Source organism: Lactivibrio alcoholicus, from assembly GCF_055390895.1.
The window spans coordinates 1033338-1148680 of the sequence record NZ_AP042471.1 but is presented as its reverse complement, the minus strand read 5'-3'; the positions used below and the strand labels follow the sequence as shown (position 1 = coordinate 1148680).

The following is a 115343-nucleotide window of genomic DNA, read 5'->3' as shown; positions in this document are numbered from 1 at the left end:
GGATTTCATCCCCTTGCGTCGGTGAGAGGCCCCTCACCCGACCGAAGGACGAAGCAGCGTGCGCTGTTCGATTATTGCCCGGAGATTTCCCGGAACTTCTTCACCGCATCCCTGTAGGCCGCGACGATGGCCTTCTGGGACGACCCGTGATACCGATCCTGAACCTGCGAGACGATCAGCGCGTCGTCCCGGATCATGCGCCGTCCGACGAACAGATCCCGGATGAAACGGTTCGTCACCTCGACGGTGACCGAGGCCCCGCAGTCCGCGATCTCTCCCGTGGACGGATCCACGACGAGGGAAAGAAAGAACTGGCTGTACTGCAGGGTGATCGGATTGTCGCTCGTCGTCCGCGAGTTTCCTACGAGGAGCAGGGAATCATCAGAATAATATGTCATTAATTCTACCACCCCCGGGATGCTTTCGTCCAGAGTCTGCGATGCGAGATGCCGTTCCACATGATAACTCAAGTATCGCAGCATCCTGACGGTTGATAGACCCTCGGAGTTTCGACGGCATCATCGCTTACGACAATTTCCGCCGAGATCGCTCTTTCTATCTCAGGTGTCCGAACAGGGCCGTGCTCAGGTACCGCTCTCCGGCATCGGGAAGCAGCGCGACGATGAGCTTGCCCTCATTCTCCGTGAGCGCCGCCAGACGGCTTGCGGCGGCGACCGCCGCTCCCCCGGAAATTCCGCTCGTGACTCCCTCTTCGACATGGAGTCTCCGGGCGAATTCAAGCGCTTCCTCGTTGGATACCGTCGCGATCTCGTCGATCAGGTCGAGATCGAGAACATCCGGCCTGAATCCTGCGCCGATGCCCTGGATATCGTGCGGTCCCGGCTTCGGCGTCTCGCCGTTCCGGATCGCCGTGAGGACGGGCGAGCCTGCGGGTTCCACGGCAACGGAACGAATCGCCTTCCCGCGATCGTGTTTGATATAGCGGCTCACGCCCGTGATCGTGCCACCGGTTCCCACGCCGGAAACGAAAATGTCGATCATGCCGTCCGTATCGTTCCAGATCTCCGGGCCGGTTGTCCGGAAGTGAATCTCCGGGTTTACGGGATTGCTGAATTGTTGCGGGATGTAGAAGCGCGACGGATCCGATGCCGCGAATTCCTCGGCTTTCGCAACCGCGCCGGCCATGCCCTTCGCCCCGTCGGTCAGGAAGATGTTCGCCCCGAATGCCGCGAGCATCTTCCGCCGTTCGGTCGACATCGTCTCGGGCATGGTCAGCGTCAGCGGGTAGCCTCGCGACGCGCAGACGAACGCAAGCGCGATACCCGTATTGCCGCTGGTCGGTTCGATCACGGTGACATCTTTCGAACCGGGGGTGAGAATCCCCTTGCGTTCTGCCGCCCGGATCATCGCGGCGCCGACGCGGTCCTTCACGGAGCCGGCGGGATTCCGTCCCTCCGTCTTGACGAGCAGCGTGACGGACAACCCTTTCGTAATCCTGTTGATTTTTATGAGAGGCGTATTGCCTATCGCGAGACTATTGTCGTCGAATATATGCGCCATTGGATATCCCTCCGCAGTATGTACAGGATATGTCCTCGTCCATGTTCACTTCATCCGTGGGGCGTTCCGCAGCGCGTTCAGTTCCCGTTCGAGGCGGGCCACCTTCTCCGTGAGAACTTGAAGGGGCACAGCCTCATGCGACGGAAGCGCCCCGCTTCCCCGGAGCGACCGGATCCTCGCCTTCTGTCCCACTGCCGTCGCTTCGGGCGGAACGTTTTCCAGGACGATGGCCCCCGCGCCGACGCGCGCGTTCCGGCCGATCACGACGGGGCCGAGAATCCGGGCGCCGCTTCCGACGAATACGCCGGATTCCAGCGTCGGGTGACGTTTCCACGTCGTTTCCTTTCCCGTTGCCCCGAGCGTCACGCCCTGAAAGAGCAGGACGTTGTCCCCGATTTCCGCGCTCTCCCCGATGACCACACCCATGCCGTGATCGATGAAAACGCCGTTTCCGAGCCTCGCTCCGGGGTGAATCTCGATCCCGGTCCACCATCGGACGATCAGTGCCAGAAAGCGCGGCAGAACGGGGACGCGCAGTCGCACGTGCAGATAATGATTCAGACGATGCGCCGAAACCGCGAGAAACCCCGGCGTACACAACAGAATCTCCAGCGTCCCCCGAATCCCTCGAGGAATCGAGGGATCCCTCCTCCGAACCGCCCGATAATCCTCTCTCAGACCTTCCCACACCCCATGGCCATCACCCTTTCTTTTCCCTTCGTACGGGGAAAACAAAAAAGGGGATCCGCCGACAGGCGGACCCCCTTACGATCGTATCCCGTACACGATCATACACGATTCTCATCCGCCGCGACCCGTTCCGGCCCGCGGCGACGCACAACACCCGCTACGGACCGTCCTTTCGACGCATTCCGCAACAGGGACACGTATTCAGAAACGAAAACGGGAAAGCTCTCCTTTTTTTCATTGTACGGCATTCTACTACTCTCATAGCCGTCTGACAAGTGAAGCGGCGAAGATTGTGTGGCCGGACAGGAAAAATCATAAAGGCGGGGGGAGACTTTCCGGAAAGGATGACACATGAACCTGTTCGATACGCTCAAACAGCATTTCTTCGCGCTCCGCGCCGTTCTCGTTCTGCACGGCCGAGACACTCTGGAGCGACGACCACATCTCGAAGCGGTTGCTCCGGTTCCATCTGAGTCAGAACGCCGACCTCAATTATCTGTGGAGGGTGTGGAACTATCCGGCGAGTTCACGCAACTTTTCGCAGAAATACGCAAAACTCGGCGAACGGTTCTCGGAAATGTCCATGTGTGGCGTGATCGCGCACGCCCATTTCGATTTTTCGGCGCCGACAGCCTGCCAGCCTTTTTTCTTGAGAGCTTTCGCGCCTTCGGGATAGACCGCGTCGGCCAGCCGTTCCCACGTGCCGCAGATATCGTCGTTCCTGTAGGTCTTGAGAACGGCTGTTTTCGCCTTGGGGTAGGCCTTCAGTATGGCTTCGTTGTTGCCGAGAAACCACGCCTCCATTTCTTCGACCGCGATGCAGAAACGAGCCTCGGGACGCGGGGCGCATTGACGAAGCATCCGATCGAGTTCCTGCCGGAACTGCTTGAGACATCGCGCATCGAGGTCGCAGACGACAACGACGGTGAGTTGCGGGTCGTGCTTCTTCCCGTATCCCTGCAAAAGTCTGGACAGGTTGTCCAGAAGGATTCGCTTGGTAGGGTCTGGTTTTTTGTGGATCTCCCTCGGTATTTTTCCTCCGATGCCTTTGTAGGAGTAGACCTTGAATGTATGCTTTTCGTCAATGATCTTCGGAACGAGAATATCGAGCGCCGTCTTTCCGGATGCGTCCTCGACGAAAATCTCAAAGTGCATCTTCCTGCCTCGCGTCCAGATAGTCGCTGTACCAGAGGCTGCCGAGCGGGAGCCCTTCCGCGACCAGGTTCTCGACGACGGGGTCGTCGCTGGCCCTGCGTATGGAAGAAAACCCATCGTTTCCCTTTTCGAGAACCCAGACTTCGTTTGGCTCCAGCGCGTTCACAAAATACGGCTGGTGCGTCGTAACGAAAATCTGCGCACCGCCTTTTTTCGCGGCGTGTTCCCGGAATTCCTGCGCAAGCGTTTCCAGAAGCTTGTGATAGAGCCCGTTCTCCGGTTCCTCGATACACAGAAATGGAGGCGGTACGGGATCTTCCAGCAACAGAAGATAGGCGAACACCTTCAGCGTTCCGTCGGACATCTGCGGCGCATAGAATGGGTCTGTAAATCCCTTATCGTTAAACCGGAGGAGCAATCTTCCGTCCGGAGTCTGGCTCGTATCGATCTTGTCCACTCCCGGGATTTTTCTCGCGATGCGATCAAGGAGCGAGCGGAATCGCTTCGGTTGCTCCCGTTCCATGAACTGGACGACATTGCCGAGATTATCGCCATGCATGTTCAGATGTCGCTGGGCTCCGGAAAGAGGAAGTCCTCGGGCCGCGTCGGGCGTGAAATAGCTGAGGCGCCACCCTTCGACGAATTCCCTGAACGCCGAAATCCGCGGATGCTGCTTGAGCGATCCGAGCGTCGCGATGCCGAGTTTGCGGGGGTCGGCAAGCTCGACGATTTCGGTTTCCCGGCTTTCCTCCTCGTTGTCTGCGTTTTGTATGGACTTGATGAGATCGCCCAGATCCAGCTGTCGTATCTCGTCGATTTGGCGTCCCTCCTGTTGTCCCTTCCAGGCGATTCCATGACCGTTGTCCAGGATCAGAAAAGAAAAAGGCCAGCCGTGACTCTGCCCTTTGCGTCTCTGTCGGAGACGTTCCCTTCGAACGAAAGGGCGTCCGGACGAATCGCGGTCGATGGAAACGTCATAGGTGATCGGCCGCGCGTTGCCGTCTTCCTTGTAGTACACTTCGAATTCGATGGGACCGTCCTGGCCTTGGGAATGGATGCGCTCGAACCCCCCGCGTCCGCGCAGATCGCACGCCTCCTCGACGCCGGATTTCAGGCAGTCGGCCAGAAATCCGAATGCGTCGAACAGGGAACTCTTTCCCGCGCCGTTCTTTCCGATAACGGCCGTCATCGGCGTCAGAGGCTCCGCCTTCTGCCGGTTCCAGAGTTTGCCGAGCGTGATATCGCGCAAAACGCGATAGTTCTTTATCCTGATGCCCTCGATTCTGGCCATCTGTTCTCCTCCTGTCCCGGAACGGAAAACGTATCTTCATTTACGGGGTCCGTCTGATGCTACCACAGAACAATCGATCGTCGGGCGTTGTATTCGCGCCGCAACTGTATCCAAGTGGACTGTTTTGACGTGAGAAGCGTATGTCGTCGCCACAGTGTAACGGGATGGGACTCATTCAATCGTAAACGCGCGCCGCACCTCCGGAAGCGGATCATCCGTGCAGGACTTTCGCCACAATTCCAACGGACTGAGGTCGATGCCTTCTGTGTCGATGCGTTTGCACCACTTTTGCAGCTCGAAAGCGAATTCGGCGAGAGCGGTGCGAAGCGCGGGACGCTCGTCTTCACAGAAATCCCCGGGCGCTTCTTCTGGTGCAGGCAGGCAAGTTGCGTGACGCCACGGAATAAGACTTGCGATGAGCAGATCGATCCGCATTTCGTTCTTTAGCGCTGTCAATTCGTCCGGCGCTTCGATAAACAGAATGGTCATTTCTCCGAGAATGGGGAGTATTCCGGGTTTGCGTCGGACAATGATGCGAGCGGTCAGGAGCGTCATCAGGCGGGGTGGAAATGGCGGGACCAGTTTCAAGGCGGCAAGCCGGATCCAGTTGTAAACTGCGTCTGCGGCTGCTGCAACGGCGCTTTCATCGTCCGAACGCAGATCATCGGCGATCGTCTTTTCGACGGAATCCGCTTTCCCGGAACGGTGCAAAAGAACGTATGGCAGTGCGACGGTTGGGAAGACGCCGACCTCTTTGATGTTTTGGAACAAGTCCGAGAGTTCCTGCCAATCGTTTTCGGTCGCCCAGTCCATAGTAGGGAGGACTGCGTGAGCGAAAAAGACGCCAAACGTATGCAATGCTTTGAATTCTGCAGACGCATAATGAGGGTTGATATTTTTTTGCGTTAAAAAATAATGCTTTTTTGCGTCCCACCATTCAAAAATTTTTGAATATAATCGCTTCCCTTCTTCGGCGCTCCACTCGATTCCGATGTTTCCCCAATTTCTGGAGAGGAGCATCGGTTTTGTTGCATGAAGCACTTCATGGAAAAAAGATGCTTGCTTTTCAGACCGCTTGATGTTTTCCTCTAAAGATCCTTTGGGCGCGAAGAGTTCGAAATCGAATGGAAGAAGACTGTTTTTGACCGCCTGATATACGTCGATATCTTGGGAATGAACGGGAAGACGAAGAAAATCGCCTCTATAGAGCGGAAGATCGGGAAGTCCATCCTCCGCCCTCTCGCTCCATAGAAGCTCGCCGAAACGGCGTTGTTGGTCTGCTGTCATGCCCCCGATAGCGTAGACGCGAATGAGGCGAAGAATCGCCTCTTTTCGCGCTCCGCCGATTTCGACGCTGCTTTTTTTGATAAGTCTCTCCGTCGCACTGTGGGTTTTTTCGGCAAGAACGGGATGCTGTTTTGCGGCGCTTTCTATTTCCACGTATCTCTCGACCGGAAAAACTTCTATCGGTTCTTTGCAGGAATCTTCATCCGTGTATAGCGGCAAGCCGATGACTTCGGGGAGCCACTCAAGCAGCAGTTCTCCGTTCGCCGCCTGAAATAGTCTCTCGAACAAAGAAATGACAATGCCGTGCTGTCGAACGAGCCGAAGCTTGTACAACGAGATTGCGAGAGGGAACATTTCCTTCAACCTGTCAGTCCCGACTCTGAACGCAAGACGCGAGACGACTTCCGGCAACAGATCGAGCAGTCTTTCCTGCATGGAATCGATTGCGATGGACTCCGATGTGCGTGGTGTTTCGTTTCTGAGAGCGTTCAGGCACCAGTCGAAAACCGATGTCGCAAGGTCCTGGTCCATGACGGCAATCTGCGCTCTGCTCAGGAAGGTTTCCTTCAGCTTCTCGAGTTTTCCCGCACGGATGAGCAAGGCCGGGCTCCAGAAGCCAATAAAGGGAGCGATCCAGCCGCAGGCATTCACCAAAGCGTCACCCGCTGTGTCCTTGTATTGCACACGCATGGGCAATCCCGTCTTTTCGAAAAGCCGAATATAGGCGAACCCGGGAAGAAACTGGGATATTTGATCCCTTGCCGAACTCCGTGACGGGAAAATCTTGCCCGGGTCGAATCCCTGAACCGTGAGTTCGGCTTTCTGTAACTTGGGAGTCGACCGTGCCAGCGCGGAGGTGAATTCCTCTCTCAAGAACCACGGACTGCAATCCCAGGTTTTGAGTTCCTGCCAACGTTTCCGGAATTCCTCATGAACGTTTCGAACGTTTTTGTAGTCGAGCGCAGGTTCTACAAGGTACAGCATGTATGTACACCACCCCTCAAGAGACAAGAGTTCGATGCTCTGTCCCTGAAGGTGCAATGCTTTCCGGATATCCGTCAATGTCTTTCGGAGCAGTTCCCGGGCGTATCCGGTTTCATCCAGTTCCGCGAGCAATCCGGCTTTCCATAGGGAGGCCAAAGGCGAACGCGACGCGGGGCGCCATTCGGAAAGGGTGCTCTTGGCCTCGTCGCGCTTCACGTTCCACATAGCCCAGAGAGTGGACTCGTAAGTGCGCCGGTCGAGGTGTGCGGGATGCTTTTTTGACATTTCGCCGATTTTTTCATCTAGGGCGCCCCATCGACGCGCGTCATAGGACTCCCGTGCTTCGCGAAGCAACCCGAAAGCAAGCTCGAACCACGCATCAACGAGGTCCGAGTCGCTTGTTGGGAGGAATTCCGACCGGGGGAGAGTGAGTGTCCCGTCCGAAAGACGTTGAAAGAGGTCGTCGACCGCTTTCTCGAACGGCCCGATCGAATCCGGAAAGAGCGGAATCAGCGCGGTTTCCAGGCGCCAGTTGATTTCCCGAAACAACAGCGCGCGCTCTTCCGCAGTCCAGTCTTGGACCTGCCTCGCGAGATATGAAATCCATTCTTTGGTGTTCTCCCATAGGAGTGAACGTCTGGCTCCGTTCGCCACGATCCAGCCGGGATACCGGAGCCTCTCAAACCGCCATCGGGAGAATATTGCAAGTTCGTAGTTCTCAGGAATTTTAGGTCGTGAGGAAGGAATGGCCTCAGGTGTCGCCTTATCACTAAAAAAAAGTCGGGGTAGTTTTCCCGGAAGCCGTCCTGAGAACGAAACGCCAGTCATGGGCCAGTTTTCCGGACGAGCCGGACGTTGTGCATGGAGGCTACGCAAGAACCATTCGAGCGAATCCGTATGAATTTTTTCCGGGGACCAAGATGGGAAAACGGGCGACAGATCGATGGGCGTGACGCCTCGACTCTTGAGAAGGGAACGTTCCGCGCTTGTACTCCGCAACGGTCCGACCAGATAAATCGGCGCATGATGTTCTCCCAGCTCGTCGCGAATCCAGCCGGTCCATTCCAGAAAATTCGGGTCGTCTCCGGAGAAGCCGAGGAGTACGAACGTATTTTCAATCAGGGACTGTCGCACGGTATTGACGAACGGAGCGAAACGTCGCGGATAGGATCGATAGTCCTCTTCCGTGACGATGAAGGGCGTTTGCGAAGGAAGCGAGCCGTGAAGCTTGACGATCCGGGGCGCGACAGCCGTGGTCAATTCATGCGTCGTGGTTACAGGTTGATAGTTTCTCCCGTCAATGTCGGTTCGTTCGAGCAGCGTATCGTAATTTGTCGTGAACACATCGGACCACGGGAGTTGCAATAGCAGGCCATGAAGTTCTCCGGGGCGAAAGAGGGGATCGGGAGTTTCCCTTCGTATCAGTTCTTCGAGCTTGCGCCTGCCAAATGTCGCCTCATATTCGCTTGCGATCCGAAGCGCATTCATTCCGGCGAACCATATTTTGCGCTTTTCTGCAGATTCTTTGCTGTCCGCGGCTGAGGTGGGATGCAATTCGTCAAACATCGCTCGGGTCAGTTGTTTCCACAGAGGAAAGCATGTACTTGCGCCGGGGAGCGGTTCCGCATTCAAGCTGAATCCTGCTCCGACCATGACGGCAGCCCGGGATTTTGGCCAAGCCCAGAGGTCTTGTCCCAATTGCAGAAGATGCGCTCCATCCGGAAAATCCGGGTCCATGGCGATCGCTTCCTTCATGATTCACTGTCTTCGCGCAGCATAGTCATCGACTCGTGCACGGATGTCGCCTTGAAAGAGTGGATTCGGTTTTCATTATACGGTTGAGGAGGGTTTGAGTGTTTCGTAAATGCTTCGATTCTTAAGAATTTCTCCTCATTGCGATACATTATACCGTGCTCTTGTCGTACTTCGGCGGAAAATAAAGAATAGAATCCGTGCGTTGTGATGAACTATACTATTACCGTCGCTATCATGATTACCTATAAAGACTGTCGAAGCCGGATCGCCGGGTGACGCCGCGCTTCCGTGCGGGGAATATGCAAGGGACGACTTCCCGGAAAGGATGACGCATGAACCTGTTCAATGAACTTGAAAGCATCGCCTCGCGCCCCGAGCCCTTTTCGTTCTACACGGCCGAGACGCTCTGGAACGACGACCATATCTCGAAGCAGATGCTCCGGTTCCATCTGGACCAGAACACCGACCTCGCCTCCCGGAAGATCGCCTTCATCGACGAATCGGTCGCGTGGATGGCGGAGCGTTTCCATATCGGCCCGGGAACGCGGATCGCCGACTTCGGCTGCGGCCCGGGGCTGTACGCGACGCGTCTGGCGCGGCTCGGCGCCCGTGTGACGGGCGTGGACTTCTCGAACCGGTCGATCAACTACGCGCGACGAATGGCGACGGAGGAAGGGCTCGATATCGACTACGTCCGGTCGAACTATCTCGACTACGATACGGACGAGCGTTTCGACCTGATCGCGATGATCTACTGCGACTTCTGCCCCCTGAGTCCGGCGCAGCGTCGCACGCTCCTGGGACGAGTCCGGACGCTGCTTGCCGACGGGGGCGCGTTCTTTCTGGACGTCTGCTCGCTCGCGGCGTTCGAAAAACGGACCGAGAGCGCGGAGTGGGGCTATCGCCTGATGGACGGCTTCTGGTCGCCCGGCCCGTATTACGGCTTCCGGACAACGTTCCGGTACGACCCCGAAAAGGTCACGCTCGACAAGTACGCGATCGTCGCACCGGACAGGACGTTCACCGTCTGCAACTGGCTCCAGTATTACGATCTCGACGCCGTGCGGCGGGAATTCGGCGGGAACGGCTTCCGCGTGGAGGACGCGTATGCGGACGTCCGTGGCCGCCCGTTTTCGGACGACGCGCCCGAAATGGCGCTTGTCGCGCGGAAGGCGTGAGCTCGCCGGCGTTATTGGAGAACACTGTCGCGTTCCATGTTTGTCACCACCCTTTGAGAACGATCAGGATAAAAACGCTTCGCAGTCTATACGCACGATGGTTCGTTCTCGACATGAATGCTGTGACTCAATGCACGCGTGCATAGGGAGCGTGTATAGAAATTGTGCTATTTCAGCGATATTCTTTTGCATATTGAGAGTCGTGACTCTGTTCGTTTTGGAGTGATAACGTGGCGATTTCATTGAAAGAAACCAAGGTAGTCAGTGAGATGGCTGACCTTCTCTATCACTTCCTGCCCGGATCGGGTTCAAGTCAGTGGAAAGGGTACGTCACTTTTCCAAGCGTCGCGAATGAAGTGGGGCTTGGAGAATTCTGGCAATCCGGGAGCAAGAAACCGGCAATTACCGAATTGCTCGTACGAACGTTGGAGCACCGGCGGGATCTCTTTGAAAAGCTCATCCTGACAATCGTGAAGGAGGGGCTTAAGTACTGTCAAAAGAATAACGAGCCTATTACAGATGACGAAATCAGAACTCTGAACGGGCTGATAATGGAGGTAGGTTTCAAATTCCCTTCATTATGTGATCCTGCGTTCATTGATTCGCTGCAAAAGGATAGGCGCGCTCGATCCTCCGAAATTGTGGAGCCGGAACCCAACGATCATGAGACTCGAATGCGCGAGCGGTTGGAGTTCCTCAATTCCTCAAACGCCTGGAAATCATGAAAAGTACGCTCTATTCCTTGTGGAAGCAACCTAATCGTCAACAAGCCGGCTTTGAGTTGGAACGTTTGTTGAACGACTTGTTTGAACTCTATGGTTTGAATCCGAGATCGCCATTCAAGGTATTGGGGGAACAGATCGACGGATCGTTCGTGTTGGATAATGAAATCTATTTGTTTGAGGCGAAATGGGAATCTACGCAACTCCCAGAAGCCCCCCTCCTCATTTTCCGAGGGAAAATTGAGGGAAAAGCGTCCTTTACAAGAGGCCTTTTTCTTTCGCTGAACGGATATACAGGGCCGGCTTTAGCGGCCATAACCCAAGGCAAGCAACCGAGTTTCTTTTTGATGGACGGATTCGATCTCAACGTTGTTCTTGGCGGACAGATTGGACTCGATACGCTCTTGAGGACGAAACTCCGAATATTAGCCGAGGAAGGCCGGATGTTTGTGTCTGCGAAGGAGATTGTTGTTTAGCCAGAGGAGACGGAGCCAACGAAAGAGTTCTTGGCGGCGATTTGGGAAGGGGAAACTTTAGTTCTGAGATATCCAGTCCATCCGTGATGAAACGTTGATGGCGGTGTTTACTTCATTGATGTTGCCCACAAGATTCCCGAAGACGCACACCAAGAAAAACGGAAGTGACGGATGAGGCGTGACCGGGGATCCGCTATTTGTGTTTCCCGCCCATATGGTATCGTTCTATCGCGTAGTCCATTCCGGAAGTATGGCCGGCGGAGACCGACGGTTTCCGCTTCGAGTACGAAAGGAGTGACGGACATGACGGAAGTGAAATGTGCGGGAACGGTCTTTGTCGATCGTTTTACGGACGGGGTTCTGAACCCGGCCAAGCCGATGCTCGGTCCTGTGAAGGACGGCGGGTTCATCGTGGCGAACACGGCTCCGGGGTGCTGGGGGCCGATGATCACGCCGGAACTCAAGGGCGGGCACGAAGTGACCGTCCCGGTGGCCGTCGAAGGCGCGGAGGTCGGGGACGCCATAGCGATCCGGATCCGGAGCGTGACGGTGACGTCGTACGCGACGGCGTCGGGAAATGATATGTGCCCGGATGCCGCGCGATTCCGGGGCGACCCCTACGTAGCGAAGCAGTGTCCGAAGTGCGGCGCGTACCACCCGAAGACGGTGCTTGAAGGAACCGGCCAGGGCGCTGTCCGGTGTGCGTCGTGCGGGGCGGAAATTTCGCCGTTTGCGTTCACGAACGGCTACACGATTGTCTTCGACCACGAGCACGGCGTCGCCGTGACGCTCGACGAAAAGGGCGCACAAACGGTTGCGGACGACGCGCTCTTCTATTCGTCGCGTCCCGAGAACTCCATCCAGAATCCGATCCTCGCGATCGCGCCGCACGACATCGTCGGCATGGCGACGCGGATGCGGCCCTTCCTCGGGCAGCTCGGGACTACGCCGTCTCTGCCCTTTCCCGATTCGCACAATGCGGGAGATTTCGGCGCGTTTCTCGTCGGTGCGCCGCACGAGTACGCGAAGACGGCCGAACAGCTCGAACACAGGACGGACGGGCACATGGACGTCAACCAGGTCCGGGCCGGGGCCGTCCTGATCTGCCCGGTCAAGGTTCCGGGCGGCGGCGTCTACGTCGGCGACATGCACGCGTTTCAGGGGAACGGCGAGATCGCGGGACATACCGCGGACGTCGCTGGCGTCGTCACGCTCCAGGTCCACGTAATCAAAGGACTCGCTCTGTCCGGCCCGATCCTGCTCCCTGTGGAAGATGACCTGCCGCACCTCGCGAAGCCGCTGTCGTGCGAGGAGAAAATTCGGGCTCTGGAACTTGCGGAGAAGTGGTGTATGGACAGGATCGAGGACACCGCACCGGTCACGTTCATCGGTACCGGAGCGACGATGAACGCCGCGATCGACAATGGTCTGGCCCGCGCCGCCGACGTGCTCGGAATGTCCGTTCCCGAAGTGAAGAACCGGGCGACCGTATCCGGCGCCATCGAGATCGGCCGCGCGCCCGGCGTCGTCATGGTGACGTTCCGCTGTCCCGTAGCAAAACTGGAAAGAATTGGAATTCTGCCCTTTGTGAAGGAACAATACGACCTCTGAGAGGAACGCGAGGGGAGACCGCCCGGTCTCCCCTCTTCGTTTCCGGAGAAAATCGTGTATACTTTCCCAGTCTGCGTCCGTTCGGGGCGCAGACCCACAACTTCACTGAACTCGGGGCAAGAAAACACGGCTCCCGGCTGGTAGTCTGGGCCGTCTTTCCGGGGAATTCCGGGAAGACGCAGTAACCTTCCCGTAATCGCGGGTCGTCCGTTGCCCTCCGGTATTGTATTCGTCGATACGGAGGAGAAATTTTTCATGGCGACCTGTGCGATCTTTCACGATGGACAGTTCTGGACGGGGATTCTCGAATGGGAGGACGGCGGAGAGATCCGCGCCGTCCGGCGCGTCTTCGGGGCGGAACCTTCGGAAGACGACATCCTGCGTTTCGTCGCAGCCGTTCGTCCTGAGGACGGGGCTTCCGCGACGGAAGCGGTAGAGCCGACGCGCGCGTCGAGCTACCGGCGACGCGTCAGGGAAGCGCGGCTTGCGATGACCGCGGCTCCGGCGTCGACGAAGTCGCAGCTCGCGCTGGCCGCGGAGCGGGAGCGACGGGCGGGTGAACGCGCCCGGAGGCGAAGAGCGGATCGCTGTGAGGAGCGGGAGCGGAAGTTCCTGCTGTCGCAGGAGAAAGCGAAACGAAAGCGCCGCGGACATTGACGCGCGGCGTCTTTCCAAAACCCGCGGGACGTCCGGCGTTCTCCGGTATTACTGTGTCGTACGTTCCCGCGTTTCAGATCCGGGCTTACTCGTTCCCTTCCCGCTTGTGGCTGTCGCGGATCAGGACGTAGTTTGACTTGCGGTCGAGTTCGAGAATTCCGAGCGCCGCGGCGAGTTCGCCGAGTTTCTTGAAGCCGTAGTTGCGGGGGTCGAATTCGGGCGCCTGCTTGACGATGTTCGTTCCGACCGCGCCGAGGTGGGCCCAGCCGGAGTCGTCGGAGGCGGCCTCGATGGCCGCGCGGAAGAGGTTCACGAGGCGGGTGTCCGCACGCAGGTCCTTGGCGGACTTCTTGCGGACGCGGGCGCTCGTGTCGGTTTCCTCCAGAAGCAGCTCCGTGTAGATGAACTTGTCGCAGGCGGAGACGAACGCGCGCGGGGTCTTCTTCTCGCCGAAGCCGATCACGCGCTTGCCTTCCTCGCGGATGCGGGAGGCGAGGCGCGTGAAGTCCGAGTCCGACGAGACGAGGCAGAACCCGTCGAAGCGCCCCGTGTAGAGAAGGTCCATCGCGTCGATGATCATCGCGCTGTCCGTGGCGTTCTTTCCGACGGTGTAGCGGAACTGCTGCACGGGGTGGATGGAGTATTCGAGAAGAACGGTCTTCCAGCTTCCGAGCTGGGGCGTCGTCCAGTCGCCGTAGATCCGGCGGACGGACGCGACTCCGTACTTCGCCACCTCCGCGAGGAGCCCCTCGATGATCGCGGGCTGGGCGTTGTCGGCGTCGATCAGGACGGCGAGCGTGTTCTGCGCCTGGATGTCCTCGGGCATGAGAACGTGGGGGACGTGACCGTTGGCGATCGGGACGGCGGGCGTCGTTTCGCGCGGAGAGGTCTCCTGCTTTTTCTGGATTTCCTTTACTCTGGCCGGATTTCTCCGGGATTTGTACGTTCGCGTCATATTCGTCCCCTCCGGACGTCATTATAGACGACATCCTCGTCTGCGTCTGCCCCTCGGACCGGTCTTTCCGCGAGGTGCCCGCAATGTGCTTGACAAAACGGATATCGATGAGGATGATATCGGTTATCGATAATCGATAAAAGAGCTGCGTTTCGGAAGAATTCCTCGGTTCTTGTTCGATCGCGTCTGTCCTTCGAAGGGGTTCAGGTTTGGAAACGTGATCCGGAAGTGGAAAGAGGAGGTTTTTCAATGGCTCTGCTGACGCTTGTCACCTGCTTCGTCGTTCTTCTGATCATCGGATTTCCCATCGCGTTCAACATGATCCTGAGTTCAACGATGTACCTCCTGGTCGGCGGCTACCCGCAGCTTCTCGTCGTCCAGCGGATGTTCGAGGGAATGAACGGATTTTCGCTGCTCTCGGTTCCCTTCTTCGTCCTCACCGGCCAGTTCCTCCTGAAAGGCCATCTCCTCGAAGCCCTCATCGATTTCGTCAACGCCTTCATCGGACACGTCCGCGGCGCACTTGCCCTCGTCACGGTGGGAACGTGTCTCTTCATGGGGTCCATCGTCGGGCTCGCGCTCGCCGAGGTCGCGTCGCTCGGGTCGTTTCTGATCCCGATGATGAAGAAGGAAAAATACTCGCCCGCTTTCAGTTCGGCGGTCATGGCGAGCAGTTCCCTGCTCGGGCCGATCATGCCGCCGAGCGTTCTGATGATCATCTATTGCGTCGCGGTCGGAAGGACGTCCATCGCGGGGCTCTTCCTCGCGGCGGTCGTCCCGGCGTTTCTCATCGCCCTCGCGCAGATGGTCGCGATCCACAGGATCGCCGTCAAAAGAGGATACCCGAGCCATCCGCGCGCCCCGTGGCCGGAGAAGTGGAAGCAGCTCCGCCGCGCCCTTCCCGCGCTCATGCTTCCCGTCATCATCCTCGGAGGGATTTTCGGCAGCATCTTTACAGTGACTGAGTCGTCCGCGATAGCGGCCATATACGCCTTCATCATCACCTTCGTCGTGTACAAGGAGGGCAAGCTCTCGGACATTCCGGCGATCCTCAAGGACACGGCGCTGACGTCGGGACTCGTCATCCTGCTCGCGGGAAGCGCGACCGTGACCGCCTGGGCCATCGCGAACGAGCAGGTGGTCTACAAGGTGATCGGGCCGCTCGCGACGCTTCCGCAGTGGGCGTTCCTGCTCATGGTGAACGTCGCGTTGCTCGTCAACGGAATGTTCATGGACGACTATGCCTCCGTCGTCGTCCTCGGTCCGATTATCGCGCCCGTCGCGTGGAAGCTCGGAGTCGATCCGCTCCAGATCGGCGCGATCATCTGCATCAACCTCGTCATCGGGCTGGCGACGCCGCCGTTCGGGATCACCCTCTTCGTGACGAGCCCGATGGCCGGCGTCACGATCGAGCAGACCTTCAGGGAGGCGATTCCGATGCTTCTCGCGTCGATCGCGATTCTTCTGCTCGTGACGTTCTTTCCGCCTCTGACGCTCTGGCTCCCGAGACTCTGCGGGTACTGAGCGTATCCGGAAAGAAAGGAGGCTGTGGGTACCGGAACCTGCGTTGAAGCGAACGGGTAGTCGGCAATGTGGAGAAAGGGGGATTTTCCGTGAAGAAAAGCACCGTGTTCGTGTTGGTTTTCGCACTGGCTCTCGTTTTTTCCATATCGGATCTGGCGTTTGCGGCGAAGGTCATCAGGGTGTCCCTCTGCAACTCTGAAACGCACCCTCAATCCCTGGGGCTTCAGCTCTTCAAAAAGCTCGTCGAGGAGCAGACGAAGGGCGAGCTGACGGTGAACCTGTACTACAACTCCCAGCTTGGCGGCGAGCGGGAGTCCGTCGAACAGGTCAAGAACGGTCTTCTCGAGATGGCGACCGCTTCGGCGGGCCCCATGACGACGTTCAACACCCGCTTCATGGTTCTCGATATTCCGTACGCGTTCAATGACTACAACGAGGCGTGGCTCGTCATGGACGGCCCCGCCGGGATTTCGCTGTTCAGGTCGTGCGAGGAGGTCGGCCTCAAGGGGCTCGCGTGGATGGAGAACGGATTCCGCCATACGACGAACTCGAAGAAGCCCATCGTGACCATCGCCGACTTCGCGGGGCTCAAGATCCGGACGATGGAAGCTCCGATGCACATGGAGGCCTTCAAGCTGCTCGGAGCGAACCCGACCCCCGTACCGTGGACGGAGCTCTACATGGTCATGCAGCAGAAGGTCGTCGACGGGCAGGAGAATCCGCTCGCGAACATCTGGGAAGTGAAGATGTACGAAGTCCAGAAGTTCACGTCGCTCGACGGACACATCTACGACCCGATGCCGCTCGTCGCGAATCTCGAATGGTTCAACGGCCTCACGAAGGATCAGCAGAAGATCGTCGAGACGGCCGCGATTCTCGGCCAGAACTACAGCAGGGCCGTGAACGCCGCCCGCGAGAAGTACATCGTCGGGCTTCTCGAGTCCAAGGGAATGAAGGTCAACGATGTCGCCGAGGCCGAAAAGGCGAAGATGCGCCAGGCGACGCAGGGAAAGGTCATCGAGAGCATCAAGGGAAAGACGGATCCGAAGTTCGTCGACACGTGGCTCGCGAATATCGAACAGGCCAGGAAGGACATCAAGGCCGGTTTGTAGGCGTTCTCCCGCGGATCGGGCGGAGATCGCCCCGTCCGGTCCGCGAGGAGACACAACCTCCCAAAAGGACGGTTTTGTCATGACAAAGCAAGGGTATTACAATTTCTGCGATCGTTGCGTCGACTTTCTCTTTCCTATTTCGATGGCCCTCTGCGCGGCCATGCTCGTGGTCGCGATGGCGCACGTGATCATGCGCTACGTCTTCAACAGCGCGTTGTCGTGGTCTGAAGAGTTTCTCCGCTTCTCGATGGTCTGGTTCACGCTCGTCAGCGCGGCCATTCTGCATCAGAGGAAGGGACACGTTGGAATCGTCATCTTCCGCGATATGTTTCCGGACGGGCTCCGGGCGCTCTGTGTCCGGACGATTCCCTGGCTTGCGGTCGTCGCGACCGCGTCGGTCACGTGGAATGGCGTTCTTCTTCTGTTGCGGACGTACAAACAGATGACTCCCGCGCTGGGTATTTCGGTCGCTATCCCGTATTCCGCGATTCCCTTCGGCTTTTTCTTCATGACGATTTTCGGAATAGGGCACATTCTCGAGATCTCCCTCGGGGAGACGGTTCCGCCGAGAGAGACTCCTTCGTATTCGGAACAGGAGTGAACGGTCATATACACGGTTGAACGCCGCCCGGGCGGAAACGGGGAAACGATCACATACCGGGACGCGTTCGAGGGCGTCGAGGCGTCGCTTCCGCTCTCGCGCTTCGGGGAGCTGTATCGTCTTCCGGAGATCGGGGCCGCTCATCCCGGACGAATCCGTGACGCGTTCGATTCTCCCGTGGGCTCGCCTCCCCTGAGAACAGTCGCGCGCGGGAAACGAACCGCGGCGATCCTCGTTTCCGACGCGACCCGCGCCGTTCCGACCGGCGACGTCGTTCCGTACCTCATGGAGGAGCTGAACGCCGGGGGAATCGCTCCGGACGATGTGACGTTCGTCGTCGCGACGGGTGTCCACCGTCCCGCGACGGAGGAGGAGATGCGGCGCATTCTGGGGGAGGAGTGGCGCGGCAGGGTCCGGATCGAGAACCACGATCCGTATCGCGACGACGCGCTTGTCTTCCTCGGGACGACGACGTTCGGTACGCCGGTTTCCGTCAACCGGAAGGTCGCCGCGGCGGACCTCAGGATCGCCGTCGGAAAGGTCGAGCCTCACGAATTCGCGGGGTTCTCCGGCGGAAGAAAGTCCGTTCTGCCCGGAATTTCGTCGGAGACGACGATCCGCGCGAATCACCGACCGGAGATGATTCTTGACCCGAAGGCGACAATCGGTGTGTACGGGGACAACCCGGTGAGCCTGGATATGGTCGAGGCCGCCCGTCTTCTCGGAGTCCATTTCTGCGTGAACGTCCTCGTGACCGGCGACGGGAGAATCGCGGACGTCGTCTGCGGCGACATCGTCGAAAGCCACGGGCGGGCGGTCGCGGCGCTTGTGGAACGGATAGCCGTCCCGGTTCGCTCGTGTCTTCCAATCGTCGTCACGACTCCGGGACACCCGCTGAACATCAACCTCTACCAGAGTATCAAATGCATCATCGCCACGGCTCCGATCGTCGAAGATCGCGGGGTCATCGTGGCCTACTCGCGCTGCCCCGAGGGCGTCGGGTCGACGGACATGCTCCGCCCGTACGAAAGCGCGCGAACTCCGGAGGACGTCGTCGACTTTCTTCTCCGGAACTACGAGATCCAGATGGACCATACGCTGCTGCTCTCGAAGATACTCAAGCGGGGAATCCGCGTCGTCCTCGTCTCTCCCGGCGTGGAACGCACGACCGTGGAACTGATGGGGCTCATTTTCGCGGAGTCCCTCGGGGAAGGAATCGGCATCGCGTCCGGCCTGACGGGAGACGGACGTCCGATATCCTTCTTCCCGTGTCCGCAGCGCTGCCTGCCCGTCGCGCGGGGGAAAAAGACATGAGCACGGGACCGTTGGGCGCGGGGAGGGCGCCGCTCCAGCGGCGCGTCCTGAGCGACGACGTTATCGAGTATCTCATCGACACGATTCTCGACGGTTCCCTGAAGCCCGGTGAGAAGATCGTCGAGCTTCAGGTCGCCCGGATGCTCGACGTCAGTCAGGCGACGGTCCGCGAGGCGCTGCGCGAACTCGAATCCCGGGGGTTTCTCGAGTCGCGTCCCTACAGGGGGACCTACGTCCGGAAGTTCACGATTCACGGGATGCAGGACTACTTCCGGACGAGGACGGAACTCGAGATCCTGGCCGCGAAATGGGCAATGGAGACGGATTTCCGGACGATGGACTGCGCTCACCTGAAGGAATGTCTCAGCGACATGGGGGCGTACCTCGACGCCGGAGACCACGTGGCGTTCCGGAAAAAGGATATGGAGTTCCACCAGACGATCGTGAAGGGATCGGGGAGCGAGTCGCTGCTCTCCGCGTGGAACGCACTCTGCCACAGCTACTGGGCGTACTTCGGGCTCCATTTCGAACAGAAGAAGTACAACCTCGGCGATCAGATGGAAAAGCACAAAGCCATATATGACCTCTTGCTTCTCGGCCGGCTCGACGACCTGAGGAAGGCGATTCTGGACCATTACGTCAGCATCGACCTCATCGACGGATCGACCGACCGGAGCGATCGGAAGTAGGGCTTTTCGGACATAGAGTTTCAGATTCACGGACGACACACGAAGGAGATGACGGAAATGTATCTTGGGAAGAACAGATTCAAAATAACGAGGATCGTGGCCAGAGAAATTCTGGACTGCAGGTTCAATCCGACCGTACAGGTCGACGTCTGGGCGGGGGATGACGTCTGGGGACGCGCCGACGTTCCGGCGGGGAGGTCGCGCGGGGAAAGGGAAGCGTGGGAGCTCCGCGACGGCGACGCGAAGATCTACGGAGGTCTCGGGGTCGGTCAGGCGGTGAAGAACATTCACGAAATGATCGCGCCGGCGCTCATCGGGATGGATGTCCGCGACCAGAAGAACATCGACCTCGCGATGATCAGGCTCGACGGAACGCCGAACAAGCAGCGCATCGGCGGCAACGCGATCATCGGCGTCTCGATGGCCGTGGCCCGGGCGGCCGCGAACGGCTGCAACCTGCCGCTCTACCGCTACCTCAACGTGAACGCGCACGTGCTTCCGGTTCCCCTCCTGAACTACATCAACGGAGGCCGCCTCACGAGCAACGACCTCGACTTCCAGGAGATCTGCATCTTCCCGGTCGGTGCGAAGACGTTCCGCGAGTCGATGATCATCGGTTGGGACGTGTACAACGCGCTCCGCGACATCCTGTCCGCCAAATACGGGAAGATCGCGGTCAACGTCGGCGACGAAGGCGGATACGCGCCCCCCATCGTCAGCGTCAAGGAGGCGATGGATCACCTCGTGAAGGCGGTCGAAGTGACCGGGCACGCGAAGAAGGTTCTGTACGGATTCGACTGCGCCGCGACGCACTTCTACGACGCGGAGAAGAAGATGTACAAGCTCGAGGGCGAATACCGGACCCGGGAAGAACTCCTCGACTTCTACAAGGATCTCGTCCGGAACTACCCGATCGTCTCGATGGAGGATCCGTTCGACGAGGACGACGTCGAGGGTTTCAAGATGGCGAAGGAACAGCTCGGAATCCAGATCGTGGGAGACGACTTCCTCTGCACGAACCCGAAGCTCATCCGCGAACGGGCGGACTACTGTAACGCGCTTCTCCTGAAGTTCAACCAGGTCGGAACGCTTTCGGAGACCTTGAACGCCGCCGAAAGCGCCTATCGCCATCAGTTCGGAATCATGGTTTCCGAGCGGTCCGGCGAGACGGAAGACCCGATTCTCTCCGACGTCACCGTGGGCATCAACGCGGGCCAGATCAAGACCGGCGCCACGCGTTCCGAACGTACGGTGAAATACAACCGTCTGCTCGAGATCGAGACCGAGCTTGGCGACGCGGCCCTCTACGCGGGCGAGCTGTACCGGAACCCATTCTAGAAATGGCTGAAGACGGGAGTTCCGGAGAGGAACTCCCGGAACGGGACGCATCGCGGTGCGGGAGAGCGTCGTCGGACATGATCGCTCTCCCGCGCATTCTATCGTATGGCGTCGCGCCGGAGAGCGCGGTCGCGATAATGAGAGAGGTCTGGGGATGATCTCTATGAACTATTTCAGGAACTACGATCTGCTGCTTTCCCACGGGAACAGTCATCTTCGAAAAGAAGCGCTCGATATCCTGAACGCGGGGCTCCTCCGGGCCGACCCCGGAAAGGCGACGCGGGGTCTGGTGCGGCTTGACGGCGGACGCATCGTCATCGGAGGGCGTTCGTACGACCTCGACGAGTTCCGGAACGTCTACGTCATCGGTGCTGGGAAGGCGAGCTTCCCGATCGCGGCGGCCCTCGACGACATCCTCGGGAAGCGCATCGCCGGCGGGATCGTCATCTGCAAGAACGGGCAGGAAGGCCATCTCGAAAACGTCGACGTGCGCCTCGCCAGCCACCCGATTCCGAACGAGGACGGGATGCGCGCCGCGGAGGACGTTTTCGCACTAGCGAAGAGGACGGGCCCAGGAGACCTCGTGTTCGCGTGCGTCACGGGCGGCAGCTCGGCGCTGATGCCGCTCCCGATTCCCGAAATTTCGCTTTCGGACAAGAAGATCGCGAACAGGATCCTGCTCACGTGCGGCGCGAACATCATCGAGATCAACGCCGTCAGAAAGCACCTGAGCCTCATCAAGGGCGGGAGGCTCGCCCAGGCCGTCCACCCGGAGGCGCTCCTCGTCAACCTCACCGTCTCGGACGTCATCGGCGATCCGCTGGACTACATCACCGATCCGACCGTACCCGACACGTCGAGCTTCCGGGACGCCGCGAACACGATGAACAAGTACGTCCTGTGGGACCGAATGCCGGCGCCCGTGAGCGCCTACCTCCGGAACCCTCCGGCGGGACGCGAGACGCCGAAATCGCTCGACACCCACCGGATCGAGAATCACATCATCGTCGCCGGAGACGCCGCCTGCACGGGCGCCGAGGAGCGGGCGCGGGAGCTCGGCTTCCGGACGGTTCTCCTCTCGACGATGTTCGAGGGGGAGAGCCGCGAACTTGGGCGCACCTTCGGGTTTCTGGCCAAGGAGGTTCTCAGGAGCGCCCATCCGCTCGAAGCTCCCTGCGCCTTCATCGGCGGCGGGGAGACGGTCGTCACGATCCATCCTTCGGATCCCGAGCCCGGGCTCGGAGGACCGAACCAGGAGTTCGCGCTCGGCGCGGCGCTCGAAATCCGGGATCTCGAAAACGTTGTCGTCGCGGGGCTCGATACCGACGGGACCGACGGACCCACGCCCTATGCGGGCGGCATTGCGGACGGAAACTCGTTTGCCGGGTGTCTCGAGAAAGGGATCGACCTCTACGCCGCGCTCGGGCGGCACGACGCGTCCGAAGTCCTGAACGCGACCGGCGATATCCTGATTACCGGGAACACCGGAACGAACGTGAACGATCTCAAGATCATGCTCGTCCGGTAGCGGACATCCTCTTCGAAAGGGAGGCGGTACGGTGGGTACGGTTCTCTTTGCCGATTCCTTCCATCTGGCGGAGAACGCCGAGCGCAGGATCGGATCCATGGCGTCGATCGTGAGACTCGAGTTCGGAGAACGGGATGCGTTCCTCGCCGCGAGCCGCGACGCGGACATCATCATCGCGGAGTATGCCCGGGTGGACGAAGAGATCCTGTCCCGGGCCGGACACCTCAAAGGAATCGTCGTCTACGGCGTCGGGGTGAACCACATCGACCTCGATGGCGCGGCGAAGCGGGGCATCCCGGTCGCGAACTCACGGGGCGGAAACGCGCAGGCGGTCGCGGAACTGGCCGTCTCGCTCATGCTCGAGTGTTTCCGCCATGTTGGCCGTGCCGACAGATTCGTGAGGAGCGGACAGTGGGAGTCCGCGGACAGCGCGGCCCTGCCCGTATGGATGAACGGCCGGGAACTGAAGGGGAAGACGCTCGGCGTCATCGGTCCCGGCGCGATCGGCGGAATCGTCGCGTCGATCGGAGAGGCGTTCGGAATGATTCCGGTCGTGACGTCCGGCAGGAGCGGGAAACACCCGAAATATCCGTGGATCCCGCTCGAGGAGCTTCTGGCGCGGTCCGACGTCGTCTCCGTCAACGTTCCGCTGCTTCCCGAAACCCGCGGGCTGCTTTCCCGCGAGCGTCTCTCCCTGATGAAGCGCCGGGCGGTTCTCGTCGTCACGTCGCGCGGGGGAATCGTCGACGAGGCGGCCGTCGCGGAGATGCTCGCGTCGGGAGATCTCGCTGGAGCGGGATTCGACGTGTTCCGCGACGAGCCCCTGTCCGCGGAATCTCCGCTGATGCGGGCTCCGAACGTCGTCCTGACGCCGCACATGGGCGGCTCCACGGAGGAGGCCGTCGAGAACATCTCGGGCATCGTCGTGTCGTGCTGCGAGACGCTGCTTCGCGGAGGCGTTCCGGAGACGGTCGTCAACGGAGAGCTCCTGCGCTCTCATGGGTACGCGGGACGAAATCGCGCGTGAATGCGTGAATAACGGAGAGAGGCCCGGTTCGAAAGAACCGGGCCTCTCTTTATTTTACAACCTGTATTTTTCGCGAACTTCCTGCGGGGTTTTTCGGGGACTCTCTTGCCGGTGCGAGTCATCCCGACGCTCTTTCGTCCTTGATGTGGATACAGGTTCCGGAAACGTCGGAAAATCGTTTTTCCGAGTTCCGCGGGCGTGATATCCTGATACAAGGGGTGCGGGCCGATTCCATTCAGGGCGTTCGCATAGTCGGATGATGTCTGCGTCCGTGCCCGAGCAATGCCGAAAGGGGGGCCTTTTCCGATGAAGACGCTTGAGACCGATATCCTCGTCGTCGGTTCCGGCGGAGCGGCGCTCCGCGCCGCGATCGCCGCACGCGAAGCGCTTCCGGACGAAAACACGGGCGAAGGATACTCGATGGCGTAATCGGCGGGTGCGGAGATGGTGAATATGGAGTTCATCCGGCTCGGCGTCGCGTCGCTCGCGACGAATTTCAACTGTTCGGGAAGCCTCTTCCGCGCCGTGCCGAGGCTCGTGAACGACCGGGACGAAGAATTCCTGCGCCGCTCCCTGCCGGTGAAATCGAGCGACGGCCATGTCTTCGACATGATCTTCCGCAAGGGGGCGAGCTGGCCCGTATCGCTCGAACACGATACCCACGCGATCGACGTCGCCGTCTACCGCGAATTCGCGGCCGGCCGCAGGGTCTTCCTCGACTATTCGCGGAATCCCGAAGGGTTCCGCTTCGATCTCCTCAACGAGGAGAACCGTTCCCGATACATGCGGGAGGTGGAGCGGCCGGTGGCGGACGAAAGCGTTCGCGGCGCCTCTCCGTTCGCGCGCCTGTCGGAGATCAATCCCAAGACGATCGACTGGTTCCACGATCGGGGGATCGAGATCGGCATCTGCGCGCAACACTTCCAGGGGGGCATCCGGATCGATACGCACGCGCGGACCACGGTCCCGGCGCTCTTCGCCGCCGGCGAGTGCGCCGGGGGGCAGCACGGCGCGAATCGTCCCGGCGGACATTCGCTTCTCGACTGCCAGGTCTTCGGACGCATCGCGGGAGAAGAGGCCGCACGTTACGTCCTCGCGCGGTCGGACGCGTCGAAGCCGTCGTCCGCCGACCTCGAGGCGAAGGAACGGCGACTCGACGGACTCTCGTCGGGTGACGGGACGGAGGCGTCGCAGGCGCGGGAGCGACTTCAGGGGATCATGTCGCGTCACGCGTCCGTCGTGCGTGCGGCCGACGGACTGGCGGAAGGGCTGGCCGAACTCGAGGTGCTGCGAGCGGCGGGAATCCGTGCGGACGATCGCGGGATCGTGTTCGCTTCCGAAACCTCGTGGATGTTCCCGCTCGCGGAAATGGTCCTGCGAACCTGTGCGCTTCGGACCGAGAGTCGCGGTCCCCACCTGTTCTTCGCCGCGCCTTCCGATCCCGAACCCTGTCCCAGAGACGAAGAACGCTGGCGGCGATACATCGTCATCCGCAGGGCCGGAGACGGTTCGATGGAATTCGAAACATGCGAACCCGTAACGACAGGGAACTCCCTCTGGGTCGCCGAAAACGCTCCGAAGCAGGTCGACGCATAGGGCGCGGGGACGGGAAATCGCGCCCCGTCCCCGTTCCAACCTTCCGGAAATACTTCGTGCCTTCCGTTTTCCGTATCGCTTGACCTTCCATGAAAGTCGCTCTACAATCCCAATTATGTGAAAGTGATAACTAATATGGAGGGAGCGACGGATTTGGCGTTCGACGAAAAGACGGGAAAACTGACGGTCAGCGTTTCGCTACGCGAGGGAGAAGGGCAGAGGGTGGTCGGCAACGCGAGGGGGCACGAGCTCGCGACCGATGTCTATGCCGCGTGGGGCGGGACGGATACTGCCCCGACTCCGCTCGAGACGCTGGCTTTCGCTCTCGGGAGCTGTGTCGTCACGACGGCCCGGGCGATGGCGAACAAGGCGGGACTCCCGGTGTCGTCGATTTCGGCGACCGTCGAAGGCGCCATCGACACCGCAGCCGCGCGGCGTCCGGAAAGCGGCGTCCGGATGGGGTTCCCCGGCCTCTCCGTCGTCGTCGATATCGAAGGCGATCTCCCGGACGACAAAAAACAGGCGATGCTCGATCGCGTCGTCGCATGTTGCCCCGTATGCGATACGATCGGCGGCGGATCCGCTGTTTCGGTCGTCATGAAAGGGAAGGAGTGACGGACGTCATGGAACGGAAGGACGCTCTTCCCGAGACCGCAGCCGTGTGCGGGCTCTACTGCGAGGGGTGTTCGCTCTTCATCGCGTCGCACGAAGATCCGGAGCGGCTCAAGCGCCTCGCGGCGATGTACGGAATGACCTCGGAGCAGGTTTCGTGCGACGGATGCCGTTCGGAGAAGCGCGGCCCGTATTGCATGACGTGCAGGATGAAGCTCTGCGCGGAAGAACGCGGCATCGACTTCTGCGGGGAGTGTCCGGAGTACTCGTGTCCGACGCTCGAGACCTTCCAGGCCGAACGTCCGCATCGCCGGGATCTGTGGAAGGATCTCGAACGGATTCGTGACATCGGGTACGACGCGTGGTCGAAGGAGGCCCGGAAGGCGTACGAGTGTCCCGGGTGCGGTGCGGTGAACTCCGCGTACGACCTGACGTGCCGCTCCTGCGGGCGCGAGCCGTCGTGCGGGTACGTCGAACGACACGGTGCGGCCGTCCGGGCATTTCTCGCGGCGGCGAAAAAGTGAGGCGTCGCCTTTCCGGCGATCGGGCGACAGAACGGGCGGGAACCGAACCGGTTCCCGCCCGTTTCGTATTTCGGATCTGCCGGCCCGTCAGCGGCGCGGGCCGACGAACAGCAGCGGGATGAGGAGCAGCGCCTCGAACGGCCAGACGACCGAGCACCCGCGGCCCCCCGTATCGCCGGGCCGCGGCGTCGGCGCCGTCGCTCCGTCGGGGATCTCGATCGCCATGACGGTCATCGCGACGCGCACGACGCCGGCCGTCTCGTTCCAGTCGTAGGAGAGACCGTCCGTGACGGTGATCGCGACGGCCCTTTCAACGCTCTTCGCCGGAACCGCGACGCCCTCGCGCGCATTCGTCGCGCCCGAATCCGCGATGACGAGGACGCGTTCCCACATCTTCGTCCCCCGGTTGAGCAGCAGGGCGAGATACTGCGTCCGCCACCCGTCCTCGCCTTCGTGCGTCCCTTCCGGAAACGTCGTCGTGAAGCTCCCCTGCGAGACGCCGGGCTTGAGCGTCATCTCCACGACGCTGCCCCGGCAGCGGGTCTCGGCAAGAGGCGTCGTGCCGGTCCCCCGTGCCGTCTTCGGAGAGGCGAGCGTCTCCTGCAGATAGACCGCCAGCGTATAGAGCGCCTTGTCGAAGGTCTCCTGCGAGAGCGATCCATCCTCGATCCTGGAGACGAGACCGGGATTCGCTTCCAGGGACAGCTTTCCGAGGTAGTCGACAAGCGCGTAGGCGTCCTTCAGGAGATCCTGTCCGCCGGGCGTGACGGCGTTCGGATCGTTGAGCAGGACGAAGAGAATCTGAAGATCGACGCCCGATATTCCGAGAATTTTCATCGCTTCGAGGAGGGCCTTCTGGTCCGGGTCGAGCGGCGGCGGATCGACCGGAGGCGAATAGGGCGTCGGGGTCGGCGTCTGGGTCGGCGCCGGAGTCGATGTCGGCGTGGGAATCGGCGTCGGCGTCGGCGATGCCCCCCAGGGGATCAGGGTTCCGGTCGTGGAATATTGATAGATTTTTCCGTCTCCAGTCCCCGCGACGAGAAGGCGGCCGCTTGTTGGGTGGTAGACGATCGAGTCGCACCGCGTCGACGTATCCACGATGGGGGACAGGGCGCTCTTCGGGGTGGTGTATTTCTTGAATATTTTATTGTTCTGAACGTCGGTGATGTACGAATATCCGGACGGATCGTGCGTGATGCCGCAGTAGCTCGTCCCCGTCTGCGCGTCCACGTCGGTCACCCAGAATGCTCCGGACATGTTTTTGTCGGCAAAATGGACTATCGATTTGTTCGTCCCGGAATCGGGACTGACGCACACCATATAGGGATACAGGAATTCGTCCGCTCCGGACTTGATCGTCTTGACCCTCAGGTTCCGGAAGTTGTCCGGCGATCCCCCCTTGTCGGGACTGAGCGGCGCCGGACCGTCGATGAACTTTTCCCAAGGTCCCAGAGCGCCGATCATCCTTTGCCACACGGCGCCGTTCGCGTCGACGACGAAAAACTTCCGCGACGCTCCCGATCCGGCAGTGGCCATGGATTTCGGCGGCGTCGCGAATCCCTCTCCGGCCGTCGGAAGGTCGATCTTCGGTGCGGACGAAGCACCCGTTTCCGGGTTGAAGGTATGGATTCCGTCATCCTGCAACAGGAACAGCGAATTGTTCACTCCGTCGTACGCCTCGCCCCGGACGCGCCCCGGAAGTTCCTCCCTCCGGGCCGCCGTTCGGGCGAGCCCGGCCCCGCCCGCGCCCGTGTCGCACGAGTCGGGGCTTGCGCAGTGGAAGTCAGTGTCCCGCGAGCCGTCGCTGAAGTATCGGACGATCTCCCAACCGCCGCAGCCGGATGGCGTGTGCGCGACGTAGAAGCAGTCGCCGCTGCCTGCGATGATATGGTCCGGACTGACGAGGCCGGACGGACCGAGCGCGCGGGCGGGCGGCGCGAACGCAACCTGAACGGCGATCATTGCGAGGAATGCGGTTCCTCCGAGCCGTCGCGCGGCATTCCGCATCCCCGACCGGAACCTCTGTGTCTCGTCGCTGCTGCTGTGCGCACGTTCCATTCCCTTCTCTCCCCCTCGGTGAGGCAGTCGGCTTCGATGTACATTTCGGAAAAAAACCAAAAGAAACTATTGTGTAATTATACGGGGAGAATGCAGGAGGGGGCAAGCGGCCGGTCACGTTTTGAGCGGGAAGACGGGCGAGGAAAAAAGTCTCTGGCGTTTCAGATCGCGGCGTCCATCGTGCCTCTTCCCGGAGTTCCTTCTTCACGACGCTCCTGATGAAAACGAGTTACCGCGACAGCCGCGAGTTGATCGAAACGCCGAGGATGATCACCGCGGCGCTCGCGATCTGCACCGGGGTGACGCGTTCGCCGAAGGCGACGGCCGCCATCGCCATCGTGAAGACGGGGATCAGGTTCATGAACCCGGCGGTCCGGGCCGCGCCGATGATCTTGATGGATGCCTGCTGCAGGAGGTAGGCGGCGCAGGAGCCGAACAGCGCCGTGTAGACGACGCCGCCCCATCCGGCCGCCGTCGCCGCGAGAACGGGGGCGACCGGGTGTTCGAAAAGCGCGAACGGGATCGTCGCGACCGTCGCGACGACGAGCCCCCACGTGACGATCACGGGGGTCGTGAGGTTCGTCGCGAAGCGTTTGCTGACGACGTTGTAGACCGCGAACGCGAGGATCGCGCCGATCTGATAGAGGTCGCCGATGTTCATGTCGAGGCGCATGACGCGGTCGATGTCGCCGTTGAACAGGAGCGAAACGACGCCCGCGAACGCGAGCAGGATCGCCGCGACGCGCCCGGACGTCAGGCGCTCGCCCGCCCATGCGGCCGCGAGGAGCGACGTCATGAGCGGCGAGGTCGCCGCGATCGTCGTGACGTTGATGACGGACGTGTACTGCAACGCGACGAAAAAGAGCGCGTTGTTCGCGAACATCCCGGTGAGGCCGAGCGAGACGACGACGAAGATGTCGCGCAGACTCAGCCGTGTCCGGGCGGCTTCGCGGGAGATGGCGAACATCACGGCCGACGCGAGCAGGAAGCGCAGGAACGACAGCGTGAACGGCGGAAAATCCCGGACGCCGACCTTGCCCGCGATGGCGGTCCCGGCCCAGAAGAAGGTCGCGAGCGTCATGTAGAAGGCGGCTCGGGCTTCGGGGGTCACTGAGAGGTGCATCGGGGTCACCATGGCGTTTCGAGGATCACGTGCGGCAGGAAGAGCGCGAACTTCGGAATGTACGCCGTCACGAGAAGCACCGGGAACCAGCAGAGGAGGATGAACCACAGCGTGGGCTTCATCATCTCGTCGATCGGAGCGTTCGCGAGCCGTCCGCCGAGGTAGAGCACCGGAGCGGCCGGCGGAGTGATGCACCCTAGGCCCGTGTTCACGCCGAGGATCGCCGCGTAGTGGATCGGGCTGAATCCGAGCTGCATGACGATCGGCATCAGGATCGGCGTCGTCAGGACGACGACGCTGATGTCGTCCATGAGCATCCCCATGATGACGAGGAAGACGTTGATCATGAACATGATGACCCACCGGTTCTCCGATACGGACTGGAAGATGACCAGCACCTTTCCGGGAAGGTTCTCGAGGATATAGAGCCGGCTCAGCATCGAGACGGAGAAGAGCATCACCATGATGACGCCCGTCGTCACGGACGATTCGACGACGACTTTGAACAGCCCTTTGCAATCGAGGCCCCTGTAGACGAACATCCCGACGGGGATCGCGTAGAGCACCGCGGCGGCGGCGGCCTCGGTCGTCGTCATGACGCCGCCGTAGATCCCGCCGAGGACCAGGACGGGGAGGACGAGCGCCGGAATCGCGAGATAGCCCCGATGCCGGAAGAGCGCCGCCTTTTCCCCGAAACTCCGGGGCGGCGCGACGCGGACCGTCGTGCTGTTCCGCAGAAGCCAGCGGTTCACGAGGGAAAGCAGCAGGATCGTGAGCAGGCCGGGCGCGACGGTGGACAGAAAGCACGCGAGCACCGACTGGCCGCCGATCCACGCGAAGATGATGAGCGTCGCGTTCGGCGGGATCAGGAGGCCCAGGAGCGACGCGTTCGACATCAGCGCCGCCGCGTGCCCGCGCGGGTATCCGGCGTCCCGCAGGCGCGGGAACATGATCGAGCCGATGCACGACAGCGTCGCGCAGGCCGCGCCGGAGATCGAGCCGAAGACCGCGCAGGAGATGATCCCGACCGTTCCGAGTCCGCCGCGCCTGCTCCCGGCGAAGACGTCCACGAGGTCGATGAGCTTCTCGCCGATCTTGCCGCGCTCCATGATCCCGCCCGCGATGATGAAGAGCGCGATGGCGACGAGCGACACGGAGTTCATCTGCGTGAACGCGTAGGGCAGGAGCTGGCTCGCCTGGTACCCGGCGCCGCCCGCGCCGCCGAAGAAGATCAGCCATGCGGACGACGCCATGAAGCTGACCGGAACGGGAACGCCGAGAACGAGGCAGAAGAGCAGGATGGCGACGGCGACGGAGATCATGCGGCTTTCCCCTTCGGACGCCCGCCGCGCAGCATGTCGGAGGCGCTTTCGACGAGCGCGACCGCGAAATAGTACGCCATGAAGACGAGCCCCGTGAAGATCGCGAGGTACGACGTCCAGAGCGGAATGCGCCAGATGGTCGTCTTCGGAACGGCGACGCCCGTTCCGCGCGGACCGAGAAGGCCGAACATGAAGAAGTCGTAGCCGTACCACACGAAGAGCAGGCTCACGGCGACCGTGACGAGGTCCTTCAGGAAGACGAGGAAGCGCTTCACGCGGCCCTCCGGGACGAACGACTGCACGAGGTCGGCGGAGACGTGGCTCCGGTTGTACGCGCCCCACGCCGCGCCGGCGAAGTAGAGCCAGAAGGAGAGCAGCTTCACGACCTCTTCGTAGCCGTAGAGATCCCCTTCGAGAACGTAACGCACGAACGTGGCCGTGCCGATGATGACCGTCAGCAGGATGAACGAGACGAAGCAGACGGTCGAAAAGAAGCCGACGACGATTGTGTCGAACGGGTTGTGTGGAAGGATTTTCGGGGCGCAGTCGTTGTCGGGCGTCATCGACGCGGAGAGAGGCTCCTCCCCGGTCGCGTCGTTTTCGCGGATCTTTTCCGGCATGGGATCATTCCTTTCGATTCCTTCGGGTGACAGAACAGGTGCGCCGGGCTCGGCTTTCGCCCGGCGCACCGGAAAAAATCCGAAAATCCGCGCACATGCCGGACGTTCGGAGACAACGCGTGGTGCGATTAACCTATTTCGGCGCGAGTTCCTTCCGGAATTCGTCCATGAGTTCCTTCGTCATCTTTCCTTCGAGCCCCGGCCAGGAAGAGGCGCAGGCCTCGGCGAGCGGCTTCAGCTCCGCTTCGGTGTACGTGAAGACCTGGATGCCCTTCTTGCGCATCAGTTCGAGATGCCGCTCGTCCTCGGCCTTCGCGTTGTCGATGCTCTTCATCGTGGCGTCGGTGAAGGCGTCCTGGAGAACCTTCTGATCCTCGGGAGAGAGCTTCTGCCAGACCATGTCGCTCATCATGTAGTTCAGGCACTCGACGGAGTAGTTCGTGTTGTACCAGTACTTGATGACGTCGCCGAGCGTCGTGTAGGCCGAGGCGATCGGGTAGCCGTTGACGCCCTCGCAGACGCCCGTCTGCATGGACTGGTAGACGTCGGCGTAGGGGATCGTGACGGTCCGGTAGCCCATGGCCTCCGCGCCGAGCTTGTAGACGTCCATGTTTGGAATCCGGACGAGGACGCCCTTCGGAACCTTCGGGTCGAGCGGGTCCCTGACGGGTTTGACGCTTCCCGTGCCGATGAAGCCCTCGACGTAGAAGCCCAGGAGCTTCACGCCGAGCGCGCGGTTGAGTTCGTCCATCTTGCCGAAGAGCCACCCCTTCGGGGAGAAGATCTTCTTGGCGTCCTCGTAGCCCCGGACGAAGCCGTTGATGTAGACCAGCTCCAGCCGCGGGTCGAACTGGCTCGGGATCGAGACGCCGGCGAGGTCGATCGTGCCGCGGATGAGTTCCTCGAAGACGAGCGTGTAGTCCCCGAGCTGATTGGCCGGGAACACCCGGATCTCGATGCGGCCGTTCGTCTTTTCGGCCACCTGTTTCGCGATGTCGTTCATGAATTTCGTCGCCGTGTGGTCGGCGGGCGACTGGCCCGCGAACTTGAGCGTCACCTGCGGAGCGGCCTGTGCCTCCGATGGCGGCAACGCAAAGACAAGCGCAGAAAGAAGCGCGAAGAGCGGCATACGACAGAACCGACGAGCATAAAGCCTGTTTTCGAACCCGAACATTCCTCCATCTCCCTTCCGGATCGTGTCCGCTTCCTCTATAATGTCACACCCCGAACGACGCTTGGGGGCATCTCCCGATATTGGGGGAATATTCCTCAGGACTGTGGACAACTGCGGATTCTCCGCTAGAATACCACCGACAGGGAAAAGCGGGTGATGAATTTTATGAACGAAAACAAAAATTCAGTTGATCCACGCGAAAGATCGGATCTGACGGTAGGGAGCGTCCCGGCGGCGCTCCTTCGTTTTTCGCTTCCGTTGCTCCTCGGAAATGTCCTGCAACTCGCGTACGGCATGGCGGACAGATTCTGGGCCGGACGCTTCCTCGGCAAGGAAGCCCTCGGCGCAGTCTCGCTCGCGTCGCTCGCGATCTTCGTTCTCATCGGTTTCGCATGGGGTGTGACGATGGGATCCTCGATCCTCGTCTCGCAGGCGTGGGGAGCGAAGGATGCCCAGGGCGTCCGCAGGGCCGTCGCGAATTCGTTCGTGGTCGGAGGTGTGCTCGCGCTTCTCTGTACGCTGCTCATCTCCGGTCTTTCCCGTCCGGTCCTCTCGCTCATGGGGACGCCGCCCGAAGTGATGGGGCAGGCCGCGGCCTATCTTTCCGTGATGGGCGTCGGCGTCGCGCTGATCTTCGGTTTCAACCTCGTGAGTTCGATCTTCCGGGCGATCGGAGACTCCGTGACGCCGCTCAAGTTCCTCGCGCTCGCAGTCACGCTCAACGCCGCGCTTGATCCCGTCTTCATGCTCGGCTGGGGGCCGATCCCCGGGATGGGGGTCGCGGGCGCGGCCGCGGCGACGGTTTTCGCGGAAGGGATCGCGTTTTTCTGGAGTATCCGTTATCTGCAGCGGCAGGGAGGCGACGCCCGCGTCGTCATCGCGCGCGACACGATCGACGCGGGGATCATGGGGCGGATCCTGCGGCTCGGCCTTCCGACCGGGGTCCAGCAGGTTATCATCAGTCTCGGAATCACCGTGATCCAGTGGTTCATCAACGCGTACGGGACCGATGTGATCGCGGCCATCGGAGCGCAGATCAATATCGACAATCTTTTTTTCCTGCCGTCGATGAGTCTCCATCTCGCCGTCGCGGCGATGGTCGGACAGAACGTCGGCGCCGGGAGATTCGCGCGCGCGAGGCGGACCCTCGCCTGGGGACTCGTGTTCTGCGCGGCGTCGAGCCTGACGTTCGCGCTCCTGTCTCTGGTCGTTCCGGAAGCGCTGCTCCGGCCGTTCCTCCGGGAGGAGGACGCCGCCGCGCTCCGGATCGGCGTGAGCATCCTGCGGATCCTGGCGCTGCCGTACCTGTGCGTCACGGCGATGGTCGTCTTCAACGGCTTTTTCAACGGAACCGGCGACACGGCGGCCGCGATGGTCATGTCGCTCGTCAGCCTCTGGGGCGTCCGGATCCCATCCGTGTGGCTCCTGCAGTCGATCATGGGACTCGACGGAGTGTGGTGGGGAATCGCGGTCGGGTACGTCGGAAGCGTCGTTCCGGGATTCATCTACTACTCGCGCGGTTTTTGGCGTCGAAAGGCGCTCGCGTCGTACCGGTCGCACCACGCGGCCGTTGACAAGGGCGTCTAGCGGCCTTCCGGAACGCTCCGGAATACCAGTATTGACAGGAAGGGGAGGATCGCGTATTCTTTCCATGAACATATGAACACGTTTTCATACGTTCATGGAATTCCGGAGAGGATGTGACGAAAGTGGTGAAGCGTACCGCGGATTCCCGCGACGAATCCCGTACACGCGAGGCCATTGTGGAACGCGCGCGGGAGGACCTTCTCGACGATATGCTCGCGCTCGGGACAGCGGAGATCTTTCGCGTACTTGGGGACACGAATCGGATCAGGATCCTCCACCTGCTCTCGACGCGGGAGATGTGCGTCTGCGACCTCGCCGAAGCGACGGGGATCGAACAGTCGGCCGTCTCGCACAACCTGCGCCTTCTGCGTCACGCGAGAATCGTGCGTTTCCGCAGGGAAGGGAAGCAGGTCTTCTACACGCTCGACGACGATCACATCGCCGGACTGCTGCGCCAGGGCGTCGATCACGCGCGGCACGCGACGCTGAAAGGCGATGAGGACGAATGACGACGAACGGGATCAGCCGTTTCCGGGTGCAGGGCATTTCATGTCCGGATTGCGCCGAAAAGTTCCGGCGACGGGTCGCAGACCTTCCGGGCGTCCGGAGCGCGTCGCTGAATACGGTTCGGGGGACGATTTCCGTCGACGGGGTCGTGAGTCTCGAGCTCCTGCGGGAACTTGGGGACGAGGAGGAGTATACGATCACGCCGCTTGTCTCAGACGGCGACGCGAGGATTTCGCGCGAGCCCTTTCCCGCCGGTGCGGCGCTCAGGTCCGCGTTCGCGACTGCGGCGTTCGCCGTCGCACTCGCGCTGTCTTCGAACGGGGCCGTCGTCTGGGCGCGCGTCGCATACGCCTGCGCGACGCTTATCGGAGGAATCGACGTCTTCAGAAAGGGCCTCGCGTGTCTCGTCCGGCTGCACTTCACCGAGAGCGTCCTCATGGGTACGGCCGTCGCCGGAGCCATCGCGATCGGGGAGTGGTCGGAGGCGGCGGCCGTGAGCGTGCTGTTCTCTGTCTCGGATCTTCTCGAGGCGTGGAGCGCGGAGCAAACGCGTCGGTCGGTCCGCGGCCTTATGGACGCGGCCCCCGAAGAGGCTCGCGTTCTTCGCGACGGGGGCGAAGTCGTCATCCCGGCAACGGACGTCCGCCCGGGCGATACGGTGCTGCTCCGTCCCGGTGACCGCGTCCCCGTCGACGGGAAGATTCTTTCGGGACGTTCGGCCTTCGTCGAGGCGTCGATCACGGGAGAATCCGTTCCGGCACCGAAGGGCGAGGGGGACGACGTCTTCGCCGGAACGCTGAACGCGTGGGGGGCCGTATCGGTCGAAGCGACGGCGCCCGCGTCGTCGTCGACGCTCGCGAAGATCGTCCGGCTCGTCGAGGAGGCTCAGGCGAACCGCTCGCCCTTCCAGACGACGATCGAACGATTCGCGGCCGTCTACACTCCGCTCGTGATGGCGCTCGCGGCGCTCGTCGCGGTCGTTCCGCCGTTTTTTTTCGGTCTTCCGTGGAACGCCTGGATCTACCGGGCACTGTCGCTCCTCGTCCTCTCGTGCCCGTGCGCGCTCGTGATCTCGACGCCCGCCGCCGTCGTCTCGGCGATCAGCGCCGCCGCGAGGTCGGGCGTCCTGATCAAGGGAGGCAGGGCGCTCGAGGCGATGGGGCGCGTGCGGACGATCGCGTTCGACAAGACGGGAACGCTGACGCGCGGACAGCTCACCGTCGAGGACGTCGCGTGCGTGTCCGCGGATCGGGACGAGGTCCTCGGAACGGCGGCCTCGCTCGAATCGAAATCGGCGCACCCGGTCGCGGAGGCCATCGTGGCGGCGTCCGGCGCTGTCGCCCGTTCGGATGTCCGCGACGTCCGCGAGGTTCCCGGACGCGGGATCTCCGGAGCGTGCGACGGGGGTGTCGTCAGGGCGGGAACGCTTCCGTGGCTCGAAGGGGAGGGCGTCGACGCGTCGGCCGCCGGAGATGCGGCCGGGGCGTTCGAAGACGCGGGGCATACGGTGGTCGCCGTCGCGCGGGATACGCGTCTTCTGGGGCTGATCGCGCTCGCCGACGCGCTCCGCCCCGGGGCGAAGGACGTCATCGGTTCGCTGCGCCGCGAGGGGATCGAACGGACGATCCTGCTGACGGGCGACAACGAACGCTCGGCGCGAAGCGTCTCCGCAGCGGCGGGAACGGACGGATACCGCGCTCGCCTGCTTCCCTCGGACAAGCTCGATGCCGTGCGCTCCCTGGTCGCGGAACGCGGCCCGGTCGCGATGGTCGGCGACGGCGTCAACGACGCTCCGGCTCTTGCCGCGGCGACGGTCGGGGTCGCTATGGGCGGCGCGGGGAGCGAAACGGCGCTCGAAACGGCGGATATCGCGCTCATGGGAGACGACCTTTCGCGTCTGCCGTTCGCGATCCGTCTGAGCCGGAGGACACTCGGGACCATCCGGCAGAACGTCGTCGCGTCGCTCGGACTCAAGCTTCTCGCGCTGGCGGCAGTCGTTCCGGGATGGCTCACGCTCTGGCTCGCGATCGTGGCCGATATGGGGGCGACGATCCTCGTCACGCTCAACAGCCTTCGGCTGCTCCGTGACCGCGACGTGCCCATGTGATACCATCCCTTCGGAAAGGCGGAGATTCCGCCGGATCCGAAGGGAGTGTTCCGTATGCGTCGTTTTTCGTCTGTACTCTGGTTCCTCGTCGTGGTCGCCGCGTGTCTCGCCCCGGGTGGAATCTCGTGGAGCGCTTCCCGCGATCCGGAGGAGATTCTCGCGGGCATGACGCCCGAACAGAAGGCCGGACAGGTCATCGTTGGGTTCTTCAACGGCGACACGATGTCCGCGGATCTGCGCTCGGCGCTGACGAACCTCCATCCCGGCGGAGTGATCCTCTATTCGAGCGCCGGGAATATCTCCTCCGTCGGGCAGGTCGCGACGCTCGTGGCGGATATCCAGAACGTCATGAAAAACGACGTGCCGCCCTTCGTCGCGATCGACCAGGAAGGCGGCATCGTCGCGCGCATCACGAAGGGCGTGACCGTCTGGCCCGGGAACATGGCGCTCGGCGCGACGGGCGACTCCCGCCTCGCCGCGGAACAGGCCCGGATCCTCGCACGGGAGCTCCGCATTCTCGGAATCACGTGGGACTACACTCCCGACGCGGATGTCAACTCGAACCCGGATAACCCCGTCATCGGCGTGCGATCGTTCGGTTCGGACGCGGGCGACGTCGCGCGTTTCGTCGCGGCGACGCTGCCTCCGTTCGCGGACGAGGGCGTTCTCTCCTGCGCGAAGCACTTCCCTGGGCACGGCGATGTCGATATCGACTCGCATCTCGGACTGCCGCGAATCGATCACGACCTCGCGCGTCTCGAGGCGGTCGAACTCGTGCCGTTCCGGCGCGCGGCCGCGCTCGGCGTCCCGTCGGTCATGACGGCGCACATGATCGTTCCGGCGCTCGGAGCGACGGACGTCCCCGCGACGATGTCCGCGAAGGCGCTTTCGTTCCTGCGAGGCGAGATCGGCTTCGGCGGGCTCATCGTCACGGACTCGCTCGGAATGGGAGCCGTGGACAAGCAGTGGGGCTCCGTCGAGGCGGGCGTCATGGCGCTTGTCGCGGGTGCCGATGTCCTGGTCTACGGAGCGGACAGGGGGCATACGCCTGTAGACCAGTGGAAGGTCCATGCGGCTATCCTCGAAGCGCTCCGGTCCGGCCGGCTTCCCTCGTCGAGGCTCGATGACGCCGTTTCGCGGATCCTGCGCGCGAAAGCGAAGGCCGGAATCCTCGACGACCCGATGCCGCGGCCGGACCGGTTCCGGGAACTCGGGACCGAAGAAAACCTCGCCGTCGCGCGCCGGATCGCCGAATCCTCGGTGACGCTCGTCCGGAACGACCGCTCGCTCGTTCCGCTCTCCTTGGGGAACGACGCTTCGATTCCGCTCGTGTGGCAGGCCGAGCGCGCGGAGTACGCCGCTCCCCTGCTGCAGACGGCGCCGGGTCTGACGCTCGTCGGGCTGCCGAAGGCGCCGACGTCGGACGATATCGACCGGGTCGTGTCGGCCGTGAAGGACGCCCCGGTCGTCGTCGCGGGAACGTATTCGCTCGCCCCGGAAAGTCCGTGGGCCGAGGCGCTGCGACGGATCGGCCCCGAGCGCACGGTGCTCGTTGCGCTCAGGACGCCGTACGACCTCAGGGCGCTTCCGGCCGCGAGCGCCTTCGTCGCGACCTACGGGGACACCGCGCCGTCCCTGACGGCTCTCGGGAGGATCCTGCGCGGGACGCATCTTCCGAAAGGATTGCTTCCCGTCGACATCCCAGGGCTCTATCCGCGCGGCTGGGGCATCCGGACGCTGCCGGGAACGAGCTCTCCGGGGTGTTCGGCCGGACCCGGGATCGGACTGCTCGCCCTTCCGGCGGTAGCGGCGAGCCTCGTCGGCGTCCTCGCGAGGTAGAGAGCGCGGGATACGTGTGAGCCGGGCCGCCGTCGCGTTCGTGGTTCCCGCGGCGACAGCGGCCTCTTCAGAAGGAGAATTCCATGAATACGTCGGAAAAACTGGGCCGGGAATCCATTCCGCGGCTTCTTGTGCGTTTCGCCGTCCCCGCGATCGTCGGGATGCTTGCGAACGCACTCTACAACATCGTCGATCGGATCTTCATCGGACACGCGGTCGGGCCGCTCGGGATCGCCGGAATATCGGTGGTCTTCCCGTTCATGATCGTCGCGTACGCCTCGGCCGTCCTCGCCGGGGTCGGCGCCTCCTCGCTCATTTCCATCTCTCTCGGCGAACGGAGGCACGACAGGGCGGAACGCGCCCTCGGCAACGGATGGCTCGTGCTCGTTTCCGAGGCGCTCCTGCTCGTCGCCGCCGGATACGCGTATCGCGACGCGATCCTTCGCTCCGTCGGCACGAGCGACACGATTCTCCCCTACGCGCGCGAGTATTTCGACATCATCCTCTGGGGCGTCCCGTTCGCGATCGTCGGCGCCGGCATGGCCTATTGCATCCGCGCCGAGGGACGTCCGAGGTTCGCGAGCGCTACGCTCGTCATCGGAGCGATCTCGAACGTGGCGCTCGACGCGCTGTTCATCCAGGGATTCGGCATGGGACTCCGCGGCGCGGCACTCGGGACGATCATCGCGCAGGGAATCGCGGCCGCGTGGGCGCTGTCGTTCTACGCAAGGGAACGAGGAGGTGTCCGTTTCCGATTCTCGAACCTCGTTCCGGAGATTCCCACGATCGGGAGAATCATCGCCGTCGGGTCGGTCCCTGCGCTTGTCGAGCTCACGTTCACGTTCATCATCGGACTCGTGAACCGGCATCTCGCGCACTACGGCGGAGACCTCGCCGTCTCCGCGATGGGGATCTTCTTCAGCCTCGACTCGCTGCTCTTCGTGCCCGTCTTCGGCATCGGCGAGGCGCTGCAGCCCATCGTCGGTTTCAACTACGGCGCACGGAACACGGACCGCGTGATCCGCGCGGTGAAGCTCGCGCTCGTCGGCGCGACGATCTATTACATCGGAAGTTTCGCCGTGGTCATGGCGGCTCCGGACCTCCTCATCCGCCTCTTCACGACGCAATCCGATCTCATCGCCCTTTCCGTCAGATGTCTCCGGATCGGCTACAGCGGCGTGATGTTCGCGGGGTGTTCGGTCATTGCGTCGTTCTTCTTTCAGGGGCTCGGGAAGGCGCGGCAGGGGATGATCCTCTCGGTGGCCCGGCAGTTCGTCTTCTTCATTCCGCCGCTTTTCCTGCTGCCGCAGCTCTTCGGGGTCGACGGGGTATACCTGACGTTCCCGTGCGCGGATATCGGCGGCGGCCTCCTGAGCCTCGCGATGCTCAGGAGGCAGTTGCGGTCGCTTCGCGGCGGGAGCGGCCCGGATGGTTCCGATGCGCCCGCGGGTGCGTGATCCGGGCCGTATGTGCTATTGTATCCGCGTCGTGACGGCTGATTCCTCGGGGAGGCCTCGGGCGTGACATTCGCGCTGATCGTCGCCAACGTTCTCCTGACCGTCCTTTCGAACGTCTGCGTCCGGACCGGGATGTCGTCGTTCCGGGCCGGACCGCGCGGCGTTTTCCGGCACATGGTGCGGACGCGTTCGATGTACGTCGCCCTCGTGTGCTACGTCGGCGCGTTCGTGACCTACAGCCTGTTGATGTCCCGGATGAAGCTCGGCGTCGTCTATCCGTTCATGATGGGGCTCAACGCCGTGAGCCTGGCGGCAGCGGCGGCATGTTTCCTCGGCGAGCGGCCGACCCGCGGGAATATCGCCGGCATCGCGCTCGTGATCGCCGGGGTCTGGTGTCTCGGGGCATGACATGCCCGGAGGGGAGCGAATGACCCGCCTGACCGTGGTGATTCCCGTATATAACGAAGCCGGACAGATCGCCGCGACCGTCGCGGCGATCAATTCGGCGTTGTGTGCGTGCGGCGGGCTCTCCGCGACCTTCGTGCTCGTGGACGACGGTTCCTGCGACGGGACGTGGGAGACGATCGGGAAACTTTCTTCCGGCGCGGGCGACGTCCGGGGCATCCGCCTGAGCCGGAATTTCGGCAAGGAGGCCGCCCTCTGCGCGGGGCTCGACGCCGCCTGCGCGTCGGGAGCGGATGCGTGTCTCGTGATGGATGCCGATCTGCAGCATCCTCCGGAATACATCCCCCGGATGGTGGAATTCTGGCGCGAGGGGTACGATGTCGTCGAAGGCGTCAAGGCGTCGCGAGGGAGCGAAAGCCGGGTGTACCACTGGCTGGCGCACGCGTTCTACGGCACGATCGGCGGGCTCTCGGGCCTTGATTTCGACGACGTGTCGGACTTCAAACTGCTCGATATGAAGGTCGTCCGGGCATGGAAGACGATGGGGGAGAGCCGGACTTTTTTCCGCGGCATGACGGCGTGGCTCGGCTTCAGGCGCGCCGCTATCCCGTTCGTCGTGGCGGAGCGGACGACCGGAACGAGCAAATGGTCCGCGTTCCGGTTGTTCAGGCTCGCCACGGACGCGATTTCGTCGTTCACGTCCGCTCCGCTGCACTTCGTGACGATCCTCGGCCTCCTGCTGCTGGCCTTCGCCGTGCCTCTCGGGATCCAGACGCTCTACAACAAGCTGGCGGGAGTCGCCGTCGACGGTTTTACGACCGTGATCCTGCTGCTTCTGCTCATCGGAAGCTCGATCATGATCAGTCTCGGGATCATCGGAATCTATATCGCGCGGATCTTCGACGAGGTCAAGCGCCGGCCGCGCTATCTCGTACGCGAGACGACGCCTTTCCGTTCTCCGGAGGGCTCATGTTCGGAATCGCCTACATCCTGATCTGCGCCGCCTTCGGATATGTCGTCGTCCGCGAGCTGCTGCCGCAGCTCCTGCGGCCGGAGACGGAAGTCTTCCGTCTGCTCGTGCGCCGTACGGACGACGCGCCGTCGCCGCTCAGGCGCTGGATGATCGTTCTGCCCGCGTCGTACATCGTCGGAACGCTCCTCGTCGCCTGGACGACATATCTCGTCGCGTACGCCCTCAGGGGAACGGCGACCCCGCTGCTCTTCGCGAATGCCGTGACGATGCCGTTTTTCGCCGGGATCGCTCTCGCGTGGCGGATGCGCCGATGCCGGACATTCGCCCCCGCTGAAATCGCCCGCGGGCTTCGGAATTCCAGCATCGGGATCGGCGTCGTCGTCGCAAGCGCGCTCGCGATCGGCTTTCTGGATGCCATCACGCTCTTCCGGAGAGGCGGAGACATCGCACTCGGGGTGTCGGCGTTCAGCGATCTCGTCACGCACGTGTCGATGATCCGGTCGTTCTCGCTCGGGTGCAACTTCCCGACGGAGTACGTCTACTTCGCCGACGGGACCGTCCGGTATCACTTCATGTTCCAGTTCCTCGCGGGGAACCTCGAATTCCTCGGCCTTCCGCTGCATCTCGCCTTCAACATCCCGAGCGTTTTGTCGTTCGTCTCGATGGTCATGCTGCTTTTCGGCCTGACCATCGCGTTCTGCGGCAGCCGCCTCGCGGCCGCGATCGCGTGCGTCCTCGCGTTCTTCCGGAGTTCGTTCGCTTTTTTCACATTCGCTCGTGGCGCGGCCTCGTTCACGGATTTGCTGCACCGGATCGTGGCGGTGAACCGGCATATCGGCGCGACGCCCCACGAGGATTGGGGGCTCTGGAACCAGAACGTCTTCGTGAACCAGCGTCATCTTCCGTTTTCGATAGCGCTGCTGCTGTTCGCTCTGATCCTGATGCTGCCGCTCTTCGCCGAGATGATGGACCGACTCCGCGACAAAGGTTTCGGCCCCCGGATGCGCGAGCTTCTTGCCTCCCGCGGCGCATGGGCGCCGGAATCCCTGACGCGAGCAGTGACGCTCGGCGCGCTTCTCGGCCTGTCGGCCTTCTGGAACGGAGCGGTATTCATCGCCGCCATGCTCGTGCTGTTCGTCCTCGCTCTCGTCTCGGCGCACCGGCTCGAATACCTGATCGTCGCGGTCGTCGGGCTCGCTCTTGCGCAGGCACAGGCCGCGTTCTTCATCGGGGGTTCGGGCGGCGTCTCACCGACGCTCTACCTCGGCTTCCTCACGCCCGTCAAGACACTCTGGGGGCTCGTCCTCTACTACGTCGAACTCTTCGGGATCCTGCCGCTGATGGTCCTCGCGTCGCTCGCGCTCCCGCTCCGCGGCATCCTGTATTTCGTTCTCGCGGCCGGAGCGCCGTTTCTCTTCGCCAACAGCGTATCGCTGACGCCGGATATCGTCGTCAATCACAAGTACATCATGATCGCGGTCATTCTCGCGAATATCCCGGTGGCATTACTGCTCGCGGAGATGTTCCGGCGGCGGGTGACCGGAATCCTGGCCGGAATCCTGCTGTTCCTCCTGACCTGCACCGGAGGCGTCGATCTGATCACGCTCGTCAATATCAACGCCCCTCGAAGCGCCGTCGTCATTGCGGAGCGTCACCCCGTCAAATTGTGGGTCGAGAAGAACATCCCGCCGAACGACATCGTCCTGACGAAGAACTTTTTTACGCACCCCATTCTCGCGGCGGGCCGGAAGCTCTTCAACGGGTGGCAGTACTACTCGTGGTCGGCCGGATACGACACTGCCGGGCGCGACCGCATCGCGAAGGAGATCTTCGAGGGGACGGACGCGGATCGCGTCGAGGCGCTGCTTCGGGAAAAACGAATCCGCTACGTGCTTGCCGACGCCGAGACGAAGCGGGAGTTCGCCGTCAACGAACCGCTTCTGGACGGGATCATGGAACGCGTGTACGCGCACGGACCGTCCGGGACAATCGTATACAGGGTACGCCGTTAGCCGGACGATTGTCCTCTACAGGAAGTAGTTCCTGTGCCCGATTCGGATGACGGGAACGAGAAGAGTCTGCTCGTGTATCTCGTAGAAAATCCGGTACTCGCCGACGCGGAGGCTGTAGGCATTCGACTGCGGGAGTCGAGCGTGGTCGCGGGGGAGAGGATCTTCGGACAGCGCGTCAAGAGCGCGCCGGAGTTGCCGGTAGTCTCCGGCGTCCAGGGAGCGTAGCGTTGAGAGCGCGGTCGGGAACAGGCTAATTTCGTATGGCATATTTCGCGTCGAGCTCGGCGCGGAGCTGCCTCCAGCTGATCTTTTCCCCCTTGTTCGCGTGGGCGTCGCGGAGAAGCCGGAGATTCAGCTCGTCTTCGATTCGCTGCATGTATTCGGCATCCGCCGCAGGAACGACGGCAAAAGACGGCTTCCCTTTTTGACGGACGATGGTGCGCTCACCCCGCCCGGCGCGTTCGACCGCCTCGTCGAGGTTGGCGTTACAGAGTTCCCTGAGCATGGAATCGAATCACTCCCTTTCATCTATCGCGTATATATTGTACCTCAAGCGTTCGCCCGGTCCCCACCCTTGACACGGGGCGAGGCATCGCCTAGTCTGTTTTCCGTCGTTACGGACGGATATCCTGAACGAAGGAGGGACATGGAATGAATGTTTTCGATCTGCACACGACCGTGTGGCATGAGACTCAGCCCGGCGCGAAAGGGTGCTTTCTTCACAGCGCGAAGATGACGGTGGGGTCGTGGGAGTTCGACGCGAATGTGGTGCTGCCGATGCATTCGCACCCGCACGAGCAGATCCTGATGGTGACGAAAGGGAGCGTCGAGCTGACGCTCGGGGAGGAGAAACGCGTTCTCGAGGCGGGAAACATGGTCGTCGTTCCCCCGGATGTGATCCACGGCGTGACGACCATCACGCGCGCGTGCGTCACGGATGTGTTCAGCCCCGTTCGGGAGGATTTCAAGAAGCGTTTCGGCGAATAGCCCACGACTCTGAATGAGCACGATCCTGTCGCTTTTTGTCCCGCTCTTCGTGCTGATGGACTTCATCGGCACGATGCCCGTGTTCATCTCGCTCACGCGGACGATGTCGTCCGGGGTGCGGCGCCGTACGGCGGTCGAGGCGTCCGCGGTCGCCGGAGCGATCGTGTTCGGGTTCGCGGTGATCGGGCACGCGCTTCTGGAATATTTCTCGCTCTCGATCGAGGCCGTGAGGGTCGGAGGAGGACTGCTCCTGCTCTACATCGCGTTCGGGATGATCCTCGCGAGCCCCTACGAGCAGGGGAAGAACCCGGAAGGAGGGTCCGCGGGGATCGTGGTCTCGCCGCTCGCGATTCCCATGCTCGCGGGCCCCGGGAGCATGACCTTCGCGATGATCGCGTGGCTCGACCTCCCCGGCTGGGAGAAGCTCTATCTCGTCGCGGCGCTGATTCTCGCGGTTTTCGCGGGGGCGGCGCTCCTGCTCGCGTCGTCGATCATCAACCGTCTTCTCGGCTACGAATTCACGCGAGGGCTCGAGAAGATCACGGCCGTGATCGTATCGTTCATCGCGCTCGAGATGATCATGAGCGGCATCAAGGCCTATTTCTTCGCCGGGAGCTGACGGACCCCCGGCACAGGACGACGCGAACGGCCGTCCCCCTGCCGCAGGGGGACGGCCGTTCTTCATTTTCCGGAGCCACGTCCCCTACAGGAACATTCTCGCGAGCTTCCTGAGAAGGGATGACTCCATCTTCGTCATCATCCAGTCCTCCGCGAGCATCTTGTTGATCATCGAGACTGACGGGAACGAGTGCTGCATCATGAGGACGTGGCGCATCCCCTTGCCGTACTGCATGGCGAACGTCCACTCGTGGACGAGCTCACTCGCGGCCTCGCCGACGATGGTCGCGCCGTGGATCCGTCCGCGCCGGTCGGTGAGGACCTTGATGAATCCCTCCGGATGTCCGTCGGCGACCGTCCGGCCGTAGGACCGGTAGTCCTTCCGCATGGTCTGGACCTTCATGCCCTTCGCGCGGGCTTCCTTCTCGGTGAGGCCGACCTGCGCGATCTCCGGCTCCGTGAACACCGACCACGGGACGACATACCGCTCGCGGCGCAGGAAGGGGAGCGAGAACGGGGAGAGCGCGTGCATGAGCGCGAGCATCCCCTGGTGCATCGCCGCGTGGGAGAGGAGGCTGTGGCCGTTGCAGTCGCCGACGGCGTAGACGTTCGGGACGTTCGTCCGCATGTGGCTGTCGACGGTGATGCCCTTCCTCGTGTAGGCGATTCCGGCGCGGTCGAGCGCGAGCGATTCGAGGACGGGTTTTCGCCCCGTCGCGACGAGGATGCGTTCCGACTCGAGCGAGCCGTTTTCCATAGCCGTGACGATCCTGCCGTCGCGGAGGGAGACATCCGTGATCCTCGCACCGTTGTAGACGTCGATCCCTTCCCTGCGGAAAACGCTCTCCAGAACGCGGGCGGCCTCTTCGTCGCCGACCGGGACGAGGTGCGGATCCATGTGCGCGACGGCGACCTTCGTCCCGAGGCGGGAGAAGGCCTGCGCCATCTCCGAACCGATCGCGCCGCCGCCGATGATCGTGAGGGACTCGGGCATCCGTTCGATCTCGAACATGTTCGCGTTCGTGAGGATATCCGGAATCTCCCGCAGCCCCGGAATCGGCGGGACGAAGGGCTCCGTCCCCGTCGCGACGAAGATCTTCTTCGCCGTATATGTCTCGTCGCCCGCCCGTATTTTCTGCGCGTCGACGAATTCGGCGGTTCCCTTCACGAGCGTGACCTTCTCGAAGACCTTCATGAGCTTCTTGTCGTTGATCCCGCGGATCTTCTCACGGACGACCCGCATCGGGTCCGAGGCGTTCAGGGCGAGGGTCGCGTCGATGCCGTAGGCTGCGAGCTCTCTCGCTCCGTGAAGCGCCCCGGCCGCTTTCAGAAGCGCCTTGCTCGGAATGCACCCGCAATTGAGGCATTCGCCCCCGACCTTGTCTTTTTCGATCGCGAGCACCGAAAGCCCCATCGCGGCTCCCATTGCCGAAACGGCCATTCCTGCCGGTCCCATGCCGATGACTGCGATGTCGAACTGCTTCACGTCGTGTCTCCCCCTTCGCCGATACGTATGCTCCCTATTATACCCTGGCATGGTATCTATGCAAGCCTGAATCATAATGCCGTGCGATGTGAATGGAACGCGGTGCGCGTCTGATACAATGATGCATATTTCAGTATTGTACTTTGTTTCTGGACGGTGAGGCACCGATGCCGATCGATCCGGAGCGGTCGTCCGATGACGACGACGCGTTCGTGCGTCTTGAAAATGTCACGCGAACCTTTCCGATGGGGGAGGTGGATGTTCGCGTGCTTCGCGGCGTGACCGCGTCGATTCCGCGCGGGTGCGTCACGGCGATCGTCGGAGAGTCGGGATCGGGGAAGACGACGCTTCTCAATCTCATCGGAGGGATCGACCGTCCGAGCGATGGACGCGTCATCGTCGGCGGAACGGATCTTGTGAAACTCTCCGACCGGGAGCTCACGTTCTTCCGGCGAAACCGCGTCGGGTTCGTCTTTCAGCTCTACAATCTCATCGCGACGCTCACGGCGCGCGAGAACGTCATGACGGCGGCCGAACTCGTCGCCGACGCGGCGACTCCGGACGAGGCGCTCTCCCTCGTCGGTCTCGACGGCTTCGGAGACCACTTCCCCGGACAGCTTTCTGGGGGCCAGCAGCAGCGCGTCTCCATCGCCCGCGCGATCGCGAAGCGCCCGGAACTTCTTCTGTGCGACGAACCTACCGGGGCGCTCGATCGCGAGACCGGAGTCCGAATCCTGGCGCTGCTTCAGACTCTCAACGAGCGGCAGGGCGTGACGATCGTCCTCATCACGCATTCCCGCCCCATAGCCGCACTCGCGCACCGGGTTCTCTCCCTCGAGGACGGAATCGTCCGGTCGGTCAGGGATTCGAAGAATCCGAAGCGGGCGGAGGAACTCGAATGGTGAGCGTATTGACCCGAAAACTCCTGCGCGATCTCGCGCGAAGCGGGGGAACCCTCTCCGCCGTGGCGGTCATCGCGGCCGCCGGAGCCGCGTGCCTCGTGGCGTTCGTCTCGTCGCTCGCGAACCTCGAACACGCGCGCGACGACTACTACGCAAGTGCGAGAATGGCGGACTTCTGGGTGGATCTCAGGAAGTGTCCCGTCGAGGATGTCCGCCGCGCGGCGGCCCGGATCGAAGGCGTGGCGGACATCCGCGCGAGGATCGGCTGGTCGGCCGTTCTTGACGTCGAGGGGACGACGATGCCGGTCAACGCCATGATCCTGTCGCTGCCTTCCGATCCGGCGAACGCCATCGCCGGGATCGTCATGAAAAAGGGATCCGCATTTTCGGCGGGAGCGCGCAATCAGACGATCCTCTCGGACAAGTTCGCCCGCGCCCGTTCGCTCGGTCCCGGAGACACGCTCACGGCGGTCGCGGGAGGGCAGCGGAGGACGCTCGTCGTGACGGGAACGGCGGACAGCCCCGAGTTTATCTACCTCGTGTCTCCGGGGAGCATTGCGGAGGATCCCGCAACCTACGGCGTGCTCTACGTGAAGCATGACTTCGCGGAAGACATGTTCGGTTTCGAAGGGGCCTGCAATGGAATCGTCGGCCTCCTGACGCCCGAGGGAGAGCGGGATGTCAGGGGCGTTCTCGAGCGGCTCTCGCGGGAACTCGCGCCGTTCGGCGTCCTGAACGCGTACGCGAGGAAGGACCAGTTTTCCGCGCAGATGATCGACGGGGAGCTGCAACAGCTCGGGACGACGTCGGTTCTGCTTCCAGCCGTCTTTTTCGGCATCGCGGCGATGGTTCTGAATATCCTGATGACGCGCCTCGCCGAGAAACAGCGAACGGTCGTCGGAACGCTCAAGGCCATCGGGTACGGCGACGGAAGGCTGGTGCGGCACTTTCTGCTCTTCGGCGCTGTGACCGGTCTTGCCGGAGGGGCGCTCGGATCGCTCGCCGGGGTCTGGATGACGGCCGGGATGACGCGTCTCTATCGCTTCTATTTCACGTTCCCTGATCTCTCGTCGCGGGTCGCGCCCGCGGTCGTCGCGGGAGCGTGCGCCCTGTCGGCGGTCTTCGCGATACTCGGAAGCCTCCAGGGGCTCCGGCGCGTGCTCCGTCTCCATCCGGCCGAAGCCATGCGTCCGCAGTCGCCTCCGTCGGCCTCGCAGACGTTTGCGGAACGACTTCCCTTCATCGGGCGACGACTCGGGTTCCGCTGGAGAATGGTTCTCCGGAATCTCGACCGTCACAGGGCCAGAGCGCTGATCGCCGTGATCTCGGCCGCCTTCGGCGCGTCCATCCTGCTGCTCGCCTTCGGTTTTCTCGATTCGATCGGGGCGATCGTCGACTTCCAGTACCGGAAGGTCCTCCGGAGCGACTATCGCCTGACGTTCGACTCCGAAGCGGATGACGGGGCGCTCGGCGAGGTCCGGGATCTTCCGGGCGTCGTCCGCGCCGAGCCGGTTCTTTCGGTCGTGTGTACGTTCGCGTCCCGGAGCGAGACGAAGCGCGGCACGATTACGGGCATCGGCGGAGGCCCGGAACTTCTCGTTCCGCGCGACGCGGACGGGCGCGTCGTGGCGGTTCCGCCCGCCGGACTCCTTATGGCCGACCGGATGGCCGGGGCGCTTGGTCTGCGGACCGGCGACCGCGTCACGGTGACGCCGTCGCGGGGGGGGCGTCGCCCCGTCGACGTCCGGGTCGCGGGTACGATCCGGAGTTCCGTGGGCATGGCCGTTTACGCCTCGCGCGACTGGCTGAACCGGATCCTTAACGAACGGGATGTCCTGAACGGAGTGGAGGTTCTCTTCCAGTCCGGGGCGGACGACACCCTCAGGCGCGAGTTCCTCTCTTCCGTCGTCGAACGTCCGGGGATCGGGACGGTCACGGACATCGCGCGCGAGAAGCGGGCCCTGCGGCGACAGATGGACGGAGCCCTCGCGGGGAGCGTGATCGTGATGGTTCTCTTCGCGGGCGTGATCTTTTTCGGAGTGACCCTCAACGGTACGCTCGTATCGCTCGAGGAGCGGCGCCGGGAGGCGGCGACGCTCCTCGTCATGGGGTATTCGGATGCGGAGGTCGGCGCCCTCTTTCTGCGTGAGACGCTTCTCGTCAATCTCGTCGGGGCGCTCTTCGGGGTGCCGCTCGGGGTCTTCGGGCTCCATTTCTTCATGGCGACCGTTCAGACGGATGCGTTCTCGTTTTCCGCCGAACTTCGTCCCGAGAGCGTCCTCTACACGCTGCTGACGGCGCTTTCTTTCGTCTTCGCGTGCCACGCCGTGACGCGCCGTATCCTCGCGCGCCTCGACTGGCGGGAATCCCTGAACGTCCGGGAATAGATTCCGAAAGGAAGTGACCGGTATGGAACTGCGGCGTCGAGCGTTGCGCACAGCCGCACTGATCTTTCTCCTCGCACTTGCGGCGTGGATCGTATGCCGGAGGATGACGGAGGCGCTTCCCGTCAGGACGGCGCGCCTTAGGACGGGGACGATCCGGGAAGTTGTCGAGGATCGGGCACGGACGACGCTGCCTCACGTCGTCCACGTCACGATGCCGCAGCAGGGGCGCATTCTGCCCGTGGAACTCGCCGAAGGGACGTCCGTCGCCAAGGGACAGGTGATCGCGCGTCTCGAGGACGAAGACCTCCGCGACGCCTACGCGGAATCGCTCTCGATCGTCCGGGCCATGGCGGAAAACGTGACGGCGGCGCGGGCTCAGGTGAAGGCGAGCGCGTCGCGTCGCGACTATCTCAAGTGGCTGACCGAGGCGCGCGAGAAGGTCTACGGCAAGGACGGCCTGAGCGGCCAGGCCATCCGCGAGACGCGGGCCGACTATCTCGAGGCGGAGATGGACCTCGAGGGGAACACGGCGCAGCTTCAGTCGTCGCTCGCGCTCTCGTCCACGAGCCGCCTGCTTCCCATCTTCCTCAAACGCATCCTCGGGCGGACCGTCGTCGAGAGTTCCATCGACGGTGTCGTACTGCGGCGGCATGTCTGGAACGTCAGAATGATGCAGGCCGGCGAACCGATCATGGACCTCGGGGACATGCGGGAACTCCGCGTGACGGCCGACGTCCTGACCGAAGAGGCCGTGCGCGTCCGGCCCGGGCAGAAGGTCGCGGTCTATGGGGAGACGGTCGGGGGGGAACTCGAGGGACGCGTGGCGCGCGTCGAGCCGATGGGGTTCACGAAGCTCTCGTCGCTCGGTGTCGAGCAGCAGCGCGTGAACGTGATCGTCGACTTCGCGGACGGGGAACTCGACCGTCTCTCCCGCGACCTCGGACGAACGCTCGGTCTCGAGTACCGTGTCCGCGTCCGGATCGTCACGGCCGAGAAGGAGAATGTCCTTCTCGCGCCGCGTTCCGCCCTGGTCCGCGGGAACGGCGCGACGTGGCGGCTCTTCGTCGTCCGGAACGGACGGGCGGAAGCGCTCGCGGTCGTCCCGGGAGTGAGCGACGACGAACAGGTCGAGATCCTCCGGACCGCATCGGGGGATCTGTCCGACGGAGACGAGGTGATCGTCGCCCCGGAGGAGTCCGTGACCTCCGGGGCGCGGGTTCGGGCTACAGAAGGGGACTGAAGAGCTTCGTGACGCTCTCGACGGGCGGCATCCAGCGCGGCCGCGCCTGCCACTCCTCGAGGACGAGGCGGCGGGAGCGCGAGCGGTACTCTTCCTGCGCGTCGAGAAGGAGCTCGTTCTCGTCGCGCCCGTAGAGAATCAGGTTGATCTCGAAGTTGAGCGCGAACGACCGGATATCGAAGTTGCTCGACCCGAGGAAGGTGAGTTCGCCGTCGACGCTCATCGTCTTCGCGTGAAGCAGGCCGTCCTGGTAGAGATAGAGCTCGACGCCGATCCGTAGCAGATCGCCGAAGTAGGCGCGCGCCGCGTGCCCGACGACGAACTGGTCCGATTTTTCCGGGACGATCAGCCGGACGCGGACGCCTCTGAGGCACGCGACTTCGATCGCCTGCAGAAGCCCCGCGTCGGGGATGAGGTACGGCGTCGTGATCGTGACTTGTTCCCTCGCGCCGATGATCGACGCGACGATGAGCCGCTGGTAGTTCTCGGTCGCGTAGGACGGCCCCGACGGAACGGTCTGCATGACGCTCCCCCCGGGCTGGAGCGGCTCGTTGAAGAGGTGTTCCGCGTCCATCATCTCCCCCGTCTCGGAGTACCAGTCCTCGAGGAAGACGCTTTCGAGCTGCCGCACGACCGGCCCCCTGAGGCGCAGCGAGATGTCGTGCCAGACGAGGTTCCTGTGGCCGTACCGCGGGTCCGTGATGTTGTGCGAGCCCGTGTAGGCGATCGAGCGGTCGATGACGGCGAGCTTCCGGTGGTTGCGCAGGTCGAACCGGGCGGCCTTCCGCCGGAAGAGCTGGACGGGCAGCGCCTCTTCGAGGCGGATTCCCGCGTCCCGGAACTCCTGCGCGTGCCGCTTGAGGAACGCGGACGACCCCACGCTGTCGACGAGCAGGCGGCAGATCACCCCGCGGGATGCGGCGCGCTTGAGCGCGTCGACGACCCCCCAGGTCTTCTCATCCTTCACGAAGATGTAGTAGAGCAGGTTGACCTCCGAAACGGCCTCCTCGATGTCCGCCGCGAGCATGTCGAGCATGACGTGCGCGTCCGTGAACGGGACGCATTCGTTGCCGCCGACGATCGTCATGTGTCCGAGCCCTTCCGCCAGCCGGACGATCGGATCGAGCGCGTCGGAGACCTTCGGGTGGACGATCCCGGGGCCTTCCCTTGCGATGCGGTCGCGGATCCCCTTGAGGTGGGCGAGCATCGTCCTGCGCCGTTCGAGCTTCTTCGACGGGAGCATCCGGGATCCCATCAGAAGGTAGATGATCGCGCCGGGGATGGGCCAGAAGAAGATCACGAGGAGCCAGACGGTCGCGGTCGAGGGCTCGTGACGCAGCGGGACCACGCAGAGCGCCGCGATGCGGATGATCCACGACGCGGCCTCGTGGATCGTGAAGGTCAGAATGCCGAACGCATGTCCCTGGAAAAACTGGATGATACCCATGTCGCTCATGTCGTTCCGTTCCCTCCCTGTCGTGCGGTATCCACCGGCAGCGCGAAGTCCCACGTCAGGGGCAGGTGATCCGAGTAGGGGACGTACGGTCGGTGGAACGCGAGCGAATGCAGATCCGGCGAGTGGAGCACGTAGTCGAGCTGACGTCGCGGCCAGTCGGCGGGGTAGGTCGGCAGGTCGAGCCGGTTGGCGCTCCGAAGCCCGGTGGCGCTCAGGAATTCCCTGAGGTCGGTCTTGTCGTTCCGTGTGTTCAGGTCCCCGGCCAGGACGAGAGGTCCCCGGATTTCAGCGACCACGTCGGCGAGTTCACGGAACTGGACGCCGCGCGCCTCTCTCCCGAGCGGAAGGTGGACGATGAGAAGCGTAACTCCGTCGAGCGCGACTTCGAGCGCCTGGCGCTTCATGCCGCGCCTGAGGTCGTGCGTGCGAACGGAGCGGACGGGCAGGCGGCTCACGAGTGCGTTGCCCTGACAGCGGAGGACGGGCGTCCGCATGAGCATCGAGCGGGGCGAATACTTCGGGGCGAAGACGGCCTGCCAGTCGCCGTCGAGCGCGACGGCGAGCGATTCGGCCTGGCTCTGGCCGCCGCACCGGTACGACCCGCGGTCGGCTTCGACGAGGATGACGATATCCGGGCGCAGCGTCCCGAGGAAGGTTCCGATGCGCCGGAAGCGCCGCTCGCTCGGGAGAAGGCTTCCCGCGAACGGAACGGGCATGTGGTGCAGGGGGCCGGCCCCGGTGGCATAACGGATATTGTACAGAACGAGTCTCATGTCTCTTCCTCCGGATGCGTCGTTGTCTCGGAAGATATGATACAGGAAAAGTCCGGCTCGTTTGCGGCTGCGATCCGAAACGCCACGAAGTGGCCAGAGCATCCATTGTTCGTGATAATGCGGAACGATGTTTCGAACCGAAGGATAAACATCGCGTTCACGTATTTTTATCATATGAATTCTCCTAAAAACTCGTGGGCGTGCATTTCGCACGTTGTTCCGCCCCCGTGCTGGATGTATAATCCCGCTTTACCGAAAGAACCACATTTTACGAAAGAAGGTGTTCCCATGATCCCGGCGCTTCTGATCCTTCTGCCCGTTGCGGCCGCCTGCATGTCTCTCGCGGCGCATACCGCGCGCGGCAGGAAGCTGTGGATCGTATCGGGCGCGTGCGTGACGATCCTGGCGGGGGTCGCCTCCGTCTTCGGGCCGTCCGCGTCGCTGTCGCTCGGAGGCGCGTCCGTGCCTCTCGCGCTCATTCTCGAGACCCTGCTCGTGACGGTCGTCGTCCTGCTTGCGCGCAGGGAGCGGAGTTCGCTGCTGTACGCGGGGGCGACGATTCACGCGATCATCCTCGCGGTCACGATCTTCACCGGTCCCTCCGGGGCTCCGGCCGACTTCGTCCTCGATCCTCTGGCGAAGATCCTGACGGGGATCGTCTCCGTTCTCGGCGCACTCATCGTCCTCTACGCGATCGGCTACATGGAGACCCACGAACGGCATCAGGCGGAGACCGCCGCCGGAGGAAGGTTTTTTCTCTTCCTGCTGCTCTTTTTCCTCGGATGCATGAACGGCCTCTTTCTGTCCGACTCCTTCGCGTGGCTCGGCGTCTTCTGGGAGGCGACGACGCTCTGTTCGTACTTCCTGATCCGCTACGAGGGGACGGAGAAGAGCGTCCGCAATGCGACACTCGCGCTGATGATCAACGTCTTCGGCGGATGCGCGCTCGCGCTCGGCGCGCTGCTCGCGGAGCATGGCGGAGTGGCGTCGCTGTCGCAGCTCGCGGCGCGCGGACTCTTTTCGCCCGTTCCGCTGCTCTGCGTCGCCGCGTTCGCGAAGGCCGCGCAGTTTCCGTTCCACCGCTGGCTTCTCGGGGCGATGGTCGCGCCGACGCCGGTTTCGGCGCTGCTGCACTCCGCGACGATGGTCAAGGCCGGACCGTATCTCGCGCTCCGGCTTCTTCCGGCGTTTACGGAGCATGGGGCATTCCTCACGATATGTGCGCTCTACGGCGCGATCAATTTCGTCGCGGCGGCCGCCTGCGCGATCAGCCAGAGCGACGCCAAGAAGGTCCTCGCCTATTCGACCGTGTCGAACCTCGGTCTGATGTTCGCGTGCGCCGCCCTCAACGAACCGCTCGCCTACGCCGCCGCGCTCACGATCCTCGTGTTCCACTCGATCTCGAAGGCGCTGCTCTTCCTGTGCACCGGAACGGTCGAGCAGGCGATCGGCAGCCGCGACATCGAGGACATGAGCGAGCTTCTGACCGTGATGCCGGTGACGACGACCTTCTCCATCATCAGCATGGCCTCGATGGTTCTCCCGCCGTTCGGGATGCTCCTGTCGAAGTGGATGGCGATCGAATCCGCCGCGCGGAGTCCCCTCGTTCTCGTCTTCCTCGTTCTCGGGAGCGCCCTTTCTGTCGTCTTCTGGGTCAAGTGGATCGGTCGGATCGAGATCGGGAGGGCGAACAACGCGGGAGGCGCGGAGCGTATCTCGTCGTGGATGTTCGCGTCGATGCTCCTTCTCGCGCTCGCGGTTCTCGTCGGAGGCATCTTCTCGGTGCCGTTCCACGAACGGATTCTCGATCCGGTGGCGGCGCGTGTCTTCGAGGCGACCGCCGGGACGCGCTTCTCGTGGTCGCTGCTCCAGCAGATGGGAGACTTTCCGCAGTGGATCATCCTGTCGCTGACCGGCGCGGTTTTCGTCGCGTGGGTGATCACGGTGAACGCCCTGCGCGGCGCGCGTCCCGAGACGCCGTACCTCTGCGGGGCGAACGCGCCCGAGGACGGCCCCTGCTCGTTCCGAGGCCCCGCCGGGAGCGTATCCGCATCGTTCGTGACGTCGCTCTACCTCCGGAGCGTCTTTTCGGAGCGCCGCATCACTGTCTGGACCGACATGGCCGGGACGGTCCTTCTCTTTTCGATGCTGGGCCTCGCCCGGCTGATATAGGAGGGGATGCCGATGTCGACGAACGCGACGCCCTTTCCGATGATCCTGCTCCTGCTTCTCGCGGCCCCGCTGATCGGCGGTCTCCTCACCGGACTCGACCGCAAGCTCACGGCGCGTCTCCAGGGACGCATGGGACCACCCGTTCTCCAGCCCTTCTTCGACCTCCTCAAGCTCTGTTCGAAGGAGGCGACCTGCCAGTCGCGCCTGCAGGTGCTCTACGCGTACATGTACCTCGGAATGATCGTGATGACGCTCACGCTTCTCGCGACCGGCCAGGACCTCCTCATGGCGGTGTTCATCCACGCGTTCGGCTCCATCGCGCTCGTTCTCGGCGCGCAGAGCGTCGCATCCCCCTACAGCCGGATCGGCGCTCAGCGGCGCATCATGCAGATCCTCGCGTACGAACCCGTACTCGTTCTGCTCGTGATCGGCCTCCACCGGATCACGGGGAGCTTCATGGCGTCGAGCGTCCCGATGTTGCGCGCGCCGATGCTCTTCCACCTGCCGCTCGTGTGCGTCGCCTTCTTCTTCTGCCTTCTCATCAAGATGGAGAAGTCGCCGTTCGACATCGCGACGTCGCATCACGCGCACCAGGAACTCGTCAAGGGCATCACGATCGAATACTCCGGGCCGCTGCTCGCGGTGCTCGAAATCGCGCACTACTACGAGGTCTTCATGCTCTATGCGATCATCGCGTTCTTCTGGTCGACGAGCCTCGTTCCGGGGCTCCTGCTCGCGGCCGCGTACTTCGTCGCGCAGTGCGTCGTCGACACGTCGACCGCGCGCCTCGTCCCGCTGCGCGTCGTCTCGTTCATGTGGACGTTCCCGGTGCTCCTCGCGATCACGAACGTCCTGTGGCTCTATTTCTGAGAAGGAGGCGGACTCACATGACACGAATCCTGTCGCGGTCCCCCTGGTTCGTCCACTATAACTGCAACAGCTGCAACGGGTGCGACATCGAGCTCCTCGCGTGCCTGACGCCGATGTACGACGTCGAACGCTTCGGCATCCTTCACGCGGGAAACCCGAAGCAGGCGGATATCCTCGTCGTGACCGGGAGCGTCAACTACAAGAATGCGCCCGTCCTGCGGCAGATCTACGCCCAGATGCGCGAACCGCGCGTCGTCCTCGCGCTCGGCGTGTGCTCCTCGTCGGGCGGCGTCTTCGCGGGAAGCTACAACGTCTTCGGCGGCATCGACAAGGTCCTTCCGGTCGACGTCTTCGTCCCCGGGTGTCCGCCGCGCCCCGAGGCGATCATCGACGGCTTTCTTCTGGCCGTGAAGAAGCTCGACGAGCGGCACCTCGGGCTCGCCTCGCACGCGCCCGGCAAGGAGCCGATCGTCTTCCGCAGGGAGAGAGGAGAGGACACCCATGACGCTGCCGTCTGAGAGAGTCGTCGGAACCGATGATCTCGTGCGGGAGGTGTCCCTGCTGCATACCGAAGGCTACCGGCTCGTCACGGCGACCTGCGTGACGCTGCCGGAGGGGTTCGAGTTGCTCTATCACTTCGACCTCGACTACAACCTGCTCACGTTCCGCCTGTCCGTCCCGGCCGGCGCCTCCGTCCCGAGCCTGACGGGCGTCTACCCGGCCGCGATGCTCGTCGAGAACGAGATCGCGGATCTGTTCGGAATCACGTTCAACGGACTCCATCCGGACTTCAGAAAGCTGCTGCTCCTCGCGGAAGACGCGCCTCGCGCGCCGCAGGCGGCCCGAGGCGCCGAAAAGGGGGAGCAGGCATGACGAAGCATACGGTCATTCCGTTCGGCCCGCAGCATCCGGTATTGCCGGAGCCGCTGCAGCTCAGGCTCACGATCGAGGACGGCAGGGTCATCGAGACCCTTCCGTCGATCGGATATATCCACCGAGGGCTCGAAAAGCTCGCCGAGCGCAAGGATTTCATCCAGGACGTCTACCTGATCGAACGCGTCTGCGGGATCTGCAGCTTCATCCATTCGCAGGCGTATTGCCAGGGAATCGAGACGCTGCTCGGCATCGAACCGCCCGCGAGGGCGAAGTACCTCCGGGTCTTCTGGGCGGAGCTTCACCGGCTGCACAGCCACCTGCTGTGGCTCGGCCTCTTCGCGGACTCCTTCGGCTTCGAGTCGCTGTTCATGCAGGTGTGGCGCATCCGCGAGGGGATCCTCGGCCTCATGGAGGCGACGGCCGGCGCCCGGATCATGCTGGGAACGTGCTGCATCGGCGGCGTCCGGCGCGACGTCCCGGACGCGGAGTTCAGCGGCATCCGGTCGCGCATCGAATCGCTGCGCGCGGACTACCTCGAAATTCTGCCCGCCGTTCGGGACGACATCACCGTGAAGACGCGGACCATAGGCGTCGGCGTGTTGTCGGCGGAAGCCGCGCGCGTCACGGGTGCGGTCGGCCCGGTCGCAAAGGCCTGCGGCATCGCGCTCGACCACCGGACGCGCGGCTACGCCGCGTACGGCGATCTCGACTTCGAGGTCGTGACGCATACGGAGGGGGACAGTTACGCGCGGATGCTCGTGCGCTGCGAGGAGATCCTGCAGTCGTTCGGACTCGTGGAACAGGCGCTTGCGAAAATGCCCGCGACGCCGATCGCGACGCCCTTCCGGGGGAATCCCGACGGCGAGACGATCGAGCGCGTCGAGCAACCGCGGGGCGAAGTGATGTATTACCTTCGCGCCAACGGTTCTCCAATGCTTGACCGGGTGCGGATCCGGACGCCCACATTCGCCAACGTCCCGGCGCTTCTCGCGATGGTTCCGGGGTGCAGCACGTCGGACGTCCCTGTGATCATCCTGTCCATCGACCCCTGCATCTCGTGCACGGAGCGATAGCCATGATTCCGTTCGTTCGAAACGTATTGAAGAACCTGTTCACGGGGCCCGCGACGCGCAACTATCCAGCCGCGCCTTCGCCGACGGTCGAAGGGGGCCGTTTCCGCCTGGACATGAATATCGGGGACTGCGTCTTCTGCGGCCTGTGCGCCCGCAGGTGTCCTGCCGGCGCCATCGAGGTCCGGCGCGACGAGCAGGCGTGGACGCTCGACCCCTACCGCTGCATCCTCTGCGGCGGATGCACGGAGGTCTGCCCGAAGAAGTGTCTGTCGATGCAGCCCGACTATCGGAAGCCCCGGGAGTAGCGGTTTACGACGATACCGATCTGAGAAGTTCGGCGCCCGCGGTCCGGAAATACGCCTCCAGATCCCCCCAGGTGACGGAGCGGCGTATTTCCGGCCACGGGTCGCTTTTTGCGTCGTCGAAGTAGGTCAGGCATTTGATCATGTGATAGCGGTTGAGGTTCAGTCCCGGAAACTTCTCCCCGAGCCGGTCGTGGAGAAGCCGGAGCGGGAGACCCTGACGGGCGCATTCGTACAGGTCGATGAAATCCTTGAGCGCTCCGCGGTCCGAGAGCGCCGTCCACTTCATGAGCGCGATGTCGAGCGGCGACGCGATCGAGAGGCCCGGAAGGTCGTCGGGCGTCACGAACGGCCGGAGCATCGGATACGTGTAGCGGAGCCACGTGACGCGGCATTCGCCGAGCCAGCCGTGGAACGTCCCGGGCGCCGTCTCCGCGACGCGCAGGGGACCGAGCTCCCCGAGGCGCGAAGCGAGGGCTGCCGGGGAGAAGTCGTCCGGCGTGAACCAGTCGAAATCGACGGACGTCCGGTGGCCGAAAAGCAGCGCGAGCCCAGTCCCGCCCGCGAGATAGGCGCCCCCGATCGGCGGGGTCGCGACCAGAAGCCTCAGTACGCGTTTCCGTTCGTCGTCGAGGACATCCCAAAACACCGCATCTCCTCCTCCCGAAGTCCGAAAAAACTCTGCCAGCAGCGGGCCGTCTTGCGCGACAGCCTGCGGCTTTCGCACACGACGGCCTTTACGCTCCTCGCTCCGTACGTCCGGAAGATCCAGCGGACGTGCGTTTCGTCCCCTTCGTTGAGAAGCCGCTCGATGATGAACGCGGCGTGTCCGCGGACGTCGAGCGACTCCCACGCCGCATCCCAGAAGAGGGGACGGAATTCTTCGGGGATCCTCGTTTCTTCGGTCATCGGGAGCGGCGTCATGGCTTTCCGCCTGCCTCTCCCGCGACTGCGTGTCCGGACGAATCGAGCATCTGCCGTTTCGCGAGCGAGCGGAAGAGCCCGCCCTGGGCCATGAGTTCGCCGAACGTTCCCTCCTCGACGATGCCTCCCCGGTCCATCACGACGATCCTGTCCGCGCGGACGATCGTCGAAAGCCTGTGCGCCACGACGATTCGCGTCGCGTCGATCCGCTCGAGACTTCGCGAAATCTTCGCCTGCGTTCTGTTGTCGAGCGCCGACGTGGCTTCGTCGAACATGAGAACCCGCGGATGTCCTGCGACCGCGCGCGCGATCAGCAGGCGCTGCTTCTGCCCGCCCGAGAGCGTTCCGGCTCCCTCGCTGACGATCGTGTGGAGGCCCATCGGCATCGCCTCGATTTCCTCCGTCAGTCCCGCGATGTCGATCGCCTCGCGGACCTGGTCGAGCGAAAGGGCCCTGGAACACCGGACATTCGTCGCGATGTCGCCCGAGAGCAGCCCCCCGTCCTGGAGGACGACGCCGAGCGAGCTGCGGAGCTTCTTCATGTCGAGGTCGTTCAGGTCCTTGCTGTCGTAGAAGATCGAACCCATGTCCGGCGTCTCGAATCCGAGCAGGAGACGCAGCAGCGTGGACTTCCCCGACCCTGACGGACCGACGACGGCGAGAAATTCTCCGGCCCTGACGTGAAGGCTGAAATCCCGGAGGATCGGCCGGCCGGACGTCTCGGCGACCGGCCGTTCCCGTCCGCTTCTCCGCACCTGCGCGAGCGGGTAACTGAAAGTGACGTTTTCGATGTCGATCCGTCCCGTGATCTTGCCCGGATCCGTCTTGCCCTGTCCCGACTCGGGATACGCGTCGAGGATCGGCTGGAGATTTTCGAGCCCCGGAAGAGTTCCCGCCAGGAGCGCGGCGGACGAAAGACAGCTCATGCAGGCGACCTGGAGCGTTCCCCATGCCGAGAAAAACGCGAGAAGAGTCCCGGTATTCCATTGCGCGCCGGTTTCGTGGCGCAGGGAGATCCCCGCGAGGACGGCGAGCGTCGCGACGAATGGAAATACCGTCATTGCGCGCGAGAGGCGATCGAGGTCTTTCCGGACCCCGGTCGCGATGCTGCGCTGGCGGCTGAAGAGGGCCGCCCAGCGTCCGAAAGCCCTGTTCTCGGCTCCCGTCGTCCGGAGTTTCGCGATCCCCGAGAGGATCTGGAACGTGAGCCCCGACGTCCTGTTCTGCATTTCGGTCACGCGCCGCGTTCCGTCGATCTGCCGCCGCCCGGTGCGCCACGCGAGCGCGAGGAGCGCGAGGAGACACGCGAGTCCCGTGAGTGCCGACCTCCAGTCGAGCCAGAGACACTGCGCGAACGGAAAGAGGACGAAAAGGACGTTGATCCTGAAGAGTCTGAGTGCGGCGGTCGCCGATCGCCGCACGAGGAAGAGGCCGATGCCCCGGTTGACGAGGTCGCCCGCCTGGAAGCGCGAGAAGAATTTGACGGGGAGCCGGAGGATGCGGTCCCAGATTCCCGTCATGATGCGGTGCGACAGACGCGTTTCCATGCGCGCGAGCGAAAGTTCGCGCGCGAACCGCAACAGCCCCGTGGATACGGCCACCGCAAAGAGGAGCAGCAGGAATTGGAGCAGGCGGGATCGGTCGCCGCGCGGGATGACGTCGTTCGCGACGATGCCGATGATCGCCGGGGGAAGGAGCGTCAGCGCCGCCATGAGAATCTCGAGCGACGTCACGAAGAACCCTTCGCCCCTGAAGAGCATCGACAGGAACGCCCCCGTCGTCGTTCCGTCGTGTCCCGTCCGTGTCGAAAAGAGCTGCCGGAGCGACATCGGTTCCGCGGGCAGGGGGGCGTAGATCTGCCACGCCGTGTCGCCAAGAAGCGCGGCGGTCGCGTCGTCGAGAGGACGCAATCCGTTCGCGGCGTCCCAGATCCGGTACGAATCGTTCCGGGCCTTGCCCCGGATTCCGGGGAACGGAGCGCACGAACCGGGCCGCGGCGGAATCAGCGCGACCGGAACCGGACGGGATCGTCTCCCTTCGGTCCCGGATGCGGAGTCCCGGAGCCACGCGACGAGCGGAGCCCCGTCCTCCTTCCACCACGTTCCGACGAGGCGGACTTCCCGGATGCGCAGATCCGCCTCGTCGGCGATGTCCTGGAAATCTTCGGGCTGAACGTCCTCCCGATGGGAGGGAATCGGGATTCCCTGGAGCGCGAGAATTCTGTTGAACGCCGCCCTGAGGTGCGCGACCCGGTCCGCCTGACCGGACTGCGTCTTCGCCTCCCCGGGCTCCGTGACGCGGGAGGAGACGGGGAGCGATGAGCAGAGGTCGGAATAGGCCCCCGCGAACGATTCCTCGTCGGCTTTCTGCGCGGAGCGGAGCGCGCCGAGGTCGTCGGCGGCCCGGAGACGCGCGTTCATCGAGAGGAGCGAACCGACCATCGAATACCATGCGTCGAGAGATGTCTCGAAGTCGCCGGACGAGAGCATCCCGGCCGTCGTCAGCACGCTCGCGCCGCATTTCTCCTGGGCGACGATCCAGCAGTTGTGGGGGAGGGGGAAGAAGACGTCTCCGGGCGGCGGCTCCGTGTCGACATAGAGTGCGTTGACCGGGGACTCCGTTTCGCCCGCGAGGCGGACCCATACGACGGCATCCCCGTCGGGAGCCGCCGGGGCGTCGGGAGGGATCTCGGTGCCGCCGCCGGCGGGAGGGATTCGTACCTTGATCCGCGGCAGCGGAACGATATCCTTGACGATGCCGCGTCCGAACAGTTCGAGGAAGCGGTCGATTTCCGCCGCGGCCGCGGAAAGTGCGTCTTTGCCGGAACGCGCGGACGCAAGGTACTCGGCGCGCGAACACCTGAGAACCCTCGTCCCGGGAATGCCGCCCGCGATGAGGCCGTTCGAGCTTCCCGCTCCCTGCGCGAACGGGTCCGCCGCCGCGGAGGGGGCGATGCCGAAGAGGACGTCTCCGGCGACGGCCGTGAAGAGGTAGTCGCGCGGGCCCGTCTGTGCGTCGCCGTCGCGCGGAGTGAAGAAGACGTCGATCTGGCCTTCGAGGACGATCCAGATGTTCTCCGTTCCATCGAGGAAGAACGGCGAATGCCCCGTCACGTCCGTCTCGACGCCGGACGGCATCGGACGGGGGAGCGTCATACAGGTTTCGTCGCGGTTTTGTGGAGATTGTCTGTCCCGCATACGTGCTCCTTTTTCTTATGGTCCTTCAGTTTTCGATCAGTTCCGCGTAGCGTCCGCCGCGGGCCATGAGAACGTCGTGCGTCCCGCGTTCGAGCACGCGTCCGCGTTCGAGGACGACGATTTCGTCGCAGTCGCGGATCGTCGAGAGGCGGTGCGCGATGATGAGGCACGTGCAGCCTCGTTTCCGGAGCGCCCGATCGATGCGCTCCTCCATCGGGGGGTCGAGGGCGCTCGTGGCTTCGTCGAGAACGAGGAGCGACGGGTTGCGGACGAGAGAGCGGGCGATTTCGAGTCGCTGTTTCTGTCCGCCGCTGAAGTTCCGTCCGTTCTCCTCGACGATGCTGTCGTAGCCGCCGCTCCGGGACGCGATCTCCTCGTGGATATCCGCGTCCCGCGCCGCCTGGATGACCTGTTCGCGCGGAATCGTGTGGTCCCAGAGCGTCAGGTTTTCGAGAACGGTTCCCTCGCAGAGCATTACGTCCTGATCGACGGACGACATCGACGCGCGGAGCAGCTCGCCGGGGATCTCCCCGATCGGCCGCCCGTCGAGCAGAATGCGACCGGACCACGGGACGAGGAGCCCGCCGATGAGTTTCGCGATCGTCGACTTTCCCGACGCCGATGATCCGACGAGCGCGACGCGCGCGCCCGGGACGAGCGTGAGCGAGAAGTCCTCGACGAGGGCGGGGGAAAGCGGCGAGTAGCCGAACGTGAGCTTTTCGATCTCGAGCCGTCCCGAGAGTCGGACGGAGGGGACGCGCTTCATGGCCCCCATTTCGAGCGACGGGCGCGCGGGCGAACACGGGTAGTTGAGGACGTCCTCGAGGCGCGCGACGGACGCCTGGGCGTCCTGGCAGGTGTTCCAGAGCTGCGCGAGGTTCGTCACGGGCGTCAAGGTCTGGAGCATGAGCGTCTGCGCCGCGAGAAGCATTCCGAGCGTCATCGCCCCGTTCATGACGTCGAGCCCGCCGATGTAGAGGACGAACGCCATCGCGAGCGACGTGACGGTCGGGAGCAGCGGTACGATCACGGCGTCGCAGGACGCGAGTTCCATGGTCGCGTTCTCGAGTTTCGTGAGCTGCCCCGCGAGGCGGACGAACTGGGTGTTCTCGCCGCCGAAAGACTTGATCGTCTCGATCACGCGGATGCCCCCGAGCGCAAGTCCGGCGAATTTCCCGGCCTCCATGCTCATACGTTCGTTGAGGTCCGCCCGGCGGCGCTGGATCAGGGAGCTGACGCCGGCGAGAAACGCGGATGCGGCGAGCGCGACGACGGCCATGAAGGGGCTGTAGACGGCGAGCATGCACCCGAAGAACACGGCGGTAATGCACTGAAGGAACGTCGACGACAGTTCCCGCGTCAGGCGCTGCGCGACGAGGTCGTTCAGGGCGACGCGATTGCCGAGCTCGCCCGCGTACCGCTGCTGGAAGAACGTGTAGGGAAGTCTGAGAAGGTGCAGCAGGAACGATCCCGAATGGATGACGGACATCGTGATCTCCTGGTTCCGGAGCGCCGTCGTCTGGAGGTGCGAGAGCGCGAACGCGACGATCGCCGTAACGGCCATGAAGAGCGAGAGCGGATACATCCAGCCGGCTTGTCCGCCCGAGATGACGTCGTCGGTGAACACCTGCCGGAAGGCGGGTTCGAGAAGCCCCGGAATCACGAGCCCGACGCCGGTCAGAAGCGCGAATATCACGGCTTCGCGGGCGCCCGCGAGACGTCTCAGGAGCGGCCTCCACGGGCTCCGGCGCTCGCCTCCGGGTTCGAAGTCCGGCCCGGGCGTGATCGAGAGCGCGATCCCAGTGAACGATTCGTCCATGGTCCTACGGTCGACGGATCTGGGGCCCGTCGCGGGGTCGTTCAGGCAATAGCGGTCTTTCGAGATACCCTCGAGCACGAGAAAGTGATTGAACTCCCAGAAGAGAATCAGCGGCAGGGGCAGTTCGGTCAGCGTCTCGAGCTCCTTTTTGTGTCCGGAGGCGAGCATTCCGTAAGTTCGCGCGACCTTGAGGATGTTGACGGCGCTGCTTCCGTCGCGGCTGACGCCGCACTCTTCCCGGAGCTTCTCGAGCGGAACCGTCCGGCCGTAGTATCCGAGCACGATTCCGAGCGAGGCGGCGCCGCATTCGGTGGCCTCCATCTGGATGAGCGTCGGAGTCCGGACCCTGCGGCCGCGCCGGAGGAGCGACCGGAATGCGTTCCAGAACGACGTCACGGACGGGCGCCTCCTGCGTCGTTCCCGTTGCGCCCGAGGAAGGGGAGGACCAGCTCCACCGGACGCCTTCGGCGCACGACGACGCTGACGTCGCACAGGGTACCGCTTCTGAGCGCGATCCCCGGGCCGTGTCGCGACGTCCAGCGATATTCGCGGGCTCCTCCGGGCGCCGCGCCCGAGTCGGGAGACAGGAGTTCGATCGTGACGGCGAACGGAGCGCCGCCGCTCGTGAGGGCCCGGACGGTTTCGGGGTTTCCGAGGACGCTCTGCATCCCTTCCGGCGAGGCGGGAAAACGCGAGACCTTCGCGATCCGGCCGACGAGGAGTCCGAACTCGTCGCGGCGCACGAACGACGGGGCGACGTAGGCATCCATGCCCTCGCGGATGGTTCTTCCCGGTCCCGGATGGACGAATGCCTGAACCTTGAGCCGTTCTCCCGCCGGAGTCGCTCCCGTTCCGTCCGAAACGTCGATGGTGAGAATCGGATCTCCCTCGCGCAGCAGCTGCCCCGGCGTCCGGAGCAGCTCGAGGACGCGCCCTCCCGCGGGAGCCTCGACGGTCGATGTCGCATCCATGCGCTCACGAAGCGTCGCGAGTTGCGTTTCCTCCGTGACGATCCGCATGTCGGTCTCGAGGAGATCCTTCCTGATGTCGGGGCGGAGATTCGTCGCCGCGTCGGACGAAAGGGCCGAGCGCCACGAGCGCAGCAGTTCGAGTTTTCGTTCGGCTCCGGAGATTCTGTCGGCGAGTTCGGGCTGCTCGATGATCGCGATCGTCCGGCCCTCCGCGACGCGGTCGTCCGCCGCGACGAGAAGGCGCGAGAGGCGCCCGGCGCCGGGGGAGACGACCTGGAGAAGCGCCCCCTCGATATCCGCGAGCGCCGCTCCGCCGGTGCGTTTCGGACCGTCGAAGCGCGTGTCGTGAAGCAGGATGCCCTGTCCGTGGACGACCGTTTCGACGCTTCCGAAGACCCCCCAGAGGACGCACGCGACGAGAAGCAGGCCGACGGCGGCGAGGGCCCACCATTCGCGGGCGCGAACGTAGACGAGCAGTGTGTCGAGCTGTTCCGGAGAGCGGAGCTTCCGAAGAGCCGATTCCCGAAAGTGCTGTTCTTTCAGGGCGCAGTCCCCCCCTTGCGGAACCGCACGTTCCGCAGGCTCATTGTACCGCTTCCCGCATTCGCCCAGAAGACCTTGCCGGTGCGGAAGTTACACCGGAGCGCGCCGGAGGCGGCCGATGACGCGCCAGATGACGACGTACACCGGAGGAATCACGAAGAGCGCGAGCGTTCCGCCCGCAAGGAGTCCGCCGATCGAGACGATTGCCATCGGAGCCCGGTAGGCGCCTCCGATTCCCATCGCGAGCGCGAGCGGAGTCATCGCGATGATCGATGTCGCGTCGGCCATGAAGATCGGACGCAAGCGCACGTGACATGCCTCGATGACCGCCTCGGCGGCGTTCATGCCGTCCCTGCGGACCATCTCGGCGTAGTCGATGATGACGATCGCGTTGTTGACGACGAGGCCGACGAGCATGATGAGGCCCATGAGTCCGTAGATCGAGAGAGACGTCTTCGTGATCAGCAGGGCCGGAACGACGCCGATGATCGAGAGCGGTACGGTCAGCATGATCACGAACGCGAACAGGAACGATTCGATGATCGCCGCGATCAGCAGGAAGGTCAGCAGCACGGCGAGGACGAGCGCGATGTTGAGCTTGCCGAAGTTCTCCTGGATGGCCTCGATTTCTCCCGCGTACGTGAAGCGGAATCCCGGCGGGAGCTGGATCTTCTTCATTTCGCTGTCGATTCGCTGGTAGGCCTCGCCGACCGTGATGTCGGAGGTGTTCGCGTCGACCGTGATCGCGCGCTGGCGGTCCTTGCGCAGGATGCGCGTCGGCCCCGTCGAGTCGTCGAAGGCCATGAGGTCCTGGAGGCGTACGGTCCTGCCGGACGCGACGACGGGAAGGTCCGGAACGCTTCGTGGACTGTCGAGCTCCTCGGGCCGCATCCGGACGAGGATGTCGTATTCCTTGCCCCGTTCGCGGTAGACGCCGGACTTCATGCCGACGAGATAGCCCTTGACGGTATCGCTGAGCGTATCGACCGATACGCCGAGGCGCGCCATGAGGACACGATCCGGGACCATGCTCATTTCGGGACGCCCGGTGCGCCAGTCCGTGTCCACGTCGACGACGCCGGGAATCTTCCTCCAGATCGAAACGACCTCGGCCGCTATTCTGGTCAGATCGTCCATGTCGTCGCCCCGGATCACGAGCTGGAGGGCCTTGCCCCGGACGCCGCCGCGCATGCCGCTCGTCGTGTAGCCGATTTTCGAGTCCGGAAGGTTCGCCATTGCCGGACGGATCGCGTCCGCCATCGCGAACGTGCTCGGCCTGTTCGGATCGTCGTCCAGATAGACGCGAACGGTCGCTCTGTTGACGCCGGTTCCGGAACCGTATCCGCCGATGATCGCGTCGACGCCCCTGACGTACGGCTTCTTCGAAAGGTATCGTTCGATGCCGCGCACGATCCCGTCGGTGAGTGCGAGCGATGCGGATGACGATGTCTCGATCGAGATCGAAAGGCGTCCCTCGTCCGCCATCGGGAAGAACTGGAATCCGATTCGGGAGATCAGGGAGAGACACCCTGCGAAAAGAAGCGCGAAGACGAAGATCGTCAGGAAAACGTGGCGGACGGTTTTTTCGACGAGCCAGTGGTGGATGACTTCGAATCCCTCGTAGAACCACTGCCACCAGCCCGTGAGCATTCGGGCCGTCAGGCCGGGCGTCGTCGAGCCCTTCATGCGGGCCGCCATCATCGGAGTCAGCGTGAGCGCGACCCAGAGCGAGAAGAGCGTCGAGAAGACCACCGTCATCGCGAACGGGTTGAAAAGCTGACCGACGCGCCCGCCCGCGAACGCGATCGGAATGAAGACGCCGAGGTTCGTGGCGGTCGACGAGAGGATCGCGATGGCGATCTCCTTCGTCCCGATCCGGGCCGACTCTTCGGGAGAATGTCCCAGATCCTCGTAGCGGGCGATGTTTTCGATGATCAGGATCGAGTTGTTCACGAGAACGCCCGTCGAGATCGCGAGCCCGAGCGTCGTCATCATATTCATCGTGTACCCCGCGACGTACATCGGTATGAACGTCGCGATGACGCCGACCGGCATGGCGACCGAGATCAGGATCGTCGACGAGAGCTTCCGGAGGAAGAGGTAGAGAACGATGCCCGTGAGGACCGTGCCGACGATCATGTCCCTGATGACGTTGTCCACGGCCTGTCCGACGTAGTCGCCGTCGTCGTAGGGGATGAAGGCCGTGAACCCGGGCGGGAGCGTCGGAAGGATCTCCTCGAGAACGCGCCTGGCCTCGCGGCTCGCACGCACCACGTTCCCGTCGGGGACGGGGGTGAGCTGGACGATGAACGAATCGCGGCCATTGTAGCGGGCGAGGCGGCGGACCTCCGCGAACGAATCCCGTACGCGGCCGACATCCGCGATGCGCGCGGACGCGCCCCCCTTGAGCGGAATCCGGATGTCGGAAAGGAGGTCCGACTGTTCCGGAGCGCCGGTCATCCGAAAAAACGTCTCCTTTTCGCCGAGCGCGATGCGTCCCGACGGAGCCGCGACGTTGCCCTCCTTTATGGCGTTCGATACCTGGGAGAGCGTTACGCCGAGGCTCGCCATCGAAAGCGGGTCGAGGTCGACGTGGATTTCCCGCTGGACTCCGCCGTAGAGCGAAACGTCGGCGACGTCCGCGATCTGCGAGAGGCGGTTCTGGACGCGGTCTTCGAGAATCTCGTAGGCCTGCTGCGGTGGGAGCGTCGATGTGAAGACGATCGAGAGGAACGAACGGGCGTTGATGTCGAACTTCCGGACGATGGAGTCCTCGGCGTCGTCGGGAAGCCTGACGGTCCGTACCTTGTTCGAGACGTCGAGCGCCGCGTCGGCGAGGAGGATATCGCTGTTGAACTCGACGCTCACGTACGAAAGGCCCTCGAGCGACGTGCTTTCGATCTTGCGGACGCCGGGGATCTGAGCGATTCCGTCCTCGATCGGCTTCGTGATCAGCGTCTCGACGTCGAGGGGCGTCGCACCCTCGTATTCGGTCATGACGGTGACGAACGGGAGCTCCATCTTCGGCATGAGCGACACCCCCATGCCGAAGTATCCGACCATGCCGAGCATCGTGATGAGGATGACCGTGACGAGCGTGAAGACGGGGCGGCGGATCGAAAGGTCGATCAGTCCCACTTACTTCGCGCTCCCCTTTCGCGTCTCTTCGCCCGGGGCGCCGGAACCGTCCGCATCGGCGCTCTGCGGCGCACGGTCCGTCGGGGCCGCGTCGGCGAGACGGATCTTCGTGCCGTCAGTCAGAGACGCGGCGCCGGTCTTGACGACACGGTCGCCCGACGCGAGCCCCCCTGCGATCTCGACGGTTCCTCCGACCGTCTCGCCGGGCGTGATTGTCCGCCTGACGGCCGTGTCGCCCGAGACGAGGAAGACGAACGTCGAGGTTCCGTCCCTGAGGACGGACTCGTAGGGCAGCGACAGGACGTTTTCGCGCCGCTGCGCGACCGACTGGACGCGCAGGTAGTCGCCGGGTTTGAAATCGGAGCCGGGCGGAAGGGCGACGATCGCCTTGAAGAATCCGGTCGTCGTATCGGCTTCGGGATCCATGCGCCGGACCTTCGCCTCGTGCGACGTTCCCCACGAGGAGAGCACCGTCACGTCCTGTCCCGGCCGGATCCTGCCGCGATCGGTCGGCGGGACGAGGCATTCGACCTCGAGGTCGTTCATGTCCGCGATCGCGAGGATCTCTTTTCCCGGTTCGGCATATTCGCCGCGTTCGCTGTTTTTCCTGACCACGACGCCGTCGAACGCGGCGCGGATCTTCGTTCGCGAGAGGGTCGTCCGGGCGTCCCGGAGTTTCGCCTCCTCTTCGCGGACCGTGACGAACGCCTTATCGACTTCCGATCTCGATGTCCCTCCGGCGGCGAGGAGGTTCCGGAGACGTTCGAGTTTCCGCCTGGCGTCCTCGAGCGCTGCGAGGCGTGCCTCGACCTGCGAGGAACGGCCCGCAGCCGAGAGCGTCACGATCGGCGCGTCCGCCGATACGAGGTCGCCGACCTCGAGGGAGAGTTCTTCGATGAGTTCTCGCGATTCGGAGGTCACCTTCTGGACGCGGGCGGAGCGGACGGTTCCATAGTAGCTCTTCCGGATTTCGATCGTCCGGACCTCCACGGGAACGACCGTGACGGCGGCTCGCGCCGGCCGGGCGTTCCGGCCCTGCGCGCCCGCGGGCTGCGTCGCGATCCGGTAGGCGAGGAAACCGGCCCCTCCGGCCAGAAGCAGGACCCAGAGAACTACATTCAACCGTCGAACGAGATTCATTTCATATCCCTCCGGAACGCGAGCGCTTCATTTCGGATCTTTCGACTCCCGGGTATGATAACGCAAAGGATCCTCCGATGCGACGTATTTTCCCGTATTTCCCCGCCGCTCCGCCGGAACGTCCCGCGTTCCGATCGTCGAAAAGGGCCGCCCGGCCATTCGCGCCGGAGCGGCCCCCGTTTCCGTTCGGAAAGGAAGGGAGCGACGCGGTTACAGCATCTTCACGAGGAACCCGGCGAGGAAGACCGATGCGATCGTGACGGTCGTGAACCCGCCGACGAGCATCGGAGGCAGGATCTTGCCCAGGACGAACTCCTGCTCTTCGGGGGTCTTTCCGACGGCGTGAGAGACTTCGGACGAGACGATGAACGTCCCCGGGAAGCCGAAGAGGCACGTGGTCCCGATCGCGAGCGCCATCTCCCATGATACTTTGAGAATTTTCCCGGCGAGGAACGTGAACGCGGCGATACCGATGACGGAGATGACGAACGCCATCGTGATCGGGTAGATGAGCTTCATGACCATGTCCGGCGTCGCCTTCGGGAGGCTCATGAAGATGACGACCATGAGCGGGAAGAGGACGAATCCCGTCGCGTTCGCCTTGTCGAGGACCTTGTGTTCGAGGAAGCCGATCTCGTAGGCGACGATGCCGAAGATCAGGCAGAGGATGTACTTGTGGATGACGTTGTTCAGGAGCGGGGCCGCGAGAAGCGCGAGGACGCCCACGAACAGGGTTTTGGCGATCAGGATGTACGGCGTCTGGAGGGATTTGGGCAACGGCGGGAAAAGCCGCCAGGTCGGCTGCTCCGGGTCGCTCTTCGCGGCCGCTCCGGCCTTGCGCGCCTCTCCGCTCCGGAAGACCGCGAGCTGCCGTTTGCTCTCGCGGGAGAGGCACCAGGACGCGATCGGGAGGCCGACGAAGTTCTGGAGGACGAGAAGCATCGTCGCGAAGACGGCGAGTTCCGTCATGCCCTTCGCGGTCGCCGCTTCGCTCATGATGATCGTCGCCACGACGCCGCCCGAGATCGGGCCCGCCGCGACGATGCCGTACTGCTTCCCGATGATCGGACCGCCGAGGACGAGAAGCGCCACGCCGACGGCGACGATCGCCGCGAGCGCGATCGTGACGGTCTTCCATTCGTTCCTGAGGTCGCGCAGCTTCATCATCGTTCCCATGTAGACGAGAAGCATGGGAATGACGTAGATGCCGATCTTGACGAGCCCGGCATCTTCGAAAATCGTCTTCGGTAGGCCGTACCAGAAGCCGAAAAGGAATATGAGTCCGGAGACGAAAAGCATCGACGCGATGGCTTTTGTCTTGTACGCCACGTAGTCACCGATGGCGAAGATCAGGCCGATGACGAAGAATGACATTTCGGGGAACCACTTCATGGACAACCCTCCGTTTCTCTCTTGTGAACAGGATCACCGGAAAAGGAACACGCTTTTCGTCTCATGCGCTCCCCGCGACGTTCGCCCCCTCCCCGCTTCCTTCCTTTATCGCAATGATGCGACAGAAGCGGTTCGGCAGAATGTAGTATGATATTCCACGATTGTCAAGAAACAATACATCGTGAATTCCGTCGGGAATTTTCTCATACCGATGTTTTCCATCGGACGGAAAATATCATCCGAAAGAAAGGGGTCGTATCATGCTGTCACGCATCATGGAACGCGCACGGGCGCACGAGAAGGAAATCGTCGAGCTTCGCCGTCACTTCCACATGAATCCGGAGCTGTCATGGAAAGAAGTCGAGACGACGAAGAAAGTCGTCGAAGTTCTCGAACGCCTCGGGTATACGATCGTCAAAAAGGGCTTCGGCGGAACCGAATCCGGCGTCGTGGCCGACCTGAAGCGGGGAAAGTGCGGCCCTTGCGTCGCGCTTCGAGGAGACATGGACGCATTGCCGCTGCAGGAGGAGAACGACGTTCCCTACAAATCGCGAAACGACGGCGTCATGCATGCCTGTGGTCATGACGCGCACACGGCGATGCTTCTGGGCGCGGCGATGGTCCTCAGGGAGATGGAAGCCGACCTCCCCGGCAACGTCCGCCTGATCTTCCAGCCCGCCGAAGAGCACGGACTCAAACCCGGCGCGAAGATCATGATCGAAGAGGGGGCGCTCGACGGCGTGTCCGCGATCGCGGGAATCCACGTTTGGTCGCTTACGGAGACGGGAAAGATCGTCTACCGGAGCGGTCCGTTCATGGCGGCGGCGGACGGCTTCGAGCTGACGATCCGGGGCAAGGGCGGCCACGGATCCGCGCCGGAACTCTGCCATGATCCCGTCATCCCCGCGGCGCAGATCGTGAACGCGATCCAGACGATCGTCACGCGCGAGATCTGCCCGCGCGAGACGGCCGTCATCAGCATCGGCAAGTTCCAGTCGAACTCGAACGCGTTCAACATCATCCCCGAGACCGTGTTCATGAACGGCACGATCCGGACGTTCAATCCGAAGGTCCAGGACCATATCGAAGCGGCGATGAACCGGATCGCGGAGGCACACTGCGCGGCTGCCCGCTGCACGGCCGAGCTCAAGTACACGCGCTTCATCCCTGCCACGATCAACGACGCCGCGATGACCTCCCTCCTGACGGGCGCGGCCAGGGAACTTCTCGGCGACGGGAACGTCGTCGAAACGGAACTCATCATGGGATCCGAGGATTACAGCTTCTTCCTCCAGAAGATCCCGGGAACCTACTTCAATCTCGGAACGCGGAACGCCACGAAGGGGACGGACAAATCGCACCATTCGCCGGTCTTCAACCTCGACGAGGATGCGCTCCCGACCGGAGTGGCCCTCATGTCCGCGTTCGCGTGGAAGTACCTGTCGAGCGCCTGCTGACCGAAACGGCGATATCGCGGCGCGAAGCGGGAGAAGGGTGATTCGGCCCTTCCCCCGTTTCATGTCTTCATGTCGGCGCGTTCCGGAATGCCTTCGCGTAGACTCCCGGCGGCGTTCCGCTGCGCCCCGGGGCGACCGAACGCGCCGCAGTCGCAAGCGCGGCCGGGTCGACGTAGAGCATCCGGTACCGCCATTCGGTTTGGTTCGTCCCGTGTCCCGTATGCGCCTCGCCGGGCATGACGAGCGTGGCATTCCCGGCCGCCGCGGTCTCGGTCGTTTCCCGGTAGCGGAAATTCAGACCTCCCCGTTCGACGACTCCAAAGCCGAACGTGTCGTGACTGTGCAGCGAGAACGACTGACTGACGTACGTTGCCAGCAGAATGTCCGCTGCGGGCAGCGCTGCGTTGCGCCACAGACGGACGGACTCGCCGCCTTCCCGATTGTCGAGCGTTTCCGTCATCGTATCCTCCCGGGGGAATATTCGCAGGCGCCCCGACGAATGTGATCTTCTGCAATATCGTACAAGCCGGACGCCCAAAGCGCATCCTACAATCGGCCGAAAAGGAAGGGGCGATGCAACGATGATTCAGACGAAAACGAACGACATTCTGCAAACGGGGACGCGCTGGAAGAACGCGAACGCCGGAACGTCGGCCGGAATCCTGGTCGTCCGGAACGCGCCGAACGGACCGGTCGGCGCGTCGATGGAGGCCTTTCGCGCGGAGACGGAGGAATCCCTTCGGGCGCGCTTCGGCTCCATGGACCGAGCGGCGCTCCGGGAACTGCCGGTCTACCGGGAGTATGCGGCGTATTACCGGCGGTTCGACAAGACGTATCACGTCCTCATGCAGCTCGAGTCGATCGCGCTCAAGGGGAAGCGCATCCCGAAGGTGTCGAACCTCGTCACCGCGATGTTCGCGGCAGAGCTGTCGAGCGGCGTCCTCACGGCCGGACACGACCTCGACAGACTCGCGCTTCCGCTCGAGGCCTCGCTCGCGACGCCGGATGAGGCGTATGCGCTTCTCGGGAAGGGAACGCTCCAGAAGATGAAGGAGGGGGACCTTCGCGTGGCGGACGGCCGGGGTCTCATCGGGAGTATCCTGTATGGTCCCAACGATCGCTCTCCCATCGGCCCCGATACGAGGAACGTTCTCTATCTCGTCTACGGCGTTCCCGGCGTGTCGCGGGACGCCATCCGGGAGCACCTCGAAGGTCTTGGACATCGCGTTGCGTCGCTCTCCTCCGGTGCGACGACGGAAGGCCCGGAAATCGTCACGGCCGGATAGACGGACGTGACGAGTCCCGCGAAGGAGCTCCCCGCGTCCGCGTGTTTCAGGAGGCGAGCGCCCGTTCGACGGCCGCCTCGGCGTGAAGCCGCGTCGTGTCCATGACCGGAAGCGCCGTATGCTCCCGATGGATCAGGAGCGGAAGCTCCGTGCAGCCGAGGACGATGCCCTGCGCGCCCCGTGAGGCGAGTCCGTCCATGATCCGGAGGACCGTCGAGCGAGATTCGTCGCGGATGATCCCGCGGCACAGTTCGTCGAAGATGATCCGGTCGACCGTCTCCATGTCGTCGTCGCCCGGAACGAGGACGTCGAGCCCGAAACGCTCCCTCATGCGCCCGGAATAGGTGTCCGACCGCATGAGATATTTCGTCCCGAGAAGCCCCACGCGCGAGAAGCCGAGCCGTTTCGACCCGAGCGACGCCGCGTCTGCGATGTGGAGCACCGGAAGCCCCGTCTCCTTTTCGAGGGCGTCCGCGTAGCGGTGGAGCGTGTTCGAGCAGATCAGCAGGAACGACGCGCCGCCGCGCGCGACCGAGTGTCCCGCGTTCAGCATGATCTCCCCGAGGTCGTCCCACCTTCCCTCTTTGAGCATCGCGGCGACGGGTGCGAAGTCGAGCGAGTGGAGGAGGCACGCCGAGGAACTCAGACCTCCGAGTCTGCGCACGGTCGTCTCGTTGAGAATCCGGTAGTATTCGATCGTCGACTCCCAGCTCGTGCCGCCGATCAGACCGATGAGCTTCATCGCAGCGCACCCGTCTCCATCGTTCCGTCGAGGACCGTCACGGTCGGCCCGCCGACGCGGACCTCCACGATTGCTCCGTTCCTCAGGCCGACGATCGTCGAGACGCGGCCCGGGCGTTCCGCGCCGTATCCGGCTTCGGCGCTCATCCGGATCGTGTCCGAGAGCGGAACGAGCGCGTGCTTCACGACGTACGCGGAGACGCAGCCGTTGCACGTGCCGCACACGGGATCCTCGTCGATCCCGACGGCGGGCGCGAACGACCGGATGTGGTAGGCCGACTCCGGATGCTTCGTCTCGAGCGAAAAGACCGAGTACCCGATGTAATTCCCTTCGCGGCTCGCCTTCGCGATCGCCGGGAAATCGGGCGCGAGGGTGGAGAGCGTCGATAACGACTTCAGGCCGAACGTCAGCCAGGGCAGCCCGGTCGAGACGACGGATACCGGCGCGTCGAGAATATCGTCCTCCGTCACGCGAAGGAGCGCCGCGACTTCGGCGCGCGACGATGCCTCCCGGAAGGTCGGAAGGGCCTGATTCATCATGAAGACGGGACGCGGTCCCTCTCTGCGGACCTCGACCGGAAGGACGCCCGCGAGCGTCTCCTGCGTGAAGGTCGTCCGGTCCTTCGCGAGACGCCTCTCCTCCTCGAGCGCGGCGAACGTCCCGATCGTCGCGTGGCCGCAGAGTTCGACCTCCCTGCGCGGCGTGAAGAACCTGACGCGGAAGTCCGCGACGTCCGACGGCGTCACGAACGCCGTCTCCGACAGGTTCATCTCCCGCGCGATCCGGAGCATCGTCGCGTCGTCGAGCCCCTCCGCGTTCAGGACGACCCCAGCGGGGTTCCCTCCGAACGGCTCTTCCGAAAACGCGTCCACCTGTTTGATCGCAATTCTCATGTCACGCACCCCTTTCCCGTTTCGATGTCGCCGCCCGGTTTTCCGGGGCGGCGCTCAGATCACCGGCCGAACCGCCTCGCGTTCCTGCGCGGGAACGTCGCCGGAACACTCGCGGACGGCGTCCGTGAGGCAACGGATTCCCTCCCGGATTCTGTCCTCGGGCTCTGCCGCGAAGCAGAGTCGCATGTGCGACCCCCCCTGGATTCCGTCGGCGAAGAAGGCGTTCCCCGGAAGATAGGAGACGCCCCGCCGCGCCGCGGCGGCCGGAAGCCGCGAGACGTCGACCGACGGGGGCACCCGCGCCCAGACGTAGTACCCGCCTGCGGGGGAATTCCAGTTCATGCCCGGAGGCGCCGATTCCGCAAGCGTCCGGAGCATGACGCCGCGCCGGGTCGCGTAACGCGTGCGGACGACGCGGAGATGTTCTTCGTAGACCCCTTCGCGCAGCATCCGATCGAGCAGGAACTGCGCCGGGGTGTTCGTGTGGAGGTCGGTGTACTGCTTCATGCGGCAGAACGCGTCGAGGACGCGCCTCGGCGCGACGACCCAGCCGATGCGCGTGCCGAGGAAGAGCGTCTTCGAAAACGACCCGAGAGACAGGACGCTTCCCGTCGGGTCGGTCGCGAAGAGCGACGGGGGCGGCTCGGCATCGTAGGCGAGATCGGAGTAGGGATCGTCCTCGAGGACGGGCGTTCGGAAGCGCTGCGCGAGCTGGAGGAGTTCCCGCCGACGCTCGAGGCCCATCGTAACGCCCGTGGGGTTCTGGCAGGTCGGCAGCGTGTAGATCAGCCTCGGACGGAAGCGATGGAGGACGATTTCGAGAATGTCTGTCCGGATGCCCTTCTCGTCGACCGGAACGCCGACGACTCGTGCCCCGGCGTTCCTGAAGATTCTGAGCGCCCCGAAGAACGTCGGGTCTTCGACGACGACCGTGTCGCCGGGACGGACCAGAAGCCTCGCGGCGTAGTCGATTCCCTGCTGCGACCCGGAGAGGACGAAGACGTCTTCCGCGGAGACGACGACGTGGCGCGAGAGAAGGTATCGCGCGATGCTCTCCCGGAGGACATCCTGCCCCGGAACGGGGCTCGGCAGGAGCATCGCCCCCGCGGTGCGGTCGTCGGCGAGAAGGCGGCGCATGATGTCCCGGACTGCGTCGACGGGGTAGAGCGACGGATCGGGGACGCCGGTCGCGAAGGAGATTCGATCCTGCGCCGAAGCCTCCCGCATCATGTCGCGGATGATGCTTCCCCCCGGGGAAGCCGCGTCCTCGTTGAGGAGCTGGCTCCATGGGAGCGGCATGACCTCGCCGTTCCCGGAACGCGGGAAGAGCTGCGAGAGAACCGTCGTGCCTCGGCCGACGAAACCCTCCGCGAGCCCCTCGGCCTTGAGTTCGTCGTAGGCCTTCACGACCGTGCTCCGGTTGAGCCCGAGCTCTTCGGCGAGTTTCCGCTCCGGTGGCAGCAGCGTCCCCCCCGGGAGTTCGCCCGAGAGGATCCCCTCCCGGAAGCTGTCGCGCAGCTGGAGATAGATCGGAACATCCGAATTCCGGACGATATGGAGATTCACGGCGCGTTCCCTCCTCGAGTCGCGGATGGCTTCAGGCATCCTGGAGGGATTGTATCGTTTCAATTGGATGACGAGAACATCCAATTGACCCGCGGAAATGCCATCCAATTCCCGGGATCAGATGTCGCGGCGCCGTCTCCTCGTGAAGATGAAGTCCCGTTGAACCGCGAAACTGCCGAGGTAGATCAGGAGTTCCGAGATCACCTTCGCGCAGATGACCGGAATTCCGAAGCGGGAATTCAGGAAGGCGATCGTTCCGTACGACAGGATACCCGTGATGGTCACCAGTCCGGCAAAGGCGGGGAGGGCGAGTCGTGCGGTCGTGTCGGAGAAGAAGACAACCTTTTTGACGGCGAAAAACTGAAAGAAAAGCGCCGCGAGACGCGCCGCGATCTGCGACTCGGCGATATTCCCGGCGTACCGGAAGCAGGTCGCGAAAACGGCGTAATCGATGGCTGCGGTCGCGAGGGAGACGCCGATGAACCGGAAGAGCTGCAGGGAGATGTGTATCGAGTCACGGAGCGGCCTGAAGTGCGAACTCCTGTTGCCGTCGACGTAGACCGTCTCGATGTTCGTCTCCGCGATGCTCCAGTCGTGGTGTTTGCTCATGATGAGCATGTCCAGCTCGAACTCGTAGCCTGAATGCTCGATTCGGAGCAGTTGGGGGATGATCCGGGAGGAGATCCCCCGGAGCCCCGTCTGCGTATCCGAGAGTCTGCGTCCCACGAGAAGCCGGAAGAGCAGAAGAATCGTCCTGTTTCCGACGAGGCTTCTGAGGGGTACGCCGCGGGAAAAGCGTCGCGCTCCGAGAATCAGGTCCGCGGCTCCCGCGTCCAGCAATCCGGCGACCCTGCGGATATCGGCCGGGGTATGCTGCCCGTCCGCATCGGCGGTGACCGCTCCCGCCGCGTTCGGGAAACGGCAGAGGACGTCGTTCAGGCCCGTTTTCAAAGCGTTTCCCTTTCCGAGATTGACCGCGTGTCGCAGGAGCGTCACTCCGGGAAAGGCGGCGAGTCGCGCGAAGAGGGGGCCGCAACTCGGATCGCTGCCGTCGTCCACGAGGACGACGGAAAGAAATTCCTCGGGAAAGGAGGTCATTTCCCGGACGAGCCGTTCGAGTTCCGGTCCGGGGTTGTAGGCGGGAATGACGAGGACGATATTCAGGAGTCACCACTCCCTTCGTTCCCGTCCGGACGGAGCGGAATCAGCTCTGACCCGGCTCCGTGGCGGACGGAGAAAAAGAAGTCCCGGGACAGGGTCCCGGGCGCGAAAAGACGCGCATACTTCGACCGAAGCGAGTCTTTCGCGTTTCCGAAGAATACGAAGTCGTACCCGGCGAGTTCCGTTTCCCACGTTGCCGCGTCGGGCTCGCTGTTCCATTTCTCCCAGTTCGTCCGGACGGGAAAGAGCTCGTACTTCGTCACGACCCGCTCGAAGCCGTCGGATCCCTCCCAGACGATGTACACGCGGCTTCCCGGGGGAAGGACGGACCGCATGAAGCGAAATTCCGGCCCGAACCCCTCCCTCAACGGCAATCGTCCGGTCTCGAACGTCTCCGGGTTCGGAGGCGCCGCGAGCAGCAGTGCCGCGGCGAACGCGGCCGACGCCCACCCGCGGTTTCCGGCGAGGAGGCTCGCCGCGACGAGGATCGCTCCGGTGAGCCAGATGGCCACGTACCGTGCGTACCCCGCAAGCGCGGGGCCCTCTTCGTCATCGAAGGCGAACATGTACAGGACGAGCATTCCCGCGAGAAACGCCCCCCAGAAAATGAAAAACACGGCAAAGGCCCACGGGGAGGCGATTCGGGGACGGACTTTGCGATACGCGGCGAGACACGTGACGGCAATCAGCGCGATCCACGCGACGAGGGGCGCTCCCCTGAAGAACGGCGTCTCTCCGACGCGGAAGCGTTCCGCAGTCTCATTTTCGAGCCCGCCGACGGGAACCGTGAGAAGCGCCTTCGCGAAATTTCCCCTGATGGTCCGCAGTTTTTCGGGCGCGTCGCCCGAGAATGCCCCGACGACTCCGTGAAAATCGATCAGAGCGAGGTTGAACGTCGTGTCATCGAGGTCGTGCGTCCGGCTCCAGCGGTCCCACGAGAGTTTCGCGCCGAGGGGGAGCGCGATCAGCAGCAGGGCGACCAGTACGGAAGAACGCGTCGTCCGGAAATCCCGGCCGCGCGTCAGCGCGTGGACGGGAAAGGCCGCGAGCAGGACGCAGCAGATCGCGAGAAGCGATCCCACTCTCTTGACGAGCGGCAGAAGCGCCAGGGATGGGAGCAGGAACGCGAGATCGGTCGCGCTCTGCGCGAGGATCGCCCCGGCCGCCGTATACCCGAACGTCATGCCGAGCGCGATGTCGACGCACATCGAATAGAAGCCGAGTCCGAACCCCGATGTCAGGCTCGCGAGGGTTGCGATGCCGGAAACGAACGCGAGCGGCTTTCCGGTCGTCGTGCGCTCGAGGAGCGGGAGTCCCTGGCTCAGGATGAGGACGAAGTTGCCGAGGTAGCACACGGGTTCGAAGTCCCCCCCGCAGCGGAGGAAGAAATAGTGGAGGAGGTCCGTGGCCTGCGGGTAGTTCAGGCAGTAACCGATGCAGGAAGACGCGTCCCGGAGCGACGCGGTCGCCAGCATTTCGCGGCTGGAGATCCCCCAGAAGGAGAACTCGTCCCAGATGTGGAAGTTTCCGTCCCGGAACCACCAGCAGAAGAGAATGAGGGAGGCGAAGGCGGCCGCCGAGGCGGGAGTCGCCATCAGGCGACGGAACGCCCCGCAGCGGTACAGCAGAAAAACGGCCGGGGCGAGAACGGCGATCCCTCCGTACAGCAGTGCCGTCGTCCCTGCGGAAAGACATCCGGACAGCGCGCACGCATAAAGAACGGCCACGATCGCCGGAACGACCGCGGCAAAGCAGCGTCCGAAGGAATTTTTCGTCGCGGCTATCGTTGCGGCCGTCCATCCCGTGACGGACGCGAGCGGAAGAATGATTCCGATCCAGTATCCCATCGCTGCGGTTCACGCTCCGAGTCGAACATGGGGCGGAAATCCTCCCCGGAAACGCAGGGTCCGATCGCGACAGTATAGCACCTTGCCCGATGGAAGGAAGATCCCGTTACTCCGGAAGCGGCCCGATGCCTTTCATCAGGTGGGCGACGAGAATCTCGTCCGCCGGAAGTAACGTGTAGTCGGAAAGACGCGCCGGAGAGATCCATCTGGCGGAATCGTGGCTTCGGAGAACGATAAGACCGCTCCGGACGGACGCCCGGAACGCGTGCAGGTGGACGCCGAAGGAAGGGTAGTCGTACGTCCAGTCGAGGAGGAGCGGACCGACGTCGATATCGACCGTCAGTTCCTCGCGGATTTCGCGGATCAGACACTCTTCGAGCGTCTCGCCGGGCTCGAGCTTTCCGCCGGGGAATTCCCAGAAGCCGCCGAAGCCGTGCCGGTCGGATCCGGGGCGCCGGGCGATGAAGATGGAGTCCTTGTCCGTCAGGACGGCTGCCGTTACCGTGAGCATCGACGTTCCTCCCCCGCCGGACGATTCGTTTTTCCGGTTTCGAGAACATGGATTATAGCAGAAGGACGCCTGTCGCGGGATCACATGACCGTCGCGCGATTCCTCCCGGCGCGTTTGCTCTCGTAGAGCGCGTGGTCGGATCGGTGCATGAGGTCGTTCAGGGAGTCCTCAGGGTCTGTCATCGTCGCGATGCCGATGCTGACGGTGATCGAGAACCTTCCGCCGGCGGAGGGGAATGCCGTTCGCTCGATGTCCTGCCGCACCCGTTCGGCGAGCGTCTTCGCGCCCTCCGCATCCGTGTCCGGCAGCAGGATTCCGAATTCCTCGCCGCCCAGACGTCCGATGATGTCCGTGCATCGCAGCGTCTTCGCGCAGGTTTCCGAGAACAGACGCAATACCGTGTCCCCCGTCGGATGCCCGTAGCGGTCGTTGACGTCCTTGAAATTGTCGAGATCCAGCATGAGGAGGGCGAGGGGCGCGCCGCTCCTGCGGCTTCGCTCCACTTCCCGGGTGCCGGATTCGAGGAAGTGCCGCCGGTTGCTGAGTCCCGTGAGTTCGTCCGTCGTCGCGAGTTCCGCGAGCCGACGTTCGAGGTTTTTGCGTTCGGTGATATCGAGGTGCGTTCCGATGATCCGGAGAGGGATCCCGTTTTCATCCCACGCGACGATCCGGGCCCGGGAGAGGATCCACTTCCACCCGCCGTCCGACGTGAGCATCCGGAACTCCGTCGAATACGGTTCGAGCCCGGCGATGCACCGTCTCTGCCTCTCCCGTGTGCCCGGAAGGTCGTCGGGATGGACGAGCCGTTCCCATGTCGAGAGGTGGTGGGGGCATCGAATCGGGGGCGTAGCCGAGCATCGTGAACCATCTGGGGCTGTAGAAGACGTCGTCGGTTTTGAGGTTCCAGTCGTAAAGGCCGTCGCTCGTCGCCTCCATCGCGAGCGAGAGGCGTTCCTCGCTCTTCCTGAGTGCGGCGACGGCGCGTTCCCTGTCGGTGACGTCGATGGTCAGGGTGAAGAACCCCATGATCCGTCCGTTTTCGTCCCTTCGGGGAATGTAGGCGACCTCCGAATAACTCGGTTCGGGCTTCGTCGGAAAAATTTCGTTGAACCGGACGATCTCTCCGGCAAGCGTCCGTTCGATGTATCGGGAGATCTTCGACATCAGCTCGTCTCCGATGAATTCGCGGAGTGGCACTCCGATGACCGATTCCGGCGCGATGCCGTAGGCGTCGGCGTACGTCCTGTTGATGTACCTGTAGCGGACTTCCGAATCGAGGTAGGCGATCCGGGCTGGAACCGAATCGGTGATCAGACGGATCCACTGTTCGTTTTCGAAGATCGTCCGGTTCATCCGCTCCTGCTCGCGCAACGTCTTCCGGAAGCGTTCGAGCGTTGCGGCGAGAGAGCCGAGCTCGTCGTCGTAGCGCAGTTTCGGAAACGGCGCGTCGGTCCGTCCGGCCTGAAGGTTGCGGACCATGGCGTGAATCTTCGAGATGGGGCGTGAGACGCGGACGATGAGGAGATAACAGAGCGCGAGGGCGAGCGTCAGGACGACGGCGAAGTAGAGGATCTGGCGTTTCGACCGCTGTTCGAGATCGGTCCGGAGTTCCCGGAGATGCGTTTCGATGGCCTCGTCGGTATCCCGGAAGATGGTTGCGATGAGTCGGAGCGTCGGTGCGAGCGTCCGGAGGAATTCTCCCGTTTCGATTCCGTGGGCTGGAGTCCTGAGGATGTGTTCCGTCAGAGGGACGAGCCGGCTGAGGTACCAGGTGTTCGCGCTTTCCGCGTCGCTCCGGAGCTTTTCGGAAAGTACGAACGCGGCGAGCCCCTTCACGTCGGTCCACAGGGACAACTCCCGTTCTTTGAGCCGCCGGATCCCGATAATGTTTTCGCCGTAGTGCAGATCCGTCCGGTTCAGGAGACCCAGGATGCGTGCGGAAGTATTCTCGAGGGCGCTCCTGAAGCGGAGGATCCGGAGACGCAGAAGCGTGAATACCGCGTACCTCCCGGTTTCGTCGCCGGGAAGAAAGGAGAGTCGTTCCACGATCCGCTCGGACTCCGCGAGAAACGCGTCGGTTGCGGAAATCCACTGCTCTTCGGAGACCGTTCCCCGCTCTTCGAGCGGTTTTCTCATGGTTCCGTCGGTGAGGATTCGGGCGTTCCGGAGGATCCGGTCGAGGTTCGCGAGGACATCCGTCTCGGAATACCCGCGCGAGAGGATCCCGCCCATCGCGACGACGGCGCGGGATCGCTCGAGCGCGAGAATGTCCCGGTCGTCGGGGGAGATGTTCCCCGTGCCCAGAAGCGTCAGGACGATACGACGCTCGGACGCGACGGACATCGCCGCCTCCGCGACGAGCGAAGAGAGGTCGCGCCCCCGCTCGAAGTCGTAGACGCATTGCGTCTGATCCTTGACTGAAGAGAGGACGCGCCGGAAAATCAGTCCCACGACGAGGCACTGAATCGTGACGAGAACAATGAGAAGGCCCGTGATCCGCGAGGACATCCGTCTGAAAAATTCCAGAGGCCCATCTCCCCCGTGGAATAAGAAATCATGAAGTCGTGCAGCAATTCTACCACATGGCCCGCCCCGGATAGTGCCGGACGCTTAGCGGCTTCACTCCTTCCGTCTCTCGCGCCGCGCTATTCGGGAACCTCCCTGAACGTCCGCGATATCGTTTCGAAAACGCCCTTCGCCTCTTCCGGCGGAACGGACGCGTCGCTGAGGAAGCCGAGCGCGAGAGTGTCGCCGCCGGACAGCGGGATCAGGTACAGAGTGAGTTCCGCCTTTCGGGGAATCTTCACGTTCTGGACGCTTCCGGCGACCTTCTTTCCCATGAACGCTCGCTCCACGGTTCTTTCGGCCGGTTTCGAGGTCCCGAGAAAGGTCGACTTCACGTATGACGCGACCTCATCGTCGCTTTTCATCCCCATGCCTTCGCGCATGTCCTTCGGGATCGCGACGAGCGTGAGCTCCATCCGGCCGCTTCCCGGGGCCGCGTCCGCGGGCTGGATGAGCGTCACCGCGTCCATCCCGGCCTTCTGAGGCTCGGAAAAGGTCTCCGGGGCGCTGAACGCCGCCTTCCACCACACGTGTTTCCGCTCACCGGCCGCCTGCGCCTCCGGAGAATGCGACACGCAGAAAATCGCGCAGAGCAACGCGATCGAAAGAAGTCTCATGTCTTTCCCCTCCTTTTCTTCAATGTCAGTCTTCGATGTCGAGCGCCCCGTTCCGGATGACGACGACGTCCGAGCCCGAGCCCCTGACCGTTCCGAGGCCGACGACCTCGATGCGGCATTCCGGGCAGATCCCGTGGATCGTCGTTCCGCCGGAGATGCTCGTCCATGTCGTGAACGACCGCTCGTGAACGCCCACGCTGTAGGTTTTCGAATCCTCGTTCTTCAGGTCCACGGCGGCGGCCGTTCCGGAGACGGAGACGGCCAGCGCGGCGAGGACGACGCCGCACTGCAGGGTATGGGAGGTCATTCGAACAACCCCGCGGAATACGTCATCGATTCGAGCCGCGCCTCCCGGTCAAAGACCATGACGATCTCCCGCGTTCCGGAATGATAGGTCCAGACGCGGTTCCGGACCGTATCGGGCGGTCCGATCCTTTCAGCGACGGATTCGGAGTCGTCGTGAAGCATGATGTCCCCGAAGCCCTGCCATCCGCCGGGAAGTTCGACGCTCCGGAGTCTGTCGCGCCCGTTCACCTTCCAGTAGACCGCCGTATGTCCGTGAAAGACGAGCGTTGTCTCCGTGACGTCGAGCTTCCAGTCCTCGATCGTGAAGCGCCGGGTTTTGCGGGACCCCGGCTCGCCGAAGAACGCGACCGCCATCGCGGGCGTCAGGCCGAAATCACGGCGGAGACGGTCGCAGTAGCGGCCGACGCGATCGTTTCCGTCGCCGATGCGGCGGAGGTGCTTTCCGAAGATCCAGCCCTTCGGGGCCGTTTCGCTCACGACCTCGAACCACGGGACGCCGCCGTCGGAACGCGACGACCCGACCACGAGAAGTTCTCCCGAGGCGCGCTCGTCGGCGAAGCGTCCGACGACCGGGGATCGCGTCGACGGAGCCGCGCGGAGGTTCACGTTCGTTCCGTCGAGGGTCGCCGCGACGGGCCAGTTCTCCAGGTCTTCTGGAACGCTGCGGATCTCCGCCGCGAGCGGCGCGCCGGACAGAACGCATAGAACCGCGGCGGGAAATGCGAATCGGGCGAACGGGCGCATGATCCCCCTCCTTTCGGAAAACGGACGTTCGATGCGGACGGGGCGGAAGGGATCGTCCCCTCCGCCCCGCGGCTCACTTCTGGATAATGGCTTTCTTTCCGTAGGGCGCGATCTGCTCGGGCGGGAACTGCCCGACCTTCGCGTAGATGTACTGGAGCTTCGGAAGATCCTTGAAGATCGAGAAATCGGCGATTCCCTGCGTCTTCTGGACGTCGAGCGCGGATAGCGCCGGCAGCTTCGCGATCGCTTCGGGGTTCGTCACGGTCGATCCCTCGACGTCGAGCCGCGCGAGCTTCGCCATGTTCGCGAAGATCGAGAGGTCGATCGTCCCCGTAACGCTTTCGAGAACGACCTCCGACAGCTTCGGGCACTTCGCGAGCGACGCCAGGTTCGTCAACTCCTCGCGGAGCATCTTCACGATCCTGAGGTTCGGCATCGTCTCGACGACCTTCATGTCGCTGAACTTCGAGATTCCGCCGTGGAACTCCTCGAGCTTCACGAGCTTCGCGAGCGGCGAGTAGTCGTCGCACTTCGTCGCGTAGATCCAGATGTATCGGAGTTCCGTCAGATTCCCCACAGGCGACAGATCCGTCGCAGGGATGGAGTAGAGTCCGAGCTTCTTCAGCTTCGCGAGCCCCGCGATCGGGGAGAGATCCTTGACCTCGGTCATGTACAGGTCGAGTTCCTCGAGATCCTTGAATTCGGACAGGGCGGAGATGTCCTCGATCGGAGCCGCGTAGAACGAGAGCTTCTTAAGCTTCGTCTTGCCCTTGAGCGGGGATATGTCTTTGATGCCCTTCGGCTGCATGAAGAACACGAGCTCCGTGAGGTCGTTCATTGGCGCGAGGAAGGCGAGGTCCGGGTATTCGACCTGCCGGACGTGGAGCTTCGCCATCTTCGTGAGCGCGGCGAGCGGCGCGAGCGTCTTCACGGACTTGAGCGAATCAAGCTTCAGGTACGTGAGGTTCGTGAATTTCGCGAGCGGCGACAGGTCGGTGATCCCCTTGCCGGACTCGATCTCGAGTCCGGTCACGATGTCCGCGAGCACGGCGGCCTTCGCGAGATCCGCGTCCGTGATGTCGTAGAGGCGCAGCGGCTTCGCCTTGAGGGACTCGTCCGCCCGGGCCTTCGCGAGAAATTCGTCCGTCACGCCGTAGCTCATCTTCGGGCCGAAATAGCTGCTCGTGTCGTACTTCGGGTCGGCCGCGAGGGCCGGTCCCGCCATAAAGAGCGCCATAGCCGCAAGACAGAGAACCGTGCGTTTCGTGTTCATATCCTTCTGACCCCCTCAATTATAGTGACGCGTTCCGAACTATTTGACGAATATTGCCACCGCGATTCCCGCCACGATGAGCGCGATTCCGAGCCAGAGCTGCGCCTTCGCTCCGGACTCCCGGCTCTTCACGACTTCTTCTTCGGACTTGACCGAGACGATGAAGGGCTTCCCCTTTTCCGACGGCCTTCCGATGTGGAGGTTCCCCGCGGATTCCCTGACTTCGCCCGCGATGTAGAGGGGGTGTCCGAGCGGGATGATTTTTTCCGCGTAGCGGAACCCGAGCGTCCGGGTCGCCTGCGGAACCTGGAACGACACGCCCCAGAACGAATAAGTCCGGGTCGAGTCATAGGGCTCGAAGCGGTTCGCGCCGTCCTTCAGGTCGATCGACGCGCCGTCGAGGTCGATCGGAACGCGGACGCCGCCGTCCTCGACGTAGAGCGGCGTCGGACTGTTCTGGCTCGAGACGGTTTCCGAACCCCTGGTGGTCTTTCGCTGGACGACCCCCTTGTCGTCCTTCACCATCTCGTCCTTTTCGAACTCCCGGACGACCGTCGCCGAGAAATAGGCGCACGGAATCTTCCCGTGCGGGGAGAGAAGTTCTCCGTCCGTGACGGCCTTTCCGGTCGTCTCGATGAAGTCGCGGTAGCCGAGTCCCTGTTCCGCGACGCTCTTCCACGCGTTTTTGATATCCGGAAGCGTCGAGTTCTTCGAGAATTTGAGTTCCGTGATCTCTCCTTCCGACTTCTTCTTCTGGACGAAGGCGAGGTACGCGCCTCCGAGCGCCATGAGGGCGCCGATTCCCATCGACAGAGCGCTCATCTTCAGAGTCTCCTCTCCTTCAGGATGTCGTCGTACTGGTCCGCGTAGACGGCCACCGTCTGGATCGCCGCGAGAAGTTCGCTCTCGTCGAGGTGCGCGCCCGGAAGCGTGCACGAGAACATGACGGTATTGTCGAACGCGAGGCTGAACGCGCCGAGCGGCGTCTCCGCGTTGAGACGCATGAGCTTCGGGGCGACCTCGGCCGGGTCCGCGTCCTCGACGAGGTACGCGAACACCCGCACCAGAACGTCCTCGGAATGCCACGGGGCGACCGTGACCTGGACCGTGGCGCTTCCGAAGGAGAACGAGAAGAGGTCGTCGACGCGGACGAGGTCCTCGGCGTCGAAGAAGTCCATGAGATAGTCGGCCACGGTGTTGCGGATTTTCGCGAGCAGCGCCGCGTTGACGCCGTCCGTGAGGATCGGGAACTTACGCACCGGAACCGCCCCCCTGTCCCATCTTCGCCATGAGCTTCGCGAGTTCATCGTCGACCTGCTGGTTCTTTTCGAGCGCGGCGAACGGATCGTCCGCCGGAGCGGCCCCGGAAACCTCCGAGTACGCCTGCGCCTCCGCCTCCATCCCCTCGATCTTCTTTTCCATCTTGTCGAACTTGGCGAAAGCTCCGTCCCCGATCACGGTTCCCATCGCGCTCGAGAATTCCTTCTGCGTCTTCGCGACCTGGGCGCGCGCGATCAGCGTCGACTGCTTCATGCGCGCCTCGTCGAGCTTCGCCTTGAGGGCGTCGAGCTGCGATCGCAGGGACTGCGTCGTATTCGAGGCCTGGGCGATCATTCCGTCATACTGGCCGGCCTGTCCGTCGTACGTGATCTTCTTCGACAGGGCCTGCTTCGCGAGGTCCGCGTTTCCCGCCTTCATCGCGAGCGCGGCCTTCTCCTCCCACTGCGCGGCCTGCTGTTGCGCGAGACCCTGCTGCTTGCGGAGATTCTGTTCGTTTGCTATGGCCTTCGCCAGAGCCGAGGTCGCCTTCGTGAGCGCCTCCTCCATCTCGATGATCATGTTCTTGAGCATCTTTTCCGGATCTTCCATCCTGTCCAGAGCGTCGTTCACGTTCGACTTGAAAATATCCGTCATGCGTCCGAATATGCCCATTCCCGTCCCTCCTTCAGTGTCGACCGGAGACCCCGTCATCTGACATTCGAGCGGGTGTCCTCCGTAAAGCCCGTATTGCCCGACAGAGCGAACAGTTGAGAAAATCTTCCGTACTCCGCGACAATCAAACCAAAGAGTGGTTCGTGCGTCAAGTGATCGCGCAAAACCCGGAACGGCGCTCCGGATCGCCTCGGAATTCGTCGGACGGAATGGTAGCGGATCGATCGGAGGATGTCCTCACCCTTCGCGGTTTCGGGAGGGGTGGTTTTTCCCACCCCTCCGGCCGAAAAGGGGGATCAGTTCCGGAGGGAGGACCGTTCGCGCGCGAGGAGGGAGAAGCACCATTGATCCATGAAACGACCCCTCGCGAACTCGTAGTCGCGGAGCGTTCCGTCGAGGGAGAAGCCGAGATGTTCGAGGAAGGAACGGGAGGGAATGTTTCCGACCGTGACGAACGCCTCGACCCGGTTGAAACCGAAAGAGGCGAAACCGTACGAAAGGATCGTCGAAACGGCCTCCGTCATGTAGCCTCTGCGGTGGTGCTGCGCTCCGAGCTCGTAGCCCATTTCGGCCCGGGAATGTTCGGCGGAGACGTTGTGAAAGCCGCAGGTTCCGAGAACGCGCCCCGTGCGCGCGTCCGTGACGGCCCAGCGGCACCCCGTCCCCTGCGGGTGCAGGGTCAGGAGGAAATCGATCATTTCCTCCGTCTGAGCGAGGCTCGCGAACGGATCCATCGTGAGATATTCCGTGACGACGGGATCCGACCAGACCGGGAAGAGATCCTTCGCGTCGGCGCGGCGAAGTTCCCGGAGCAGAAGCCGTCGGGTGCGAAGTTCGGGGAAGATCCGCGTATTCGTTTCGATCGTTTCGTCCGGAAGTTCTTTCATACTGCCTATTGTAGCAGTTCCATCAGACGCATGAGGGGGAGTCGCCCGCAAAAGAGGCGGATGGACGGACCGACGTGCGGGAAGTAGGATGTACAGATATCGATGCCGAAAGGGGCGATGCGAATGCGTCGCGATCTCTTCGTCGCGAATGGCGCGGTCCGGCTGCACGCGATCCTGTGGGGAACGGTGGAGCCCGGGCAAACGCCGCTCGTCGTCTCTCCGGGGTTCTGGGAGCCTGCCGAAATGGCGGAGGATCTCTTCGCCCATCTCGGCCGCCCCGGAGTGTCGGTGAGCTACCGGGGAAGGGGACGGAGCGACACTCCGGAACACGGGTACGATCTGGGCGATCACGTCGGGGATCTCGAATGCGTCGTCGACGCGGCCGTTCCCGGCTCCTTCTGTCTTCTGGGCTACTCGCGGGGCGGAGCCTATGCGCTCGAATACGCGCTTCGCCATCCGGACCGCATCGCGGGGCTCGTTCTCGTGGATCAGCCTCCCTTTCACACCGTCTGGCCGAAGGGGAGCGCCGCGCCGCGCTCGGCGATGACGCACCGGGGCGAACCGATCCTGAACTTCTTCCGCCTGCGGGTCGCCCATAGCTTCGAGGAGTCGACGCACCGGGACTTCACGCCCGACCTCGGGCGCATCGCGTGCCCCGTCCTCGTCCTGCGCGGAACGAGGACGGACGTTCCGATCCCCGCGAAAGTCGACGGTCGCATGGCGGCCCTCTACGAATCGGCGCTTCCGCGCGTCGCGGTCGTCTCGTTTGCGGCGTCCGGGCACCAGATCCCGCTCGACGAACCGGAACGCTACGCCGCGGTCGTCGGAGCGTTTCTCGCGCGGTTCGACGACCAACGACGAAGGGCCCTCGTTTCGGACGGGGGAGGCGGGCTCCTGCGCTGCCGGCGAAAGTCGGTATTCCGCCTTCCGGGGCCCAGCCCTACATGAACGCCCGTCTGTACTGCTCGGGGCCCGTGTACGGGGCCCCCGCCCGTTTCGCGAGGTCGAGCGGGAGGAAGGGGTTTCGGAGCAGTCCCCGGCCGATTGCGACCATATCCGCCCGTTCGTTCAGGAGGATTTCCTCGATCAGCTCGGGTTCCGTGACGAGTCCGACCGCGATCGTCGGAAGGCCGAGCGTCCGGCGGACCTCCGCGGAGTAGGGGACCTGGTACCCCGGAAAGAACTTCGGCGGCGTCGGCGTCAGTCCGCCGGAACTCACGTGGACGCAGTCGACGAGCGTCTTGACGTGATGGAGCAGGCGGCACGTTTCGGCGACGTCGAGTCCGCCCGGAACGTGGTCGACGGCCGATACGCGGACCTGGAGCGGTATGCGCGCGGGCAGCGCGTCGCGGACGGCGCGGGCGACCTCGACGAGGAGGCGCGCCCGGTTTTCGGTGCTTCCCCCGTACGCGTCGGTCCTTCGGTTCGTGACGGGCGAGAGGAACTGGTTGAGAAGATAGCCGTGCGCAGCGTGGATCTCGACGAGATCGAACCCCACGTCCGCGGCGCGGGCCGCGGATGCCGCAAAGGCCTTGACGACGCGACGGATTCCCTCGGGGGTCAGTTCCTCGGGGACGCGGGATTCCTCGTCGTAGCGGATCGGGCTCGGGGCGAAGATCGTTGTGACCTCTCCGGCCGTGCATTTTCGCCCCGCGTGGTTCAGCTGAATGCCGACCCTTGCGCCGTACGAGCGGCACAGGTCGACGATCCGGCGCATCGGTTCGATCTGCCGGTCGTCCCAGAAGCCGAGGCAGCGGTCGGTGATTCGCCCTTCCGGGAGGACGCCGGTGGCCTCGACGATGATGAGACCGGTTCCTCCGAGCGCGCGTGCGCCGTAGTGGGCGAGGTGGAAGTCGGAGGCCATGCCCTGCGTCGCGCAGTACATGCACATCGGCGGCATGACGATCCTGTTCCGGATTTCCAGTTCCCTGATGACGAACGGTTCGAGACATTTCACGCTCAATCACTCCTTTTCGACGGATACGTGCGTTCGTCCGTTACGATACCAGAAAGAGTCGTCGCCTGGTAGCCGGCCGGAGTGTGCGACGCGATGAGTTGCTTGACAATTCAATCATATAGGGGCAGACTTGCCCAAAACGTCGTGGAGCGCGTAGATACAGCGCCGATCCTCATGAAGGGCGGGATGCGGTGTGATTCGTGCGCATGCGTTGAGCGCCGAAGAAGTCATACGGCATTTCGGCGTCGATCCCGCGGCCGGCTTGACGCCGGAGCGGGCGGATGAAACTCTCGGGACGCACGGGCGAAACGCTCTCGATCGTCGGAAGAGCGTCTCGTGGTGGAGGGTTTTCGCGCGGCAATTCCGCGGTGCGATGGTTCTGCTGCTCGCGGCCGCCGCGGCCGTCAGTGCTGCGATGGGCGAATACCCCGACTCCATCGCGATCGTCGTCGTCATCCTCATCAACGGCATCCTCGGATTCGTCACCGAGTATCGCGCCGAGCGAGCCCTCGAGGCGCTGCGGTCGGTTACGTCGCCGCGTTGCCGGGTCCTCCGGGGCGGGGCGGCGCGTATCGTGCCGACGGAGGAGATCGTTCCCGGAGATGTCCTGATGCTCGAAGGAGGCGACGTCGTCCCTGCCGACGCAAGGCTCGTCGGACTCTCGAACCTGATGACCGGAGAGGCGGCGCTGACGGGAGAGTCCGTTCCGGTGCGAAAAACCCTCGACCCGCTTGCGGGCGATACTCCGCTTCCTGACAGGACGGACTGCGTCTTTGCGGGAACGTCAGTCGTGAAGGGAACCGGGAAGGCCGTCGTCTACGCGACCGGGTACGATACGGAACTCGGGCGGATCGGGGCGATGCTGCAGACCGTCGGAGAGCAGTCCACGCCGCTCGAGGAACGTCTCTCCCGCTTCAGCCGCTTCCTGATCGCCGTCACGTTCGGCATCGCGGCCGTCGTGACGATTGCCGGAATTCTGCAGGGACGCGGAATCCTTTCGATGGTCGAAACGGGAATCGCCCTCGCCGTCGCGGCCGTTCCCGAGGGACTCCCGTTCGTGGCCACGATGACGCTCGCGCTCGGCGTAAAGCGAATGGCCGCGAAGAACGCGCTCGTTCGGAACCTTGCGGCTGTCGAAACTCTGGGGGCGACGACCGTGATCTGCACCGACAAAACGGGAACGCTCACGATGAACCGAATGGCGGTCCGGATGGCCGATACGCCCGACGAAGCGGCCCTGCCCCTGCTCCGGCGTGTCGCGGCGCTCTGCAACGATGCGGAACTCACGGAAGACGGCGATGTCGGCGATCCAATGGAGGTCGCGCTGCTTCGTTTCGTCGGCGACGCCGCCGGGGATATCCGGGCCGCGCGGCCGAGGCGTGCGGTCGAACCGTTCGATTCGTCGACGATGCGGATGATCACGTGGCACGACGATTGCGTCTGCCTCAAGGGAGCCCCCGAGGTCGTCATCGCCCAGGCGGCGTATATCCGCCTGAACGGGGAGGATGTCCCGATGACAGGCGGGACCCGCGACGAGTGGCGTGCGCGGGTCGGAGCGGCCGCGGAACGTGGAATGCGCACGATCGCGTTCGCGATCGGACCGACTCGCGAGTCCCTGGCGTTCGTCGGGTTCGCGGGGATCGACGATCCGCCGCGCCCGGAGGCGGCGCCGGCGGTTGCGCGGTGCCACGAGGCGGGGATCCGCGTCGTCATGGTGACGGGAGACCACGTCGTGACGGCCGGATCCGTCGCGCGCGAAACCGGGATCGTCCGCGGTCCCGGCGACGTCATCCTCGAAGGACGCGAGTTCGATGGAATTCAGTCCGGACTGGCCGGAGCCGTTTCCGTCCTGGCGCGCGTCTCCCCGGAACACAAGCTGCGTCTCGTTCAGATCCTTCAGGCCTCCGGAGAAGTCGTCGCGATGACGGGAGATGGGGTGAACGACGCGGTTGCGCTCAAGCAGGCCGATGTCGGAGTCGCGATGGGCATCCAGGGGACGGAGGTCAGCAAGGAGGCATCGGACATCATCCTCGAAGACGACCGGTTCTCCACGATCGTCGAGGCCGTCCGCGAGGGGCGCCGGATTTTCGAGAACATCCGGAAGTCGGTATTCTTCCTTCTGTGCTGTAACCTGAGCGAGGTTCTCACGGTGCTGGCCAGCATCCTGCTGCGTTTCCCGGGCATTCTGCTTCCGCTCCAGATCCTCTGGGTGAATCTCGTGACGGATGTTCTGCCCGCGCTCGCGCTGGCGCTCGACCCTGCCGAGAGCGACCTGATGCGCCGCGCTCCCGGGAGCCGCGGCGAGGATATCCTGACGGTTTCGCACAGGAGAGAGGTTTTTCTTCAGGGGGGGGCAATGACCTTGGGCGTGCTTGCGGCTTACTGGTGGAGTCTGCGGAGCGGAAACGGAGATACGGCGCGCGCGACGGAGATATGCTTCCATACGCTCGTGTTCGCGCAGCTTTTCTTCGTGATGAACGTCCGAAGCGCCGGCATCCTCCGCGATCCGGGACAGCTCTGGTCAAACCCGTGGCTTCTCGGCGGCGTCGCGGTGTCGCTTGCGTTGCAGGTCGGAGTGACGTACGTCCCGCTGCTCGGGAACGTGCTCGACATCGTACCGCTCGAGGGGCGCGAATGGGGGATAATCGCGCTCTCGGCGCTTTTCCCGACGTTTCTGACACAGGGAGTCCGCTTCGCGAGGGGGAAATGACGATGTCATGCCGGGAACGAAGACGCTCATGGACTACCGGGCGCATTTGACAACCGGCGCGTTCGCGAGGTATAATCGCCGCTAATTTTACGGGAAGGGTGGTGAGTGCGCGATGAAGCGATGTGTGGACGCAAACGGTTTCTGCATGATGATGACGTGCGACGACCCTCCCGGGGCGGTCGCTGTCTGAACGTGGACGAAGCGCGCGTATCCGGTCGGGGGTCTTCGCAGAGACGAAGGCCCCCGATTTTTTTATCTGTGTTTCGGGGAGGGGTATGAATGAAGGTTCGTGTGTTGTTGTTGGGATGCGGCAATGTCGGAAGAGGGCTCTGCTCGCTGCTTGCGGAAAAGCGGGAGGCGATCGCGGCGAAGTATGAACTCGAGGTGTTGCTTGCGGGTGTGGCGACGCGGACGCGGGGCTGCGCGTACGCCCCAGGCGGGATCGATCCGCGCGATGTCCTCTCGGGCGCGGCCTTCGGGGCGGCGCGCGCGGCCGAAGAAACGGCGATGGACCTCGTGGAGCGTGGCGAATACGACGTCCTGGCGGAATGCACCGTCACGAACCCGGAGACCGGGGAGCCTGGGCTGTCGTACATCCGGGCGGCGCTCGGGAGGGGAAAATCCGTCGCCACGTCGAACAAGGGGCCGATCGCCCTGCGTTTCCACGAACTGCTCTCCCTCGCGAAGGAAAATGGGGCGAGGCTCATGTACGAGGGAACCGTCATGGCGGGAACGCCGCTCTTTTCGGCGGCCGGGCCCGGGTTCCTCGGCGCCGATGTCCTCTCGTTCGAGGGAGTTCTCAACGGCACTTGCAACTACATGATCGAGCGCATGAAGACAGGGGCGACGTTCGACGCGGCGCTTTCCGAAGCGCAGACTGAAGGGTACGCCGAGGCCGAACCGGGGAACGATCTCGATGGATGGGACACGGCCCTGAAGGCCATGATCCTCGCGCAATCCTTTCTGGGGTACCCCTCGGTGTCGCTCGGGGATGTCGACGTCGAAGGCATCTGCGGCCTGACGCCGGGGGCGGTCTCCGACGCGGCGAAACGAGGCGGGGCGATCCGCCTGATCGCTTCGGCCGAACGTCCGCGAACCGGAGCGACCGCACGGCCGAGAATTTCGGTGCGACCGCGCTTCATCGGCGCGGACCACCCGCTCGCGAGTCTTCCGGGTACGGCGAACGGGATCGTGTTTTCGACGGATACGACCGGGCAGGTGTGTTTCACGGGTTTGGGTGCCGGGGGACCGCAGACGGCCTTCGCGTTATTGCGGGATATTATCGACATCAGCGGGAATGCGCGCTGAAAGGGCGGCGCGGTCGCTCTTTCCGGTGATGTCGACGGGAGTCCGCGACGGCGTTCGCGCGCGGACTCCCGTTCTTCGCTCCGGCGAGGCGGCAGATATTCCGTCCTACCTCCACTGCCGCGCGACGCTCGAGTACACGCTCTGAAGGTCACCGGCCCTCTTCTGCATCTCCATGACGCTCTTCAGGACCCTGTTCGTCGCAAACAGAAGGGAATCCACGGGACTGCACTTTTCCTTCACTCTCATCGTCTCCTTTTGCGGCACTCCGTTTTTGCGCAGCATCCCATCTCGTTGATTGCGAATGAACCCTCAGAGGAAATCCTAAGCGAGAGGAATGAATATGTCAATATGATTACAAACATCAGAGTAAAAATCTTTAATAAAAATTTTTATTTAGTTTTTAATTAATAAGCTCGAATCGGAATTCGGGGCGCATTTCAGGGAGTATCCCTGTCGGGATGGGGCTGCGTGAATCTTTCGGAAGAACGCGAAGAGGTGCTTTTGGGAAGAGTATCGTCAGTATTTCAGGGGTGCTGCCGATGGAAGGGCTTCCATCCGGATGCCCACTTGCGGGCGGAGTCGATCGCGTCCGGGAGGAGAGCTTCCTCGAGCTTCGCGAGGATCTGCGCTCCCTGGGTATTCCCGGCTGCGGCCGCGAGGAGCAGCCAGCGATAGGCCGCTTCGTTGTTCGGCGCGACGCCGGTTCCGAAGAAATAACAGACGCCGAGATTGTGCTGCGCGTTGGCGTCTCCCTGCTCGGCGGCGAGACGATACCACGCGGCGGCCTTTTCGTAGTCGCGAGGGACGCCGCGTCCGAGGCAGAGGGCGTTGCCGATATTGTACTGCGCGGCCGCGAGTCCCTGTTCCGCCGCCCTGCGGTACCAGCGGACGGCCTCCTCTCGGTCCTGGGAGACGCGTTCCCCCCTGTCGTAGCGGACGCCGATGTTGTTCTGCGCCTCGGGAAGGCCGTTTTCCGCGGAGAGGAGGCAGAGGCGGTCGGCTTCGACGATGTCCCCGGAGACGCCTTCGCCGTTCGCGTAGTTCGTCGCGAGATTGAACTGCGCGTTCGCGTCGCCCTGCTCCGCAGCCATCCTGTAGAACCGGACGGCCTCCCCGTAGTCCCGGGAGACGCCGAGCCCCCGGTCGAAGCAGGCGCCGAGATTGCACTGCGCCTTCGCGTATCCGCGTTCCGCGGCACGGAGGTGCCATCTGACGGATTCGGCGTAATCCCTCGAGACGATCGTTCCGTTGAAAAACCGGACGCCCATTTCGTACTGCGCGACAATGTCACCGCTTTCGGCGATCGTCATGAGCTCGGCGGTCGAAAGCGACGCGTACGTCTCGAGCCCCGACGCTCCCCGAGCGGACGAACAGCACGCAACGATACAGCAGAACAGAAAAACGACGGCTTTCACGGACCTCTCCTCCCCGAAGGCGGAATCCCGGCGGAGCCGAGCGGAATGGTTGTGAAAATTCTATCACTCCGCGAGCGGGCGATTCAAGGATGGCGTCGCGAAGAGAGATCTGTCGGCGTGCCCGAGTCGTCAGAGAGATCCGAGGCGCGCGCCGAGAAAGAAGACGCCGAGTCCGAGCGTGTTGTGTGCGATCAGATGTCCCGCCGCGACGAACACCCCTTCCCGTGCCATGTGTCCCGTGTCGGAGATCAGCGACGAGAAGGTTGTGAACGCGCCCATGAAGCCGATGAAGACGACGTTCCGGATGTGCGGGTCGAGGTGAAGTCTGCGTTCCGCGAGCGCGAGCAGCAGTCCGTACAGGAAGCATCCCGTGAGGTTGACCGCGAGCGTTCCCCATGGAAATGCGTTTCCCGCGATGCGCTGGACGAAACTCGAAAGCGTGAAGCGCGCAAGTGTTCCGGCCGCTCCCGCGAGAGCGAGGGCGACGACTGTTCCTGTCATTGATCGTATCTTCCCTTCCATGGATCGGGGGTCGGCCGCAAAAAAAACGCCTCCTCGCCGGATATCCGGCAAAGAGGCGTCATCAGCCTTCGTAACGGCGGTCCGGGCGAACGCCATCGCCCTTGTCTGACACGGGAATACTAGACGGACGCGACGTTTTCGTCAAGGGGCGGCTCATCCCAGCGGCCTGCGGCGTCGAGGACGAGGCGCACGAATTCCTGCGCCGCGGGAGAGAGGTCGCAACGTTTTCTGTACGCGAGCTGCGTGCGGAAGGTCTCTTCGGGGGTCGGGGCGTTGAGGATCGTCAATGTTCCGCGCCGGGCGGACTCGGCGACGTACATCCGGGGCATGAACGAGATGCCGAATCCGTCTTCGACGTAGCGACGGATGGCGTCCATGCTCCAGAGTTCCATTCGGCTTTCCGGGAGTATGCCGCGCTCTCGGAAGAAGTGCTCGACGACGATCCGGTAAGTGCATCCGGGTTCCGTGAAGATGAAACATTCGTCGAGACGTCCCAGTTCGAGCGCCCGAACGAGAAGATTCTCGTCGGTTCCTCCGGGGGCGACGAAGACCATCTCTTCGGTCTTCAGGGGCACTATTTCGAGATCGGGATGCTTCAGCGGCGGCATGATGACGAACGCGAGGTCGACGTCGCCGTGGACGACGGTGTCGACCGTTTCGACGCAGACGCTGTTTCGCAGACACACGCGAACCCTCGGGCAGAGTTTCCGGAATATCGCGAGGGTTTCCCGGAGCCGAACGACGATCAGGCTCTCGACGGCGGAGATCCGGAGCTCTCCGGATGGTTCGGCCGTCCCGGAGGCGATTTCGCGCACCTTCGTCTCGAGCGTCAGGATGTCCCCCGAAATATCCAGAAGGCGCATACCGGCATCGGTGAGGCGGAAGCGGCGCGACGAACGGTCGACGAGTGGAGTTCCTGTTTCCGTCTCGAGTGCGCGGATCTGCGCCGAAACCGTGGACTGCGAGTACCCGAGCTGTCTCGCGGCGAGCGTGAAACTTTCCAGCGTCGCGGTCGTCCTGAAGGTTGCCAGAAATCGCGTCTCCACAAAATCTCCTTCTTTCCCACCGTGAAAACTCGAAGATCGTACTCAATCGAAAAAAACGATTCGAAAAATCGAAACGTTCCGTTTGTCCGATGAAGATATCGCGATTATAGTACTCCCGAAAGACGCGGAGGTGAAGGTAAATGAAACGGAAACTGAACGTCGGAACGCTCTCGGGACTTCTCGTCGGTCCCGTGCTCGGATCGGGAGTGATTCTGCTGCCGCCGATGGCGCTCGGACTCGCCGGGACGGAATCGTTCGCGGCATGGGGGATCACGCTCGTTCTCATGGGGGTTTTCGCCGGAGTGACGGCTGCGCTCTGCATGCGCTATCCCGGCGACGGAGGGCTCGTCGAGGCTGTCGGAGCCGCGTTCGGCCCGACCTTCAGGGACGTGTGCGGCTGTCTGATGCTCGGCGCGGTCTGTTTCGGCCCGGCGGCCGTCTCGTTCACGGCCGGGACGTATCTCGCCGATGTCCTTCCCGTTCCGGGGGGCGCTTTCGGCGGAGGGATTTCGATGGCGATGCTGTGTCTGCTCCTGCTGCAGCGCCGTGTGATGTTCGTCGGGATGCTGTCGCTGGTTTCCTCGACGCTGATCGGCCTGGTGCTGTTCGCGGGAAGCGTCAGCGTCCTGCTGTACCCCTCGGCCGCGGTGCCGTTGCCCGCGCCGTCGGTCGCCTCGTTCGGAAGGGCGCTCGTTCTGCTTTTCTGGGCGATCACCGGTTGGGAGATTCTCGGAAACTACACGCTCGAGATCGAACGGTCGCGGACGACGGTTCCGGCCGCCGTCACGCTCTCGTTCACGGCGATCGCGGCGATCTACCTCGCCATCGCGAAGGCGCTGCCGCTCGTCGCTCCCTCCGGCGGCGGGATCCCCTCGATGGCCGACCTCCTCCGCCCGCTCTTCGGGGCTGCGGCGCCCGCCCTGATAGCGGCGCTCGGCGCGATGCTGTGCGGATGCACGTACATGATGGTCGTCGGCGGAGTGTCGCGCCTCGCGGCGTCGATGGCCGAACGCGGAAAACTCCCGCGCTTCTTCGCGGTCCGCAACGAAAACGGCATTCCCGTCCGCGCGGTCGTCACACTTGGGGGCATCCATCTCGCGAGCCTGTCGCTTGCGGGGCTCGGGGTTCTGAATCTGGCGTCGCTCGTGGGCACGGCGAACGGGCTCTTTCTGCTGAACGCGCTGCTGATCGTCTGCGCCGCGGTCCGTCTGTTGTCGAATCCCGCCGTGCGGATCGCGGCCTGCGTTCTGGCAATCGGGTTCGCGGCGATTTTCTCGTTCGCCGACCGGCTCTCGCTGCTCGCGGTCGTGACGGTCCTCGTGCTCTCGCAGCTCGGGGAACGTTCCCGGGATTCGTCCCTCGCGCGGGCCGCGGAGGACTGACGCGGCCCGCACGTTCCGAAATGACGCCGCCCCCGCGGGAGGGACCCCGGGAGCGGCGTCGACGCGACGTTCTTCCCGTATCGCCGTTCAGCGAATGACGGGCAGAACGATGCCTCCCTGCGGAATGACGATGGCGGTGAAGTCCGGGCCGTATTTTTCGGCCATCTCCCGGACGACCACGCCGAGGTCCGTGACCTTCGTGCAGAACATCTTCTTCGCGTCGGCCGCGTCGACGTCCGCGTAGAGCAGGATCGTCGCGCGCTTCGCGACCTTCGCGAGGTAGTAGAGCTTGTGTGCCCCGAAACGGAAGTCCGCCTCGAATGACGCGATCGTTTCGTCTTTTGTCGAGCCTCGCTGCGCCCACTCCTGGAAGGTCTTGTGTCCGTACCCCTCCTCGAGTTCCGCGAAGAAGACGATCGTCCCTCCGTCGCGGACGGCGCGCGCTGCCATGTGGATCGCCTTGTGCGCCTGGTACATGTTGATGTCTTTCGGGTAGCCGCCCGCCGAGACGAAGACGACGTCGGCCTGCCGGTCGAGCGGCGCGAAGTTCTTTTCGCGGAAGGTCCGGATGCCTTCGAGCCATGCGTCCTTCCAGTGGCCGCCGACGAGACGGATGATGTTCTTCCGGCTGTCGGAGACGCAGTTGACGATGAAGTGCAGCGGGCAGAAGCGCTCCACGGCCTCGATCATCTCGTCGCTCAGGGGGTTGCCCTCGACGACGCCGATGTCGACGCCGGGCCAGGTCATCATTTTGTGGTTGCTCATGACGGTCTCGCGCGCCGCGACGCCGGGGAGGATGCTCTTGCGCCCTCCCGCGAAGCCCGCGTAGTAGTGCAGCAGCACCTCGCCGATCGCGATGCGCATGTCCGCCTCCGCGACCTCCCGGCAGATCCGGAGTTCGTTGCCCGTGGAGAGCGTTCCGAGCGGGACGAGGTCGGGCGCGTCGCAATCGTGGTTGACGACCCTGTACGCCTTCGGGATGTCGGGTCCGAGAATCTGTCCGATTTCCTCCGCGTTCATCGCGCGGTGCGTCCCCGTCGCCACGACGATGACGACGGATTCGCGCGCGACGTCGAGAAGGTCGAGCTTCTTGAGGATCGGCGGCAGAAGTTCCCGCGTCGGCGTCGATCGAGTCATGTCGTTGACGATGATGGCGATCTTCTTCGGGGCGAGGCGCTCGACGATGTCCGAAAAGGGTTCCCCCGCAGTCGGCGTTTCGAGGAGGTCCCACGCCGCCTCCCAGAGATCCGCGACCGGTTCGCCGCCTTCCGGCTCCAGGACGTCGATGACGTTCCGGTCGGGAAGGTCGAACGCGACCGATTCATCTCCCCATTTGAGCGATACTTTCACTGGAGTCCCCTCCGTTTCCTCATGCCGGTCTCGCCCGCATCTGACGCTGTTGCTGCTTCTGCCAGAACCACACGGCGGCCGTCAGCCCAACCCCGATGATGTCGGTCACGGTTCCCGGGAAGATGAGGCAGATCGCACCCGCGAACATCGCCGCACGCTGGATCGGGTTCATCTTCACGTACAGGTAGTTCTGGAGCGAGGCGGCGAGCGCGATGACGCCGACGAAGCTCGTGATCGTCGACATGACGATGCTGAACGTCGTGCCGCCCTCGAGAAGCAGCTGCGGGCTGTAGATGAACGTGAACGGAATCAGGAATCCGGCGAGGGAGATCCGGAATCCCGCCCAGCCGACTTCGGAGGGGCGCTGTCCCGAGATTCCGGCCGCGCCGTAGGAGGCGATGGCGACCGGGGGCGTCAGGTTGGAGAGGCACGCGAAGTAGTACGAGAACATGTGCGCCGCGAGCGGGCTCACACCCAACGTAATGAGCGCCGGGGCCGCTATCGTGGCCGTGACGATGTAGCACGCGGTCGTCGGGAGCCCCATGCCGAGGATGATGCAGACGACCATGGTGAGGAACGCCGTGATGATAAGGCTGCCCCCGGCGAGCGAGACGATGTTGTCGCCGAGGACGAGCCCGAGCCCCGTGAGGTTCGTGATGCCGATGATGTTGCCGACGACGGCGCACGCCATTCCGACGCCGACGCACTGCCGTGCGCCCTGTTCCATCGCGCGGATGAGAGCCTTCCGCGAGAGGCGCGTGCTCTTGCTCAGGAAGCTGACCGCGACGGAACTGACGATGCCGTAGAAGGCGGCGTAGAGTGGCGTCCGGCCGATCATCAGGAGCCAGACGATGACGACGATCGGAACGATGAGGTGGCCGCGTTCCCGCATGACCTTTTTGAGCGGAGTGATGTTCTCTTCCCTGACGACGTGCATTCCGAGCTTGACCGCCTCGATGTGGACGTAGGCGTATTCCGCGATGTAGTAGAGGACGGCCGGAATCGCGGCCGCGAGCATGATCGTGACGTACTGGACGCCGAGGTATTCCGCCATGATGAACGACGCGGCACCCATGACCGGCGGCATGATCATTCCACCCGTACCGGCGACCGCGACGACGGCCGCCGCGAAGACGGGCTTGAACCCGACGTCCCGCATGAGCGGGATCGTGAAGGTCCCCGTCGCGGCGACGTTGCCGACGGCGCTCCCGTTGATCATTCCCATGAGACCGCTCGCGACGATCGAAACCTTCGCCTCGCCGCCGATCGTCCGTCCGGCCAGCGACATCGCGAGGTCCTTGATGAAGAGCCCCATTCCCGTTTCGGTCAGAAACGCGCCGAACAGGATAAACAGGAAGATATACGTCGCGGAGACGCCGAGTGCCGTGCCGAAGATCCCCTCGGACGACAGGAAGAGCTGGTAGACGAGCCTTTTGAACGTGAAGCCGGTGTGCCCGAGAACGCCCGGAATGTATTCGCCCCACAGGCCGTATGCGATGAAGACGAGTGAGAGGTACATGAGTTCCTTGCCGACGGTGCGGCGCGTCCCTTCGAGAACGCAGACGATGACGATGGTCCCCATGATGTAATCCATGGCGATCGCGGTGCCGCGGATGCTGAACGCGTCGAACATGAAGAAAAGGTACAGGCTCGACGTGATCGACAGCGCGAGCCAGACCCAGTCGACCGCGGACGGTCTGTTCCGCGGGGATTTTCCGCTTCCGGGATAGAGCAGGAATGTCAGCGCCATCAGGAACGCGAGGTGGACGCTGCGCTGCTTCATGGCCATAAGCGTGCCGAATCCCGAGGTATACAGGTGAAACAGCGACATGGCTACGGCGATGATTGTGATGACGATCGCCCAGGTTCCCGTGTACTTCCGGAATCGGGACTCCGAGTCGACCTTTTCGAGGACCTTTTCCGCAGCCGCGGTCGCCTGCGCTTCGGTCAGCACGGGTTGGTCACGGTTATCTTCCGACACAAACGGAACCCCCTTTCGGGTGCGGTGCAGGGAATTGACGGGGCCGCCCGTATCGGACGGTCCCGTCAAGGATTCGGTCGCGCTACTTCGCGATCAGGTTCAGAGGAATCTCGACGCCGGCTTCCTTGAAGTACTTCACGGATCCCGAGTGCAGCGGAAGCGTCATTCCCTTGATGGCGTTTTCGATCGTCGTGTCCTTCGTGGCCTTGTGCGCGGAGACGAGATCGTTGTGGAAGTCGTACATCGATTTCGTGAGTTTGTAGATCAGATCGTCGGGCTGGGACGCGTCGGTGAAGAGGATATTCGCGAGGGCGACCGTGTGGATGTCCTTGTCCTGCTTCGGATAGGTTCCCGCCTTGATCGTGAACGGATAGTACCAGGGGAACTTTTCGCAGATCGTCTGGATCTTGTCGTCTTCAATCGACATGAGTTCGGCGACTCCCGAGGACATCATGTCGATGACGACGGCCGTCGGAACGCCTCCCGCGATGTGCGCCGCGTCGGTCTGGTTGTTCTTGAGAAGGTCGGCGGCTTCGTTGTAGCCGAGGAAGTCTGCCTTCACGGTGACCTCGCCCTGATCCTTCATGTAATTCAGGCCGTAGGCGGAAAGCATCTCGCGGCTGTTGATCTCGGTCGCGCTCGCGACGGCGCCGGGGACGATGCTCTTGCCCTTGAAGTCGGCCACGCTCGCGATGCCCGCGCCCTTGCGGACGACCCAGTGCATGACGTTCGGATACAGCGAGAGCATTCCGCGCATCCCCTTGTACGGGAAGTTCGGCTTGCCCTCGTACGTGCCCTTGCCGTAATAGGCGTAGTAACAGATTCCGTTCTGTCCGATGGCGATCTGGACTTCCTTGTTCATCATGAGTTCGATGTTCTGCGGGGTTCCCGCAGTCGCCTGCGCCGACGCCTTGACGCCCTCGAGCTTCTTGCTCCAGATCTGCGCCATCGCGTTGCCGATCGGATAGTAGGCCCCGCCCGTGGTTGCGGTCGCGATGTTCACGCGATAGTTCGCCGCCTCGACAGTCGCGCCGAAGGCGAAGACCAGAAGGACGGACAGAAGGACACAGACCGCTGACGTTCGCTTTCTCATTCAGAACCCTCCTCAGTATGATGTATGATGTGGAGCTTCCGCCGTGTCCACGGAACCGTTCACCGGGCGCGGCAGAGTGACGCCTCGATCTCTCGTATCTCGTACCCTATGCGTCCCGTTCCCTGACGGTGCGCGTGGCGATCACGTCAGTATCCGTTCCGGCAGGATTTCGAAGAATCACGTCCCCCGTCGTCACGGGGGCCTTCACGCGGATCGCGCGAATCTCGTCCATGACGTCGCGGATTTTGGCGAGCGGAATGGGGTGATTCGTGCGGACGCTCGCCATCGGAAAATCGCCGCCCGAGACCGGAACCGACGACGCGATCGTACGGAGGGGGTTCTCCACCTCCTGGCGCGCCCACTTCTCGCCTCGTTTGCAGATGTTTCCGAGAACGCCGACGACCACGGAACATCCGTCGCGTTCCTCGACGTCGACCCTGAGCGGACACCCGTTCGGGCAGACGACGCATGTGTATTCTCGGATGCTCATTCGACGCACACCTCCAGTCCCGCGACGCCTGCGATATCCTCCGCCTTCAGGTCGACGCGGATCATCTCTGCCGGGTGCAGCCGTACCATCTTCGTCCGCTTGATGGCCCGCCGTTCCTGCGACGCGGATTCGGGCGTCCGGACGACGACCGACCGGTCGCGCCAGGGCGCTCCGACGCGGAGCGAAATCGTGCAGTCGCGCGCGCCCGACACGCGCTGGGGCAGCGTGTAGCGCACGCCGTCGCCCGGGGTGACCGGAATTCGGGCTTCGGGAGCGCTCCCGGCCGCGTATCCGGCCGCGAAGGCGCCGGCCTGCGTCGCCTCGACCGAGACCCAGTCCACGAGATCGTGGACGTGAAGCACGTTGCCGCACGCGAAAACGCCCGGAACCGACGTCATGAACGTATCGTCGACGATGGCTCCGCTCGTCACTGGATCGATCTCCACCCCGCACATCCTCGACAGCTCGTTCTCCGGAATCAGGCCGACCGAAAGAAGGAGCGTGTCGCACGGGACGAAGCGTTCGGTCTCGGGAACCGGATTCCTGTCGGCGCCGACCTGGGCGACCGAAACACCCTCGAGCCGCCCCCGGCCGTGGATCTTCGTGACGGTCGTCGAGAGGAAGAGCGGAATGTTGTAATCGTTCAGGCACTGCTGTATGTTGCGCGGCAGGCCGCTCGAATACGGCAGGATCTCGAAGACCGACTCGACGGATGCCCCCTCGAGCGTCATCCGGCGCGCCATGATGAGGCCGATGTCGCCCGATCCGAGGATGCAGACGCGTTTCCCTATCTGAATATTCTCCAAGTTTACCAGATTCTGGGCCGCCCCTGCCGTGTATACGCCGGACGGACGGTCGCCGGGGATCGAAATGGCCCCCCGGGGGCGTTCGCGGCACCCCATCGCGAGAACGATCGCGTTCGCGTCGATCCTGACGAGGCCGTCCCGGGAACTCGCGAGAATCTCGAGCCCTCCCGCCGGGGCGGGAGAGAGTGACAGCACGATGGTGTCCTCGAGGGAGCGGATGTTCCGGTCGCGGAACATGGCGATGTAGCGCCCCGCGTATTCGGGGCCCGAAAGGGCCTCGCCGAACGTGTGAAGGCCGAATCCGTCGTGGATGCACTGGTTCAGGATGCCGCCGAGAATGCGGTCGCGCTCGATGAGGAGGACGTCGTCGCACCCGGCGTCGTGCGCGGACACCGCGGCCGCGAGTCCAGCGGGACCGCCGCCGATGACCGCGACGCGCGCGGTGATATGTCTGATCGCGGACGTCATCTCGAGTCGCCTCCAATGTCTTCCCGGACGTGTCCCGCGTAGAGCGGGGAGCGCACGCTCCGAAGAATGAAGTCCTCCGGCTTCCGGCCGAACTCGTCGCGGAGGATCCTCGTGATCCGTGGCAGACAGAAGCCACCCTGGCAGCGTCCCATCATGGCCCGCGCGCGATACTTGACGCTGATGAGCGTCCTCGCGCCGAGCGGATTGTTGATCGCGTCGATGATCTCCTGCTTCGTGATCTGTTCGCACCGGCAGATGATCTCGCCGTAGTTCGGATTCTCGGCGATCATGTCGGCGCGGACGTCGGGCGGAAGCTCGGAGAAGAAGAACGGGGACCGTCCGGATCGCGGATTGAAGTCGTCGCGCTCCGCGAGCGGAATGTGCGTCGCGATCATGTCGCGCACCATCTCGGCGATGGCGGGCGCGCTCGTCAGCCCCGGGCTTTCGATGCCCACGAGGTTGACGAACCCGGGGACATCCTTCCGGTCTTCGATCACGAAGTCGAGGTTTCCGCCGACCTCCGGAGGCGTCTGCTTGGCGCGGATGCCCGCGAAGTTGCGGATGAAGTCGGACATACGGAGCGAGGGAAGGAGATCGTGGCCTTCCTTGCGGAGCGCGGCCATCACGTCGGCCGTGCAGGCGTGGTCCTCGCGCCCGTCGATGTACTCGGCGCTCGGGCCGATGATGATGTTGCCGTCGACCGTGGGGGTCAGGTGGATTCCGAGCCCCGGGGCGTTCGGCTTGGGAGCCTGGTAGACCAGCGTCGAAAGCGATCCGTCGAGCCGCTTGTCGAGGACGTAATACTCTCCGCGGCACGGATAGATGCGATAGTCCGTGATTCCCGCCATTCGGCAGACCGCGTCCGAGAAGAGTCCCGCAGAGTTGACGACGACCTTCGCGCGGAGCGTCTCCTTTCGTCCGTCCTCCGCCGAGGTGGCGACGACCTCGAAGGGCTCTCCCGGCGCCGTGGGACGCCGGATTTCGGTGACCTCCCGCCCGAGGCGGATGTCCGCGCCGTTGGCGGTCGCGTTTTCCGCGAGGGCAATCGTGAGTGCGTAGGGCGAGATGATCGCGCTCGAGGGAGAATGGAGCGCCATGAGCCCCTCGACGCCCTTCTGGATCTTCTGCATCGTCTGCGGCGGAACGATCTCGAGCCCCGGGACTCCGTTCGCGTCCCCCTGTTCCTTCAGGCGGTTCAGCGTCGGAACGTCCGCTTCGTCGAGCGCCACAGTGAGCTTCCCGATCCGCTTGATCTTCAGCCCGAGATCCCGGCACAGCCCGTCCATCAGCGCGTTTCCGCGGACGTCGACTTTCGCCCTGAGGCTCCCGGGCTTGTAGTTGAACCCCGCGTGCATGACGCCGCTGTTTCTGCTGCTCGTTCCGAACCCGACGTCGAGTTCCTTCTCGATCAACGCGACCCGGACGCGAAACCGCGTCAGTTCCCTCGCGATCGCGCACCCCACGACGCCTCCTCCGATGACGAGAACATCCGTTTCATTCACCGGCAAAGGGCATCACCTCCCGGTATTCCGAATATGCAAAACTGCACCGCTTGCTTGTTGCGGAATTCACAACCTGTGTTCTATAATTAACCACGTGGTTGAACGTGGTTTACCAAGCTCGTCTGAAAAGATTGTATCATCATTCTTTACAGGATCAAGACGCCACGGGATGTTTTTTTCGGGATAATCGGTGTATATCGTATTCGCGAACGCAAGGCGACTCCGGGGCAGGTGGGCGGCGTGAACCCAAAACGCAGAGAAGTGCTTGAAATATTGATGAATCTGATACAGTCCGGTGAAATCGTCCGGGATGGAAAGCTGCTCCCCGAGCGGGAGATCGCGGCTCGTCTCGATATGTCGCGATCCGTGGTGCGGGAGGCTCTGATCGGCCTCGAAACCCTCGGTGCGCTCGATGTCCGGGAGCGACAGGGGATTTTCGTGAAGAGGGCCGATCTTCAGGAGGTCTCCCTCGGACTCGACCAGATGCGTCTCGCGCCGAGCCGAAGTCTGCCGCAGATCATGGAGATGCGCTACATCCTCGAGGTTCCGGCGACGATCCTCGCGGCGCGCAGACGGAACGACGGCGACGTGGCGAACCTGCGGGACTGTCTCGAACGGCTCGAAGCGATCCAGAAGCGCCGCGGCCCCGAGGAGGGGCCGCAGGGGGCGTACTGGAACACCATCCTTCACGCGACGATCATCCAGGCGACGGGCAACCTGGTCTACTCGCGCCTGTTCGAAGGCCTCGTCTCCGTGATGGAGAAGGCGATCGCGTCGCTCCGGATGCGGTATATGTCGTTCCCCGAAGAGGCGCGCGGCGAAAGGATCCTCGAACAGCACCGCTGCCTCGTGGCCGCGATCATCGACCGCGACGAGGATTCGGCCCGGAAGACGATCGTCGAGCATCTCACGCTGACCGCGCACAATTTCATGGAACAGGGCGAAATGGAATCCATGCCGTCGGTGTTCGACGGGAAGGAACGGCCGCCGTTCTAGGGGAGGCGGCGGGCGCAACGATTGGAATTGACGCACACGCGCGGAGCGGGCGGCGGAATTTCGCCGCTCGCTCCGCGCGCTTCAATGGGGCCGGACATGACGTCTCGGTGGAACAGGACATACCGACGCACTGCCAGAGATGCGACGGGCTTCAACGGAGCCGAGACATGACGTCTCGGTGGAACTCACGTACAAATCGGGGTACGGCGACTCTGCGACGCTTCAACGGAGCCGAGACATAACGTCTCGGTGGAACCCGGAGCGACGATGCGGAGATACGCGAAATGGCCGTGCTTCAACGGAGCCGAGACAAGACGTCTCGGTGGAACTGCGATGTCGCCGACCTTCTTCCCTCCGACCGGGCCCTTCAACGGAGCCGAGACATTACGTCTCGGTGGAACATCGCGCTCCGCATTTCCCGAATCGTCGCCTCACGCTTCAACGGAGCCGAGACATTACGTCTCGGTGGAACGCGGCCCGTCTCTGGCGCGTGACGGTCGACGTGAAGCTTCAACGGAGCCGAGACATTACGTCTCGGTGGAACCGGTGACGAGTATCGATCACCACTACAAGGACTGGCTTCAACGGAGCCGAGACATTACGTCTCGGTGGAACTTGAAAGTGACCTCCAACGACCGGAACCAGCCATCGCTTCAACGGAGCCGAGACATTACGTCTCGGTGGAACGGCATGATCGGCTCGGGATCATGGGCTGGCGCGAGCTTCAACGGAGCCGAGACATTACGTCTCGGTGGAACTTGCGAGATCGAGCCGTATCCGTGCGAAATACTGGGCTTCAACGGAGCCGAGACATTACGTCTCGGTGGAACCGGGGCAAGGGGTCGAAGTCACATACGACCCTGCGCTTCAACGGAGCCGAGACATTACGTCTCGGTGGAACGCAGGGACCGGATGCCGATACGATCGACTATGGTGCTTCAACGGAGCCGAGACATTACGTCTCGGTGGAACCCGTCACGTCGGCTCCCGTCGCGCGCGGCATCTGGCTTCAACGGAGCCGAGACATTACGTCTCGGTGGAACGGATGCGTCCGAACCAGTCGACCCGACCCCGTATGCTTCAACGGAGCCGAGACATTACGTCTCGGTGGAACGGATGCGTCCGAACCAGTCGACCCGACCCCGTATGCTTCAACGGAGCCGAGACATTACGTCTCGGTGGAACTCCACGTGATGCTGTAAGTACGCTGGACGAGGACGCTTCAACGGAGCCGAGACATTACGTCTCGGTGGAACCTTGATGTTCCCAAGCCCACGCCGGTACTGTCGTGCTTCAACGGAGCCGAGACATTACGTCTCGGTGGAACTCCCCCGCCGCCCATATAAATCCACGGGGAGCCGGCTTCAACGGAGCCGAGACATTACGTCTCGGTGGAACCCGTGGCGAGCGGCGCGACCGGAAGATCATCCAGGCTTCAACGGAGCCGAGACATTACGTCTCGGTGGAACAGTTGACGCCGCAGTCAGCTACGTCCACGAGGTTGCTTCAACGGAGCCGAGACATTACGTCTCGGTGGAACGCCGGTCATGACCTTTCCTCCCGCGCATTTTCGCGCTTCAACGGAGCCGAGACATTACGTCTCGGTGGAACGGCGAGGATATGAACGTTGGAGCCATGCGAGCGGCGCTTCAACGGAGCCGAGACATTACGTCTCGGTGGAACGCGGGTACCAATTAACCATGATTACATCGTCAAGGCTTCAACGGAGCCGAGACATTACGTCTCGGTGGAACATTGGATGTGCAGCTAATACAGCCCCCAACGGGGCGCTTCAACGGAGCCGAGACATTACGTCTCGGTGGAACCAGACTGCGCCTTGTAATATGCGGCAGATGCAGCGCTTCAACGGAGCCGAGACATTACGTCTCGGTGGAACGTCACCCCCATTGCCCCGACAATATCCATAACGTCGCTTCAACGGAGCCGAGACATTACGTCTCGGTGGAACACGCCCGATATATCCTGCCCGAAGCGATGATGTCGCTTCAACGGAGCCGAGACATTACGTCTCGGTGGAACTCCCGTTCGATCCGAAGTGCGAACACCTCGTCGAAGCTTCAACGGAGCCGAGACATTACGTCTCGGTGGAACAAGATCCTTGTATTGGCAGGTTCGCAGGGTTCCATGCTTCAACGGAGCCGAGACATTACGTCTCGGTGGAACCGTGAGCAAGATGGGAGCCTACGCGCACGAGAACGCTTCAACGGAGCCGAGACATTACGTCTCGGTGGAACGTGTGCCCCCGCCATGTCCCGGGGCATCCCTCGTGCTTCAACGGAGCCGAGACATTACGTCTCGGTGGAACCACATCAAGGCGCACATCATCACCCCTCGAAGAAGCTTCAACGGAGCCGAGACATTACGTCTCGGTGGAACGGCGCCTGGGCGGTCGGAAACGACCGGCGAACGGGGCTTCAACGGAGCCGAGACATTACGTCTCGGTGGAACCGTTTGCCGCAAGCACCAGTTCTCCGGTACCCTGGCTTCAACGGAGCCGAGACATTACGTCTCGGTGGAACCGGGGATTCAGGTGAAGGGTACATACGCATCGCGGCTTCAACGGAGCCGAGACATTACGTCTCGGTGGAACTTCCAACAGTAATTGATAATATCAATGCTAGTATGCTTCAACGGAGCCGAGACATTACGTCTCGGTGGAACGACGCGCTATGTCAGCAGCGTCAAGCGGGTCTGGGCTTCAACGGAGCCGAGACATTACGTCTCGGTGGAACACCGCGCGGATTGCAGGGAGAGCCTGGAATACAGGCTTCAACGGAGCCGAGACATTACGTCTCGGTGGAACCCTGCCTTGGCAAACTTCTCATGCGTCTTTTCTTGCTTCAACGGAGCCGAGACATTACGTCTCGGTGGAACGCAGCGGGCAATCGATGTTGCGCCAGTACAGCGGGCTTCAACGGAGCCGAGACATTACGTCTCGGTGGAACCCGGGAAGGCTCCGGTCTGTATCTCTCTCATGGGGGCTTCAACGGAGCCGAGACATTACGTCTCGGTGGAACGGAGTCGCGGGAGTCGTCCCCCACGTCACTTCCGGCTTCAACGGAGCCGAGACATTACGTCTCGGTGGAACACGTGCGGGTTGTCCCGTCCGCAAGCGCGACGCGGCTTCAACGGAGCCGAGACATTACGTCTCGGTGGAACTGGAGCAGATACGTTCCCGCCTCGTTCCGTTCCAGCTTCAACGGAGCCGAGACATTACGTCTCGGTGGAACTTCACCGGAGGCGTCGTGATCACGGGAGAAGGCGTGCTTCAACGGAGCCGAGACATTACGTCTCGGTGGAACAAGGAACGTCGTCCCGTCGAGCGCCTTGTACCCCTGCTTCAACGGAGCCGAGACATTACGTCTCGGTGGAACGGGAACGCTATGTGTGCGGCGTATGTAGAGTACGCGCTTCAACGGAGCCGAGACATTACGTCTCGGTGGAACTTCCCGAAACGGCTCCTCGCTCTCAAGCATCGTCGCTTCAACGGAGCCGAGACATTACGTCTCGGTGGAACCGCACCTATCATTGCCCGTGTTTTTGCATGACTTCCCGCTTCGATTTGCGCGAACCAGCCGTCTAGGGTATTTCCGCAGCGTTCTCATTGTCGTCTTCTTCCTCCGCAATACAGTCTACATCGGGTTTTGCGTTCTGCGCGGACCCACCGGGAATCTCCGTCTGCTTGGGGTCCGCGCAAAATCACGCCATCTTCAGCCGGATGCGGTCGCTCGTGAAAAGCCCGAGGCCGAAGTGCCCGAGATTTCCGAGCGCGAAGGGGCCGCGGACGGGCTCCGCGAATTCGATCCGGAAGCCGTACCCGCTCGCGGGCGCGGATCCCTTGCGGCTTCGTACGAACCGCCACCACCCGATCGTCGATCCTCTCGCCTCCGCGCCGGGAACGGCGGCGACCGATAGCGGTTCGGGGAGGCCGTTCATGACGCACTCGCGCCGGACTTCGCCGGCGATCCATTCCGAAAAGTCGCCGCGGCCCTTCCGGTAGTGCCGAGCTGTCACGAACGGGGTCGCGCTTGTCCACACGGTGTCTTTCCACTCCTCCGGCCCCCCGTCCTCGAAACATCCCGTCAGGACGAGCCGGAGGTCGTCGTTTCCGTCGAACCGGCGAACCTTCCGGAGCGCGTCGATGGCGCGCAGTTCGCTGTCATCGAACGGATCGCGGCACCGGACGATGATGTGGTCGATCCGTCCGTCGCCGTCGCGGTCCATCGGGAGGAAGAACGCATGCCGGTGTCCTTCGAGCGGCGTTCCATCCTGCTTCTTTCCGCTGAACCTTTCGGAAACGAGCGCCGGATCGCCGCCGAGCGTATTCCTATGACAGCTCATGAGCGCCGTGCGAACGCGCTCCGCGACCTTGACGGCGTCCTCGACTCGCGGTTGCACGTTCGAGAAGACCGTGTAGAGCGCAGCCCTCACAACAGGATCGTTTGCCGCTTTCCGAATCGGCGGAGGCGTTTCCGGAGGGAGCGCATACGTGACGAACCGGAGGCCAGGGTGCCTGCTCCAGCCCTCTTTCAGGATCTCCTTCGTTCCCATTCGGATCATGCCGTCCCAGTCGAGGGCGCCTTCCGGAATCGAGTCCGGTTCCACGGGACAGGCGACGCGGATCGTCGCTTCGCGCCCGTCGCCGCTTTCGGGAAATGCGTTCCATTCCGGATCCGGCGCGTCCTGTTCCATGAGCCGCGCGCAGACGAGGGATTCGGACCGCCCGAGATAGGGGAGGCGTTCGAGCAATGACGCGAGGTCGACCCGAACCTCGTTGTCCGGCTCCGGGTCGAACCCCAGGAAAACGGGCGTCTCCGGGTTCACGACGACGAAGGCGTCGAAGACCTTGTTCTTGTCGCCAGAGTCCCTTTCGTTCGCCGAATACCAGCATCTGACGTGCGACCGGCGGGATGGGGGAAGGGACATCTTCGGCGGTCGCGCAAGAGCGCGCAGAACCCGCCCGAGCCTGTCTTCGGCAAGTTCGGGCGCCCTCCGCTGCCGGACGTCGACGAGCGCACGGACGAGACGCCACGGGGACGGAGGCCACTCGGCCTCGCCTTCGTTGACGTTGCGCCCCCATTGCGTGGCGTGGTAGCGCCCGGTCGTGAACCGAAGTTCAATGACGAGCATCGCGATCATTGCTCCTCGTCGTCGTTGCCGGCTTCCTGGTCGTCCGTCTCCTCGCCTTCGGCCGCCGCCGTTTTTGCCTTTGCCTTTTTGGTCATTGTCTCGACGTCCGTCGGAGAAGCGGCGAACAGACCGTTTTCGCTGCACTCGTTTATCTTTTCGACGACGTTTTGCTCAAGAACGGTCAAATCAGGAATGACGAGTCCTTTCGGTTCACGAACGGCGATTTCTTCGGTCATACGCAGGTCGCAGGCCGTTCTGAGGCGCAGCCCGTTCTCCAGAAAGAAGCGGATTTTGTAGAACGCGAGGTTCACGAGAAGATTGAAGGCGCACTCCGGGAGCCCGAATCCGCGAAGAAGATCGAGGTCGAGGTTGAAGAACGCCGTTATGCGTTCGGCCGTGTATTCGATTCTGTGGAAAATGACATTCCCGTATACGTCGGTCGATTCGGTACGTTGCGCGACCCAGTTGCGGCTGAGCTGCAGCGGGTCGGATTTCACCCCTCCGGAGTGCGCCTCCCGGACGTTCGTCGCCTCGATGAAGGCCGTCAACGCGCGCGGCGTGCGGATCCGGTTCTCGATTCCGACGAGAAAGAGGCCGTGCAGCAGCGCATTGGCGTCGTACCTGAAGATGGCGTTGGCGATTCTCTTCTGGTCCATGAGAACGGGTTTGGGCTCGTTGCCTTCCGCTTCCTCGCCTTTCTTCGCTTTTTTCTTTCCTCCTCTTTTGGCGCATCCCATCGTAGTACTGAGCGTGTCCGCGAGAAACACTTTCGTGCCTTTGATCGTTCCTCCGAGAATCCACGGCGAGTTGAGCCGGTGCGGTTCGATCAGCGAGTTCGTGAACATCTGCGGTTCTCCGTCGGCAAAGACGCGGACATACGACAATCCCCTGAACGCCGGTTTGAGATCCCTGTCTTCGAGGAGCGCGGCCTCCAGACGGTTTGCCATCGACTGGACCGATTCCACGAGGATCTTCCGCGTCCCGTCCGGAAGCGTGTAGATTGCCGCTCCGAGGTCGGCGAAGCCCGTTGGTTGAAAGCGGTCCCCCTGAAGAGGGGTGAGCGCGACATCGAGCAGGATGCGACGCCTGTCCTTCACGATGTCGTCAAACCAGTTCCCTTTGTTGCTTTTCGTCAGATCGGACATGGGACACCTCCATCTTTCGATTCTTCCGGTCCGTTGTCGGGCCTTGGATCATGCGTTGCGGGTGTTGTCGTCTTTCTGCGGCGCGAGGACGGTTTTCGTCATTCTTTTAATTGTCCGGTTGTCGAGAGGGAACGCGAGCGCCGCCGCGAGGCGCACGGGGTCCACCGCCTCTCCGATCGTGAGCGGCAGCGGTTTCAGCCCCGAAATGCAGAGGCGCCGCACCGCGAGGTCGAGCGCCTCGTCCGTCCGTCCGGCGGTCAGAAGCGGCAGGATCCGGGGTTCGCGTTTGAAAACGGTCGAACAGGCGCCGTTCGGGTGATACAGGAGCTTGAACAGGCCGTAGAGGCGGGAAAATGGCCTTCCGGATGGCTGAATGTTCCATTTCTTCGACAGGGAACGGAAGGTGTCGTCGTCGTCTTCCTTTTCGTGATTCTTCGTTCCGGGCCGGCGGATCCACAGGAAACCCCACAGGTATTCCTCGATCCGCTCGTCGTCCGTTTCGCCCCGCAGAAAGAGCATGACGTCCTCGATGCCGGCGGCGAGGTTCGCTTTGAGTGGGATCCCCTGAAAGCCGAGGCGCGCGGCGTCGAGCAGACGCCTCGAAAGGAGACCGGCGATGAGATCGGGGAAGCTCGCG

99 protein-coding genes, 1 pseudogene, 1 CRISPR repeat array and 1 riboswitch (1 of these 102 only partly in view) are annotated in these 115343 nt (G+C 63.1%); of the genes and pseudogenes, 44 read left to right on the top strand and 56 right to left on the bottom strand.

Annotated elements, in window-relative coordinates:
• Positions 1-71: 71 nt before the first annotated feature.
• From ACZ5IU_RS05460 to ACZ5IU_RS05435, 6 genes are all read right to left on the bottom strand, one after another.
• Positions 72-398 (bottom strand): DUF3870 domain-containing protein, encoded by a 327-nt coding sequence (locus ACZ5IU_RS05460; RefSeq protein WP_464421181.1) that lies wholly within the window; start codon positions 396-398, stop codon positions 72-74.
• 157 nt (positions 399-555) lie between these two features.
• Positions 556-1521 (bottom strand): cysteine synthase A, encoded by a 966-nt coding sequence (gene cysK, locus ACZ5IU_RS05455; RefSeq protein ID WP_464421180.1) that lies wholly within the window; start codon positions 1519-1521, stop codon positions 556-558.
• A gap of 45 nt (positions 1522-1566) precedes the next feature.
• On the bottom strand, positions 1567-2211 hold the full coding sequence (epsC, locus tag ACZ5IU_RS05450) for a serine O-acetyltransferase EpsC (protein ID WP_464421179.1): 645 nt from the start codon (positions 2209-2211) through the stop codon (positions 1567-1569).
• Between the two features lie 513 nt (positions 2212-2724).
• A complete protein-coding gene (locus tag ACZ5IU_RS05445; RefSeq protein WP_464421178.1) occupies positions 2725-3366 on the bottom strand; it encodes a DUF4276 family protein in 642 nt (213 codons plus the stop codon).
• Entirely contained in the window at positions 3356-4657 is a 1302-nt protein-coding gene (locus ACZ5IU_RS05440; RefSeq protein ID WP_464421177.1) for an AAA family ATPase, read from the bottom strand. Before ACZ5IU_RS05440 ends, ACZ5IU_RS05445 begins: the two co-directional genes overlap by 11 nt.
• 171 nt (positions 4658-4828) lie before the next feature.
• A complete protein-coding gene (locus ACZ5IU_RS05435; protein WP_464421176.1) occupies positions 4829-8683 on the bottom strand; it encodes an SIR2 family NAD-dependent protein deacylase in 3855 nt (1284 codons plus the stop codon).
• A gap of 332 nt (positions 8684-9015) precedes the next feature.
• Here ACZ5IU_RS05435 and ACZ5IU_RS05430 point away from each other — a divergent pair, with 332 nt between their 5' ends.
• From ACZ5IU_RS05430 to ACZ5IU_RS05410, 5 genes are all read left to right on the top strand, one after another.
• Entirely contained in the window at positions 9016-9861 is an 846-nt protein-coding gene (locus ACZ5IU_RS05430) for an SAM-dependent methyltransferase (protein ID WP_464421175.1), read from the top strand.
• A 230-nt stretch (positions 9862-10091) separates the two neighbouring features.
• On the top strand, positions 10092-10586 hold the full coding sequence (locus tag ACZ5IU_RS05425) for a hypothetical protein (protein ID WP_464421174.1): 495 nt from the start codon (positions 10092-10094) through the stop codon (positions 10584-10586).
• The gene (locus tag ACZ5IU_RS05420) at positions 10583-11059 is read left to right on the top strand and encodes a restriction endonuclease (RefSeq protein ID WP_464421173.1); all 477 of its coding nucleotides are present in this window, start codon (positions 10583-10585) and stop codon (positions 11057-11059) included. The genes ACZ5IU_RS05425 and ACZ5IU_RS05420 overlap by 4 nt, the downstream gene beginning before the upstream one ends.
• Positions 11060-11362: 303 nt before the next feature.
• Positions 11363-12670 carry an acetamidase/formamidase family protein gene (locus tag ACZ5IU_RS05415; protein ID WP_464421172.1) on the top strand — a complete coding sequence of 436 codons (1308 nt, stop codon included), beginning with the start codon at positions 11363-11365 and terminating at the stop codon, positions 12668-12670.
• 255 nt (positions 12671-12925) lie between these two features.
• On the top strand, positions 12926-13327 hold the full coding sequence (locus ACZ5IU_RS05410) for a YjdF family protein (protein ID WP_464421171.1): 402 nt from the start codon (positions 12926-12928) through the stop codon (positions 13325-13327).
• A gap of 85 nt (positions 13328-13412) precedes the next feature.
• Here ACZ5IU_RS05410 and ACZ5IU_RS05405 read toward each other — a convergent pair whose 3' ends face one another.
• Positions 13413-14282 carry an NYN domain-containing protein gene (locus ACZ5IU_RS05405; RefSeq protein WP_464421170.1) on the bottom strand — a complete coding sequence of 290 codons (870 nt, stop codon included), beginning with the start codon at positions 14280-14282 and terminating at the stop codon, positions 13413-13415.
• A 249-nt stretch (positions 14283-14531) separates the two neighbouring features.
• On the opposite strand from ACZ5IU_RS05405, the gene ACZ5IU_RS05400 reads away from it, so the two are divergent.
• From ACZ5IU_RS05400 to ACZ5IU_RS05345, 12 genes are all read left to right on the top strand, one after another.
• Positions 14532-15806: a TRAP transporter large permease gene (locus ACZ5IU_RS05400; protein ID WP_464421169.1), complete on the top strand. Its 1275-nt coding sequence runs from the start codon at positions 14532-14534 to the stop codon at positions 15804-15806.
• An 89-nt stretch (positions 15807-15895) separates the two neighbouring features.
• Entirely contained in the window at positions 15896-16918 is a 1023-nt protein-coding gene (locus ACZ5IU_RS05395; RefSeq protein ID WP_464421168.1) for a TRAP transporter substrate-binding protein, read from the top strand.
• 79 nt (positions 16919-16997) lie between these two features.
• Positions 16998-17519 carry a TRAP transporter small permease gene (locus ACZ5IU_RS05390; RefSeq protein WP_464421167.1) on the top strand — a complete coding sequence of 174 codons (522 nt, stop codon included), beginning with the start codon at positions 16998-17000 and terminating at the stop codon, positions 17517-17519.
• A 177-nt stretch (positions 17520-17696) separates the two neighbouring features.
• Positions 17697-18833, top strand: a complete 1137-nt coding sequence (locus ACZ5IU_RS05385) for a nickel-dependent lactate racemase family protein (RefSeq protein WP_464421166.1) — start codon at positions 17697-17699, stop codon at positions 18831-18833.
• On the top strand, positions 18830-19522 hold the full coding sequence (locus ACZ5IU_RS05380) for a GntR family transcriptional regulator (RefSeq protein ID WP_464421165.1): 693 nt from the start codon (positions 18830-18832) through the stop codon (positions 19520-19522). Before ACZ5IU_RS05385 ends, ACZ5IU_RS05380 begins: the two co-directional genes overlap by 4 nt.
• Before the next feature lie 57 nt (positions 19523-19579).
• On the top strand, positions 19580-20860 hold the full coding sequence (eno, locus tag ACZ5IU_RS05375) for a phosphopyruvate hydratase (RefSeq protein ID WP_464421164.1): 1281 nt from the start codon (positions 19580-19582) through the stop codon (positions 20858-20860).
• A gap of 154 nt (positions 20861-21014) precedes the next feature.
• Positions 21015-22388 carry a glycerate kinase type-2 family protein gene (locus tag ACZ5IU_RS05370; protein ID WP_464421163.1) on the top strand — a complete coding sequence of 458 codons (1374 nt, stop codon included), beginning with the start codon at positions 21015-21017 and terminating at the stop codon, positions 22386-22388.
• A 31-nt stretch (positions 22389-22419) separates the two neighbouring features.
• Positions 22420-23415, top strand: coding sequence for a 2-hydroxyacid dehydrogenase (locus ACZ5IU_RS05365; protein ID WP_464421162.1), 996 nt, complete (start codon positions 22420-22422; stop codon positions 23413-23415).
• Between the two features lie 306 nt (positions 23416-23721).
• Positions 23722-23844, top strand: a complete 123-nt coding sequence (locus tag ACZ5IU_RS05360; protein ID WP_464421161.1) for an FAD-binding protein — start codon at positions 23722-23724, stop codon at positions 23842-23844.
• Between the two features lie 24 nt (positions 23845-23868).
• Positions 23869-25011, top strand: coding sequence for an FAD-binding protein (locus ACZ5IU_RS05355; RefSeq protein ID WP_464421160.1), 1143 nt, complete (start codon positions 23869-23871; stop codon positions 25009-25011).
• A 135-nt stretch (positions 25012-25146) separates the two neighbouring features.
• Complete coding sequence (locus tag ACZ5IU_RS05350; protein WP_464421159.1) at positions 25147-25626, top strand: OsmC family protein; 480 nt, start codon at positions 25147-25149, stop codon at positions 25624-25626.
• An 8-nt stretch (positions 25627-25634) separates the two neighbouring features.
• Positions 25635-26147, top strand: coding sequence for a DUF3795 domain-containing protein (locus tag ACZ5IU_RS05345; protein WP_464421158.1), 513 nt, complete (start codon positions 25635-25637; stop codon positions 26145-26147).
• Positions 26148-26234: 87 nt separating this feature from the next.
• Here ACZ5IU_RS05345 and ACZ5IU_RS05340 read toward each other — a convergent pair whose 3' ends face one another.
• The 5 genes from ACZ5IU_RS05340 to dctP all read right to left on the bottom strand — a co-directional run bounded on the left by ACZ5IU_RS05340 (position 26235) and on the right by dctP (position 32444).
• Positions 26235-28205: a hypothetical protein gene (locus ACZ5IU_RS05340; protein ID WP_464421157.1), complete on the bottom strand. Its 1971-nt coding sequence runs from the start codon at positions 28203-28205 to the stop codon at positions 26235-26237.
• 229 nt (positions 28206-28434) lie between these two features.
• The gene (locus tag ACZ5IU_RS05335; protein WP_464421156.1) at positions 28435-29328 is read right to left on the bottom strand and encodes a DMT family transporter; all 894 of its coding nucleotides are present in this window, start codon (positions 29326-29328) and stop codon (positions 28435-28437) included.
• A 5-nt stretch (positions 29329-29333) separates the two neighbouring features.
• Positions 29334-30650 carry a TRAP transporter large permease gene (locus ACZ5IU_RS05330; RefSeq protein ID WP_464421155.1) on the bottom strand — a complete coding sequence of 439 codons (1317 nt, stop codon included), beginning with the start codon at positions 30648-30650 and terminating at the stop codon, positions 29334-29336.
• Positions 30647-31270 (bottom strand): TRAP transporter small permease, encoded by a 624-nt coding sequence (locus ACZ5IU_RS05325; RefSeq protein WP_464421154.1) that lies wholly within the window; start codon positions 31268-31270, stop codon positions 30647-30649. Before ACZ5IU_RS05325 ends, ACZ5IU_RS05330 begins: the two co-directional genes overlap by 4 nt.
• A gap of 133 nt (positions 31271-31403) precedes the next feature.
• Complete coding sequence (dctP, locus tag ACZ5IU_RS05320; RefSeq protein ID WP_464421153.1) at positions 31404-32444, bottom strand: TRAP transporter substrate-binding protein DctP; 1041 nt, start codon at positions 32442-32444, stop codon at positions 31404-31406.
• A 165-nt stretch (positions 32445-32609) separates the two neighbouring features.
• On the opposite strand from dctP, the gene ACZ5IU_RS05315 reads away from it, so the two are divergent.
• From ACZ5IU_RS05315 to ACZ5IU_RS05280, 8 genes are all read left to right on the top strand, one after another.
• Positions 32610-34031, top strand: a complete 1422-nt coding sequence (locus ACZ5IU_RS05315) for an MATE family efflux transporter (protein ID WP_464421152.1) — start codon at positions 32610-32612, stop codon at positions 34029-34031.
• Positions 34032-34153: 122 nt separating this feature from the next.
• Positions 34154-34540, top strand: coding sequence for an ArsR/SmtB family transcription factor (locus ACZ5IU_RS05310; RefSeq protein WP_464421151.1), 387 nt, complete (start codon positions 34154-34156; stop codon positions 34538-34540).
• Positions 34537-36645 (top strand): heavy metal translocating P-type ATPase, encoded by a 2109-nt coding sequence (locus ACZ5IU_RS05305; protein WP_464421150.1) that lies wholly within the window; start codon positions 34537-34539, stop codon positions 36643-36645. Before ACZ5IU_RS05310 ends, ACZ5IU_RS05305 begins: the two co-directional genes overlap by 4 nt.
• A 54-nt stretch (positions 36646-36699) precedes the next feature.
• A complete protein-coding gene (locus tag ACZ5IU_RS05300; RefSeq protein WP_464421149.1) occupies positions 36700-38484 on the top strand; it encodes a glycoside hydrolase family 3 protein in 1785 nt (594 codons plus the stop codon).
• An 83-nt stretch (positions 38485-38567) separates the two neighbouring features.
• Positions 38568-39941: an MATE family efflux transporter gene (locus ACZ5IU_RS05295; protein WP_464421148.1), complete on the top strand. Its 1374-nt coding sequence runs from the start codon at positions 38568-38570 to the stop codon at positions 39939-39941.
• 63 nt (positions 39942-40004) lie between these two features.
• A complete protein-coding gene (locus tag ACZ5IU_RS05290; RefSeq protein ID WP_464421147.1) occupies positions 40005-40349 on the top strand; it encodes a DMT family transporter in 345 nt (114 codons plus the stop codon).
• A 19-nt stretch (positions 40350-40368) separates the two neighbouring features.
• Positions 40369-41340 carry a glycosyltransferase family 2 protein gene (locus ACZ5IU_RS05285; RefSeq protein ID WP_464421146.1) on the top strand — a complete coding sequence of 324 codons (972 nt, stop codon included), beginning with the start codon at positions 40369-40371 and terminating at the stop codon, positions 41338-41340.
• On the top strand, positions 41316-43331 hold the full coding sequence (locus ACZ5IU_RS05280) for a hypothetical protein (protein WP_464421145.1): 2016 nt from the start codon (positions 41316-41318) through the stop codon (positions 43329-43331). The genes ACZ5IU_RS05285 and ACZ5IU_RS05280 overlap by 25 nt, the downstream gene beginning before the upstream one ends.
• Positions 43332-43346: 15 nt before the next feature.
• Here ACZ5IU_RS05280 and ACZ5IU_RS05275 read toward each other — a convergent pair whose 3' ends face one another.
• Both ACZ5IU_RS05275 and ACZ5IU_RS05270 read right to left on the bottom strand, forming a co-directional pair.
• Positions 43347-43598 carry a type II toxin-antitoxin system RelE family toxin gene (locus ACZ5IU_RS05275; RefSeq protein ID WP_464421144.1) on the bottom strand — a complete coding sequence of 84 codons (252 nt, stop codon included), beginning with the start codon at positions 43596-43598 and terminating at the stop codon, positions 43347-43349.
• On the bottom strand, positions 43582-43836 hold the full coding sequence (locus ACZ5IU_RS05270) for a type II toxin-antitoxin system Phd/YefM family antitoxin (RefSeq protein ID WP_464421143.1): 255 nt from the start codon (positions 43834-43836) through the stop codon (positions 43582-43584). Before ACZ5IU_RS05270 ends, ACZ5IU_RS05275 begins: the two co-directional genes overlap by 17 nt.
• A gap of 146 nt (positions 43837-43982) precedes the next feature.
• Here ACZ5IU_RS05270 and ACZ5IU_RS05265 point away from each other — a divergent pair, with 146 nt between their 5' ends.
• Together ACZ5IU_RS05265 and ACZ5IU_RS05260 are read left to right on the top strand one after the other, a co-directional pair.
• Positions 43983-44318, top strand: coding sequence for a cupin domain-containing protein (locus ACZ5IU_RS05265; protein ID WP_464421142.1), 336 nt, complete (start codon positions 43983-43985; stop codon positions 44316-44318).
• A gap of 13 nt (positions 44319-44331) precedes the next feature.
• Positions 44332-44937, top strand: coding sequence for a MarC family protein (locus tag ACZ5IU_RS05260; protein ID WP_464421141.1), 606 nt, complete (start codon positions 44332-44334; stop codon positions 44935-44937).
• Positions 44938-45021: 84 nt separating this feature from the next.
• Here the strand turns inward: ACZ5IU_RS05260 and ACZ5IU_RS05255 are convergent, their stop codons facing one another.
• On the bottom strand, positions 45022-46422 hold the full coding sequence (locus ACZ5IU_RS05255; protein WP_464421140.1) for a dihydrolipoyl dehydrogenase family protein: 1401 nt from the start codon (positions 46420-46422) through the stop codon (positions 45022-45024).
• A gap of 167 nt (positions 46423-46589) precedes the next feature.
• Here ACZ5IU_RS05255 and ACZ5IU_RS05250 point away from each other — a divergent pair, with 167 nt between their 5' ends.
• The 3 genes from ACZ5IU_RS05250 to ACZ5IU_RS05240 are packed head-to-tail and all read left to right on the top strand — an operon-like array spanning position 46590 to position 50951.
• Positions 46590-47327: an ABC transporter ATP-binding protein gene (locus ACZ5IU_RS05250; protein WP_464421139.1), complete on the top strand. Its 738-nt coding sequence runs from the start codon at positions 46590-46592 to the stop codon at positions 47325-47327.
• Positions 47321-49711, top strand: a complete 2391-nt coding sequence (locus tag ACZ5IU_RS05245) for an ABC transporter permease (protein WP_464421138.1) — start codon at positions 47321-47323, stop codon at positions 49709-49711. The genes ACZ5IU_RS05250 and ACZ5IU_RS05245 overlap by 7 nt, the downstream gene beginning before the upstream one ends.
• A gap of 22 nt (positions 49712-49733) precedes the next feature.
• Positions 49734-50951 carry an efflux RND transporter periplasmic adaptor subunit gene (locus ACZ5IU_RS05240; protein ID WP_464421137.1) on the top strand — a complete coding sequence of 406 codons (1218 nt, stop codon included), beginning with the start codon at positions 49734-49736 and terminating at the stop codon, positions 50949-50951.
• Here the strand turns inward: ACZ5IU_RS05240 and cls are convergent.
• Complete coding sequence (cls, locus tag ACZ5IU_RS05235) at positions 50935-52407, bottom strand: cardiolipin synthase (RefSeq protein ID WP_464421136.1); 1473 nt, start codon at positions 52405-52407, stop codon at positions 50935-50937. The two genes, ACZ5IU_RS05240 and cls, sit on opposite strands and share 17 nt — an antisense overlap.
• Positions 52404-53180 carry an endonuclease/exonuclease/phosphatase family protein gene (locus ACZ5IU_RS05230; RefSeq protein ID WP_464421135.1) on the bottom strand — a complete coding sequence of 259 codons (777 nt, stop codon included), beginning with the start codon at positions 53178-53180 and terminating at the stop codon, positions 52404-52406. The genes cls and ACZ5IU_RS05230 overlap by 4 nt, the downstream gene beginning before the upstream one ends.
• A gap of 288 nt (positions 53181-53468) precedes the next feature.
• Here ACZ5IU_RS05230 and ACZ5IU_RS05225 point away from each other — a divergent pair, with 288 nt between their 5' ends.
• Genes ACZ5IU_RS05225 through ACZ5IU_RS05200 form a run of 6 tightly spaced genes read left to right on the top strand, consistent with a single transcriptional unit; the run spans position 53469 to position 58476 of the window.
• Positions 53469-55352, top strand: coding sequence for an NADH-quinone oxidoreductase subunit 5 family protein (locus tag ACZ5IU_RS05225; protein WP_464421134.1), 1884 nt, complete (start codon positions 53469-53471; stop codon positions 55350-55352).
• Between the two features lie 12 nt (positions 55353-55364).
• A complete protein-coding gene (locus ACZ5IU_RS05220) occupies positions 55365-56222 on the top strand; it encodes a respiratory chain complex I subunit 1 family protein (RefSeq protein ID WP_464421133.1) in 858 nt (285 codons plus the stop codon).
• 17 nt (positions 56223-56239) lie between these two features.
• On the top strand, positions 56240-56740 hold the full coding sequence (locus ACZ5IU_RS05215) for an NADH-quinone oxidoreductase subunit B family protein (protein WP_464421132.1): 501 nt from the start codon (positions 56240-56242) through the stop codon (positions 56738-56740).
• Entirely contained in the window at positions 56724-57095 is a 372-nt protein-coding gene (locus ACZ5IU_RS05210; protein ID WP_464421131.1) for an NADH-quinone oxidoreductase subunit C, read from the top strand. The genes ACZ5IU_RS05215 and ACZ5IU_RS05210 overlap by 17 nt, the downstream gene beginning before the upstream one ends.
• Complete coding sequence (locus ACZ5IU_RS05205; protein ID WP_464421130.1) at positions 57092-58171, top strand: hydrogenase large subunit; 1080 nt, start codon at positions 57092-57094, stop codon at positions 58169-58171. The genes ACZ5IU_RS05210 and ACZ5IU_RS05205 overlap by 4 nt, the downstream gene beginning before the upstream one ends.
• A gap of 2 nt (positions 58172-58173) precedes the next feature.
• Positions 58174-58476 (top strand): 4Fe-4S dicluster domain-containing protein, encoded by a 303-nt coding sequence (locus tag ACZ5IU_RS05200; protein ID WP_464421129.1) that lies wholly within the window; start codon positions 58174-58176, stop codon positions 58474-58476.
• Positions 58477-58480: 4 nt separating this feature from the next.
• Here the strand turns inward: ACZ5IU_RS05200 and ACZ5IU_RS05195 are convergent, their stop codons facing one another.
• The 5 genes from ACZ5IU_RS05195 to ACZ5IU_RS05175 all read right to left on the bottom strand — a co-directional run bounded on the left by ACZ5IU_RS05195 (position 58481) and on the right by ACZ5IU_RS05175 (position 65432).
• Positions 58481-59122 carry a nucleotidyl transferase AbiEii/AbiGii toxin family protein gene (locus ACZ5IU_RS05195; RefSeq protein WP_464421128.1) on the bottom strand — a complete coding sequence of 214 codons (642 nt, stop codon included), beginning with the start codon at positions 59120-59122 and terminating at the stop codon, positions 58481-58483.
• The gene (locus ACZ5IU_RS05190; protein ID WP_464421127.1) at positions 59080-59397 is read right to left on the bottom strand and encodes a DUF6922 domain-containing protein; all 318 of its coding nucleotides are present in this window, start codon (positions 59395-59397) and stop codon (positions 59080-59082) included. Before ACZ5IU_RS05190 ends, ACZ5IU_RS05195 begins: the two co-directional genes overlap by 43 nt.
• Complete coding sequence (locus ACZ5IU_RS05185; protein WP_464421126.1) at positions 59394-62552, bottom strand: ATP-binding cassette domain-containing protein; 3159 nt, start codon at positions 62550-62552, stop codon at positions 59394-59396. Before ACZ5IU_RS05185 ends, ACZ5IU_RS05190 begins: the two co-directional genes overlap by 4 nt.
• A 67-nt stretch (positions 62553-62619) precedes the next feature.
• Positions 62620-64809: an NHLP family bacteriocin export ABC transporter peptidase/permease/ATPase subunit gene (locus ACZ5IU_RS05180; protein ID WP_464421125.1), complete on the bottom strand. Its 2190-nt coding sequence runs from the start codon at positions 64807-64809 to the stop codon at positions 62620-62622.
• Positions 64806-65432, bottom strand: a complete 627-nt coding sequence (locus ACZ5IU_RS05175; protein ID WP_464421124.1) for a hypothetical protein — start codon at positions 65430-65432, stop codon at positions 64806-64808. Before ACZ5IU_RS05175 ends, ACZ5IU_RS05180 begins: the two co-directional genes overlap by 4 nt.
• Positions 65433-65457: 25 nt before the next feature.
• Here ACZ5IU_RS05175 and ACZ5IU_RS05170 point away from each other — a divergent pair, with 25 nt between their 5' ends.
• A complete protein-coding gene (locus ACZ5IU_RS05170) occupies positions 65458-65733 on the top strand; it encodes a hypothetical protein (RefSeq protein WP_464421123.1) in 276 nt (91 codons plus the stop codon).
• Positions 65734-66017: 284 nt separating this feature from the next.
• Here ACZ5IU_RS05170 and ACZ5IU_RS05165 read toward each other — a convergent pair whose 3' ends face one another.
• From ACZ5IU_RS05165 to ACZ5IU_RS05155, 3 genes are all read right to left on the bottom strand, one after another.
• Positions 66018-69065 carry an efflux RND transporter permease subunit gene (locus tag ACZ5IU_RS05165; protein ID WP_464421122.1) on the bottom strand — a complete coding sequence of 1016 codons (3048 nt, stop codon included), beginning with the start codon at positions 69063-69065 and terminating at the stop codon, positions 66018-66020.
• Positions 69066-70205, bottom strand: a complete 1140-nt coding sequence (locus tag ACZ5IU_RS05160; protein ID WP_464421121.1) for an efflux RND transporter periplasmic adaptor subunit — start codon at positions 70203-70205, stop codon at positions 69066-69068.
• 210 nt (positions 70206-70415) lie between these two features.
• Positions 70416-71597 carry a hypothetical protein gene (locus tag ACZ5IU_RS05155; protein WP_464421120.1) on the bottom strand — a complete coding sequence of 394 codons (1182 nt, stop codon included), beginning with the start codon at positions 71595-71597 and terminating at the stop codon, positions 70416-70418.
• A gap of 260 nt (positions 71598-71857) precedes the next feature.
• On the opposite strand from ACZ5IU_RS05155, the gene ACZ5IU_RS05150 reads away from it, so the two are divergent.
• A complete protein-coding gene (locus ACZ5IU_RS05150) occupies positions 71858-73054 on the top strand; it encodes a M20 metallopeptidase family protein (RefSeq protein ID WP_464421119.1) in 1197 nt (398 codons plus the stop codon).
• Between the two features lie 67 nt (positions 73055-73121).
• On the opposite strand, the gene ACZ5IU_RS05145 is transcribed toward ACZ5IU_RS05150, so the two are convergent.
• Complete coding sequence (locus ACZ5IU_RS05145; protein WP_464421118.1) at positions 73122-73514, bottom strand: AraC family ligand binding domain-containing protein; 393 nt, start codon at positions 73512-73514, stop codon at positions 73122-73124.
• A 121-nt stretch (positions 73515-73635) separates the two neighbouring features.
• Between ACZ5IU_RS05145 and ACZ5IU_RS05140 the strand changes: the two genes are divergently transcribed.
• The gene (locus ACZ5IU_RS05140; protein WP_464421117.1) at positions 73636-74340 is read left to right on the top strand and encodes a hypothetical protein; all 705 of its coding nucleotides are present in this window, start codon (positions 73636-73638) and stop codon (positions 74338-74340) included.
• Positions 74341-74386: 46 nt separating this feature from the next.
• On the opposite strand, the gene ACZ5IU_RS05135 is transcribed toward ACZ5IU_RS05140, so the two are convergent.
• From ACZ5IU_RS05135 to ACZ5IU_RS05060, 16 genes and pseudogenes are all read right to left on the bottom strand, one after another.
• On the bottom strand, positions 74387-75082 hold the full coding sequence (locus tag ACZ5IU_RS05135) for an aspartate/glutamate racemase family protein (protein ID WP_464421116.1): 696 nt from the start codon (positions 75080-75082) through the stop codon (positions 74387-74389).
• Positions 75079-75975 carry a PhzF family phenazine biosynthesis protein gene (locus ACZ5IU_RS05130; protein WP_464421115.1) on the bottom strand — a complete coding sequence of 299 codons (897 nt, stop codon included), beginning with the start codon at positions 75973-75975 and terminating at the stop codon, positions 75079-75081. The genes ACZ5IU_RS05135 and ACZ5IU_RS05130 overlap by 4 nt, the downstream gene beginning before the upstream one ends.
• Positions 75976-76029: 54 nt before the next feature.
• Complete coding sequence (gene pdxR / locus ACZ5IU_RS05125; protein ID WP_464421114.1) at positions 76030-77541, bottom strand: MocR-like pyridoxine biosynthesis transcription factor PdxR; 1512 nt, start codon at positions 77539-77541, stop codon at positions 76030-76032.
• Between the two features lie 117 nt (positions 77542-77658).
• On the bottom strand, positions 77659-78639 hold the full coding sequence (locus ACZ5IU_RS05120) for a glycosyltransferase (protein ID WP_464421113.1): 981 nt from the start codon (positions 78637-78639) through the stop codon (positions 77659-77661).
• 62 nt (positions 78640-78701) lie between these two features.
• On the bottom strand, positions 78702-80549 hold the full coding sequence (locus ACZ5IU_RS05115; protein ID WP_464421112.1) for a hypothetical protein: 1848 nt from the start codon (positions 80547-80549) through the stop codon (positions 78702-78704).
• 106 nt (positions 80550-80655) lie between these two features.
• The gene (locus ACZ5IU_RS05110; RefSeq protein ID WP_464421111.1) at positions 80656-81060 is read right to left on the bottom strand and encodes a (deoxy)nucleoside triphosphate pyrophosphohydrolase; all 405 of its coding nucleotides are present in this window, start codon (positions 81058-81060) and stop codon (positions 80656-80658) included.
• Between the two features lie 80 nt (positions 81061-81140).
• The gene (locus ACZ5IU_RS05105) at positions 81141-81899 is read right to left on the bottom strand and encodes a GGDEF domain-containing protein (RefSeq protein ID WP_464421821.1); all 759 of its coding nucleotides are present in this window, start codon (positions 81897-81899) and stop codon (positions 81141-81143) included.
• 202 nt (positions 81900-82101) lie between these two features.
• A pseudogene (locus tag ACZ5IU_RS05100) lies at positions 82102-82539 on the bottom strand (PAS domain-containing protein); the annotation flags it as partial.
• A gap of 1166 nt (positions 82540-83705) precedes the next feature.
• A complete protein-coding gene (locus tag ACZ5IU_RS05095; RefSeq protein ID WP_464421110.1) occupies positions 83706-84242 on the bottom strand; it encodes a hypothetical protein in 537 nt (178 codons plus the stop codon).
• Between the two features lie 25 nt (positions 84243-84267).
• Positions 84268-84549 carry a hypothetical protein gene (locus ACZ5IU_RS05090; protein ID WP_464421109.1) on the bottom strand — a complete coding sequence of 94 codons (282 nt, stop codon included), beginning with the start codon at positions 84547-84549 and terminating at the stop codon, positions 84268-84270.
• Entirely contained in the window at positions 84546-85292 is a 747-nt protein-coding gene (locus tag ACZ5IU_RS05085; protein WP_464421108.1) for an SH3 domain-containing protein, read from the bottom strand. Before ACZ5IU_RS05085 ends, ACZ5IU_RS05090 begins: the two co-directional genes overlap by 4 nt.
• Before the next feature lie 73 nt (positions 85293-85365).
• Positions 85366-86565, bottom strand: a complete 1200-nt coding sequence (locus tag ACZ5IU_RS05080) for a leucine-rich repeat domain-containing protein (RefSeq protein ID WP_464421107.1) — start codon at positions 86563-86565, stop codon at positions 85366-85368.
• 39 nt (positions 86566-86604) lie between these two features.
• Positions 86605-87387: an E3 ubiquitin ligase family protein gene (locus ACZ5IU_RS05075; RefSeq protein WP_464421106.1), complete on the bottom strand. Its 783-nt coding sequence runs from the start codon at positions 87385-87387 to the stop codon at positions 86605-86607.
• Positions 87388-87389: 2 nt separating this feature from the next.
• Positions 87390-87824: a T3SS (YopN, CesT) and YbjN peptide-binding chaperone 1 gene (locus tag ACZ5IU_RS05070; protein WP_464421105.1), complete on the bottom strand. Its 435-nt coding sequence runs from the start codon at positions 87822-87824 to the stop codon at positions 87390-87392.
• On the bottom strand, positions 87817-88497 hold the full coding sequence (locus ACZ5IU_RS05065; RefSeq protein WP_464421104.1) for a PspA/IM30 family protein: 681 nt from the start codon (positions 88495-88497) through the stop codon (positions 87817-87819). The genes ACZ5IU_RS05070 and ACZ5IU_RS05065 overlap by 8 nt, the downstream gene beginning before the upstream one ends.
• 296 nt (positions 88498-88793) lie before the next feature.
• On the bottom strand, positions 88794-89384 hold the full coding sequence (locus ACZ5IU_RS05060) for a GNAT family N-acetyltransferase (protein WP_464421103.1): 591 nt from the start codon (positions 89382-89384) through the stop codon (positions 88794-88796).
• A gap of 123 nt (positions 89385-89507) precedes the next feature.
• Between ACZ5IU_RS05060 and ACZ5IU_RS05055 the strand changes: the two genes are divergently transcribed.
• Entirely contained in the window at positions 89508-90332 is an 825-nt protein-coding gene (locus tag ACZ5IU_RS05055) for an alpha/beta fold hydrolase (RefSeq protein WP_464421102.1), read from the top strand.
• Here ACZ5IU_RS05055 and ACZ5IU_RS05050 read toward each other — a convergent pair.
• Positions 90325-91341: an NADH:flavin oxidoreductase/NADH oxidase gene (locus tag ACZ5IU_RS05050; protein WP_464421101.1), complete on the bottom strand. Its 1017-nt coding sequence runs from the start codon at positions 91339-91341 to the stop codon at positions 90325-90327. The genes ACZ5IU_RS05055 and ACZ5IU_RS05050 overlap by 8 nt on opposite strands.
• A 193-nt stretch (positions 91342-91534) precedes the next feature.
• Between ACZ5IU_RS05050 and ACZ5IU_RS05045 the strand changes: the two genes are divergently transcribed.
• Together ACZ5IU_RS05045 and ACZ5IU_RS05040 are read left to right on the top strand one after the other, a co-directional pair.
• The gene (locus ACZ5IU_RS05045; RefSeq protein ID WP_464421100.1) at positions 91535-94051 is read left to right on the top strand and encodes a cation-translocating P-type ATPase; all 2517 of its coding nucleotides are present in this window, start codon (positions 91535-91537) and stop codon (positions 94049-94051) included.
• A gap of 279 nt (positions 94052-94330) precedes the next feature.
• Positions 94331-95359, top strand: coding sequence for a homoserine dehydrogenase (locus tag ACZ5IU_RS05040; RefSeq protein ID WP_464421099.1), 1029 nt, complete (start codon positions 94331-94333; stop codon positions 95357-95359).
• A 105-nt stretch (positions 95360-95464) separates the two neighbouring features.
• Here ACZ5IU_RS05040 and ACZ5IU_RS05035 read toward each other — a convergent pair whose 3' ends face one another.
• From ACZ5IU_RS05035 to ACZ5IU_RS05020, 4 genes are all read right to left on the bottom strand, one after another.
• Complete coding sequence (locus ACZ5IU_RS05035) at positions 95465-95599, bottom strand: hypothetical protein (protein ID WP_464421098.1); 135 nt, start codon at positions 95597-95599, stop codon at positions 95465-95467.
• 284 nt (positions 95600-95883) lie between these two features.
• Positions 95884-96774: a tetratricopeptide repeat protein gene (locus ACZ5IU_RS05030; protein WP_464421097.1), complete on the bottom strand. Its 891-nt coding sequence runs from the start codon at positions 96772-96774 to the stop codon at positions 95884-95886.
• Positions 96775-96903: 129 nt separating this feature from the next.
• Positions 96904-97275: a fluoride efflux transporter FluC gene (locus ACZ5IU_RS05025; RefSeq protein ID WP_464421096.1), complete on the bottom strand. Its 372-nt coding sequence runs from the start codon at positions 97273-97275 to the stop codon at positions 96904-96906.
• Positions 97276-97341: 66 nt separating this feature from the next.
• A riboswitch (Fluoride riboswitch) is annotated at positions 97342-97405 on the bottom strand.
• A gap of 10 nt (positions 97406-97415) precedes the next feature.
• Complete coding sequence (locus ACZ5IU_RS05020) at positions 97416-98342, bottom strand: LysR family transcriptional regulator (protein WP_464421095.1); 927 nt, start codon at positions 98340-98342, stop codon at positions 97416-97418.
• Between the two features lie 140 nt (positions 98343-98482).
• Here ACZ5IU_RS05020 and ACZ5IU_RS05015 point away from each other — a divergent pair, with 140 nt between their 5' ends.
• Complete coding sequence (locus ACZ5IU_RS05015) at positions 98483-99724, top strand: APC family permease (RefSeq protein ID WP_464421094.1); 1242 nt, start codon at positions 98483-98485, stop codon at positions 99722-99724.
• Between the two features lie 87 nt (positions 99725-99811).
• Here ACZ5IU_RS05015 and ACZ5IU_RS05010 read toward each other — a convergent pair whose 3' ends face one another.
• The 6 genes from ACZ5IU_RS05010 to ACZ5IU_RS04985 all read right to left on the bottom strand — a co-directional run bounded on the left by ACZ5IU_RS05010 (position 99812) and on the right by ACZ5IU_RS04985 (position 107414).
• Complete coding sequence (locus tag ACZ5IU_RS05010) at positions 99812-101074, bottom strand: nickel-dependent lactate racemase family protein (protein ID WP_464421093.1); 1263 nt, start codon at positions 101072-101074, stop codon at positions 99812-99814.
• A gap of 19 nt (positions 101075-101093) precedes the next feature.
• Positions 101094-103055: a TRAP transporter permease gene (locus ACZ5IU_RS05005; protein WP_464421092.1), complete on the bottom strand. Its 1962-nt coding sequence runs from the start codon at positions 103053-103055 to the stop codon at positions 101094-101096.
• Between the two features lie 82 nt (positions 103056-103137).
• A complete protein-coding gene (locus ACZ5IU_RS05000) occupies positions 103138-104148 on the bottom strand; it encodes a TAXI family TRAP transporter solute-binding subunit (protein ID WP_464421091.1) in 1011 nt (336 codons plus the stop codon).
• 106 nt (positions 104149-104254) lie between these two features.
• Positions 104255-104638: a DUF1667 domain-containing protein gene (locus tag ACZ5IU_RS04995; RefSeq protein WP_464421090.1), complete on the bottom strand. Its 384-nt coding sequence runs from the start codon at positions 104636-104638 to the stop codon at positions 104255-104257.
• Complete coding sequence (locus tag ACZ5IU_RS04990; protein ID WP_464421089.1) at positions 104635-105912, bottom strand: NAD(P)/FAD-dependent oxidoreductase; 1278 nt, start codon at positions 105910-105912, stop codon at positions 104635-104637. Before ACZ5IU_RS04990 ends, ACZ5IU_RS04995 begins: the two co-directional genes overlap by 4 nt.
• Positions 105909-107414: an FAD-dependent oxidoreductase gene (locus tag ACZ5IU_RS04985; RefSeq protein ID WP_464421818.1), complete on the bottom strand. Its 1506-nt coding sequence runs from the start codon at positions 107412-107414 to the stop codon at positions 105909-105911. Before ACZ5IU_RS04985 ends, ACZ5IU_RS04990 begins: the two co-directional genes overlap by 4 nt.
• A 276-nt stretch (positions 107415-107690) precedes the next feature.
• Between ACZ5IU_RS04985 and ACZ5IU_RS04980 the strand changes: the two genes are divergently transcribed.
• On the top strand, positions 107691-108410 hold the full coding sequence (locus tag ACZ5IU_RS04980; RefSeq protein WP_464421088.1) for a FadR/GntR family transcriptional regulator: 720 nt from the start codon (positions 107691-107693) through the stop codon (positions 108408-108410).
• A gap of 148 nt (positions 108411-108558) precedes the next feature.
• Positions 108559-111948: direct repeats of the CRISPR family, unit length 37 nt; unit sequence GCTTCAACGGAGCCGAGACATTACGTCTCGGTGGAAC.
• 182 nt (positions 111949-112130) lie between these two features.
• On the opposite strand, the gene csb2 is transcribed toward ACZ5IU_RS04980, so the two are convergent.
• The 3 genes in view from csb2 to cas8g1 are tightly spaced (at most 48 nt apart) and all read right to left on the bottom strand, a layout consistent with a single transcriptional unit that may run on beyond the window.
• On the bottom strand, positions 112131-113561 hold the full coding sequence (gene csb2 / locus ACZ5IU_RS04975) for a type I-G CRISPR-associated protein Csb2 (RefSeq protein ID WP_464421087.1): 1431 nt from the start codon (positions 113559-113561) through the stop codon (positions 112131-112133).
• 5 nt (positions 113562-113566) lie between these two features.
• Positions 113567-114706 (bottom strand): type I-G CRISPR-associated RAMP protein Csb1/Cas7g, encoded by a 1140-nt coding sequence (gene cas7g / locus ACZ5IU_RS04970; RefSeq protein ID WP_464421086.1) that lies wholly within the window; start codon positions 114704-114706, stop codon positions 113567-113569.
• 48 nt (positions 114707-114754) lie between these two features.
• On the bottom strand, positions 114755-115343 hold the final stretch of the coding sequence (gene cas8g1 / locus ACZ5IU_RS04965; protein WP_464421085.1) for a type I-G CRISPR-associated protein Cas8g1/Csx17. The gene runs 1778 nt beyond the window's last position; only the last 589 of its 2367 coding nucleotides appear in the window; its start codon lies off the right edge, out of view; the stop codon is at positions 114755-114757.

Bases quoted from the DNA above. Each gene is read 5' to 3' on its own strand.
- ACZ5IU_RS05430 (WP_464421175.1), top strand. From the start codon at position 9,016: ATGAACCTGTTCAATGAACTTGAAAGCATCGCCTCGCGCCCCGAGCCC.
- ACZ5IU_RS05040 (WP_464421099.1), top strand. From the start codon at position 94,331: ATGAAGGTTCGTGTGTTGTTGTTGGGATGCGGCAATGTCGGAAGAGGG.
- ACZ5IU_RS05300 (WP_464421149.1), top strand. From the start codon at position 36,700: ATGCGTCGTTTTTCGTCTGTACTCTGGTTCCTCGTCGTGGTCGCCGCG.
- ACZ5IU_RS05405 (WP_464421170.1), bottom strand. From the start codon at position 14,282: ATGACGCGAACGTACAAATCCCGGAGAAATCCGGCCAGAGTAAAGGAA.
- ACZ5IU_RS05355 (WP_464421160.1), top strand. From the start codon at position 23,869: ATGGAGTTCATCCGGCTCGGCGTCGCGTCGCTCGCGACGAATTTCAAC.
- ACZ5IU_RS05315 (WP_464421152.1), top strand. From the start codon at position 32,610: ATGAACGAAAACAAAAATTCAGTTGATCCACGCGAAAGATCGGATCTG.
- ACZ5IU_RS05440 (WP_464421177.1), bottom strand. From the start codon at position 4,657: ATGGCCAGAATCGAGGGCATCAGGATAAAGAACTATCGCGTTTTGCGC.
- ACZ5IU_RS05090 (WP_464421109.1), bottom strand. From the start codon at position 84,549: ATGACCTCCCATACCCTGCAGTGCGGCGTCGTCCTCGCCGCGCTGGCC.
- ACZ5IU_RS05215 (WP_464421132.1), top strand. From the start codon at position 56,240: ATGACACGAATCCTGTCGCGGTCCCCCTGGTTCGTCCACTATAACTGC.
- ACZ5IU_RS05000 (WP_464421091.1), bottom strand. From the start codon at position 104,148: ATGAGAAAGCGAACGTCAGCGGTCTGTGTCCTTCTGTCCGTCCTTCTG.
- ACZ5IU_RS05210 (WP_464421131.1), top strand. From the start codon at position 56,724: ATGACGCTGCCGTCTGAGAGAGTCGTCGGAACCGATGATCTCGTGCGG.
- ACZ5IU_RS05230 (WP_464421135.1), bottom strand. From the start codon at position 53,180: ATGAGACTCGTTCTGTACAATATCCGTTATGCCACCGGGGCCGGCCCC.
- ACZ5IU_RS05080 (WP_464421107.1), bottom strand. From the start codon at position 86,565: ATGAACACGAAACGCACGGTTCTCTGTCTTGCGGCTATGGCGCTCTTT.
- ACZ5IU_RS04995 (WP_464421090.1), bottom strand. From the start codon at position 104,638: ATGAGCATCCGAGAATACACATGCGTCGTCTGCCCGAACGGGTGTCCG.
- ACZ5IU_RS05275 (WP_464421144.1), bottom strand. From the start codon at position 43,598: ATGCCATACGAAATTAGCCTGTTCCCGACCGCGCTCTCAACGCTACGC.
- ACZ5IU_RS05305 (WP_464421150.1), top strand. From the start codon at position 34,537: ATGACGACGAACGGGATCAGCCGTTTCCGGGTGCAGGGCATTTCATGT.
- ACZ5IU_RS05025 (WP_464421096.1), bottom strand. From the start codon at position 97,275: ATGACAGGAACAGTCGTCGCCCTCGCTCTCGCGGGAGCGGCCGGAACA.
- ACZ5IU_RS05175 (WP_464421124.1), bottom strand. From the start codon at position 65,432: ATGCGGATCGTCACGGAGGAAACGCAACTCGCGACGCTTCGTGAGCGC.
- cas7g (WP_464421086.1), bottom strand. From the start codon at position 114,706: ATGTCCGATCTGACGAAAAGCAACAAAGGGAACTGGTTTGACGACATC.
- ACZ5IU_RS05350 (WP_464421159.1), top strand. From the start codon at position 25,147: ATGGAGGGAGCGACGGATTTGGCGTTCGACGAAAAGACGGGAAAACTG.
- ACZ5IU_RS05110 (WP_464421111.1), bottom strand. From the start codon at position 81,060: ATGCTCACGGTAACGGCAGCCGTCCTGACGGACAAGGACTCCATCTTC.
- ACZ5IU_RS05200 (WP_464421129.1), top strand. From the start codon at position 58,174: ATGATTCCGTTCGTTCGAAACGTATTGAAGAACCTGTTCACGGGGCCC.
- ACZ5IU_RS05085 (WP_464421108.1), bottom strand. From the start codon at position 85,292: ATGCGCCCGTTCGCCCGATTCGCATTTCCCGCCGCGGTTCTATGCGTT.
- ACZ5IU_RS05140 (WP_464421117.1), top strand. From the start codon at position 73,636: ATGATTCAGACGAAAACGAACGACATTCTGCAAACGGGGACGCGCTGG.
- ACZ5IU_RS05190 (WP_464421127.1), bottom strand. From the start codon at position 59,397: ATGACGCCGCTCCCGATGACCGAAGAAACGAGGATCCCCGAAGAATTC.
- ACZ5IU_RS05120 (WP_464421113.1), bottom strand. From the start codon at position 78,639: ATGACCTCCTTTCCCGAGGAATTTCTTTCCGTCGTCCTCGTGGACGAC.
- eno (WP_464421164.1), top strand. From the start codon at position 19,580: ATGTATCTTGGGAAGAACAGATTCAAAATAACGAGGATCGTGGCCAGA.
- ACZ5IU_RS05420 (WP_464421173.1), top strand. From the start codon at position 10,583: ATGAAAAGTACGCTCTATTCCTTGTGGAAGCAACCTAATCGTCAACAA.
- cysK (WP_464421180.1), bottom strand. From the start codon at position 1,521: ATGGCGCATATATTCGACGACAATAGTCTCGCGATAGGCAATACGCCT.
- ACZ5IU_RS05260 (WP_464421141.1), top strand. From the start codon at position 44,332: ATGAGCACGATCCTGTCGCTTTTTGTCCCGCTCTTCGTGCTGATGGAC.
- ACZ5IU_RS05445 (WP_464421178.1), bottom strand. From the start codon at position 3,366: ATGCACTTTGAGATTTTCGTCGAGGACGCATCCGGAAAGACGGCGCTC.
- csb2 (WP_464421087.1), bottom strand. From the start codon at position 113,561: ATGCTCGTCATTGAACTTCGGTTCACGACCGGGCGCTACCACGCCACG.
- ACZ5IU_RS05060 (WP_464421103.1), bottom strand. From the start codon at position 89,384: ATGAAAGAACTTCCGGACGAAACGATCGAAACGAATACGCGGATCTTC.
- ACZ5IU_RS05150 (WP_464421119.1), top strand. From the start codon at position 71,858: ATGCTGTCACGCATCATGGAACGCGCACGGGCGCACGAGAAGGAAATC.
- ACZ5IU_RS05415 (WP_464421172.1), top strand. From the start codon at position 11,363: ATGACGGAAGTGAAATGTGCGGGAACGGTCTTTGTCGATCGTTTTACG.
- ACZ5IU_RS05370 (WP_464421163.1), top strand. From the start codon at position 21,015: ATGATCTCTATGAACTATTTCAGGAACTACGATCTGCTGCTTTCCCAC.
- ACZ5IU_RS05130 (WP_464421115.1), bottom strand. From the start codon at position 75,975: ATGAGAATTGCGATCAAACAGGTGGACGCGTTTTCGGAAGAGCCGTTC.
- ACZ5IU_RS05325 (WP_464421154.1), bottom strand. From the start codon at position 31,270: ATGCCGGAAAAGATCCGCGAAAACGACGCGACCGGGGAGGAGCCTCTC.
- ACZ5IU_RS05075 (WP_464421106.1), bottom strand. From the start codon at position 87,387: ATGAGCGCTCTGTCGATGGGAATCGGCGCCCTCATGGCGCTCGGAGGC.
- ACZ5IU_RS05065 (WP_464421104.1), bottom strand. From the start codon at position 88,497: ATGGGCATATTCGGACGCATGACGGATATTTTCAAGTCGAACGTGAAC.
- ACZ5IU_RS05240 (WP_464421137.1), top strand. From the start codon at position 49,734: ATGGAACTGCGGCGTCGAGCGTTGCGCACAGCCGCACTGATCTTTCTC.
- ACZ5IU_RS05330 (WP_464421155.1), bottom strand. From the start codon at position 30,650: ATGATCTCCGTCGCCGTCGCCATCCTGCTCTTCTGCCTCGTTCTCGGC.
- ACZ5IU_RS05245 (WP_464421138.1), top strand. From the start codon at position 47,321: ATGGTGAGCGTATTGACCCGAAAACTCCTGCGCGATCTCGCGCGAAGC.
- ACZ5IU_RS05055 (WP_464421102.1), top strand. From the start codon at position 89,508: ATGCGTCGCGATCTCTTCGTCGCGAATGGCGCGGTCCGGCTGCACGCG.
- cls (WP_464421136.1), bottom strand. From the start codon at position 52,407: ATGAGCGACATGGGTATCATCCAGTTTTTCCAGGGACATGCGTTCGGC.
- ACZ5IU_RS05295 (WP_464421148.1), top strand. From the start codon at position 38,568: ATGAATACGTCGGAAAAACTGGGCCGGGAATCCATTCCGCGGCTTCTT.
- ACZ5IU_RS05170 (WP_464421123.1), top strand. From the start codon at position 65,458: ATGTCGGGGCGGAGATTCGTCGCCGCGTCGGACGAAAGGGCCGAGCGC.
- ACZ5IU_RS05250 (WP_464421139.1), top strand. From the start codon at position 46,590: ATGCCGATCGATCCGGAGCGGTCGTCCGATGACGACGACGCGTTCGTG.
- ACZ5IU_RS05400 (WP_464421169.1), top strand. From the start codon at position 14,532: ATGGCTCTGCTGACGCTTGTCACCTGCTTCGTCGTTCTTCTGATCATC.
- ACZ5IU_RS05380 (WP_464421165.1), top strand. From the start codon at position 18,830: ATGAGCACGGGACCGTTGGGCGCGGGGAGGGCGCCGCTCCAGCGGCGC.
- ACZ5IU_RS04990 (WP_464421089.1), bottom strand. From the start codon at position 105,912: ATGACGTCCGCGATCAGACATATCACCGCGCGCGTCGCGGTCATCGGC.
- ACZ5IU_RS05220 (WP_464421133.1), top strand. From the start codon at position 55,365: ATGTCGACGAACGCGACGCCCTTTCCGATGATCCTGCTCCTGCTTCTC.
- dctP (WP_464421153.1), bottom strand. From the start codon at position 32,444: ATGTTCGGGTTCGAAAACAGGCTTTATGCTCGTCGGTTCTGTCGTATG.
- ACZ5IU_RS05115 (WP_464421112.1), bottom strand. From the start codon at position 80,549: ATGGGATACTGGATCGGAATCATTCTTCCGCTCGCGTCCGTCACGGGA.
- ACZ5IU_RS05205 (WP_464421130.1), top strand. From the start codon at position 57,092: ATGACGAAGCATACGGTCATTCCGTTCGGCCCGCAGCATCCGGTATTG.
- ACZ5IU_RS05345 (WP_464421158.1), top strand. From the start codon at position 25,635: ATGGAACGGAAGGACGCTCTTCCCGAGACCGCAGCCGTGTGCGGGCTC.
- ACZ5IU_RS05390 (WP_464421167.1), top strand. From the start codon at position 16,998: ATGACAAAGCAAGGGTATTACAATTTCTGCGATCGTTGCGTCGACTTT.
- ACZ5IU_RS05360 (WP_464421161.1), top strand. From the start codon at position 23,722: ATGAAGACGCTTGAGACCGATATCCTCGTCGTCGGTTCCGGCGGAGCG.
- ACZ5IU_RS05185 (WP_464421126.1), bottom strand. From the start codon at position 62,552: ATGACGCTCCCCCGTCCGATGCCGTCCGGCGTCGAGACGGACGTGACG.
- ACZ5IU_RS05335 (WP_464421156.1), bottom strand. From the start codon at position 29,328: ATGCACCTCTCAGTGACCCCCGAAGCCCGAGCCGCCTTCTACATGACG.
- ACZ5IU_RS04980 (WP_464421088.1), top strand. From the start codon at position 107,691: ATGAATCTGATACAGTCCGGTGAAATCGTCCGGGATGGAAAGCTGCTC.
- ACZ5IU_RS05225 (WP_464421134.1), top strand. From the start codon at position 53,469: ATGATCCCGGCGCTTCTGATCCTTCTGCCCGTTGCGGCCGCCTGCATG.
- ACZ5IU_RS05095 (WP_464421110.1), bottom strand. From the start codon at position 84,242: ATGAGACTTCTTTCGATCGCGTTGCTCTGCGCGATTTTCTGCGTGTCG.
- ACZ5IU_RS05135 (WP_464421116.1), bottom strand. From the start codon at position 75,082: ATGAAGCTCATCGGTCTGATCGGCGGCACGAGCTGGGAGTCGACGATC.
- ACZ5IU_RS05265 (WP_464421142.1), top strand. From the start codon at position 43,983: ATGAATGTTTTCGATCTGCACACGACCGTGTGGCATGAGACTCAGCCC.
- ACZ5IU_RS05285 (WP_464421146.1), top strand. From the start codon at position 40,369: ATGACCCGCCTGACCGTGGTGATTCCCGTATATAACGAAGCCGGACAG.
- ACZ5IU_RS05145 (WP_464421118.1), bottom strand. From the start codon at position 73,514: ATGACGGAAACGCTCGACAATCGGGAAGGCGGCGAGTCCGTCCGTCTG.
- ACZ5IU_RS05435 (WP_464421176.1), bottom strand. From the start codon at position 8,683: ATGAAGGAAGCGATCGCCATGGACCCGGATTTTCCGGATGGAGCGCAT.
- ACZ5IU_RS05155 (WP_464421120.1), bottom strand. From the start codon at position 71,597: ATGAAGTGGTTCCCCGAAATGTCATTCTTCGTCATCGGCCTGATCTTC.
- ACZ5IU_RS05280 (WP_464421145.1), top strand. From the start codon at position 41,316: ATGTTCGGAATCGCCTACATCCTGATCTGCGCCGCCTTCGGATATGTC.
- ACZ5IU_RS05270 (WP_464421143.1), bottom strand. From the start codon at position 43,836: ATGCTCAGGGAACTCTGTAACGCCAACCTCGACGAGGCGGTCGAACGC.
- ACZ5IU_RS05410 (WP_464421171.1), top strand. From the start codon at position 12,926: ATGGCGACCTGTGCGATCTTTCACGATGGACAGTTCTGGACGGGGATT.
- ACZ5IU_RS05460 (WP_464421181.1), bottom strand. From the start codon at position 398: ATGACATATTATTCTGATGATTCCCTGCTCCTCGTAGGAAACTCGCGG.
- ACZ5IU_RS05160 (WP_464421121.1), bottom strand. From the start codon at position 70,205: ATGAATCTCGTTCGACGGTTGAATGTAGTTCTCTGGGTCCTGCTTCTG.
- ACZ5IU_RS05015 (WP_464421094.1), top strand. From the start codon at position 98,483: ATGAAACGGAAACTGAACGTCGGAACGCTCTCGGGACTTCTCGTCGGT.
- ACZ5IU_RS05340 (WP_464421157.1), bottom strand. From the start codon at position 28,205: ATGGAACGTGCGCACAGCAGCAGCGACGAGACACAGAGGTTCCGGTCG.